Below are 97,236 nucleotides of genomic sequence, written 5' to 3' on the forward strand. Positions count from 1 at the left end.
CGACGCGATGGTCGCCCAGTCAAAAGATTTGAAGACCGACGATGCGTCGGCGTTCACCCGCCACGAGACCCTCAACGCCGACGATTTGGCGCCGCAGATTTCGTGGGGAACGACCCCGGCCATGACAATCGACATCGACGGCGCAATTCCCGAGCCGAAGGACGCCTCGGAGGAAAGGGCCTTGCGGTACATGGGTTTGCACGCTGGAGACCGAATGGCCGACCAAAACGTCAATACCGTGTTCATCGGCTCGTGCACCAACGCCCGCATCGAAGACCTGCGTCAGGCGGCTTCGGTGGTCAAGGGGCACCACGTCGCTTCGGGCGTCCGAGCTATGGTGGTACCGGGTAGCGAGGCGGTGAAGGAGTTAGCCGAAGCTGAAGGATTGCGAGAAATCTTCACCGAAGCCGGGTTCGAATGGCACCGCGCCGGATGCTCGATGTGCCTGGGCATGAACGGAGATATTTTGCGACCCGAACAGCGAAGCGCTTCGACCTCCAACCGACCGTATGAAGGGCGACAAGGACCGGGTTCGCGCACGCACCTGGTTTCGCCGATTACGGCGGCGGCGACGGCCCTCAAGGGCAAGTTCGCCGACCCTCGCGAGTATTTGTCATGACCGAATCGGCGATCGTTCACGCGGAGATCGACTCGCCGATCGGACCGATTCACCTCTTTGCCAACGAGAACGGACTCACCGGGCTGTACATGAACACGCACCGCGACGCGTTGCCTCCGGCCGCCATGCTGTCCGCCGATCAGAACCTGTTTTTGGCCTCAGCGGCCAAGGAGTTGGGCGAGTACTTCGAGGGCAAAAGGAAGGATTTCTCTGTCACGTTGGACCCGCAAGGAACGCAGTTCCAGATGCGCGTGTGGACCGAATTGCTGAACATTCCGTTTGGCCAAACCATCAGCTACGGCGAGTTGGCTAAGCGGCTCGGTGACCCATTGTTGACAAGGGCGGTTGGAACAGCCAACGGTCAAAATCCCATTTCCATCATTATTCCGTGCCACCGGGTGATTGGCGCGAATGGGCATCTGACCGGATACGGCGGTGGAATCGAAAAGAAGCGATGGCTTTTGGACCACGAGGCCGAGGACACTCTCTTTTGAGCGCCGCGGAATACATGATCAGCTTCGACCCCGGCCAACTCCAGCGGGATCGAATGTACGAATATCTGAGCCGGAGTTACTGGTCGCCGAACATCCGCCGGGACGTCTTCGACCGCCAGATCGACCATAGCTTCTGCGTTGGTGCGTACTTGACCGAAACCGGTGAGCAGATCGGCTTTGCCCGGCTTGTTACCGATTACGGTCGGTTCGCCTACTTGGCCGACGTGTATGTTCTGCCCGAGCATCAAGGCAAGGGCATCGCCCAAGCGATGGTCGGTGGGCTTATCGAGCACGACTGTGTGAAGACGGTGGGGCATTGGATTCTGGCCACCAAGGATGCCCACACCTTGTACGAAAAGTTCGGATTCGAAGCCACGAACGAGCGATACATGTTCATGCGGAAGTCGATGGAACGATGGCAAGAAGCCGTTTCTCCGCCGACCGAAAATGCTTCATAATGAGTTATGCCGACTGTTCGCGTGTCCGTCACTCTCAAGCCATCTCTGCTCGATTCTGCGGGCCGAACGGTTGCCGGTTCTCTCCAGCACCTTGGCTACGGTGAAGTCCAGGACGCCCGAATCGGCAAGCTGATCCAACTGGAAGTCGACCAAGTCGAGGAAGGCCGAATTCGCGAAATGTGCCAGAAGCTCCTCGCGAACCCGGTGATCGAAGACTTTTCTTACGAGGTGGTTGGTTGAAGGTTGCCGTTCTCCAATTTCCCGGCTCGAACTGTGACCAAGACGCGCTGAAGGCGTTGCGTGAGGACATCGGCGTGGCTGCCGAATACGTGTGGCATGACGAGTCGTCGCTGGCTGGTTACGACGCGGTTTTTGTTCCCGGTGGCTTCACCTACGGTGACTATCTCCGCTGTGGCGCCATCGCCTCCCGTTCCCCAATTTTGCTCGCGACAAAGCAGTTTGCCGAAGAAGGGCGACCGGTCATCGGCGTCTGCAATGGCTTCCAGATTTTGACCGAAGCTGGTTTGTTGCCTGGAGCGCTGACCCGCAATATCCGCCAACAGTTCATCTGCGACGACGTCTATCTCCGGGCCGAAACGCGACGCTCGATTTGGACGTCGGGAGTGGAAAGGGTCATCCGAATTCCTATCGCTCACGGCGAAGGTCGGTATATAATCGATGAAGACGGCCTGAAGAAGCTCGAAGATAACGAACAAATCGCGTTCCGATACGTTAACTCGTCTGGCGAACCTGACGAATCGGCCAATGTGAACGGTTCAGTCTCTAGCATCGCCGGTGTTTTGAACCGGCAAGGCAACGTTCTCGGCATGATGCCGCACCCCGAACGAGCGTCAAAGGAACTCTTGGGAGGAACCGATGGGTTAACAATCCTAAGGGCCTTTTCTCTCGTGAAGGCATAGAGATTTTTGGGGTTTGGCCAAAAATTACTTTTAGGGACCATGATGAGAAAGAGAGCATTAGTTGGTTTGATGGTTGGAATGGCGTCCCTGTCGCTCGCTTCGGACGGACGCGTTCTTGGCAACCTCGGCCAAACGCTTGAAACCGCGAAGATTTATGCCGCGCCGAACACCAAGTCGCGCGTTTACTACAAGGCCAAGCAATACCAGTATCTGATCGTTAGCAAGTACAACGACAACTACCACAAGGTGGTGATGTCGAACGGCGTGTACGGCTATGTGCGATCCTCGGAAGCGGTCATTCTGCCGCAGGTCGTGCGCACGGCTCAGCTTTCGTCGCGAGCGTCCGCCGCCCGCAAAGGTTTGAATTACATCGGCACGCCCTACGTTTGGGGCGGTGACGACATCAACAACGGCATCGACTGTTCCGGCTTCGTGAAGAAGCTGTACGGCGACATCGGCATCGATCTGCCGCGAACCGCCGCCGAGCAGGCCAAGGTCGGTAAACCGATTACTCGCCTGGAAGAGCTTCAGCCCGGCGACCGACTGTATTTCTGGGAAAAGAAGCGCAACACGATTGGTCACACGGGGCTGTATCTTGGCAACGGCTACTTCGTCCACTCCTCGCGGGGGCACAACGGCGTCAACACCGACCGCCTGACCGAGAAGTGGCTGAAGATCCTGGTTGCGGCTCGACGCTAGTCGTTCAACCGGTCCATCACCCGAAGCTCTTCTTGCGCCTTGGCTTCCATTCGAAGCTGATCTAGCACGTTGTCCATCACGGTCGTCGAGCTCAGGTGATCGACCAGAGTCGTCGGACCCGAAAGCATTTCTTCGTAGCGGTCGGCGAGTTCCTTCAGCTTATGGATCTGGCTCCCACACTGACTGACGATTGCCGCCTGAGTTTCGGGATTGTCTTCTAGCAGCCCAATTTGATTGATGAGGCTGATCATTGCTTCGTCGCTAGCGGCCTGAATCTGCGGCGCAAAGTTCGAAGAGCGTCCTTGCGAGTCCTTTGCGAGCTTGAGGAGGCCGGCTAGGCGGTTGTAATGGGTGCATCCCGCTTCCAATAGCTCGGTGCTTTGCGCCGTCAGGACATCGCTGGCGGTTTTGATCCCAAAGACGGATTGCCACCAGTTGCCCCACTGGTTGTGTTGGTAGCCGCGAGCGGCGTCGGGATCATACCAGCCGATGTGGCTTCCAATTCGATGCAGAAGCTTTCGTCCGCTCCCCGTGATCTTGATTTCCGGTTGAAGCGGCTTCTTGATCCGAATCCTTAGCACCACGGCAAGGATGATCGAGGCGATAGCAAGCGGAACGAAGGTAGCGGCTAACGCCAGCGGAAAGCCGCGGATGGCGAGACTGAGGATGACAAAGACGATGGCTGCCAGCGTGAAGTTGATCGACATGATCCACGATGCGACGCTGAAGTTGTTGATCGATCCGGCGAAGAGTTTGCCGCTCTTGGCCCAGAAGAAACGATCGATGCTCGACGGCTTTTTAGCCTGTCGTTCGGGACCGAGGTTGATGTTGAAGTTCACCGCTTTGTCACGCCCTTGCCTCAATGCTTACGGACGGCCCATCGCTAAGGATTCAGGCTGACAGAGATGTAAGCAACTTAACGTAAAGTTACCATCCAGAGCTGGCGTACAATGACACTGGAAAGGGACATGACACGAGCGAAACTTTTGTGGATCGTTTCTGCGGTTAGCTTGTGCTTTGGAGCGGTAATGGTGGCTTTCCTTGGAAACTATGATAGCCACCGGACGAATGCCCGATACCTGTGGTGGAAGAGTGGACACGCTCCCAATGACTATCGATGGTGCCTCCATTTGTTCTTCGTCGATCCTTCCTTCCAGGATTCGATGAAGGGTAAATCCATGAGCGAGTTGCGCGACTGGCTCCCAGCAACTGGCCCTGCCAAACCCGGCTCATGGCAGCAGGGTTGGCTTGAATCGACGCCGCCGAAACCCCACGAAACGTTCCAAGTGATCGGAGACACGAGCATAGCCATTCGTTTGGTCGATGGAAGGTTCGACGGCATTTTTCCGATGAAGGGCTGAGCCAACGAGTCTCTGTTGCGGCGCCACTGTGGTCTAGGCGGTCCGTCGCATTCGGATGCACGGAATCTCGACTCCGCGCCGGACCTTTACCAGCGCTTCGACGCTCCAGAAACCGAACTTTTGGTAAAAGCGTTCTGCGTTTAGCGATGAGGTCAACGCCAGATCGCCGACAGGCATCGAAGCGATGGCGTGTCGCATCAATATCGAGCCAATCCCGGTTTGATTGGGCAAAGCATAGACGTGTTCGATCTCCGACCGTTGCCAGGAAATGAAGCCGACGATCTCGCCGTCTCGAACAGCGACAAAGAAGGTCAGCTCCAGAATACGAGTCGGCCAAGATTCGGGTAAGACCGCCGCTTCCCAAGCCAGCTTTTGCTCGGATGAATAGAAAGTCTCGTCGATCGCACGGATCGACGAGACAAAGACGCGGTGGAGGGCGGCGCCATCCGCCACGTCGGCCGGTCGGATGATTAGGCCAGCTGTCGCTTCCACCAGTTGACGATTTCCTGCAGACGGTGCATGCGGAGGTCGGCGGGGCCAGAGCGGCTCATGCCGTGCGATGTGTTCTTGGGGTACCGTACGAACCGAGTCTCAATGCCCTGCATCTTAAGGGCGACGAAGACTTGCTCGCTCTGCTCAATGTTGCAACGCAGGTCGCCCTCACTGTGGATGATGAGCGTTGGGGTTTTGACCTTGTCGAAGAAAGCGATCGGTGACTGTTGCCACAGGCCCTCGATATCCTGGAGCGAACCGTAGGCAACTCCCCGGAAGTAGCCGTCCTTGTTGAAGGGAAAGTCGCTGTTGCCCGCCATGCTGACGAGGTTCGAAACGCACCGGTCGGTGATGGCGGCTTTGAATTCGTCGGTATGGCCGATGGCCCAGTTGGTCATGTAGCCGCCATACGAGCCGCCCATGATCCCAAGTCGGGTCGTGTCCACATAGGGCTGAGCCTTCATCCAGGCCATGACAGTCTGAACGTCGACCCAATCCTTATTGCCCCAATCGCCGCGAATGGCGTTGCAGTGATTCTCGCCGTAGCCTTTCGATCCGCGCGGATTTGAGTAAACCACCACGTAGCCCTGAGCGGCAAGCAACTGGAATTCGTGGAAGAAGACCCAGCCGTATTGGGCGTGTGGACCGCCATGAACCTCCAGGATCGCTGGGTACTTCTTGGTAGGATCGAAGCCGCTTGGTTTGAGAATCCATGTATGAACCTGAGTTCCGTCTGGAGCTTCGAGGAACATGCCTTCAGGGGTGGAAAGCTCGACCTGGTTTGTCCACGCTTCGTTAAAGTGGGTGAGCCGTTTGGACTCACCCGTGCGGCAGTCCACTATGGCGATTTCGGGAATCGTGTTGGCATCACCATATACCAACGGCGTGTACGTACCGGCACCGTTGAGGTTGCCGACGAAGTAAGCGCAGTCGCCGCTGGTGAGGAGCTTAATCTCACCGCTTTGGATGTCGATGTGAGCAACTTGGCTGCCTCCATGCCATCCGATCTGGGAGATCAGACCCGAGGAGTCGGGTAGCCAATTGAGGACGGCTCCTCCACCGGCGTCCTTGGTGTCGCTAAGGGTGCCGACGTCGAGATCCATTTCGGTTGTCGGCGTCAGGCATTCATAGCCGGAGCCGTCCGGGTGGACTTTGTACAGTCGGGCGTTGAGCGCGCCCCACGGGTCCTCGACGCTATCGTTTCCGGCGAAGACCAGCCACTCGCCGCTCGGCGACCATTTCAGGCATTCCTTGTTTCCTTTGGGAATGTTAGGAATCTGGGTCTCGTTGCCCTTGAGGTCGAGAATGTACACCTGGTCGTTCGGCTTGGCGACGAACGGCTCTTTCTCGGCCGACCGAATGACCGCAATTTTGTCGGAATTGGGACTCCAGGTAAAGCTATAGTTGCCGTGTGCGCTCTTATCAGAGAGGAGCGTCACTTCGCCAGAATCGACATGCAAAAGGTAGAGTTTGTACCTCTGCTCGCCAAAATAGCCATCTCCATCCAGTCGGTACCAGGTAGATTCGAAAGCAAGCGGCGGCTCGCTCTTACCGTTCTCTTTTCGCTCTTCGGTGGCTTTCTTGGTGAAATCGGGATGGTTGAGGCGGTGGGTGAAGGCAACATACTGGCCATTCGGCGACCATTCGTAGCCGCCAATCGAGCCTTCGTCGAGCGTGGTGATTTGAGATGCCTCGCCATTTTCGGGGAGGACGAACAACTGATCTCCCACGGTGCCTCGGCCAGAAACAAAGCTGACCGATTTTCCGCCGGGAACCCATCGACCTCCGCCGCACCCCTTTTCGCCTTGAGTGAGCTGGCGAATGTTGCCATCGAAGTCGACGACATGGAGGTGACCGGTCGATTTAAACTTCTCGTCCGTGGTCTTGAGACCAAACAGGATCAGGGATTCGGTTGGGTGAATTTGGGGATCGCCGACCAGTTTGAACTGGAGAAGGTCGTCGATCGTGACCGCGCGCTTTGACATGCTGCGCGCAGTTTACTTAGTTGCCGCCGCCTGTCGTCTTAACCTGGTCGGTCGTTGGACCATTCGTCGCATCGTTGGCCGGGGTCTTGTCCGAATCTCGAGTCGGCCCAACCGACTTGGAATCCTTGTTGATGGTCGGCTTGCTCATCGACATCGGCTCGAACAAGGTGGCCTCCAGTTTGGAAACCGGAGCTTTGGTCAGATCGAGCTTGACGATCTTGGAGTACAGCGCACCATTCTTGCGCACCTCAACGATGCCCACGTGCGGGAGCTTGTCGTCACCAACCGCGCCGCCGACCGCCATGTTGAATACGCTCTTTTCGTCGGGCCGCGAGAGGTCGGGCGACTTGCTCGAAGCGGAAACAAACAGCTTAACCTTGGAATCCTTGGCCAGGATATCGGCAGTCGAGATCACGGGCGTCGGGTCATCCTTGCCGAGGGCCCGAAGCGAGCGGAATCCCACCACCACGGCCGAGCTCTCCTTCATCTCCTTTTGGCGAGCGAGGAACCATAGGCGCGGAATCGAACCTTCCTTAGGTGTCTTCAGCGGAGTATCGGTGTTGAGGAAAAAGAATCGTACGCCATCGTACACCGCTGTGGATGTGGATGACTTCTGGTCGGTGGCGAGCAGGTCGGCGTTCGGTCCGCCGATCGTCGGACCGTTGCCGTAAATCTTGTTGGCGCTAAGAGTCTTCAGAACCTTGTCCCACTCCTTGGTCGAGGGACCAAGCACCGGAACCGCAGAAATCTTTGCATCGCTGAGCGGCTTCTTGAACCATTCGGCCGCCTCAAGGGTCGCTCCAATCAGGAAAACCCGCTTTGGCGGAACGGTCAGCTTTTTCAGGCCATCGACGGCCAGACCGGCTTGCTTCGCGTCCTTAATGTCGCCGACATTGAGGAACGCATCCACGGCGACGATCTCGTTGGCGGACGGAGCGCCCATCATTGTCGAGGTTGGGGCGTAGTCGCTCCCCGCACCGCGATTGTAGGGCGAAACGCCGTCATTGGTGGTCGTGCCGCCGCATCCGGCGAGCAAAATCAAACCTAACCATGAAAGGCGTCGCATATAAACATTGTGACGTACAAATGGCCGATCTGTATCCCTCGGTAAACTAATTGGGTTCATGCCGAAAACGACGATTGTGACGGCGATACCGTACGTCAACAGCACCCCCCATATTGGCAACATTCTGACGACCTTGTCGGGCGATATCACGGCCCGCTACTTCAGGATGCGTGGCATGGACGTCTTTGCTGTTGCCGGAGCCGACGAGAACGGCCTGAAGATCAAGGAAGCCGCCGAGGCCCAAGGTCGCGATCCTCACGAGTTCGTGAAGGAGATCACCGACCGCTTTGTCGCCATCTTCGATGGCATGGGCATGCAGTTTGACGCCTTTATGCGAACTTCGCGCGAGGACCATAGGATCGCCTCACAGGCGTTGTTCAAGAAGCTCCAAGAGAACGGCTACATCTACACGGCGACCTATGAGGGCTGGTACGACGTCTCGACCGAGACGTACTACAAGGAGTCAGACTTGGTCGACGGCAAGAGCCCGGACGGCAACCCCGTGCGCTGGGTCAGCGAAGAAAACTACTTCTTCAAGCTCTCGGCGTTTGAAGACCGTCTGCTGAAGCACATCGACGAGCACCCCGATTTCATCATTCCCGAAACACGGAAAAACGAGGTGGTCAGCTTCATCCGTCAGGGTCTGTTGGACCAGTGCATCTCGCGTAAGAACAACGGCTGGGGAATTCCTGTGCCTGGCGATGAGAGCCAGGTTATTTATGTCTGGTTCGATGCGCTGATCAACTACATCACGGCGACTGGGTGGCCGAATCCGGGCTGGGAAGACAAGTGGCCGGCTTTGTGCCAATGGCTCGGCAAGGACATCCTCACCCGATTTCACGCTACGCTGTGGCCCGCAATGCTCATGGGCGCAGATCTGCCATTGCCGAAGCACGTAATCGCCCACGCCTGGATTCTGTTGGGTGGCGAGAAGATTTCGAAGTCGAAGGGCAACGTCATCACGCCGCTCGAACTCTCGAAGGAGACAAGCGAGCGAACAGGCTGTAAGCCGGAGATTGGCGTCGATGTCGTGCGGTACTACCTGACGGCGACGATGGGCTACGAAAACGACACGGTGTTCACCTACGAAGACTTTGACAAGCGCTATAACAGCGACCTCGCGAACGACTTGGGCAACGCCCTCAACCGTTCGCTCTCAATGGCGCATAAGTTCGTCGGTGGTGTCGTACCGGATGACGCACCTGAAGCAGAAGTCCTATCTGCGATCGCAGACGCCAAGGCGGCTTTCGAGAAGGCGATGGACGGCTTTCGACTCGAACGCGCGGCAGCAGCGGGCATCGAGGTCATTCGCTTTGTCAACAAGTATGTGGACACCCGAGCCCCATGGGCGCTGGCCAAAGCCAACGACCCGTCGCTCCCCAGCGTGGTGCGGTCGATGTTGCTTTGCGTCCGCGCTGCCGAGGGCTTCATGAGGCCCTACATGCCCCATGCGGCCGATGCGATCGCCGCTCAGCTTGGCCTTGCTCCGCTCACCGATTGGAGTCAAATCGGCTCGCCCGAATCGCTCCCAGGCGGCACTCAACTCGGTTCACCCGAACCAATTTTCCCGCGACTTGAAATCGCCAAAACCTCCGCTCCGGCCTCCAAACCGAAACCCGAACCCAAGCCCGAGCCTAAGAAAGAAAAAATGGAAGAAACCAACGGAAACATCATCGGCATCGAAGACTTCGCAAAGGTCCAGCTCAAAGTTGGGCGCGTCTTCGAGGCTGAGCCGGTCGAAGGGAGCGACAAGCTCCTGAAGCTCCAGGTCGTCATCGGCGAAGAGAAGCGACAGATCGTCGCTGGCATCCGCGCCAACTATACGCCGGAAGACCTGATCGGTCGCCAGGTCGTGGTCGTCTACAACCTGAAGCCGGCCAAACTGCGTGGCGTCGAGAGCCAAGGCATGCTATTGGCGGCAACCGATGAAAACGGCGGCGCAATCCTGCTCCAGCCCGACAAGGAAGCGCCAGAAGGTACCCAGGTTCGCTAGCGGAGAGCAGGCGGAATCACGGCAGGAGGCGGAACCCTCCTCGGATTGAAGCGAAACTGATCTCGGAAAGCACCACCCTCTTTGTCCGATTTGGCCATGTCGTCGAAGGCTTGCTTGACCTTCAGCTGAATCTCGCTTGGAAGGTTAGCCGCCGTGTACGTTTTGGGATCGGTGACGATTGTCTGCCCCAGGTGCCACTGGTAGCACAGCAGGGGCGAGACCATGACCTTGATCGATAGTGACCGGGCCGAGGCGATGCGGATGTTCTTGTCGTCCAGCTTGAAGTACGGATCGTAATTCTCGCCATACGTCTCAGGCTTGGTCGCCATGAACAACAACTGTCCGAGGTCCTCGGGCGTCATCGAGCGACCGTTCGCCATCGTCCCGAACTCTGTGTGCACCGGTTGTGAGCCGCAGTAAAGCGTCGGCTCGGTCTCGTCCGTGATCTTCAGGATAAATTTGCCATTGAGGCCGTCCGGCAGGGCGAAGGTCGGCTCGGCATAGATGCCTTGAAAGATCAGCTCCTCCACTTCATTGATCTGCTGTTGCTCCTTGTCGGTCATCTCGTGTTGGTAAAGGTCCTCGTCGACGTCCAGTCGCGACATGCCGAATTGGTTGTAGTAGATTGCGCGGAAGAGCTCCAGCCTGGCGCTTTCCGAGAGGCGATCAATCGTGATTCCGCTCTTCTTGGCGGCTTCCCGCTGGTCGCTTGTGAGTGCACCATAAAAGCGCAAACCGCTTTGGTCCGAGTTAAATTCGACCTCGTCCGTCTTGATCAGGCGGAGGTAGTCGTTGTAGCGACCAGTCCAATCGAACTCCCAAGGGAATCGGTCGGCGAGTTCGCCCTGCTCTTCGATGGAGAGCGGTCGCCGCACCTTGTTCAGGTACCGAAATGCGGGGCCGAGGACCTTCCGATCGACAAACTGCGCGCGGCTCACGATCGGGTCCTTGTGGGCGAGCACGAACCAGCCGTCTCCGCGTGTGATGGTGCCGTCGCCGTACTTTGCGTAACTGTCGTCGAGAAACTCTGCAGTGCGAACCGCACGCTCGTCTTCGCTCAAAACCATGGCGACGTTCGGCTCGGGGATCGCGCCCAAGTAAACATCGGGCGCAGCGATGGAGAGCGGATCGATGGTCTCCGGCTGAAGCACCATCTGAAGAAGCTGAGGACTGAGCGCCTTATTCTCGCCCCGCAACAAGCGGGGATCGACCGGCGACACGGCGTCGGCGTACTCCTTTGCGATCCCTGTCAGCTTGGTCGCCTTGCGAATCGAGTCTTCGATTTCTTGGTCGTAGGTCGTGTTGCCCGTCGCTTCAGTGTCGTCCTCGTCGAATAGGTTGTCGTCGGCGTTGAAGACCTGCTTGCCTTTCCGGTCATAGACATTCACGGTGAACGTGCTGTAGGGAAGCTGGAACGCCACCGTGACCATATAGCAGTCGCTGAGGTGCAGAGGTTCGCGGCGCTGGTTCATGTCGCCCAAGAAAACCGGGGTCCCTTGGCCCTCGCGACGGGAGCCTTGAACGGGTGTGGTTCCGGCGATGTTGGACCACAAAGTCTGCTGGTCGCATAGCTGACGCAGAAGATCGTCAGTTGCGAACGGCATCGGGTATTGGGTTTGCGTGGGGTGGTTCGAAAAGACGATGCGGGGCGTTTCGCCGGTAAGGTGCAACAGCATGTCCGGCGTCAACCGCAGTCCGATGGCTGTGGTGAGGCGGGAGGCTGGCCCCTGTAGGTCGAGCTTTACTGCTCGCGGGTCATCGAAATAATCGCCTTTGGGTGGCGCACTTTTCGAAAGCTCTTCCAGCCCGCGTTGAATCTGCCGACAAGCCGCTTCGTCGAACGGTTTCATATCGGCGTACCGCTTCTTCGAAGTCCTCAGAATCTCGTTGATGAACTCATACCGATTCTTCGTAAAGGTCTTCTTGTCCGCGTCCTTCTGTTCGTCGGTTTGGGCCAGCCACCACCCCTCGCTTCGGTGTTCCCATGTCGCATGGAGGGCTAGCGCGATCTTGGCCTTCAGGGTTTCGGGATCGACATCGTGGGCTCGCACGAGCAAGACCTCGTTGGTCAGCGTCGGGCCAATCTGAAGCGAATCCAACCCGAGCGTTTGGGCTAGCGTATTGGCGGCGTTCTCAAGTCTCACCCCTCGTAGGTCCAGGCTGACCTTGGGCACTTGACGCGTAGCGACGACGAAGCCTAAGATGAGCGGCGCGAACATGTGATCCTTCTAACCTTCACTATAAACGAATCCGAGGCGGATGTTTACGTCATTCTTACGCTTCATCGGCTTGGCGGAGGATTCGCGTGCGTCGGCCTGGGGTAGTTGCCGATCTGATCGCCGTACTGCTTGTCGTACTTCTCCGCTTCGGCATAGCCTTTCTTGATCTCGTCGAGAATGTTTTGGGGCAGGGTGTCTGCCGTATACACCTTCGGATCGGTGAACAGCGACTGCGTCAGCGTCCACTGACAGTTCAGCAAAGGGGAAATCGCTAACTTGATCGTAAGGTTTCGCTGGCTGATCAGGCGAATATTCTTTTCGTCGATTTTGTTGTAATTATCAACTTCCCATCGGTAGCGTTGGGGGAACTTGATCTTGAAGAGATATTGGCCAAGCTCGTTGGCTCCCATCGATCGACCTTCGCCGTAGTAGTATCGATCGTCTTGAGCCGGCGGGCGACCGGCGTAAAGCTTATCGGTTGAATTGTCTTTGATGGTCAGAACGAAATTGTTCAGAAGACCCTGCGGGATAGCGAATGTCTTCTCCTCGTAGATGCCTCCCCAGATCAGTTCCTGCATCTTGTAGAACTCGTTCCGCTCCTTATCCGTCATCTTGTTGACGGCTTCGTAATCGAAGTTCAGTTGAGTTTCGTAACGCTGGGAGTAGAAAAGCGCTCGGTACAGTTCCAATTTGGTGGAATCGGACATCTGCGATACGCGCAGGCCCTGGCCGGCGGCTTGCTTGCGCTGAACGTCGGACATGGATCCATAAATTCGGAGGCCGGTCCGGTTGCCGTAGTTTTCGACCTCCTTGTTACTGAGGAGGTCCAAGTAGCGTTGGTAGGCGTAGGCGTAATCTTGTTCCCACGGCAGGCTGATCGCGAGGTCGGCTTGCTCCTCCAAGTTGAGGGGCCGCTGATTCTTGTAGATATAGCGGAGGATTGGTCCGAGCCTCTTTCGGTCCGGCATCGATTTACGATTGGCGACAGGGTCGGGCTGGCGATAAATGAACCAACCATTTTCGTCAGTAATGGCCCCTAGCATTCCGTACCGAGCGTAGCGCGGGTCCTTGAACTCGGCGAAACGGGCCCCTCGCTGGTAGTCGTTCAACACCATGATGACGTTCGGCGTGTCGATGCTGGACAGGTAGACGTCGGGGGCAGAAATCGAAAGCGGATCGACCTTTTCCGGGTGAAGGATTTTTTCGAGCAAGGACGGGCTGATATCGTGTTGCTTAGCCTTTTGGCGGTCCTTCATGCTCATGGGAGAGATCAAGTTGACGTATTCGTCGGCGTCGCCGGTCAACTTGACCGCCATCTTCCTCTGCTTATCTAGTTCGTCCTGATAATTGTAGTTATCGTCGCCGTAGTCGTAAAAGCTGACGCTGGACTGGAAGGATCGGTGCCCATCGCGGTCATAGCCTGCGAATTCAATGCTCTCCTGTCCGTATTGCAGGGTCATCGTAACAGTCGCAAAGTCGGTCGTTTTATACGGGTCGCGCTTTTGGTTTAGCTCGCCCAGGGAGTAGTAGCCGTCTTCCTCGGAGTTCCCAGCCCGAGGTCCGGGCAAGGGCTGGCCCGCCGCGTAGATGGACCACTGGTTCTGGTCCTGCGCCACTTGGGACAAGAGGTCATCGACCTGGAAGGGAAACGCCTGCTGCATCGCGTTCGGGTGGTTGCAGAACACAATGCGTGGATTCTCGGGAGTCAACTGCATCCATGTCTGCGGCTTCAGGCGCATGGCGGCGCGATAGCCGAACCGACTAGCGGGGCTCTGCGAATCGATCGCCTGAATCTGACGCCAAAAACTGTTGCTGAACCGGTCAACTCGTGTCTTTGAAAGCGCCTCCAATCGCTGGACGAGGGCCTTGCAGTTCTGCTCGTCGAACGGCTTCATCTCTTGAAGCTTCTTCTGCGCCTTCTCGGTGAGCTCCTTGTAGAACTTAAAGTGTTGCTCGGCGTCGTACTTCTTTTCGGCGTCCTTCTGGTCGTCCGATTGGGTGAGACGCCAGCCTTCCTTACGGTGCTCCCAAGTTCCATTGAGGGCAAAGGCAAGCTTGTCGCGCAGGACCGAGGGTTCGATATCTTTGGCGCGCACCAGGATGACTTCGTTGATGAGAGTTGGGCCGATTTCCAGTGAATCCCAGCCAAATGTTCTGGCTAGAATTGGCGCGGCATTCTCTAGCCGAACGCCCCGGAGATCCAACGATACTTTCGGCTCCTGCCGAGTGATAAGACAAGCCCCAAAAAGAATCGACGCAATCATGTCGTTGCCCCTCTAACCTTCACTATAAACGATTCGCCGTTGATGGCGAAGGGTATTAGTCTAGTTCACCCTTTTTTAATCGAAAAAGCAATGGAAAGGCGAGCGCGCAGACCAGCGTCATTCCCGCTGGGACCGCGAAGACTGCCTGCCAGTTGATGAGCTTTTCCAAATCGCTCATGCCCGGAAGTGGTAGCCGAACCGGGAGCACTGTCGTATTCATATTCTCGATCTGGCCGCCGAGGATCGACCCAATGACGCGACCGAACCCGAAGGTGACGATGGCATACAAGGCCTGGGCCGAGGCGCGAATGTTATCGGGAGCGACTTTGGCGACGTAGATCGAACCGCCAATCAGGAAGCAAGCAATGCAAAAGCCATGAAGAAGGATTGCGATGATCGCGCCAAGAAGCGTGGGAAGGAACACGTAGATCGCGAAGCGGAGGAACCAGGCGAGGATTCCCAGATAGATCGTCCACTTGTATCCCAGCCGCTTGATGAGGAACGGCAGGGACAGCATCAGAATGACTTCCGACATCTGCGCAAACGACATGTAGAACGAAACCTTTTGTGGGAGGATGCCTAAGCCCGCTCCGCCCACGCCCTGATACGAACTGGGCAAGATACGTGACAGGGTTTCCTGGGTCGGCGACGTCAGAAAGCCCGGCGTGAACATGTAGAAGAAATCGAACTGTGTGCAGATGACGAACGCAATGATCATCAGCATCATGAAGTTCGTGTTGTTCATCAGCTTGAGCGCCGCGCCAAAGGCGAAGCGGTCGCCATCTGCCGCCGCCTTGCTCGGCGGTGTTCGCGGGATGAAGAAGCAGACGATGCCAAGGATCAGGCTGAGGACGCTCGCCATCACGAACAGGTCGCCTGGAGTCTGGAACCGGCCCGAGACTCGCCAAAACCCAAGCACCCAACCCGAAACCATCCACCCAATCGTCCCTGCCACTCGCACGTTGCCGAACTGCGTGGCTGGATCGTCGAGGTGGTGCATCACCACCGACGTGCAAAGCGCAACGGTGGGCGAAAAGAGCAAGCAATGAATGAGCAAGCAGACCAACGTGCCCGTAAAAGTGGTCTGGCGCGACATCGCGAACAGCGTCACCGCCGAAAGCAGATGAAGTGTGGCCAGCAGACGTTCGGAGTTGAAGACGCGATCCGCCAGTTGGCCGAATAACGGCGCCATGAAGATACTGCAGGCCGGCATCAGGGCGAAAAGGATGCCGAGTTGAGTGCCGTTGAAGCCGAGTCCTGCCGGAACCTGGCCTTGAAAATACGTCTGGGCTACCGGTAACCATGCTCCCCAAATCGCAAATTCTAGGAACATGAGGAGAAACAAGAGTCCAAAACGCCGCATTCGCAGTAAGTTTAGACCTACAATTCGGAAATGCTTGGCATTTTGGCGGCTCTTTGGACCCAAAACCCGGGTGTTTTGCCCCTCGTTCCCCTCCCGACCAGCGTAAAGTCCGTGGCATCGAAGCCCTTTCTGTTCGATAAGTGGACAGTAGTCACCACCGACAAAAAGATGTTCGCCGTCAGCGAGCTTCGGAGCCTAGTTCCGCAGTTCAAGTTGGCCTATTCGGCGGGCAACGCCAAGAACGTCGTCACGTTTCAGCACGACGCCAAGTTGGGTAACGAAGCCTACACCCTCCACGTTGATTTCGACCACATCCTGGTCCGATACAGTAAGCCCGCCGGAGCGCTGTACGCCATCGAAACGCTGAAGCAACTCCGGCAGGGAACATCCAACCAGTTCGCCTCGGTGGACATTCAGGACTCGCCTCGCTTCAAGTGGCGCGGCATGCACCTCGACGTCTCTCGCCATTTCTTCCCTGTGACTGTCATCAAGCGGACGCTCGACCTCATGAAGGCGGTCAAGATGAACGTGTTCCATTGGCATTTGGTCGACGACGGCGGCTGGCGACTGGAGATCAAGAAGTATCCCAAACTCACCGAGATCGGCGCATGGCGAAAGGGAACGGGCGTGCCGTGGAGTTATTCAGACATCAATCTCGCCAAGCCGGTGCCGGGCGAAGAGAGCTACGGCGGCTTCTACACCCAGGCGCAGGTCCGCGATGTGGTGAAGTACGCGGCGGACCGTGGCATCACCGTTGTGCCCGAGATCGAGATGCCGGGCCATACTCTGCCGGTGCTGGTTGCCTATCCCGAACTCGGGTGTACCGGCGCGACCAAGTATCCCGGCAACTCATGGACGACCAACGTCTACTGCGCGGGCAAAGATGCCACCTTTCAATTCATCGACAACGTGCTCGACGAGGTCATGAAGCTGTTCCCCTCGCCGTGGATTCACATCGGCGGCGACGAGGTGGATAAGAAGTGGTGGAATGCCTGTCCCGACTGTCAGGCGCGGATGAAGGCCGAGAACCTGAAGGACGCGGGTGAACTCCAAAGCTACTTCATCAAGCGGGTCGAGCAGTACATCAATTCGAAGGGCCGAAAGATGATCGGCTGGGATGAGATTCTCGAAGGCGGACTCGCGCCCAATGCAACGGTCATGTCCTGGCGCGGTATCGACGGCGGTATCGCCGCCGCCAAGTCCGGCCATGAGGTCGTCATGTCGCCGACGTCGCACTGCTACTTCGACTACAGCTACGACGCCATCTCGACTGAGCACGTCTACAACTGGGAGCCTGTACCCCCCTCGCTGGTCGGCAAGGAGCGAAACTACGTGATTGGTGGCCAGTGCAATGTCTGGACCGAATGGATTCCCACCGTTGAGCGATATGACCGCATGGTGTGGCCGCGAGCCTTTGCGACCGCCGAAGTGCTGTGGTCATCCGCGCCGAAGGATTGGGACAATTTCCAGACCCGACTCCTGCCGAACGTGCGGAATCTGGATTCGATGGGTGTCGCCTACTACCTCGAAGCGCCGAGCATTCCGTGCGCCTTCTCGTTCGACACCAAGCCAATGACGATCTATCGGAGCGACTTCAATCAACCCGTCTTCGGGAGCGGGGCGGCCAACGCCCAAGCTCGCGACTGGAAGCTAGTGTTGGCTCAGCAACTCCCGATGGATACGCCGTTCTACCTCGCCTACAAACGTGGCGATGGTACTCTGGGCGACGCTGCCGCGCTCTATCAAAGCTCGAAGGTGTATCCGCTTCCGTCCGTGATGCCGGCCAACGGCCTCTCGGTCGAAGTGATCAAGGGCAAGTACTCCAGCGTCGATGAGTTCGAGCATGCGCCGCCTCAGGCGGCCGTACCAGTGACCGATGTCGACCTGGCGAAGAAACCAAGCGGCGACCAGCCGTTTGCTCTGCGCTTTAAGGCGAGAATTCACTTTCCCGACCGCAAGTTTCGGCTGTATGTGACCAGCGACGACGGCTCGGTGGTGAAGCTGAACGGCGTTCGTGTGGTGGATAACGACGGCCTCCACGGAGCGGTGCCGAGGAGTTCTGGAATTCAGGCCGCCGACGGCTTCTACAACCTGGAAGTGCTCTTCTTTGATGCGGGTGGCGCGTCGTCGCTAAAGCTCGAATACGAGTCGGACACGGTCAAGCGCGAAGCTATCCCGACCAGTTGGTACTACCAGCCGGGATCGTAATTAGTCAGTCGGCGACGGCGAAGGCTTTTGCCATTGCCGCGCCGACCTTTTCGAGCCGGTCCTTGTCGCTCGGAAGCTCTTTCAACGTCTCATCGAACGGCTCGGCTTCCACCGGGCCCTCGTAGCCAATCTCGCGCAGCGTAGCCATGAAGGCGGGAAGGTCGATGACGCCAGTCGAACATGGCAGGCACCGTTTGTGGTCGACCAGTTCATCCAGTCCGAGGTTCGGGGGCGCGTCGTTGATGTGCACGAGCGAAATCTTGTCGGCGGGAATGGTAGCTAGGTCCGTCAGACTGCTCTCGCTGGTGTGCATGTGCCAGGCGTCCACCAGCAAACCGACGTTCGGACCAACTGTCTGCGCGAATTCGTACATCGGCATCAGGCTATAGAAGAATCCATGCGTGAACTTGTCGCGCAAGGTCTTGGGGCCGACGAACTCCAGGCCGAAGATCATGCCGTGGTCGGCCAGTAGCTGGGCGATCGGCGTTAGCCGCTGACGGTGGAATTCGGTGTTCGCTTCGGTCGTCAAATCGTTCGATCCCGGCAAAATCCAGGTCGCGCATCGGGTCACACCGACCCCTTGCATGGTTTTGATTTGAGCCTTCATCGCGCTGAACCCGGCGTCGAAGTCGTCTTGGCTGGCTCGCCAGTTGAAGGGAACTCCCCATGCCCCCGGGGCGACGACCGCGTCGAAAAGCGCTTCCTTGACTTCCTCTGCCTCCTTATCGGCGAGAAGACCGGGCGACATCGCCAAGCAGTCGAACCCTCCGACCCGGCACGCCGCCAGTCCGTCGTCGAGGTTATTGATGGCTACATGAATTGCGCCGCCATTTAGTGCACGAAGCATTCAAGATTGTTACCTTAATAGTAAGATAAATGTTATGCCCTTTCTGCCATTTGAAGCTGTGGACTCAAGTGGTAAGACTGTGCGAGGCACCCTGCAAGCCAATAGCATGCAGGACCTCGAGATGATGCTGATTCAGCGAGGGCTCCGGCTGGTTTCCTCTGGTCAGGCCGCGCCTATCCAAGCCGCTCCGCCCACTCAGCCTCGACCGATGCAGTCGGCCAGACCCATCGCCCAACCGGCCCCTGTCATTCGTCCGTCCGCGCCGCAACCGCGTCCGCAGGAGGTCGCCCGTGCCGTTCCGGCGGCGGCTCCCGCCAGTACGACCCCGCCCTCGGCGGTGGACTACCACACGCCCGAGCTTTCGGACAAGCAAATCTATTTCATCTTCAGTCAGTTCGCCAGCTTCTTTCGGTCGGGCTTCTCGGCCAGTCAGATGATCCAGCACACGACGGCTAAGGCCCCGCCCAAGATTCACGCCGTTTTTGCCCAAATGGAGCGAGAAGTGGCGGGTGGCAAGCCGCTTTCGGACGCGATGGAGCTTCGCCCTCGAACCTTCCATCCCGACATGGTGTCGATCGTCCGCGCGGGTGAGCGAAGCGGCCAACTGGGTGAGGCGTACGACGTTATCGCCGATCAGGCTCAGCGCAGTCGCGCCTTTCGCCTACCCCTCGGCTACTTCTTCGCGATGACGCCTTTTCTCATCTTCTGCGGTATCGGCGGCATCGGCATTCAGACGGCCTCGAACGCCACCATCCGACGTCAGTTTGACGCTGACGGTCAGCTTCCGCCGGTGGGAACCCTGATGCAAGAAATCCAAAAGCAGATGTCGCACAGCATCCTCGCCGGGCTTCTCATTGCGCTGGCCTTCGTTGCGACGGTCGTTTTCCTGAAGAAGTATCCGTTCCGCATGTTCCGCCACCGGTTCGGTCTCATGATGCCCATCGGCTACTCGCGAGCCAAATCCGAAGCGATCGAGCGTTTTTCGTGGAGTATGGGCGCGATGCTGAAGGGTGGTGCGTCGCCGTCTTCCTCCGTCCAAATTGCTGCGGGAAGCATTCCCAACCTTGCCCTGCGCCAGAAAGCCTTGGATGCGCTTGGATCGACGCGGGAAAACGAATCGCTCGCCACGGTGCTTCAACGGACGGGCCTACTGAGCCCCGAGTATGTGAACATCGCTCAAAACGGCGAGTTGGTGGGCGATACCCCTGGAGCCCTGGCGAGCATCGAACGGGCCGAGGCCGCCTCGGCCGAAACCAAGACCGGCGGTCTGAAGATCGTCATCATGGCCACTACGACGCTGGCGATGGCCGCCTTTGTCGCCATCATGGTGGTCATCCTATACAAAATGTACGCCACCGGCATCATCAAGCTGATGATGGAGCAGTAGCCAAGCGGGAAAATCCGCTTTGAGAACGCTGAACCCACCACCGAATTCACACGCTTTTCATTTTGCTACTGGATTCGGAAGATAACCCCATAATATAACTAGTATGCCGACGTTCCAATATCAGGCCCTGAATCCCGAGGGTGAGGCCATTAGTGGCATCGTCTTTGGGACGAGTCTCGATAACGCGATGGGCGATCTGTTGAAGCGCGGACTCAATATCCAGTCCATCGGCGTCGCGACTGCGCTCGGCGACCCGCTTGCCAACCAGCCCGTCTACCGGCCAGACTCGTCTGCTGCCGTCGTGTCCGATCCCGTTGAATCTCCGACCGAGTACGGCAATGAATACATCATCGATGGTCGCGGTGGAAAGATCGACGCCTCCGTTTCGGTCACGAAGTCCGTCGCGGAAGGCATCGAAAGCTATTCAGGACATGAAGGGGCCAAGAAAGGTCCTCCCACCCACCAGCGTAACTACGTCGCCACCAGCGTCGTCGGCCCAATCGCCGGCAAGGTTTCGCTCGCCAATCTCGCATTCTTCTTCAACCAGCTCGGCACCATGATGAAGGCCGGTGTGCCAATGGTCCAGAGTCTGGACACGCTGTCCAATCAAGCCCGCGACCCACGCTTCAAGCACGTCATCAAGGAAATGGTCGGCCACGTCGAGGCCGGACGCCCGATGACGGCCGGCATGCAACGCTACCCGGAAATCTTCTCCCCGGTCATGCTCAGCATTATCCGCACCGGCGAAGAAGGTGGCTTCCTGGATGAAGCGCTCTTCACCGTCGCTAAGTACACCGAAGACGAGATTGAGCTTCGCAACCTCTATCGCCGAGTCACCATCTACCCGAAACTCCTTATCATCGCCTCGATCATCATCATCGTCGGCGCAAACGCGGTCATCCATTTTCTCGCGCCCGGCGCAAAGGGCCTCTCGTCGCCGCTGACCAACATCTCGACGTGGTACATCCTCACGCCGATCATCATTGGTCTGTTCTTGTTCTTCCGCGTCGGCCTTGCCAACTTCGGCATCAAGTACATGTGGGACATGTTCATCAGTTTGGTCCCGTTCCTAGGCAAGACCATTCGCCAGATGGCGATGGCCAAGTTCGGTCGGGCGTTTGGCGCGTTGTACAAGGCCGGTGTACCGCTACCGCGGGTGGTTAAACTCGCCGCCGACTCGTGCGGAAACGAATATTTACGCTCCAAGCTCTACCCCGCCTCAAACGTTTTGGAGGGTGGCGCGGGGATTACCGAAACACTCGCTTCGACCGGTGCGCTGTCGCCTATTGTCGTCGACATGCTGAGCACGGGCGAACGGACCGGCAACCTGGACCACATGCTCAACAAGATGTCCGACTATTACCACGACGAGGCCAAAACTCGGTCCGTGCAGTTGGGACAATTCGTCGGTGTGGTGGTGCTCCTGATGGCCGCCATCTACATCGCCTACGTCATCATCACGTTCTACCAGAGCTACGGAAGTCAGGTGACGAACCAGATCAATCAGTAATTCCTTCCGCCTAAGCGGTGAAAATTACTAGGTTCTTGGCCAAAAATAGTATTGGGTCATGGCGCAGGATCATTATCGAACGCTGGGAGTGAGTCGGAATGCAACGGCGGCCGAAATCAAATCGGCGTACCGGAAGATCGCGCTTGCCCACCACCCCGACCGTTCGCAGACTCTGCAGTCGTCGGAAATCTTCCTCAAAGCCACTGAGGCGTACGAGGTCCTGGGCGATCCCGACCGGCGCAAACAGTACGACGTCTTCGCCGATGCCGAGCGCCGTCGTCCAACCCAGACGCCGCCCACTCAGACGCAAACCCAGCCGAAGCCTCAGCCCAAACCGCAGTCGCGTTCGGAGGCGAAGGTCTCGACCATCGCGGCCGACGTCACCAAGCTGACTCTGATTTTTACGCGAGGTCAGTACAACGAGTCGGAGAAGCTGGCCCGCCAGATTTTGCAGAAGGACGGCAAACAGCCGATCCCGTACGCTGTACTGGGCGACATCGCTCGCGCCAAGGGCAACCTGGATGAAGCCGCCAAAATGTATGCCTACGCGGCTCAGATGGACCCGCGAAACCCCATTTACCAACAGCGTCACGAAGAGCTGATCCGAACTCATAAGCCGGGCAGAAGTGTCGGTGACGCCGCCACCAAGGCCAGCCAAAAGTCGGTGATGACCGCCATCGTCGGCGTGCTGCTGGTTCTCAGTTCGGCCCTGTACGTCATGCTCGCCAACGAGCCCGCCATTGCGCCGGGTATCAGCCTGGTCAGCACTTGGACCCTCGGCCTGGCCATCATGCTGTTCCTCAGCGGCGTCAGCGCTGGAGCCGTGCTTTGCGCCGGCAACTACATCGACCGCTTCAACGCCTCGACCGTCACGGCAACCGGCAAGGTTTCGTCGCCGATCGTGACCCTCACCACGGTTGCCATCGTGAACTTCTGGGCCGCCGCCGCCCTCTACGGAGCCGTCTGCATCGCCCAACGGGGCTATACCTACAGCCATCTGCGATTCGTGGTTGCCATCGCCGTCACGACGCTAGTGATGGTTGGCGCGTCCGCCCTCTCCGTGGCTCGATTCGAGCCCGGCCAAGTCCTGCTCTGGGGCGGAAATATCACCTATCTAGGGGGAATCTGCGGCTGGATGGTCGCAGATTCCTTTAAGCGAATTTAGACGCTGACCGTCTTCAGGTCGGGCGAGACCGAGAACTTCGCCGCCGTCTTCGCCGTCACTTCCTCGACCGTCACATCTGGTCCCAACTCGATCAGAGTCAAGCCCTTTCCGCGCGATACTTCGAAAACTGCGAGGTCGGTGATGATGAGGTCCAGGCATTGTTTGCCCGTCAGCGGCAGAGTGCATTCGGGCAGAATTTTCGACTCGCCCGCCTTGTTGGTGTGCTCCATGACCACGACCACGCGCTTGACGCCCGCGACCAGGTCCATTGCGCCGCCCATGCCCTTCACCATCTTGCCCGGAATCATCCAATTGGCCAGATCGCCCTTCTCGCTGACCTCCATTGCGCCGAGGATCGAAAGGTCGATGTGCCCGCCGCGAATCATCGCAAACGAGTCCGCGCTGGAGAAGAACGACGACCCGCCAATCTCGGTAACCGTCTGCTTGCCTGCGTTGATGAGGTCGGCGTCTTCTTCGCCCTCAAACGGAAACGGGCCGAGACCCAACATACCGTTCTCGGACTGAAGCGTTACATCCATCCCCTCAGGAATATAGTTTGCCACCAGAGTCGGAATGCCGATGCCGAGGTTCACATAGAAACCGTCTTGCAGTTCCTGCGCCGCCCGCTGGGCAAGCTGATCTCGCGTAAGAGGCATCAGTTCACCTCCGCCTTCGGACGGGTTGTCCGACGTTCGATGCGCTTCTCATAGTTCGTGCCCTGAATGATCCGGCTGACGTAGATCGCGGGAGTATGAATCTGGTCCGGGTCGAGTTCGCCGACCTCCACCAACTCCTCGACTTCGGCGATGCAGACCTTGCCCGCCGTCGCCATCATGGGGTTAAAGTTTCGCGCGGTCTTGCGGAAGATGAGATTGCCCGCCTTGTCGCCCTTCCACGCCTTGACGATGCTGAGGTCGGCGACCAGCCCGCTCTCCATCACGTACATCTCGCCGTTAAACTCGCGTGTCTCTTTGCCCTCGGCGACCAGCGTTCCGTAGCCGGTCTTGGTGAAGAACGCGGGGATGCCCGCTCCACCCGCGCGGATGCGCTCGGCCAGGGTCCCTTGAGGGTTGAATTCCAGTTCCAACTCACCGCTGAGGAACTGCCGTTCGAACTCGGCGTTCTCGCCCACGTAGCTCGAAACCATCTTTTTGATTTGCTTCGTCTGCAGGAGGATGCCCAGCCCGAAGTCGTCGACTCCGCAGTTGTTGCTGATGACCGTGATGCCCTGAACACCGGAATCACGAAGCGCGAGGATCAGGTTTTCCGGGATGCCGCAAAGGCCGAACCCGCCCGACATGATGGTCATGCCGTCGAAGACCAGTCCTTCCAATGCTGACGTTGCATTAGAGAAAACTTTGTTCATTTCTGCCTTCGATTCTACTATCAGAACCGTCTTAAAAGAAAAAAGGGAGTCCGGGGAGACTCCCAATCTATTTCAAGGATAAGGCCCTCTGTCGGGGGCCACTTACTCTGACGAACCCTCAGAAGCATTGTTCGACCCCTAGGACTTTTGGGCTTTGGCTCCGGCCAGTATCGACTCTAGCTTGTTCGTGATTTCGCTGTTGGTCGCCACTCGGTCGACCTTGATTTCGCGTCCGAGCTCCAGCAATTCTTTCTCCTTGTGCCCTGCGTGGGCGACGGTGTAAATTCCCTTGGCGGAGAGTTGAGCGACAATACCTGCGACGTTCGGGTCGCTGAGATTAACGATGGCGGCGTCCGCGTCGCCGTCCGGCACTTTGGCGGTGACGATGCCTTCATGGCCGAAGCCCTTCACAGAGTTGAGGAATCGAGACGACCACATCAAGTTCGATTCGAAAATCCAAATGGTCACAGTTATAGTTTAGCGTTTTCAGGAATAGTCTCCCCTCTTTGCACTTGCACTTGCACTTGCACTTGCACTACGCACTCGGCTCTCGCCCTTGCCCTCGCCCTGAAACGAGGTACCTTGAAGACGTGTTGACTCCCCTGCGATGGACCGACGGACACCTGGAAATGCTCGACCAGCGAATCCTGCCGAACAAGGTCGAGTGGATCTCCTACGACCACGCCGCTGACGTCGCCGAGGGGATTCGCGAGATGGTGGTGCGTGGCGCCCCCGCCATCGGAATCGCCGCCGCTTATGGCATGGCGCTCGCCGCCAAGAATGGGGCAGACCTTTCGGAGGCTGACAAAGTCCTCCGCGCCTCGCGTCCGACGGCCGTGAACCTGTTTTGGGCATTGGATCGCATCAATCGCCTTCCTAACCACGACTTCGAAACCATCCTGAACGAAGCGAAGAAGATCGAGCAGGAAGACCTCGCGATGAACCTCGCTATCGGCCACAACGGAGCCGAACTGATCGGCAAGGATTGGAACATCATGACGATCTGTAATACCGGCGCATTGGCAACTGCCGGACACGGCACAGCCCTTGGCGTCATCCGAAGCGCGCATCAGGAGGGCAAGAACATCCATGTGTGGACGTGCGAGACGCGCCCTCGTCAGCAGGGCCTACGCCTAACGACCTTCGAACTCCTGCACGACAGTATCCCCTTCCATGCCATCAGCGAGGGCATGGCCGCCTCGCTGATGCGAGCCGGAAAGGTCGATTGCGTCATTGCCGGGGCCGACCGCATCGCTGCCAACGGCGACACCGCCAACAAGATCGGGACCTTCATGCTGGCGATCCTCGCCCACCACCATCACATTCCGTTCTATATTGCGGCTCCAAGTTCCACCTTTGATCCCTCGCTGGCCAACGGAGACGAAATTCCGATCGAGGAGCGAAGTTCACAGGAATTGACCCACATCGAAGGTGTGCAAGTCGCGCCAGCCAATACACCAACCTATAATCCGGGCTTCGACGTGACGCCCGCCGAACTCATCACCGCTGTCATCACCGAGGCCGGGGTCTTTCGACCGCCCTATCGCTTCACCTAGGGTACAACCAGATTCGGCCCAGCGCCGTATAGAGAACGATGGATTTTCGCACGATCATTGCCAAGCGCCGCGAGGGAATGGTGCATTCGAAGGAGGAACTAGTCTTCCTCGCCAATGGCGCGGCCAAGAGCGAAATTCCCGACTATCAGCTTTCGGCGTGGCTCATGGCCGCCTATCTGAAGCCGCTCACCGACCAGGAAACCGCCGATCTCACCATCGCGATGGCCGATACGGGCGACCGGTTGGACCTCACCGGCGTACCCAAGCCGTGGGTCGATAAGCACAGCACCGGTGGCGTCGGCGACAAGACCACCATGGTGCTCGGCCCCCTGTTGGCGGCTTGTGGCCTGAGCGTGGTCAAGATGAGTGGGCGCGGCCTGGGGATTACCGGCGGCACCATCGACAAGCTTCACGCCATCCCCGGATTCTCCTCCGATCTCACTCCCAAGAAGATGATCTCGCAGGCGAAGAAGATCGGTATTGCGCTGGCCGGTCAATCGGCTGAACTCGCTCCTGCCGACAAGACGCTTTACGCCCTTCGCGACGTAACCGAAACGGTGTCGTCTCTCCCGCTCATCGTGAGCTCGATCCTCTCCAAAAAGATCGCGGGTGGAGCCGAAACCGTCATTCTCGACGTCAAATGCGGATCGGGATCGTTCAACCCAACCCGGGAGCACGCCGAAAAGCTGGCCGATGCTCTGGTGACGGTGGGCAAGCAGGCAGGACTGAAAGTTTACGCCGCCATTTCCGACATGGATCAGCCCCTCGGTTCGGCGGTCGGAAACGCGTTGGAAGTGAAGGAGGCCATTGAGGTTCTGTCCAAGCCGGAAGAAGAACTGTCGGGAAACACACGACGCTTCCGCGAGCTATGCCGCTACTATGGGGCGATCGCTTTGCGCGTCAGTGGTTTGGCCACCAGCGCTGGCGACGCCTTGGCTCGGGTTGAGGACACGCTTCAAAGCGGCCGCGCGCTCGATAAGGCGAACCAGTGGATCAAGGCGCAAGGCGCAACCGTTGATTTTTCCGAGACCTCCTGGCTGGTTCAGGCACCGATTCAGGTGGATTATTCATCGAAGCAAGCCGGATGCGTCGGCCGGGTTGACGCCCGAACGATCGGCGAAATCGCTCTCGATCTCGGGGCCGGACGTAAAACAAAGGATGATGAAATCGACCTTGCCGCCGGTCTGGAGATTCATGTGAAGGTCGGCGATCTCATCGGCGAAGGCCATCGTTTGGCCACTGTCCACGCGGCGACGCAAGAACTCGCTGACGCCGCCCTCGTGCGACTGTCAACCGCGATTCAGATTCAAACGGCTCCGATTCCGCCCCGCCCGATCCTCATCCGTCCGGCATGAGAAAGCCCTCCCGCCAGAGCCGGAAGGGCTAATTCATCGCTTTAGAGTGGGTTCGCGTCGATGATCGAGTCGCGGTCGAATCGCACGCCAAGGAGCGTTCCTGTGTTCAGGGTCACTTCGTTAGGCAGGCCTCGATCTGGGACGGCCTGATCGACGTCGTCCATCGAAACCGAGTTTCCATACGAGACGAGCGGAACCAGCATTCCCGAGTCTGAGTAGTTGACGCCGACGTACTTCAGATCCTGCTTTGTAAGTGCGCTGGACGTCGCCGCCCATCGGCCATCTTCACCCGTCGTGATGTCCGCATCCGCGTCAATCGGTGTGGCGGAAATAGCGATCTTTCGTCCATCCTTGAGCACTAGCTCGTCGTACGTGATGCCGAGGATTCCTGGCACGCCATCGCGCATCGGTTGAACGAAAGAAACGTGACCTCGTAAGGTGGCTCCGTCGGAGAAACCGTAGAAGTCCGAAGTTCCGTCGGTGATGACCGTGGCCGTAAACGGTTGTCCAACGTACGAGTTCAGGGAGCTAAGCTGGTCATCCAGTTCAGCCTTAATGGCCGAGCCGGTTGGTTGCTCCCACATCATCTCCGGCGAAGGAGGCGTCGGGTTGTCGTTGGTTGAGTTAGAGACTGTCGGGGTCGAGTCAGTCATTAGTACGTTGACCACGTTGAGGTCGCCGTCATATTGGATATCCGCCCCGAGGGAGTCTGCCAAGAATCGAATCGGAACCATTGTGCGGCCATCTTGAATGTGAACAGGTCCGTCGATGGATTCTTCCATACCGTTTACCGTGGCTTCTTCCGTGGGGACCTGAATCTCGAGGTTCGTATCGCCCTTTTGGGCGGTGACGGTTTTGTCGACGGAATTCCAGCCAACGTCTCCTCCCGCCTGCTCGATGACGTCGCGGATGGGAACCATGATCTGATCACCCATCATGTGGGGCTTTGCGTCAGTAAATTGCACAAGTTGTCCGTCGATACGGATCGTAATTGGGTCGGCTTGGCTGATTGCGGCAAACGCGGAGATTGCAGCTAAGCCAAGGATTCTTCCGCTGAATGTGTAGACTTTCTTCATGGGAGTCTTCCTCTAAGGCAGAGTGCCTTACCTATTCGGACTCCCTAATTTGGCCAAGGTGTATGGGCTTGGGCCAAAGACCCATGCCCCCACCAACGATCAAACGATCGACTTTTCGAAGTAGCTTCGACCCTTGTTCCGACCAATTGGACGAACGCTCACCACATTCTCCGGCGACAGGTCGAGCAACTGAAGCCAGTCCTCCATCGCGTCGCTCTTCGGGAAGATTTCGTTCTCCTTAAACTCTTGGTCCAAGGCATCCACCAAATCCTCCAGTGTGATGCCGGTCTCGACCTTCGGATTCGCCAGCGTGCGCCGAATCGCCGTTTCCTTGGCCCGGTCCACGATGCTCTCCAGGATCGCGCCAGAAACCAGATCGCCCCGATACAGCGTGTCGGTCTTGCCGCTTCGCAGATTGATCTCCAAGAACTCGTTCGAAGCCTTCTTGGACCAAAGCGCATCCAGCACGCCCTCCACGATCTCGCGCTGAGCGCACACCGTCTCGCCGTCGTGCTTGGCCACGATTTCGGGATCGAGCGGGAGCGAAGGCGACAGGTAGATGTTGAGAATCTGCCGCGAGGCGTCCTTGTCCGGGCGCACAACCTTCACCTTTCGGTCGATTCGACCCGGTCGCAACACGGCCGGATCGATGTAGTCCGGTCGGTTCGAGGTCAGCATCAAAACCACGTTCTCAAGCGACTCCAGGCCGTCCAACTCGGCGCAGAACTGCGGCACGACGGTGTTGCTCATGCTGAAGTACCGCCCGCTGGAGCGGGTTCGCAACAACGATTCGGCCTCATCCATGAAGATGAACACGAGGTAGCCGTCCTTCGCCTTCTCGCGGGCGGTGCGGAAGATTTCGCGCACCATGCGCTCGGTCTCGCCCACCCACATGTTCAGAATCTTCGGGCCCGAAATCGCCATGAAGTACTCCTTCACTTCGCGTCCCTCGCGCTCGCTGTACTCCTTGGCCAACGTATGCGCGGTGGCCTTGCCCAACAGAGTCTTTCCGCAGCCTGGAGGACCGTACAGCAGGATTCCTTTGACCGTCTTCTTGCCGTATTTTTCGTAAATCTCGGGGTGCAGAAGCGGGTGCTCGATAGTCTCTTGGATCAGCCGAATTGCCTCCGGCTGGCCGCCGACTTTGTCCCACGTAATATCGGGGACCTTCTCCATGAAGAGGTCTCGGTTCTCGATGCGCACAAAGTGCTCCACCGCCACCCGACCGGTCGCGTCGAGGCGAACCTCGTCGCCCGCGTGAACCTTGGCTTCCTTTAGCTCTTCGCTCAGGAAGATCAGTCGTTGGTCGAGGCCGGGCGAATCGCCGCCGATGCGCAGACGACCATCGTCTAGGACCTGGGCGACGCGCACGATCGAGCCCTGCTCGGTCATCGGTGCCAGTCCAACGATGGCGTAGGCTTCATTCAATCGAACTCGGGCACCGAGCACGAGTGCGTCCTCGGGGACGGCAGGGTCATAAGTGACGATGTACTCAGAATCGCCGAGCAAAATCAGGGGTAGTTGGCCGTTGTCGGTCTCGGTCCATTTCAGGAACACACCGATGCGGTTGGCCGGTTGGGTCAGCTTCTCATAAGCCTCCCGATATTGGGATAGCTCTTCGTTTTTCCGTTCCGTTTCGCGGTCCTCAGCTTCGAGGGTTTCTCGCAATGCGCCGACGTACGTTCGCAGGCGGGTGTTGTCGGCAGGAACCTGTTGCTCGATCAGGTCGAGCATCTCCAGGGACTCACGCGGGGGCATGTCTCATACTACGCTCAAAAGCGCAGATTATTCTGAAACTACTCGGCCAAAAACGCAGAAATTACAACCAGCCCGACGGTGTCGTCGAGGTCGCCGTTTGCCTCAGCCTGAGCGGTGATGTCGCGCTCGACTCCGTCTCGCAGAGCACGAACCCGAGCCGTCACCAGTTCGGTCGATCCCGCCCGCTCGATGTTCACCGAATCGATGGTCACGCGGGACTCGGCGAACGTCTTCTCGAGTGCCTTACCGGTTGCGATCGCGATGGACTCTGCCCGCGAGTGCCCCATCTTCGGCGAGACGCCGACGGCGAGTTTTCCGGCATACTTGACGACCACATAGGTGAGACTGCCCGGCTCGTCGTCGGCCTGAATCGTTTCGATCACCGGAGCCTCGGTCTGCGCGACCGGGGCCTGAGTTTCGACCACTGGTTCGACAACGTCTTCAACGACGGCTTCCGAATCAATCTCTTCACTCACAACCGGATCAGGCTCAGGGACCGTAGCCTGGGTTACCCTCTCGGTCGGTACCGCGGATGCAGCTGGACCACCGGTATCGCTATCGGGGCTTTGTGGTGTCGTCGCCACCGCGACGGGTGCATTCTCCGACTCGCGCTGGGGCACCTGCACCACCGCCATGCCAAAGCCTTCCTTTTTCGCCAAACAGTCGCGACTCGCTAAATTCACAAGATCATCGACGTTCGATGGGATGTGGATGTCATGCCGCATCTTGGTTCTTTTTCCACCATAGATGCCAATCGTGAACGTAACCGGCGAGCCGATGTGGTCGACGGCCAAGCCCTCGCCGTAGTCCGTGAGGCGATTCATCAACTCTTCGGCTTCTTCGCGGGGACGGATAGTAGCGATGGCAAATTCATCACCACCGTAGCGAACCAAAATGTCCTGAGTCGGGTCAATCTTGGTCTTGATGTGTTCCGCCGCCCGCTGGATGACTCGGTCGCCGATGACGTGCCCGTACTGCTTATTGAAACTGCCAAAGTGGTCGAGGTCGATGAACAGCACCGCGATCTCCGCATTGTGCTCCAGCTTATCCACGCCCCACTCTCGGAGCGCGTCGCTCCACGGAAGCTCGGTCATCGGATCGTAGGATTCTCGAAGCTTGCCGAGCAGACTTCGCGCGGTGACGATGGCGAAGTATCGGCCGCCCTTCACGACGGGAAGATAATCGACATCGCTCTTGACCAATTCACCCGCCGCGTCTCGAATAGTGATGTCGGCCTGAAGCGGCGTAGGCGCGTTCGCCATCACATCACGCACCTTGGTCGAGACATTGGCGCCGACCAATTCGACGGCCGTGATCCAGCCAATCAGGCGATGTTCGGAGTCGACGATGCCTAGCGCGGGGACCTTATATCCATCCATCAAAATACGTGCAGTCGTAGCCGTTTGATCGGCATCCAACCACACATGAATCAATGGAAGGGATTCAAGGGTGTACATATTGGTAGACAGCGTCCGAACCTTATTGTATCGGGCTTGTACGCTCAGTTCCCCCTGTAGGAATACTAGTTTCCTAGGCCAGGCGAGCCAAAATCGACTCTGTGCACTGATGAGTTAGACGCGCGACGGACGCATCCGTTCTCACCACTCGCGCAACCTTACGAGCGTTTTGGTAACAAAGGGTGGGGTCGGTTTCAAGATAATTGGCAACCGACGATTCGCATAAACCCGCAACATCAATCATTAAATAACATGCCAATTCTACACCGTCGAGCTTGGGTTCGCGTGCGACCGCTTCTTGCGCTCCTCGAAAAATTCGATGGCGCAAGTCCCAATGGGAGTTGTCGGCAAAATAAGGGTCGAGCAGACCGCATCCCTTCAGCACTTGGTGCGAATCGGACCAGTCGTTCTTGGCCAGCTTCAGGCGTCGAAGCGCGCCCGCCACCACCCGCCCATTACCCAACAGCTTCGCGCCGATGATTCGGGCAAAGGTGTCGGAGATGTTCAGCCGCTCGACTCGTGCCAGGTGCTGAACCAACGACGTTCGTTCCGTTACGTCAGGGTCCCCGATCGTCTCTAGGCACCACTTGCGTGGCGCGGGCAAGACACCGGCGATGCGTCGGTCGCGATTGCCGGCCGTGAATGCCACGAGTGTCGGACGGTTGCCGCGCACCCGGCGATCGAGGGCGAGGCGCAAACGCAGGCACTGTTTCGGCTTACCAAACACGTCCTGACAGTCGTCGAGGATCAGCGTTTTTTCCAGTCCAATCCGCCCTTCCATCTTCAGAAACTGCTCGGCCGACATGCATTCGACCGCAGCGGTTCCGTGGGCGGAAACATAGCGGTGGGCGGCGTTCAACAACAAGCTCTTGCCGCAACCGGACGGACCGGTGAGCGCTACAAACGGCTGATGGTCGGTGGCGAAAAGGAGGCTCGCTTCGATGGCTCGCACATTACTGTGAAGCGGCGCGATCATCCTGAATCCGCTTTCCTCCGCCGGGAGAACAAGGGCCGATAATCGGCTCTCGCCCGCAGGCGTTTGTACGCTGTGTGTTACCATCCTCCAACCAAGAAATGAATGCCCCCTCAGAACGTCATGCTCTGGAGGGGCTCAGTCATTGTGAAGCCTTGAGGCACTCAGGTCAAGGGCTGAGATTCGCCGGAAATACGGATTGATTACGCCACAAAGCTCTCGATTTCGAAGAATTCCTTCGCTTTTCGATATTTATTCACATTCTGTATTTTTGCTAGTGCTTGATCTTTTTCCAGTACAACTGAAAGTTGAATTTTGGGCTGTTACTCGGTGTGTGGCAAGAGAGGCACTTTTGCTCCGTGACCTTGGGAAGGTGCACGGCTCTTGGGTTTCGCGCGTGCTCTCGACCTGCGCCGTGGCACGATTCGCACCCCACCTGCGCCAGCGCTGGTGTCTGTTGGTAGAAGAACCCCTTGGTTGAGTCCAACCCGACCACATGGCACCCGACGCAGTCGGGGTCGGCTTGGTGGCCTTCGTGTTCTAGGCTCTTGTACGCGCCTGCATGTCGGGTGGTCAGATACTGGTGGTACACGACTCCGTGACAGCTTCGACAGTTCTTCGATCCTGCATAGTCGTCGTCCTTGTCCCGAGGCACCTTGTCGATCAGTCGCTCGTCTGTGACTCGCTTCAGGTAGTAGCTATAAATCTTGTCCGCCTTGGGATCGTTAGGAATCGACGCTTTAAGCGTCTCGACCTTGGCCGATACAAAGCGCCCATCGCGAAACGTGGCGACAACCACGCCGCGAAGGTTGGACCCCGGCGAGACTTTCGCGCCGTTGACCGTCGGTATGCCCTCGGAGGCAAAAACCTCCAACTGATGGCTCTTCTTGATCTGGTCGAGTTGGCCTGCAGGACCATCGAAGACCAAAATATCGGAGTCCTTTTCGGCACCAAAATCGACCGATTGGTTGTCGGCGGTCGTAACCCTGAGGCCGTGGATGGTTTTTTCGTCCATCGTCGGCTCATCGGGACCCGGAAGAGGCGTGAGCCATTTTGTGCCAGAAAGCGGCGATCCTGAGGCCAGCAAACCGGCTCCCTGCTGTCGGTCGCGCCGGGTGTAGGCTACGGCATCGACCCCCAGGTCGCCCATCAACTCGGCATACGTTTCTACTTTAAGCTGAGATTGCCGCCCGGGTTCGTCGATGATATCGCCGGTATCGATCCACACAACCGATCCCCTGGTTTTCGCCGCGCGCACGATGGTGGCCAGGCGCTTCAAGCCTCCGCTCATCGGGCTCGTGCATCCGCACGGCGAGAGATGTCCTCTCGCGCCGCCGGAAATGATGACCGTCACATCGGTCGAGCCGCCGCCCGAAAAGCCGGCCCCGAAAAGCGCGAGACCAGCCACGGGCAGCAGAAGCTTCATACGCCGCTAGTTTGGACCGGAACGCGAATCGTTCCCTGCTTGGGATCGTCGGTCTCGATCACGATTTCCGACTTGATCTTATGCAAAGGTGCATTCCCATCGTAGGTGACCTTGATGAAGTACTCAGAACCGCTCAAGCGGTCGTTCCGAACAACCTCGAAGCTCAGGTATTTGGAGTCCGACGATATCTTTTTGATGGCAAACGGACGACCCGGTCGAGTAAGAACGAAGTTCGACTCAGTTCTGCCCTTTGGTGTGCCGAAAAAGACCGTCTCTGGCAGGCTCACGATTCCTTTCTGAAGGTAAAGGTTAACCCGCATAATATTCAACTTGGGGTTATCCGTCTTCATGTACATTACGGCCGACATGCGCCCGAACAATGCCCCGGCATTGTACTTGCTGGAATCCACTGTGACTTTGTAACCCCTTACGTGCTGGGACCGCCCTGGCGTCAAGTAGTTCGAGGTCTCGCCATCGAATGGCTCGTAAGTAGCGGACAGGTCAGCCCCTACCGCGACGACGTTGAGAATCTTAAAGATGTTCTTTTCGACTGAGTTGATGTAGAACGTAAACGTCTTGTTCGAACCATCCATATAGATGGTGTTCGATTCAGGGAATACGACCTCGGATCGCGGACTGACGGAAATGCTGACGGGAATAACCTTGGTTGTCAAATCCGGGTCATTGGTCATGAGAATCAGATTGTGATGAACGTCGCCAACGAGCTCAGATGTATCGAATACTCCTGTCAAGAGTGTTGATTTTCCGGGAGCCAAGGGAGACTCGACGACGCCAGAAATACACCCGCAATCACCTCGAACAAAGAGATCGAGCGGTGCGTTACCTTTGTTAGTGATCACCATCTGCGACCTGCCCTTATCGCCTTGCAGGACGGGTTCGAACGAGAGAGAATCCTTTTCGATAGTGACGCTCGGCTCACTGACTGGGATCGTGCCTTTCTTTTCGACTGCCTGACGAATCAAATCGGAAAGCGTGAGAATGCGTCGAATTGCCGTCGTCTCTTGGGAAGTAACCTCCGATGGGCTGGCCATCGGACCGTCGTAACGGCCCATCGCAGTTCCATAGATCGGATCGGGACCCAATCCATAATATCGCCCAAAAGTAAACAGGGCCTCGTTGTAGACGTCGCGGCCCAGAACCGGTTGAAGTTTGGCGCCTCGTTTGAGCCCAATCACGGCTTCGACGAAGGGTTGGCTAGGCTCGGTTGCCAAAAACCACGTGGCACCAGCAACCATATCCTCATTTGGAAGTTTTGCGAGCGCAGGCTCAAAGCTGAAAGTAACATCCGCGTTCTTGGTTGTGACGGCTTGAACCTTTAGCTGGCGGAGTGAAAGCTTCTGCCAAGTTTCGGCTGCAGAAGAAATTGCCGCTTCGAATTCAGCCTTTTGGTTCATGTCCAACTTTTCGGTGTTGAGTCGATAAGTAAGGGTCGACTTCGGCAGCAAACCCGAGAGCTTCCTGGCGGTCACATAGTCCTTGCCCGCCAGCGCCTTGCTAATGTCGATGATCGTGTGATGCAGTTCGGACGAGGTCCCGATCGGCACCGTATAGTCCGGCTTCGTGTCAGGGATTTGGGCAAGCGTCGCCAATACAAGCGAAGTAATGATCATTGTCTTATTCTATGTAAGCGTCTTCCGACGGCTTTTGTTTCAGATAGGCCTCAATAAATCCGTCAATATCGCCATCGAGCACGGCGGTCACGTTGCCGGTTTCGTGGCCAAGGCGGTGGTCTTTCACCATCGTATAGGGTTGCATCACATAGCTCCGGATCTGTCGGCCCCACGCCGCGGGACCTCCATCACCCTTCAGTTCGTTGATTCGATCCTGCGATTGGGCCTTCTCTAGCTCCATTAGACGCGCGAGCAACACCGACATTGCGCTGGCTCGATTCTTATGCTGACTCCGTTCGTTTTGGCACGTCACGACGATGCCGGTCGGGAGGTGCGTGATGCGCACGGCCGACTCAGTTTTGTTGACGTGCTGACCGCCCGCGCCACCCGCGCGAAGGGTATCGATCTTGAGGTCGTCGGGGTTAATGGCAACCTCGGATTCTTCGATTTCGGGAAGAACCTCGACCTTGGCGAACGACGTGTGCCGACGGGCTGCGGCATCAAAAGGTGAAATGCGGACCAAACGATGGACGCCATGCTCCGACTTCAGAAACCCGTAAGCATTGTTGCCCGAGATCAGCATCTGCACCGAGCGGTAGCCGACCACGTCGCCCGGCGTTTCGCTGATGATCTCACACTTAAAGCCTTTGCGTTCGGCCCACCGCGCATACATGCGCTGGAGCATCGATGCCCAATCGCACGCCTCGCTGCCGCCGGCTCCGGCGTTCACTTCCAAAAGAGCGTTGCGAGAATCGTGCTCGCCGTTTAGCAAGGTTCGAAGCTCGTAAGCGTCGAGATCGACGAGGAACTTTGCCGCAAGCGTATCTGCCTCGTCCTGAAGAGAAGCATCGGGCTCAAGGGAGAGCATTTCATAGAGCTCAGCGACGTCACGTTCCGTCTTATCAAGTTCCGCGAACGGGTTCAGAATATCTTTGAGCCGACTAAGTTTCTGCAGGACTTTGTTGGCTGAAGAGGGATCTTCCCAAAATTCTTGTCGTGACGACTGGGCTTCGAGTTCAGTTATTTGTTTGCGTAGCGAAGGCAGGTCAAAGATGACCTCCAATAGCGTCTAGGCGCGGACGTGCCTTGGACAGCGCTTCATGCTGCTCGAGAGTTAGCATGGAGAGAATTCTACCAGTCCAACCTGGGACAATATGCCTGAAATACCTCAGAATTCAAGTCGAATGCGTAATTGAAAGACTAATTTAGCAGACCAAAGTACGCTATATCTGTTAGACTGGAATTTAAGCATATTTTCGGTGCCTTATGACGAAACAGAATCATTTGAAATTCCCAATCGTCGGATTGGGTGCATTGGCAATGGCTGCGGTTGCGAGCGCTGCTCCGCAAAGTCCCTCCCGGCTTGTCCCTATGCCCCATACCGTTTTGCCGGTGCTTTCGCAAAGCATGCCTTCCTTCGTGAAGGCGCTTTCGTCGGGAGGCCGGTTTGAAGTAGCTATCAGTCTCAAGCCTTCGGATCCGACTGGGCTCCAGGCGTTTGTCGATGCAGTGAGCGATCCGAAGTCGGCGATGTATCGTCAGTTCATTTCTCCAACCGAAGTCGGCAATCGATTCGGTGCTTCGGTGAAGGACATCTATGCGGTCAAGACCTTCCTGTCCCGTGGTGGTCTGACCATCACCCACGTTGGAAAGGACGGCATGACGATTGCAGCCCTGGGCACGCAGGCGCAGATGGAAGCGCTCTTCCAAACGACGATTAGCAATTTCACGGTGACGGACGAAACGGGAACCGTGACCTATCGAGCCAACACCACTCCGCTCTACGTTCCTGCAACTCTCGTCAATAAGATTCAGAGCATCGATGGCATCGAGACCTACTCTCGACCAAAGCCGCGAACCACCATGCTCACACCCCCGCTGACGCGACAACTTTATGGAGTTGCACCGCTCTTTGCGGCGAATTGGCAGGGTCAAGGCCGAACGGTTGGAATTTCAAACTGGGATGGATTCGATCTTAATAACGGAAATCTCTTCATCACTCAATACAACCTTCCGACCCCGTCTGCCGGCCCAATGACCAATGTGTCAGTCGTTAAAGTTGGTACCGGCAGCCAAAACAATGGCGCTGCGGGAGAAGGCGACCTAGACTTCCAAATGGTTTTGGCCGTTGCGCCGCTCGCTAATATCGTTATCTATGACGGTACAGGCGGCAATATCACGACTGTCCTTTCGACCGAAGCGTCGGACAACGTCGCCGACGTCCTAACCGAGAGCTACGGTTGGTTCCTCGGTGCCGCTACGGCGGGTGCTTGTCACAACACGCACCTTGCGATGGAAGCTCAAGGCATGACCTACATGGCGGCTTCGGGTGACAGCGGAACTGACCTCGAGCCGTTCGACTACCCAGATTACGATCCAGAGGTGCTGTCGGTTGGAGGTACCGACGCGACGACCGACAATCAAGGCAACCGCGTCGATGAGCAGACTTGGGGACTCCAGTTCGGAAGCGGCGGCGGAAGCGGCTGGTGCGTGAGCGCTGGCGCGGATGGTTCGGCCTTCAACGTTCGTCCTAGCTGGCAGGTTGGCAACGGCGTTCCTACCACGATCAACAAGCGAATGGTGCCGGATGCCTCGCTCCATGCGACCGACTACGCCATCTACTATAATGGCGGCCTGATCCAAATTGGTGGAACCAGCGCTTCATCGCCGACCTTTGCTGGAAGTCTGGCCGTCTGCGAAGGAAAGCTCTTTGCGGCAACCAACAAGGCACGACTCGGTCGGCTCCAAGACAGAATCTACGCGCTGAACGGTCGATCCGACGTTTGGTTCGACGTAACGACCGGCTTGAGTACTGGACTTCTTCCGAACGGAGCCTCGGCTGACCCAACTGTCGGCTGGGACTTCCCAACCGGTTGGGGTGCCATCAACTTCGACAAATTCTTCCAGACCCTGATCGGTGGGGACCAAACGCCATTCTATGCGCAGGCCGTAACCACGGTCGCGGGAACGAGGCTCAATGGAACCCATTCTAGTCTGGATGCCGTTGACGGAAACATCTACTCGATCCGCTCCACGCTTATCAAAGGTCTTGGGCAAGTCGGTGGCTTCAATGCCGTCTACGTCAGCCCATTCACGAACATTTCTTCGATGTCCCTTACGTTTACGGTTGCTGGACAGCGAGGTGCATCGGCGATTGTGTCGCTGCTGAATGTGAACACCGGGACCTTCGAAACGGTGACGACGATGGGTCTGACTGGCTTTGGTCAGACAAAGACCCTTAGCCTGAGTTCAAGTCAGATCGCGTCCTATGTAAGCAGCACGGGCAATGTGTCCATGATCATCCGTGCGGTCCTCCCGTCGCGGTCGGGTATCAGTCCGGCTCCTTTCACATTCCAGTGTGACAAGGCAGCGTTCGCGGCGGCGCCGACGAGCTAAGTTCGCCGGTCGAAGCAAAAAAATGGCCCTGTCGAATATCGACAGGGCCATTTTTTCTTTGTCTGCTTAGGACGCTTTGTAAAGGCTGGCGACCTTTTTGCGGTTCGTCAGGACTCGAATCTCTTGTCCAATCGCGGACTGAACGCGCCGAAGCGCGGTATCGAGTCGCTCCTCGGCCGATTTGAGCTGAGCCGCTTCGGCCTCACTGACCGTCACGCCGTGCTCTTGCCACTTCTGGAGAAGCTCTTCGCGTCGGCGGATCAGGGCATCCAGATGCTCAAAATCTTGGTCGAACGCAGCTTGTTCGGCGGAAAGCGTAAGGATGAACCAGGTTGAAATATCGTCATGCTGCATTTTGAATAAGCTCCGGATTCTGTTTGGTCATTTGCTCCAACTGGTACCAGCCGTCTCGCAATTCGCTCATCGTTCGCATCGCGTTGTCGATCTTGGTCGGGTCGTCATGAATGTTGCCCTCGACCAGTTCGTTGACCACAAACGTGTAAAGGCTAAGTAAATTCTTGGCAATTTCACCGCCTTGCTGGAGGTTGAGAGTGCTCATCAATTCGACGACGATCTTCTGCGCCCGCTGAAGCTTGAAATTCTGCGTCTCCAGGTCCTTCGCCGCCATCGCGCGCTTGCCTTCCTCCATGAACCTCAGCGCACCGTCGTAGAGCATCACGACGAGCTGCACCGGCGACGCGCCCATCACCGCGTTCTGTCGATATGCTTGAGCTCCCTTCCCGTATCCCATCTGTAGTGAGCCGGCGACACCGTCGGCAATATTAAGATCATCGGAATATTGGGCTAGGATTCTTCACGGTCCAGGCGCTTGTTTTTCAATAAAGGAGTAAGACTCGCTACGGCGCCGATGATAAACCAGGCCAGGGGCACCAAATACATGGTCGAATCCAGGTACTCCGTCGGCTCGCCAGTTTCGGCCAAAGCCTTCGCGATCGTCTGCTGGAGATGCAGGAACCAGTAGGCCGCACCGCAGGCGAAACCACCCAAGGCGCCAAAGCCCGGAGCGATCCCAAACCGACGGACGACCGGAAAGGTGATGACGACCGTCACCGCCATAGCAGTAAGGAACATCCGCATCAGGCCTGCGCTCGTGTTGATGTCGTGGTTCGAAGTCCCGCGAATGGTGCAGACGATGATAGGCACGATCAGGTCAACGAGTGCGATGCCTCCCGAGAGGAGGCACCCTCCCAGAAGTTCCTTGTCTGGATCGCGACTCATATCGCTAGCTTAGCTAATCTTCGGTGGTCAGAATCACTGGCCCTGCCTTGGTAATGGCGACCGTGTGCTCAAAATGCGCCGCGAGTTTACCATCAGCCGTGACTACAGTCCAGCCATCGCTCAGTGTCTTGACCTGATAGTCGCCTTCGTTGATCATTGGTTCGATGCAGATCGTCATTCCTTCCCTTAGTTTTTCTCCCTTTCCGGGTTTGCCGAAGTTGGGGACATTGGAAGGCTCTTCATGGACTCGCTGCCCGATACCATGTCCCACCAAATCTCGTACCACTCCGAACCCATGAGACTCAACATATTTTTGGACTGCGTGGCCGATGTCGCCAACCGTGTTTCCGGGGCGTGCTTTGGCGATTCCCTGCATGAGCGACTCTCGGGTGACATTGAGAAGCTTACGGGCAATTGGTGAGACCGTGCCTATCGGGTAAGACCATGCGCCATCGGCGTGCCAACCGTCTTTGTGGACGCCGAAGTCCAATGTGATGATATCGCCTTCTTGAACCACTTGGCTCGTAGGAATACCGTGTACGACGACATTATTGAGGGCGATGCAGGTGGCATTGGGATATCCACGGTAGCCGAGGAAACTGGGAATACCCCCTTCTTCGCGAATTAACCTATCGGCCAGCGAATCGAGGTCGAGAAGGGAGGTCCTACCAGGAACAATGGATTCCGAAACCTGGCGAAGCGTTTTGGCGACAATGCGCCCGGACTCCTTCATCTTAGCAATCTGATCGGGAGTCTTCAATAAGGGCATTTAGTTCGCCACCATCACAATATCTTTGTAAACCTCTTCGGCGTCGCGCGTCGCGTCGATGGCCGTAAGCATACCGAGATCGCTGTAGTATTCGACGACCGGCGCGGTGTTCTCACGGAACACGCGCAGCCTTTCTCGAATTGTCTCGGGTTGATCGTCGGACCGGACCACGATCGGGCTGTTGCAAACGTCGCAGTAGCCCTCGCGCCGTGGTGGTTTGTTGACCGAATGGTAAATCGCGCCGCACTTCGTACAGCCCATGCGTCCGCTCAGCCGCTTGACGATCAATTCGTCCGGAGCCTGAAGCGAGAAGACCCGCTGTAGCGGCATCTCCAGTTCGGTGAGGATCTCCTGCAGAGCGTCGGCCTGTTTGACCGTCCGTGGGAAGCCGTCGAGAATAAATCCATGCTTGCGAACCTCAGCATCGCGAAGGCGCTTGGCCATCATCTCGATGGTGACGCCGTTCGGCACCAGTTCACCGTGTGAGATGTACCGCTGAGCCAGACGTCCAAGATCGGTCTGAGCCTCGATCTCGCGGCGGAAGATTTCGCCCGACGAGAGCGTATGCACACCCTTGCGACTGGCAAGAAGCGCGGCCTGAGTCCCTTTTCCAACTCCCGGCGGTCCGATTAGGATGATTCTCATTCTCTTAAAAGTGGTATCGGAAAAATGAACAAAGACCTCGCCTTTTGGGTGAGGTCTTTGGAAAGATTCGCGTGATTACTGATCGTATTGCTTCATCAGCAGGTTGGCTTCGATCTGGCGCATCGTTTCGAGCGCGACGCTAACCAAGATGAGAAGCGAGGTTCCACCGACGGCACCGACGCCGTAGTTGTAGCTAAGGCCGGTCAGCGGAGGCATTACGTACTGCAGGAGTGCAATGGCGGCGATGAAGAACGCACCGACGAGGGTGAGCTTGGAAATAATGTCGTCCAAGAAATCCTTCGTCTGCTTTCCGGGTCGCACGCCGGGGATGATCGATCCGCCACGCTTCAGGTTGTTGCTGATGTCTTCCACGTTGTACTGGATCGCGTTCCAGAAGTACGAGAAGAATAGAATCATCACCAGGTAGATCACACAACCGATTGGGTTGATCGGGATCGAGAATTTGCCAATCACAAACGGCTGGCCCGGGCCAATGAAATTGCCAACCTTATTGAGGAAGCCACCGATCGGCGTTGGCGTCGGTAGGTTTCCACCTAGCATCTGACCGAACTGAGACGGCATGTAGATGATCGCCGAAGCGAAGATGATCGGAATAACGCCCGCCATCAGGAGCGAGAACGGCAGGTAGCTGGTCTTGCCACCGACCGCCTTAGTGCCTACCATTCGGCGCATGTGCTGAACCGGAATTCGTCGCTGAGCCGAAGTGAAGTGGACAACCAACCAGGTTGAGACCAGGAAGATCACCAACAGGAGAACGACCTGCCCCGGGTGCACAGCATGGTCGCTGAGAGCCTTCCAAAGCTTGGCGCCTTGGTAGGGAAGGGCGATCATGATACCGGCGAAGATCATGAGCGAGACGCCATTACCGATACCCTTTTCAGAAATCTGCTCACCCAGCCAAAGCGTGAACATCGAACCCGCCGTCCAGAAGAGAAGGACGACTGCGATCGTTGCGAAACTGAGGTGCGTGTTGCCTCCACTCTGGATCATCTGAACGTATCCATAACCCTGGAATGCGCACATGATGAGCGTCAAGAGGCGAGTGCGTTGATTTTGCTTTTTACGCGCATATTCGCCGCCTTCCTCAAGCTCTTTCTTGAGCTGAGGAAAGGCCGACGAAAGAATCTGCATGATAATCGAGGCTGTGATGTACGGGTTCAAACCAAGCGCAAATACGGACAGACGGCGAAGGCCGCCACCACCGAAGGCATCGATCATCTGAAAGATGTACGAACCGCTCAAGTTCTTCATGACCGCTTCGCGGTCGATGCCAGGAATCGGGACGGGAATGTGAATTCCCAATGCGAAAACCGCGAACATGAAGAAGACGAACTTAATTCGAGCCCGAAGGTCGTCGTCTTCCCAAGCAAGTTTGAAAACCTGCGTTAGCGGGAGCGAGAGAGACTTGTCTCCCCCGCCGCCGCCTAGCGTGCCACCAAAGCCGCCGAAGCTCAAAGTGTTACGGCCTCTCCTCCGTTCGCTTTGATGGCCTCTTCGGCCTTACCACTGAATTTGTGAGCAGAAACCTTCAGCTTCTTGCTCAGAGTTCCGAACGCGAGAATCTTCACGCCGTCGACTCGGTTCAGGGAAATGATTCCCTTCTGCTCAAGCAGTTCCGGAGTGATTTCTGCGCCCTTTTCGAAGTTCTTCTCGAGATCGTCCAGGTTTACGATGGCGTATTCCTTGTGGTTGACGTTTCGGAAGCCCTTCTTGACCGGCAGTCGTCGGAAAATCGGGGTCTGGCCACCTTCAAAGTTCGGGTGGATTTGTCGTCGAGCCTTCTGGCCTTTGGTGCCGCGAGTCGCGGTCTTACCCATGCCGGAACCGATACCTCGGGCGATACGCCGCTTGCGCGTCGTACTGCCGGGGCTTGGACTAAAGTTGTGGAGACCCATGATTAGTTATCCTCTGCCTTCTTAGCCGTCTTCTTTTTGGGCTTTTCTTCAGACGCCGCGGGTGCTTCGGCTGTTGCAGCCTTGGCCTTGGTCGCCTTCTTAGGGGCTTCTTCGGTCTTGGCGGCAGCCGGAGCGGCGGCCTTCTTCTTCGTCGGCGAGCCTTCGACCTCTTCGACGTGAAGGAGTTCCTTCACGCGATGAACCATGCCGCGGATCGCGGGCGTGTCGTCATGTTCGACGACCTGGTTGATCTTTCGAAGTCCAAGGGACTCGACGACTCGACGAGTTCGCCACTGGTGGGCGACGGTGGATCGGACCAGCTTAATGCGCAGCATTGAACTCTTCCTCCTTTCGTGCCTTCTCCAGCCACGGGACCAGCGCGTTGACGTCCATCTCTCGTCGAGCGGCGACGTCTTCCGGGTTGGCCAGGCTTTGGAACGCGGCGATCGTGGCGTAGGCCATGTTGATCGCGTTTCGGCTGCCCAGCGACTTGGCGAGAACGTTGTGGATGCCCGCCGCTTCCAGGCAAAGGCGAACCGCGCCACCGGCCTTAACACCGGTACCGGGCGCTGCCGGTCGCAGAATGACCGAAGCCGTTCCGCTGACCGCGTTGATCGCGTGCGGAATGGTGTCGCCGATCATCGGGACCTTGAACATCGCCTTTCGGGCGGCTTCTTCGGCCTTGCGGATGGCGTCCGGGATGCCCCGTGCCTTTCCGAGTCCGAGTCCGACGCTGCCTTTGTTGTCGCCGACGACCACGAGGATCGACCAGCTGGCGGTCTTACCACCCTTGTGGGTCTTGAAAACCTTGTTGGTACGGATGATTCGCACGTCGAGCTGCGGCCCACCATCGGTGTTCCGGCTCTCGCGCTTTCCGCTCATTCGCATTTTCATGGTTTAAAACTCCAGCCCGGCTTCGCGAGCGCCATCGGCAAGCGAGGCGACGCGTCCGTGGTACTGAAAGCCTCCACGGTCAAAAATAACGGTCGAAAGGCCAGCCTTCTTGGCGCGCTCTCCGAGAGCGGCGCCAACCTTCTTGGCTCCCTCGATGTTGCCGCCTGCCTTCAGGTCTTTCTCTTTCGAGCTTGCGGCGACCAGGGTCTGACCGGTCGTGTCATCGATAATTTGCGCCGAAATGTGCTTCAGGCTGCGGAACACCGACAGTCGCGGCTTCTCAGGAGTACCGGAGACGCGTTTTCGGATTCGAGCATGCCGTGCAAGGCGCAGCGTTTGTCTTGTCTTAGTTGCCATAACTGAACGATCTCCTTACTTCTTCGCCGAGGCGCGCTTACCGGCCTTGAGCTTGATGACTTCACCACGATAGCGAATACCCTTACCCTTGTACGGTTCAGGCTTTCGGACCTTTCGGATGTCGGCGGCGACTTGGCCAACGAGGGCCTTATCGATACCGGAGACGGTGATACTGGTGGTTCGGGCCTTTTCATCGGCCTTGACCTCGAGCGTGATGCCCGCCGGTGCGTTGACGGTAACCGGGTGCGAGTAGCCCATGTTCAGAAGCAGGTTGGAACCTTGCATCGTGGCACGGTAGCCGACGCCGATGACGTCGAGCTGCTTGCTGTGGCCCTTGGTCACGCCTTCCACCATGTTGAACAGAAGCGTTCGGGCGAGGCCGTGCTGGCTTCGCGCTTCGCGCAGGTTGTTCGGTCGCTCTAGCATGAGCTTTCCGTCTTCCTGCTTGACGGTCAAAAGTCGGCTGATCGGCTGGTTGAGTTCGCCCTTCGGACCCTTGATGCTCACCACGTTGGTGGCTGCATCGACGGTCACGGTGACGCCGCTCGGAACCTCAATCGGTCGAATTCCAATTCGAGACATTAATACACCTCGCAAAGCACTTCGCCACCGATCTTGCGTCGGCGTGCTTCTCGGTCGGTCATCAAGCCTTGGTTGGTGGTCAGGATTCGGGTCGCGAGACCGTTTCGGAGCGGCTTAAGCTCGTCCATGGTCGCGTAAACCCGGAGACCCGGCTTGGAGACGCGCTTGATCTCATGGATGAGAGCTCGGCGTCGGTTGTCGTATTTGAGAGTGACTCGGATGTTCGGGAACTTGCTTTCGGTCGTGACTTCGTGGGCTTCGACGTATCCTTCGGCCTGAAGAAGCTTGACAATCTCAAGCTTGATCTTGCTGTGGGGGACGTCCACGCTCACCATCTTCGCCTGGCAACCGTTTCGAATGCGAGTCAATAGGTCTGCAATAGGATCACTGTGCATATTCTTATTTCCTCGTCGACTACCAGCTCGACTTGACTACGCCGGGCAGTTCGCCGCGGTGGGCCTTTTCTCGGAGGACCTGTCGGCAGACCCCGAAGAATCGGGAGACGCCATGAGACCGGCCCGTGATGGAGCATCGATTGTAACGTCGAGTCTTGAACATTCGGTTCTTAACTCGCTTCGCCGTGAAGGCGGCAAGGGCTTCATCTCGCTTATCCTTGGGGAGCTCCAAAATGGCTCGTTCTTCGGCCAGAAGCTTCTCCCACTTGGCGGATTGCACCTTGTGTTTTTCAATTAAGCATTGTTTCGCCATAGATTTTCACCGTTGTCGGGTAGGTATGCGTCGGAGGCGAATCCGGTCGTACGGTACCCGTGGTTGTAGCTGCCGTGAGACAGCCAACAAGAAATCATACCTAAAATCCGTGAATCTTTTCGACGTTCTTTGTCGTCGGGGCAACCGAACCGTAATTGTTTGATCTTTGCCTGAGCCGCGCGTTTCAGAAACCCGACAATTATCCCAGGCTTATGGATTCCCTACTGAATTGTCCTGAAAGAAGGATTTTGCGGCGCTTCTCGATTGAAGACTTCGAATTGTCAGTCCACCGTATCATGATTCCGCTTCTCTGGTTTCATGTCGTGGTCGGCTTCGGACTCGCCTTTTGGCACAACACGTTTCTCCCCGCGCTCTTCATCGGAGTTCCTGCTGCCGCTTTCCCAGCATGGCTGGCCAAGAAAAATCCCCACGCAACCCTGACGAAGTGCGTGATCGGCTCCGCCCTGATTATGTTCTCTGGACTGTTCATTTATCAGTCCCACGGCGTCACCGAACTTCACTTTCATATCTTTGCCGCGCTGGCCATCACGCTCGCATATCGAGACTGGCGCGTGACCGTCACGGCCGCCGCCGTTGGTGCGGTTCACCACCTCACGCTCGCTCTGTTGATGATGGCTGGCTTGCCCGCCTACCTTTACAGCACGGCGATGCACCCGCTTCTGCTCACGTTGATCCACGCGCTCTTCGTCGTCTTCGAAACGTCGATTCTGGTCAAGATTGCCCTCGACGGTCGTAAGGACCTGATTCGTATGGAAGATACGACTCGGGTCGGTGCCGCCCTTCGTGGGATCGACGCCGAGACGCTGCAGAAGTACATGCCTGCCGATGGCATGCAGAATATCGATTACGTTTTACGACACATCGTCGATCGAATCCAGGGTGTCATCGCTCTTGGCGATCAGGTTGTATCGCAGTCCGGTCGCATCTCGACGCTAACCGACAAGGTCGAAGATTCCGCTATCGAGGCAGGCCACCAGGTTGAGGACCTAGCTGTCAAAGCCGCTGAAATTCAGCAACACTTCCGCCACCAAGCGGGTGCCATCGGCGAATTCTCGTCCGCGATCGAGTCGATCTTTACCCAGGCAGAGCGGATTCAAGAATCGAGCGATCTCCAAAAGAGCACGGTCGGCCAAGCCGCCGAAGCGTTGGGCTCGGTCGAACTTTCCGCCGCCAACACCTACGAGACGGCAGAACATGCTCAGGAGTCCGCCCAAACCGTCGCCAAGCGAACCACCGACTTTGTCGATTCGCTGGACGAGTCGATGCTCAAGGCTGAGGGCAATATCCAGGGTCTGACCGAGTTCGCCAACCAGATTCGTTCCTTCGTCGACATTATCGACGGCATTGCCGAGCAAACCAACATGTTGGCCCTTAATGCGGCCATCGAAGCGGCCCGGGCCGGTGAGGCCGGACGCGGTTTCGCAGTCGTCGCCGACCAGGTTCGATCTCTCGCCGAGCAATCGGCCCAGTCGTCCGCCGAAGTCAACCGCTCGGTGCAGAACATGATTCAGCGCATCAACGAAGTGGTCGAATCATTCAGCGGCAGCAAGGGCAAGAAGGGTCTGCGATCCGAAGCACGAAGCGTCGTCGAAGAACTTGCCACCTCGGTTCGCGATCTGTGCGAGCACTTCGATACGGTCCTGAGCAACTCGCAGCAGGTTCAAAAGGAAACCGGAAAGCTTTCGGTCCATATGGACTCGATTCTTGAAATCGTGGAGCGAAACAGCATGGCGATCCACGAACTCGATGCCGTTGGTACCGAACTCAGGGCGAGCGTCCACGAGCAGGTCGAATCCCTGCCGGTCGTCGAAGCATCAGTGAACTCCATCGAACATTCGGTGGCCGAAACCAAGACGTTCATCGGAACGGTGGCGTCCATCTCGACAAACGCCAAGAACGCGGCGGCCGAAGCGAAAGTCTCGGTTAACGGTCAGCAGGAATCGCTGTTCGCGATCCAAGAAGGTTTCCGTTTTGCTTTGCACGACATCGAAACCTTGGACGACGATAACACGATCGACCTGAGCTCTTCGCTTGAGGCGGCGTAGCCGTGAAGTACGGACTTCTCACATTTCTGTGGGTAGTTCTGATGGGGGGAGCTTTCTGGAAATACGAAGGCTCCTACCTGATCCCTCGCCAGAAGGCGGCAGGAGCTTTGGCGCCGATTCCAACCCACGAAAAGATCGATGGCATCGACCTCTCGGCGTACGATGGCAAGATTCTGCTCATCAATTTTTGGAACCCCGATTGTGGCTGCTCGGAGTTTGCCGAGCCACATGTGAAGCATCTTGAGGAGAAATTCTCAAACCAGGGCGTCTCCTTTGTGACTGTAATCGTCACCGATCACGAGGGGGCCGAGTCGGGTCTCCAAAAGGCTAAAGACCATCATCTGCCCGGCAAACTGGTCCTCGATGCCGACGGCAAAATCTGCAAAGATTTCGATATCCTCGCCGCTCCGGCGGCGGTCGTGTACGACCGCTCAGGCAAAGCCGTCTATCGCGGGTCGTACAACATCGCGCGGTTCTGCAACAACGAAGACAGTGCGTTTGTGGAGCAAACGCTGGATGCGATGATCTCGGGCAAAGGCAAGATCAAAGAGAGCTTGCCGTTTTACGGTTGCCACACCATCGTTTCCAAGTAAGAGCCTTGGAACGCTCCCTCAGGGCTGAGGCATAGACTGGCCCCTCGAACAGCTTACCAGAGGTCCTGAGGGTAAATGGCGTTTAGAGGCGCCGCCAATTCACCCTTAGGCAAAGTGGCTGACTCTCATAGCTTGACATCCCTCGCCGTACAATAGCAGTAATCCATGGGTTACGAGATTCCTCCTTCAAAAACAGCAAAAGTTTGCGTTAGTACAAACAACTGCTTACAGCGACTTCTTTACACCTTCGATCATCGCTGAACTCGATGCCATATCGGCGGATCTGGAGACTGGTGGACCTTCGTTTTCACTTGAGGAAGTGCGATCGCACTTTGCATCGAAACTTGTATCTGATCTTCGCGAAGACTAGAACTCGCCTTCAAACAGCGTCTTCGCTGTCCCCTCGATCGTGATCGGATGATGCCAGGTATCCGCCGACACCCATACCGATCCGCCCGGGTTCTTCACCTCGATCCGTCCTCCCGACCCGCGTCGGCGCATCCAATCGACCGCCGCTGCCGAAGAGCCCGTGCCGCATCCGAACGTCTCGCCCACTCCACGCTCCCAGATGCGAATCTTCAGCGCGTCGCCATCCTGAACCGCCCAAATAACGCTGGTGCGCTTGGGAAACCGAGGGTCGTGCTCCAGCATCGACGAAATCTTGCGAAAGCCGTCGTCATCCGGCAGAGAGCCGGTGGGCAGAACCACGTGCGTCGAACCCGTCGAGAGTGCACTGCCGGGCAGAACCACCGACCAGTCGTCCACTCGCGCGGCAAAAATCGTGACGTTGAACAGTTCGCCCATGATGTTCGTGGGCACGTCCTTGGGGTCATAAGAAGCGGTGCCGATCATCGACCGGATGAGCCCATTGTCGATGGTGACGGGAACCGCGCGGTCGAGATGAAGGATATTGAACTGGGTTCCAACCCACCCTTGTTCATGCGCGTGCTGAGCGGCACACCGAATTCCATTGCCGCAGAAGTCCTCGGTGCCGTCGGGGTTGAACATCCGCAGGCGAACGTTGGTCCCCTCCATGCCAACCGCCAGCAAGCCGTCGCCGCCGATGCTGTAGTGCTCCCGGCACATGGCGATCGACAGCTTCGATAGCTTGTCCGTGACCTCTTCGGGTGTCGCGCCGGTCACACTGTCAAGATGGATGAGCGGGAAATGATTCCCGATCGATTCGACCTTCCAGAATTTCAAATCATCGGCTCCCAATAGCAGGTCGCCGTCTCCGTAATGCGGCGGAACCAGCGGCCGTCCGGGCTCACCAGCGGAATCCACCACGCGCTTGGGCGTCGGTTTGCGCTCTCCAATCCGCGACTGCTGATCGTGGCTTCCCGAATCATGCTCAGCCGCTTAAATTCGGACTCCATTTCGATCTCCCGACGTCGCTTGTGGACTTTCAAGAAGGTCTCGCTTTGGGAAGCAGCCCGTTCTCGTTCGCCCAGCATCGCGATCTCGTGCAGATACGCCTCACGCTGTTTTCGCAGTCGCTCTAGCTGAGCGGTGAACCCAGCACGGCAGTCCAATTCCGATTGATCGGGAATCTTTTCGAAAATCTTCGCTCGGAAATGGTCGCCCATTTCGCGCTGAATTTCCTGCCACATTTGACCATCGGCTTTCCAAGCGTTGTGCAGGGTGCGTCGTTTCTCCTTCAGCGACTCAATCTCTTGGCTCAGCTCGGACAATTGACCATGGATCGCTTCGTACTCTTGCGCCTGAAGGCTCCACGCCCCGCCGACCTTCTGGTCCAGGTAGCAAAGTAACTCGCCGGGCTTGCGAATTTGCCCAAGCTGTTCGATGCGCGACTTCTGCTCACCAACCACCGCTCGCCAACGCGACGCAAACGAAGGCGCACAAATTGTCTCGCTTCCAAAGGCGGCTTGGAACGGCTTCGGCAGGTCGAACCAATTCTCGACTGACGCTAGGCTATCCCAGGTTTGATAGCGGATTCGCAGGATGGGGTTGACGTGAAAATTCAGCTTGTTATGGAGCACCCGCGAGGCGCGCACGTAGCTCGACGCGCCCTCGTGGAACGCAAAAGTGAACTCGCGCCCCAGCATGCCGATGAGGGTGACCGCCTTTCCGATGACCGCGCAGTTGGGACCAAATTTCTTCTCGATCAAGTCGGCAAGTTCAGCCAGCGTTTCCAGCGGCTTCTTGTAGCTGAGGAACTGGGGAACTCGGGTGGTGATGACCGCTCCACGATTGCCGAGGCGGATGGTGCCGCGACCGAGGCCGGGAATCACGAGGTCGAAAGGAATCGCGCCCGATCCAAACCGCGTCAGATCATACAGACCAGGATAGCTGGTGGTCGCCTCGTTGTAAGCCTGGCAAGCCTCGGCCCGCGTCGAATGCGCCACATACTTGGCAAAGAACTCAAACCGTGGCAGGTGGTAGGTCTGGGTGTTGAACCGCAGAAGTTCGCTCGTCTGCGTCGTCTCAAACTCCAGCGGCTCACCCGCGACCAGCGAATAAATCGGATTCAGCAGGTCGCGGTAGATGGCGGCCAGGTTGCGGTGTGGAGCCTCGGCGTACAGGCAGAAAGCTTCGTTGATCTTGTCGCCGACCTCTTGAGCCCGGCTTCGGTTGCTTTCCCCAATCGATCCCACCGATTCGTCGATGGCCCATCGAAGCGTGTTACAAAGCTCACGAGCCAAGTCGTCGCCGGGAACCTCCAGCGTGATCGGCGGATTCTCGTCGGTCGAAACGATGCCCCGCCAACCCCAAGCTTCGGTGGCTTCATCGAGAAAATCTGGTCTAGTTTCGGATAGACGGTCGAACCGCAATCCCGCGCGGATCAGCTCTTCGCGCGTCACTACCGTCTCGGAACCGAACAGCGCCGAGAACTCAGCCGCCGCGCTCCAGAGGTTCCGCGTTGAGCCGTCGTTGTGGGGAAGCGTCTTAAACTTTGCTCGCGAGCCCTTTACGCCCGAGACCTTCGCAAAATAGTCGGTATCATGCACGCCCGCTACGAAGCCGACGCCAGCCCGCTGGGCCTCAAGGGCTAAACCGGCCTTCATCGGTTCGTCCCAAAACACGGTCTGACCGAGGGCGAGGAACTTCGAACCCGACGCCAAAGAGCCGACCTGCTGGACGGCTTCCTTTAGACTCATACAACTGGGTTCGCTCATGCGATAACCATCCCCGCGAAAACGAGTACGAATTGTTTCTACGGTGTGTTTCGACAAATTTTAGCGCAAAGTCTCAAAATCATCGGGATTTCGATCCAACAGCACCTTAATGTTTTCGGGAATCGAAATCGCTTTCCTCTCGGTGCCCATAAACACGTGCCAGGTGTACCCCTCGGTGCAAACCTTGCCGGTGGACTCATTGACGATCTTATATTCAAACTTCACGGCGGCGCGTTTGGTCTCGCTCACCGTCACTTCGACCTGAATCCAGTCGTCGTAATGCACCTCGCCTTTGTAGCGAATATGAACCTCGACGACGGGCAGGAAAACACCCTGCTCCTCAAACTGCTTGTAGGTGAATCCGCGGTCTCGGCACCACGCCCCGCGCGCCTGTTCGAACCAAAAAAGGTAGTTGGCGTAGTACGCATGCCCCATCTGGTCGGTCTCGCCGTAGCGGACCCGGATGCGCTCGACCGTAGGGCGGGTGGGCATGGGTTAGGCCTTCTGCTGGCGGCCGATAACGACGAAAGCGCCGTTCAGGGCTTTCGACTTACTGACATGGAAAACCGGCTCGTAACCTTGGTCCTCCATCTCCTTGATGTAGCGCACGTCGGCCTGGTCCATCAGGATTTCACCAAGGTCCTCGACCTTATAGTAACCGCGCGCGTCGGGCTCTCCCAAATCTGAGTAGGTGACTTGCCAGATGTTGTCTCGGATTTGCTTCATGGAGTGATGACTATAGTTTGCCCGATTTGAGATAACCTTGTCACATGCCGTCGGAACCAATGGAGTTTAAGTTAGGAAAGTTGAGGGGATTCGTCGATCCTGAATCGGGCCAACTCCGTTACCTGAAGGTCGGCCCGTACGAACTGCTCCGCGGCATTTATGGTTCAGTGCGGCGTCCAGACTGGGGAACCGTTGTCCAAACCGTCAGCGATTTCAAATTCGATCGCAAGCGCGAGTCGTTCTCCTGCACCTTTGTTGCCGTCCACAAGGACGACAAAATGGACTTCACCTGGCACGGCACCATCACGGGCAAGGTGCGAGACGACGGCAAAGCCGAGATCGAATACGTTCTCGACGGCATCGTCCCCGTCGAGCAAATGACCAACCGCCTCGGCCTCTGTCTGCTCCACCCCGCCACTCTCGAAGGCATTCCGGCCCAAATCGAACACGACCCGGGCAAGATCGAAACGATCCCCTTTCCCGAAGTGATCAAGGCGGACCAGCCGTTCAAAGACACCAAGGCGATCTCTTACGAGGTCAAGCCGGGCATCGGAATCCGAATCGAACTCTCCGGCGACGACTTCGAGACCGAAGATCAGCGCAACTACGGCGACGCCTCGTACAAAACCTATTGCCACTGGCAGGAGTCGGGCTCACCATACCGTGTGACCAAGGGCCAAGAAATCAAGCAAAAGGCGCGGCTGATCGTGTCTGCCGATGGATACAAAGACGAACCGACGATCCCCACTGCGTCCTCCGGACAGCTTCCCAGCCTGGGTACGATCTTCCGCCGCAAGATGACCGTCGAGGAGATGGACCACATCATGAGCCTGCATCTCACGCATTCCCAGGCGAGCCTCGAAGGCATCGAATCCGCCAAGCTGGTTGGAGGGCCGGTTTTCCTCCAAACCCAAGCCGCGTCGATACCCGTAACCCTTTCGCCTAATGACGGCATCCTTTTCTCGCCCGTGAATCAGTGGAAGAAGTTGAACGCCGTTCGCGGCGCCAAGAAATTCCTGGCCGTGCAGGGCTGGTTCATGGAGATGAATGGCTCGAAGCCCTCATTTGACGGCCTTGATGGCTCCAGCCTCGGTCTCCAGCCCAAAACCCACCAGTTCGACACCGACACGATGATGGAGTGCGGCTGGGTCGTCCCCGACCAAGTGAAGTCGGCCCGCCACATGGGCGCGAAGACCATCATCGTCGGCCCCGCGCGCCTCAGCGACGCCCCCGACGCCCGAACCAACGGTATCGAAGCCGCCCTCTTCACGATGGCCGTCATCGCCAATGCCGTCAAGGCCAAAGCCGACTTCGTAACCCTCTTCGACTCCGAGGCGCTCCTCAAGAGCCCGGCATCGCTCCCGCTCGCGCTACTCGCTGACCGCCGCTCGAACGACATCCGGGTTTGGGATGTCAACCGCGAGTTCGTGATGATCGAGTGCGGCAAAATGATCCTCGCCAACCTTAGTTGGGAGCCGTCCGAATATTTCAAGCAGATTCCGTTCGACTCCGCCGACAATTTGGCCGTCGGTATCAAGGGCGAATACCACCTTTTTGACCAAGACAACGTTTCGAATTGGAAGCAAGTTCTGACCGAACCGGCCAAGCACAGCATCCTCTCTGCGCTTCCTCCACGGTCCATCGTGGTCCTCGGCTGAGTAGAATCTGAGGAATGAGAGTTGCCATCGTCGGAGCCGGAATTTCTGGTTTGGCCGTCGCATGGCGGTTGGAGCGGGCCGGCGTCACCGCCACCGTCTTCGAAAAAAGTTCAAAGGTCGGCGGCCGCGCCTCGACCGTTGTGATCGACGGCTACACCTTTGATGACGGCGCGACGAGCATCGCTCCTCGTGGCCGAGCCATCGAAGAAGTTCTACTGAAAGAGCTTCCAACCGACGATCTGGTCCGCATCGAAAAACCGATCTGGGTTCATGATTCTCTTCGCGTTTCCGCCGGGTCGATCTTCCACAACGAGACCTCGCGCTACACCTACTCGACCGGCCTCGCCGAATTCCCGAACCGCCTCGCCACGCCGCTGAAGGTCAAAACCATGTGCGAAGTGGCGGATATCGCTTCCAGCCGAGACGGATTCGAAATTCAGGGCGAAATGTTCGACAACCTCGTCCTCGCCCTCCCGCTTCCGTTGACGTCCCAACTGCTGTGGTCGCTCAACGAGAGTCGCCCGCTCTCCAACGTCTCCTACCGGTCGTGCCTCAGTGTCATGCTCGGGTTCAAAAACCAGCTTCACGAAACGCCCTACCACGCCATCGTGGACCCCGAAGGCGTACACCCGATGCAGTGGCTCAGTCTCGAATCCGAGAAGTCGCCGCGTCGCGCTCCCGAGCACCATACGGCGATGGTGATGCAGTTGAGTCCCCGCTTTTCGAAGGACAATTTCGACAAGTCGGACGAGTTCATCGTCTCGACCGCACTCGCCTTCACCAAGAACCTTTACGGCCCCGAATTCGAAGCCGCCGAAGTCGCCCAGGTCAAGCGTTGGAAGTATTCCCAACCCGAAAATCTGGCCCGCTTTGAAGCCGTCAACCAGCCGGGCTCGCGAGTTCTAGTCGCCAGCGACGCCCTGTTAGGTGGGCGCATCGAAGAGGCGTTCGAGTGTGGCTACCGGGTGGGAGAACTGCTCCTCAATGCTTAGCGCCGTTCTCCTCCTCGCACTCCAATCCAAAACGCTCAACTACGACATTTATCGCGGCGCCGACCTCATCGGTGAAGCCAAGATTCTCATCAAGATCACCCAGGACGGCGGCAAGAGAACCGACACCAAACTGACCCTCAAACTGAGCGGAAAGACCTTGGATATGCACACGACCCAGGTGTGGGCGTTCTCCGGTCGCCCGACCCTCAAGATCGTGCAGATGTTCGATGCCAAAGGCAACGAAACTCACCGAACTCGGGCCGACTTCAAAGCCGACGAAATCTCGGTGATGGAGACCGTCGGCGACAAAACGACCAAGAAGACGGTCCCGATCGCGGCCGACGCCGAGATTCGCGAGTTGTCCGAGTTCTGGTTCCTGCGGGACGAGCCCGTCAAAGACGAAGCCTTTAAGTTCCAAAGCTTCGACGCCAGTACCCAAAAATGGCAGACCGCCACGAGCACCTACATCGGCATCGAGTCCAAGGTCGTCGACGGAAAAAAGATGGCGCTCTATCATGTCGCCCAGGAAATTGGCACGAAGAAAGTCGATGTTTGGCTCGATACCGACGGTTTTCCGCTGATCACCGAGTCGTCGGACAAGACGAAGATCGTGGCGAAGTTCTAAAATAGAATTCGTGAAATGGCCTAGCCTGCTCCTCGCAATCTTCCTTCCGGGCTCCATCATGGCATTCGATTCCTCCACCACGATTTGGGCCACGGCCCCGGCCGCGAAGTTCTACGACTCCAGCCCGCTCGGCAATGGGCGCATCGGGGCGATGGTCTTTGGCGGCGTCGGCGAGGATCGAATCGTTCTGAACGAGTCGACCGTATGGTCGGGCGGGCCGCAGGACGCCGACCGGGAAGACGCCTATAAGGTGTTGCCCGAGATCAGAAACCTGCTCCTGCACGACGAGAACCGCAAGGCGCAGGACCTGCTTCAGCAGAACTTCATTTGCAAAGGGCCTGGCACCAGTTTCGGTTCGGCCAAAGACGCTCCGTATGGGTGCTATCAAATTCTCGGCAACCTCCGGGTTCGATATTTGGGCGAGCAGGCGACCGACTATTCACGCATCCTCGATCTCAAGGCCGCCACATCGATCGTCAGCTACAAAACGGGCGACGGCCAGATCGAGCGGAAGGCGTTCGTATCCGCCCCCGATCAGGTGTTTGTCTATCATGTCCAGGCCAGCAAAGGCGAAAAGCTGAACCTCGACATCTCGATGGACCGCCCCGAGAACGCGACCTCTTCCGTCAGCGGGAGCCACATTCGCCTCGCTGGTCAGCTCAAGAGCGGCCTGCCGAACGTCGAAGGCGTTCGCTTCCTCGGCCACGCTCGCGTCCTCAACATTGGCGGACAGCAACACCCCGACGGTGCCGGAATCCACGTCACGAACGCCGACGAAGTTCTCATTCTCGTCGCCGCAGGCACCAGCATGTTCGATCCTCACTTCGAGGTCACCTGCCTCAACCAACTCGAAAGGGCGGCGAAAAGGAGCTTCAAAGACCTCAACGGTCGCCAAATCCGCGACGTCCGCCAATTCTTCAGCCGAGTCGACCTCGAACTGCCCAAAACCGAATCCAGCAAGCTCCCGACCATCGATCGGCTGGCCGAGCAGGCGAAAGGCAAGCCCGACCCCGATCTGGCCGCGTTGTACTTCAACTTCGGGCGGTACCTCCTCTTCAGTTCATCCCGACCGGATAGCCCCTTGCCCGCCAACCTGCAGGGCATCTGGGCCGAGGAACTTCAGACGCCGTGGAACGGCGATTTCCACCTCGACATCAACCTGCAGATGAACTATTGGCCCGCCGAGGTGTGTAACCTGTCGGACTGCACCAAGCCCTTGCTCGACTTCCTGCCGAAGCTGGTTCCGAACGGCCGCAAGACCGCCAAGGCGTACTACGACGCCCGCGGCTGGGTGGCGCACGTGGTCACCAACCCGTGGTGCTTTACCTCGCCCGGCGAGGGTGCGGGCTGGGGTTCGACCGTCAGCGGCGGCGCATGGCTCACCGAGCATCAGTGGGACCACTACGCCTTCACTGGCGACAAGACGTACCTAAAGTCGGCGTACCCGGTCATGAAGGAGGCCGCGTTGTTCTTCACCGATATGCTTATCGCCGAGCCAAAGCACGGCTGGCTGGTGACGGCGCCCTCCAATTCGCCGGAAAACACCTATATCCACCCAACCCAAGGCAACCTCAACACCTGCATGGGCCCGACCATGGACCAGCAGATCGTCCACGAACTCTTCGAGAACACGATCAAAGCCTCGGAGGTTCTTGGCGTGGACCCCGACTTCCGCAAGGAACTCCAAGATAAGCTGTCAAAGCTCGCACCGATGCAGATCGCGCCCGACGGCCGACTGCAGGAATGGCTAGAGCCTTACAAGGAAGCCGAGCCGCACCATCGCCACGTGTCGCATCTCTACGGTCTCTACCCGTCCAACCAGATCACGGTGGACGGAACGCCTGCGCTAGCCGAAGCCGCCAAGAAATCCCTCGAAGCCCGAGGTGACGACGGAACCGGCTGGAGCCTGGCATGGAAGGTCAATTTCTGGGCGCGTCTCCACGACGGCAACCACGCGCTGAAGATTCTTCACCGATTGCTCATGCCGACCGGCGTCGAAGGCTACAACTACACGAACGGTGGCGGCACTTACTCCAACCTGTTCGACGCCCATCCGCCTTTCCAAATCGATGGAAACTTCGGCGCGACCGCTGGCATCGCCGAAATGCTTCTCCAGAGCCGCGACGGCGAGATCACGCTGTTGCCCGCCCTGCCCGACGAATGGGCCGCGAAAGGATCGGTGAAGGGCTTGCGAGCCCGTGGCGATCTGACGGTCGAAATCAACTGGCGCAACGGACACGTGGTGGAATATCGGCTGACCGGTCCCAATGCGAAGACCACGAAGGTGACGTTCGGCGCGGGCCGAGAACCCGTCAAGCACAAGACGACTAGCGGCTAAACGAAAGCTCGGAGAACGCCAGTTGGTAGGTCAAGTCGTTCAGGTACCCGTATCCTGCGGGTACCGATAGCTCGGCCGCCAGCGACCGATCGTTGCTTCCCCACGCGAACCCGCTAAACCCGCCGAAAGACGGTACCAGGCCAAAGTAAAAGCCCTTTTGGGCAAAGACGCCGCCGAAGAGGTCGAGCACTTCTTCGCAGGAGTAGGGGCAGAAAACGTGGTTGTCGGCTTGGGTGACCACGATGCCCGACGGCGCCAGCAGACGGGAAAGGTCGGTGTAAAACTCTTTCGTCCACAGCATCTCGCTGATCTCGCCTTCCTCTTCCTCGTAGGTGTCCGTCGAGTCCACGACGATCAGATCGTAAGGTCCTGTCGCCTGCTTCACAAACGGAAAAGCATCCGTGATCTGAAGGTTAACACGCGAGTCGTCGAACGCCCCATCGCTGAGGTTTGGCATCCACTGGCGGCAGGCATCGACCACACCCTGATCGATCTCCACCATGTCGATCTGCGAAACCGACGCGTGACGACAAATTTCGCGGATCACACCGCCGTCGCCGCCGCCGATCACCAACGCCTTCTCGAACTTCGGCAGGTTCAAAGCCGGAATCTGCACTAGGCACTCGTGGTATGCGGCCTCGTCAAAATCAGTCAGTTGGATGTGGCCATCCAGCAGCAGCGCCTTCCCAAAAACTTCGGTCTCCAAAACTGTGACTTTTTGAAAGTCGGTCTGGACGTTACAAAGCTCGCGAACGACGGAAAACGACATCTGGAGCTTGTCGGATCGAATGGGAATGGTGAACGACGCCACCACAAAAGTTTACTTCCTAGGCCGCCTTCTTCTCTTTCTCGGGCCGGCCGAGATTGACCAGAACCAAGTTCTTCATTTTCGAACTGAACGCCGAGTGGATGACCATCAGCAGAATCGGAATCGCGATCGGACTGTACATCGCGTAGTGCATGCTCTTGTACGCCAACGGAATGCTCGCGAGGAAGACGATCGGAATTGTGCCAATGCGCCACACAAAGAAGCTCTGCACCACCCGCGATGTCTGCTCCGTCATCAGGTCTGCCCGACAGCACTTCAGCCAAATGGACAGCATGCTGAGGCCCGCCACCGCGTTGTTGGTGGCGTACAAGAGCCAGGCGCTGGGCAAGGTCGGATTCCCGCTATGGATCGAGGTCGTCAGCGGCAGGATCGACACAAAGAACAGGAACGTGATGTTCTGCCACAACAGCGTGCCATTAAATTTACCGACATGGCGAAAAACGCGCTGATGAAGCATCCAAAAGCTGGCGATGATAAAGAAGGACAGCGTGTAGCCGAGCAGAGCTTGACTCTGAGACTTTAGGTTGAACCAGAGGGCGGCATCGCTATCGGCATTGATGAATTTCGCGATGTCGAGCCGAAAAATAAGGAACGTCAAAACGATCGCAAAAACGCCGTCGCTGAGCGACCGCAAGCGCGATAGTTCCGTCCCCTCATCACGAAGATCGTGCTGTAATGCCATATACCCCCGGAGCAAAAGCCTCCGTGTATTGGGTCGGGTGGAAAACTTTGGTTGCTCATGGCTCCGTCGGTGAGGTTAGATAAATCAGGAGCAAATACTGATGTTAGCTTTACTAGCTGGTGTCATCGCGGGTTACCAGACCTCGAAAATGGTGACGATGCAGCTAGTTTTGCTTCGTCCCGGCGAAAATTCGACGCCTCTCACGAAGAATCTTCAGGAGGTTGCGATGAAGCGACACCTGGAAGGATTAGAGGCCCTGTGGTCGGCGGGAAAGGCCGTTGCCGTGGGGCCAATGGAAGGCTCCGACTACGCTGGCTTGGCTGTCATGGACGTCAATAGCGCCGACGAGGCAAAGGATCTGATGAAGGATGATCCGTTCGTCAAATCAGGGAGATTGAAGGTAGACGTATTGCCGTGGATGCTGGAAAACACCTTCCGTAAAGGCAAAAAGTTCCTCGATGTCGAGAAGGTCTACTTCGGCATCTTGGAGCGACCGGACAAAGCGCCCAGCTATCCTAACCAGAAATTGGAGGAAATGCAGGCCGGGCACTTGGCCAATATTCAGAAAATGGCGAAAGACGGAATTCTTGCCGCCGCCGGACCGTTTCTATCGAATGAGAAGCGCCGAGGGGTGTTCGTTTTCTGCACCAATGACCTCAAGGTTATCCAAAAGGCGGTCGCCGTCGACCCCCTGATTCGAGCAAAGAGGCTAGAATTGAAGCTCTATCCGTGGTGGACGAGCAAAGGTACGGTCGTTCCGTACAAACCATGAACAGGGAAAGATGAATCAGAAGATTTACTGGGTGGGGATCGCGTCGATTTCGATGACGGCGCTAGGTTTTGGCATCGTCTACCCCCTCGCCTACGCCGCCAACCCGATCAACCAGCCGTTGGTCGAACAACAGGAATCCCGCGCCTCCGGCTTTACTATGCGCGGCGAGGCGCTCTACCAAAAGGACGCTAAGGCGAACCGCACCATCGTCGCCGCCCGAATGTTTGCCACCGGCCCAATGCACGATGACGAAGTCATTCGGATGGAAGGCACATTTTCCCTCATCACCCCAAACGGTCAGGTCAAATCGTTCGGTCCGTCCACCTGGACGTTTTCGCCGAACCTCTACTCCGTCATGCCGGTGCAGAATGCTCCCTCCGGCTCAAAAGTAAAGATTGACGGCACGATCTACGTCTACCACCGCGAACTCATCAAATCCGAACGGGAAATCCTCCCAGATGGGTCCATCAAGCTGTACATGAACATCGGCTCCGTGACCTTCAGCAAGATTCCTAACTCGAATCCGGCTCAGATTTCCGTGGACTGCGAGAACCTCGGTTCCGTCCACCAGCACGGTCTTGAGCTCATGAGCGCGAATAACAAGACTGTGTCCAGCCGAATCCTGCTCTATGCAGGCAAACAAGTCGTCGAGCGGGAGAACCTGCCGTTCGTCGGTCGCAAAATCGGTATGGAGCCGTACGTGATTCGACAACTCATCCCTAAGCGAAGTGAGCCGGTCCACCTCGTGCTTCCGGTCCGCGATTTGGGCCGATAGCGATCTTGGTAATATCGCTTTAGTGATTTCTCAGAAGAGCCTCCTGCTGGCGCTCATGCTCGCCGGCTCCTCATTGTCGTTCGGCCAATCGCCGGACCAGTACAAGGGTCTCGAATGGCGCTTCGTTGGCCCATTTCGAGGCGGCCGCTCGCTTGCGGTGGCAGGCTCCCCCCAGCGTCCCAAGGAGTACTACTTCGGCGCGACCGGCGGCGGAATCTGGAAGACCACCGACGGTGGCGATAACTGGTCGCCCGTCTCCGATGGCTCCCTCGGCTCATCCTCGGTGGGTGCCATCGCGATTGCTCCGTCCAATCCCGACGTCATTTACGCTGGCACCGGCGAACGCGACATTCGCGGCGACATTTCCGAAGGCGACGGAATCTACAAGAGTTCTGATGGAGGTAAGACCTGGTCGCACATCGGCCTCGAAGCGACTCGAACCATCTCCCGCATCGTCGTCGATCCCAAAGACCCCAACACCGTGTGGGTAGCCGCTCTTGGCCATGTGTATGGCAAGAGCACAGAGCGGGGAATCTACAAGTCCACCGATGGCGGCGCGACCTGGCACCACGTCTTCTTCTCCACCGACCATACCGGGGCCGTTGATCTCGTCGTCGATCCGAACCACCCCAACATCCTCCTAGCCTCGTTTTGGGACGCCTGGCGCACCCCCTATTCGCTGAACTCCGGCGGACCCAATAGCGGCATGTACAAGTCCGAGGACGGCGGCGACACCTGGACGGATATCAGCCGCAACGAGGGGTTGCCCAAAGACACACTCGGGAAGATTGGCCTTTCGATTTCTCCAGTCGATTCCAACCGCTACTGGGCCATCGTCGAGGCGCAGGACGGCGGCCTCTTCTGCTCCGATGACGCCGGCAAGACCTGGCGCAAGGTCAACGAGGACCGAAACTGGCGACAGCGGGCGTGGTACTACACCCACGTTTACGCCGACCCGAAGGACAAAGAAACCGTCTACGTGCTAAACGTCGGATGGGGTCGCTCCACCAACGGCGGCAAAACCTTCTCGAACCTTCGCCCGCCCCACGGCGACAACCACGATCTTTGGATCGCCCCGGATGATCCCCAACGGATGATCGAGGCGAACGATGGCGGCGCGACCATCACCGCCGACGGTGGCAAAACCTTCAGCGCACTCGAAATGCCGACCGCGCAGTTCTACCACGTCTCCGCCGACAACGCCTTCCCATACAACATCCTCGGTGCTCAACAGGACAACAGCACCGTCCGCATCGCCAGCCGAACCTTTGGCCGAGGCATCACCAAGGACGACTGGACCAGCACGGCTGGCGGCGAATCGGGCTATGTCACACCGAAACCCGATGATCCCGACATCGTCTTCGGCGGAAGCTACGGCGGCGATCTCTCGTGGTACAACCACCGCACAAAGGTCTCTCGTGCCATTGACCCCTGGCCCGATAACCCGATGGGCCATGGAGCCGAAGACCTCGACTACCGCTTCCAGTGGACCTACCCGATCGTTTTTTCGCCCAACGATCCGAACCTGATCTACACCTGCTCACAGTACGTGATGACCAGCCACGACATGGGCCAAAGCTGGAAGAAGATCAGCCCCGACCTGACGCGGAACGACAAGTCCACTCTCGGCTCCTCGGGTGGGCCGATCACAAAAGACAACACCAGCGTGGAGTACTACGGAACCGTGTTCACCGTGGCCGAGTCGCCCAAGCGCCGAGGAGTGATTTGGGCCGGTTCGGACGATGGATTGATCCACGTGACGATGGACGGGGGTAAGCACTGGACCGATGTCACGCCGCCGCAGATGCCCAAGTGGGGTCTCGTCAGTATGATCGATCCGTCGCCGTTCGATGCCGGGACTGCCTACGCCGCCGTCGACAACCACGAAAGCGATGATTACCAGCCGTACGCCTACAAGACAACCGACTATGGCAAAACTTGGACTCCGATCACGACCGGAATCCCGAAGGACACCTTCGTTCGAGTCGTGCGCGAGGACCACAAGCAGAAGAATCTGCTCTACGCAGGTACCGAGAACGGCGTCTATGTCAGCTTCAATGGCGGCTCGTCCTGGCAATCCCTGCAGAACAATCTGCCCGTGACGCCCGTGCACGATCTGATCTGGAAAGACAACGATCTGGTGATCGCAACCCACGGGCGCGGCTTCTGGATTCTCGATGACATCTCCTCGCTTCAGCAATTGGCCCAGAAAGGCGACAACGCTACGCGTCTGTTCACGCCCCGCGACGCCTATCCGGTGTCGTACGGCGGTCGGGGCGATAGCAAGTCTGGCATGAACCCGCCCAGCGGATTGGTGATCGATTGCTACTTGGCCCAACCGGTCAAGTCTCTGAAATTCCAGATCACCGACCCGAAAGGAAACGTCGTCCAAACCGTCGAAAGCGGTGCATCCGAAGCTGGGTTCCACCGCACTAGCACCTTCCTGCGCTATCGCTCGTTCTCGATGCCGAGCGGCATGATCCTATGGTCGGGCTTCCCGTCGCCCATCACGGCTCCGCCAGGAACGTACAAGCTGACGATGACTGCCGACGGCCAGACCTTCTCGACCGACTTCCGCTGGTCGAAGGACCCGCGCACGACGGCGAGCGACGCCGACCTGCAGGAGAAATTCCGATTCCAGATGGAGATCGTCGCCAAGATCGATCAGGCTCACAAGGCGCTGGCCGACATCAAGAAGGCGAAGGAAGAGCGAGGCGACAAGGCCGATCCGAAATGGCTGGCCGACATAACCGCCGTCGAAGAAGCGATCTACCAGACCAAAAATAAAAGCGGCCAGGATCCCCTCAACTATCCGATCCGTCTCAATGACAAGCTCGCGGGTGTCTTCAGCAACGTGTCGGGTGGCAATTTCCGGCCCACCAGCCAGTCGTACGAAGTCTTCAAGATGCTCTCGAAGAAGCTCGACGAACAATTGACCAAGCTCGCGGTTCTGCTCAAACAGAAATAATCCGCTGACTTTGGACGGACCGGTTGCGTAGGTAAAGTAACGCAATGGTCCGTCCGATTTATGTCTTTGCCGGTCTGGCAACCGTTATTTCTTGTTCGTCGTTTGTTGGGGGTACTAAATCTCAGGCTGACCAGCAAAAAAGCGATTACGAAAAGAGTACTAAAGTTAAACGCAGTGGCGTGAATGTCACTCAACTTTATAACGATACTTGTGCCAAATGTCACGGCGTTAACGCCGAGGGCGGCGGTGGCGGCACCCAATCCCTTCTCACCGTCGACAAGTTCGACGAGAAGTGGGACAAGCCGTTTTTCGACGCCACTCGCAACGGCGTTCCGACGATGGGAATGGAGGCCTACGGCGACACGATGTCGGACCAAGAAGTCTGGGCCCTGGTCGTCCACATTCGAGAGCTTCAATACAAGGCGATCCGCCCAATGACTGCGCCGAAAAACACGAACGGCGTTTTCCAAACTCAGTACTACAAATATCGGATAGAAACCGTGGTCGATAAGGACCAAGGATTGAAGACACCTTGGTGTACGGCTTGGCTCCCCGACGGCACCATGCTCGTTACCAATCGCTCGGGCTACCTCACCGTGGTCAAGGGTGGCAAAGTCGTGTCGAGGGTCGACAATTTGCCCGCTTCAACGGAAATCGGCCAGGGCGGCCTGATGGAGGTTGCGGTTCACCCAGACTACGCCAAAAACGGCTGGATATACCTGACCGTTGCCGATCCCAAAGAAGGAAACCGCCGAGAAGCGTTCACCCGCACGTATCGTGGCCGCCTCAAATTTGATGGCGACAAAGTAACCTGGACCGACCAGCAGGACATCTTCAAGGTGCCGATCGACAACTACAATGGGTCGGGCATCCACTACGGCGGCAAAATCGTCTTCGACGGCAAGGGTCACATTTTCATCACTCAGGGTGAGCGCGGCAACGGACCCCTGGCCCAACGCCTCGACAAGCCAAACGGCAAAATCTTCCGCCTAAACGAAGACGGGTCGATCCCCAAGGACAATCCCTTTGTGAATACTCCCGGCGCGATCCCCGCGATCTGGACCTACGGCCATCGCAACCCGCAGGGGCTGGCGATGGATGACAAAGGCGACTTGTACGACACCGAGCACGCACCCCGTGGCGGCGACGAACTCAACCACATCGTTCCCGGCACGAATTACGGTTGGCCGGTGATCACCTTCGGCATCAACTATAACGACTCGTCGTTAGAGGTGCCCTGGCCGACCGCCGATCAGAAGTTCAAAATGCCGATCACTCGATGGTTGCCGTCCAGCGCCACGTCTGGCCTGCGCGTGTACAAAGGGTCGCCCTTCTCCAAGTGGAACGGCGACCTGTTGGCCGGTGGTCTAGCTGGCAAAGTGATCGACCGTGTCAGGGTGAAGAACGAGAAAGTGGTCGAGCGAGAAACGATTTTGTTCAACCTTGGCCGAGTTCGCGACATCGCCATCGGACCGGATGGTTTCGTGTACGTGACCGTCAATGAACCCGATATCGTCGTCCGCCTTGTGCCAGTCCAGTAGACATCAAATCTCTTCAATCCGATCAAACAAAAGCGACTTGCTTACCGCAACGGACGATCCCGGAGGGATCGCAGAAGGTAGCCAGGGTGTCGAAGCGACCGAAGGAAGCGTAGACCCCTGGAAAGCTCGTTACAAACAAGAGTCCGAGGAGCGAAGTCGAAGACCCCGCCGAGCAAAGCGAGGCAATTGGAGCGAAGCGGAATCGGGGCGACCCCGCCATTATGGCGGCAGAATTTGACGAGCGTCAGTCAAGCCTTACCCTTCGGATGCGCCTTCTGAACCGTTTCGTGTAGGCGCTCGATGCTGACGTGCGTGTAAATCTGCGTCGTCGCCAGGCTAGAATGACCTAACAACTGCTGAACCGTCTTCAAGTCGGCGCCCCCGTCCAGCAGGTGCGTCGCAAACGTATGCCGCAACGTGTGCGGCGACGTCTCCGGCGGCAAACCGACCGCCAGAGCCCATCGCTTCACGATCTTCTGAACCGTGCGCGTCGTTAACCGCCCACCCTTATCATTCGTGAACAAAGCGTCGTTCGCCACCGGCAAAACCCGCTCACCCTCGACGTATTCCTGCACCGCCCGTGCCGCCGCCCCGCCGAAGAAGGTGATCCGCTCCTTGTCGCCCTTACCGATAACCCGAACCGAGTTATCCGAGAAATTGAGGTCACCAAGTTCGAGGCCGATCGTCTCGGCCGCCCGAAGACCCGCCGAATAGATCAGCTCCAAAATCGCGCGATCCCGCTTCGGCGTTCGTCCCACGTCCCCCTGATCAAGCAAATCGACGGTCTGCGGCTGGTTCAGGCTTTTGGGCAGGTTTCGACGACGGAACGGAGCTTCCAACGGCTCGGTGGGGTCCCGGTCGATCACCTCCGAAACGCGAAGGTACTTGGCGAACGTCCGCAGCGTCGATAGCTTTCGCGCCCGAGTGCGCGGACTCCCACCATGCTTGCGCAGAAATCGCCGCAGCGTCTCGGTGTCGAACGAAAACTCGCCGTCCGTGAACTCGGCAAGCTGACTCAGGTCGGCCCCGTACGCGCGAACCGTCGCTTCCGAACGCCTTGCGCGCAGATGGTCGAGAAAATGCTGGATGTGTTGGTCCATTCCCTTCTCGGCCATGAAGTTAGTTTAGCCGTGCCAGAAACCTACTCGCGGCGAAGAACAAATTTCCCCTCCAAGGATTGGAGGGGTGGATGAGACTACCTGCCGACTAGAAAATCAGCCCTTCGTCATGATCAGCGACACGTTATGTCCGCCGAACCCGAACGAATTGTTCAGCACATAGGTCAATTCTCGCTTCTGAGCCACGTTCGGAACGTGGTTCAGGTCGCACGCCGGATCAGGATTCTCCAGGTTGATCGTCGGTGGCATAACGCCATCTCGCATCGCCAGGATGCAGATCAGCGACTCGATCGCGCCCGCCGCGCCGAGCGTATGCCCGTGCATCGACTTCGTCGAACTCATCGCCAGCTTGTAGGCATGATCGCCAAAAACCTTCTTCACCGCCGAGACCTCCATCGGATCGCCAACCGGCGTCGAAGTGCCATGAGCGTTGATGTAGTCGATCTGCTCTGGCTGAAGCTTCGCCTTGCGAAGCGCCATCGTCATCGACTTTGCCGCGCCGCGTCCTTCGGGGTGGGGAGATGTGATGTGGTAAGCATCGGCCGACATACCGTAGCCGATGATCTCGGCATAAATCTTCGCGCCTCTAGCGATCGCGTGGTCGCGATCCTCCAAGACCAAAACTGCTGAGCCTTCGCCCATCACAAATCCGTCTCGGTCGACATCGAACGGCCGCGAGGCCCGCAGGGGTTCGTCGTTTCGGTTCGTCATGGCTCGGCAAGCGCAGAATCCCGCGATGCCGATGTCGTTTATCGCCGCTTCGGTGCCGCCCGCAAGCATCGCGACGGCGTCGCCGCGCTTGATCATTTCGTACGAATCGCCGATGGCGTTCGCCCCGGTCGAGCAGGCGGAAACCACGGTGTGGTTCGGCCCGCGCAAATCGTTGATGATCGAGACCATGCCGCTAGCCATGTCCGCGATCATGTAGGGAACAAAGAACGGCGACACGCGATCCGGCTTTCCGCCGTGAATGAACGCGGTGTTGTCGTACATGATCCCCAACCCGCCGACGCCGGTGCCGATGAGCACACCGAATTCATTTCGGAGGTCCTCGGTCAGCTCGATCCCCGAATCGTCGAGGGCCTGTCGGGCGGAGGCAATGGCAAAATGGATGAACTTATCCATTCGCCGGGCATCCTTCTTTTCGAAGTTTTCACAGTACCAGTCTTCGATGTTGAAGTCAGGCACTTCGGCCGCGACCTGCGTGGCATACGGGGTCGGGTCGATGTTGGTAATCCGGCGTACCCCAGACTCGCCGGCGACGACTCGGGGCCAAAAGACGTCTACACCGGTGCCGAGCGGAGTGACCGCACCGACGCCGGTAACAACGACACGCCCGGATGGTTCGGGCGGAAAGCTCATTAGCTTTTCTTCTTGGAGATGTAGTCTACGGCGTTGCCGACCGTCTTGATCTCGCCTACTTCCTCGTCGGGGATGTCGATTTCGAATTCGTCTTCAAAAGCCATGACGAGTTCGACAACGTCGAGAGAATCTGCACCAAGATCGTCGGTGAAGCTGGCTTCCATGGTCACTTCTTCCGGCTTGACGTCGAGTTCTTCGACGGTGACCTTTTTTACGCGCTCAAAAATGTCGTTAGACATAGATATATAACGATACCATTCCCACCCCAAAAGCTGGTGAAAAGAACAGCCGTCTCCTTCAATATTTTGCTACGTTCTTTCCACAAAAATTGTTGGCTCAAGCGTAAAGCACACCTAAAGTGCACTTAATTTCGGCCATCGAATTTCAATTCCTTGGCTCGTGAGCAATGCCTGCAATTCTTCGATTTTTGTCACGATCGCCTGTACGGGCTCGCCGTGGGATACGCAAAGGGAGGCCATCGCCCCCGCTGCCTCGCCGATATTCCACTCGACCGGATGCAGTCGATAGCACCCGTTTGTGATGTGCGTCGTCCCAATGTTCTTGCACGCCGGTATCAGGTTTCTCATCCGAACAGGAATCAGCGACCTCGCCGGAATTTCGAACGGAAGGGTCGAAGTGTCGATCGTGTTCTTACCGTTGGTGCTGGGGTGAAGATCGATGCGATACGCCCCTATGCCAACCGAATCGTCAAACGACGGCGCTCGATCCATATTCGGATTGGTGTAGGCCGCCACGTCCTGCTCCTTCACCGTGTATTGCGCTACGATTCGCCGCGACTCGCGAATGTAGGGATACTTCGCAAACCCGTCGGAAGTATCGGAAATTCCGCCGTCCATGAAAACGCCGGGATAAGCTCCGGGCTGGCCGTCATGCCGTGGAGCTTGGTTCTGAAGCCAGTACACCACGGAAAGCGACAACTGCTTGGCGTCATAGAGTCGGCTCGCCGAAACCGGACCCATGGCACCGGGAACGTCAAAACCGTCGGGAACGTGGTCGCCTGAGGGCAAAGGGTCCACGTCGGTGATCGTTGCCTCAAAGTAGTCGTTCTGGGGCCAGTTGGCGATGGTGACGGGCCGATACTGGTCGGGATTCTCGTAAATTTCGGGCCGTACGACTTGGCGATACCGAAAAAGGGAATACCAGTCGCTCGGGTCTTTGCCAAAAAGCGGCAACTCCCGGACTTCCAGCGTGTGCGGATTCAATATCTGAAAGCCCAAAAGCGGACCGGGCCAGAAATCGGGACCCCAATCCTTCCACTTATCGTATTGCTCCGGCTTCGTAATCCGGTGGTCGCCATCCTCGTCGTAGCCCAGCGCGAAGCACCACGTGATGCCCTGCACATTGTCCGGCTCAGTCGGACCGTCCACCGCGTTCGGCTCTTGGGTCTCGGCTTTCGACTCCGCGCCCACCACATATTCGGTGCCCGACATCGGGAGCAGGTCGCCTAGCTCGGTGGCGTCGATGAAGATCGTGGACTCAATCTGCACGAAGCCTCCCGTCGTCAGATCGACGAACCGCACGCTCCGAACCTCATCCCCCGCAACCTCGGCGCTATGTGGCTTCAAGCCGAGTCGTATTGTCAGGTGCCCACTTCGAACGTAAGGCAAAAGCATCGATTCCAAGACGGCATGCCCAACCTTGGGCTCATGGCAAAGTCGGCTGACCCATCCGCCGCCGGGATTGAAGTCCACCAGCCTCTTTGTCGCGGCGCCCAGCCGTCGATGGTCAAAGTAATACTGTCGCACTCGATTTCGGTAAGTGCGATAGCGGTGCGTACACCCGAACTGCTCGATCCACGGATGCTCGTCCGGCGGCACGATCTGCGAGGTCAACTGACCGCCGACCCAATCAGTTTCCTCGGTCAGGATCACGTGGTGCCCCAGGTCGCACGCCATCATCGCGGCCGCCACGCCGCCGGTGCCTCCGCCCACGATCAAAATGTCGCACTTTTCGCCCGTCATCGAAAGAAATGATATTCTACGAGTCGTCCAATAATCGGTAGAGAGATGAAAAGGATTCTGGCGCTCACGGTTCTGATGCTGGCTGGTACAGCCGTCGCCCAGGATTCGCCGAGCCTTTGGGATCGTGCCACCTCGGTCAGCATCTCCATCGCCAAAAACCTTTGGACCAAACTCCAGGAACAGGGTCAGCCCCTGGCCGAGAAACTGCTTAAAGCCGCGCCGGAGTACTACAAGCAGTCGAAAGCCGGCCTCCAAGACTTCGTCAAGCGCATCGACAAGCTCGAAATCCCCAAGACGTTCCACGAAAAGCAATTGCTCGCCCTCGAACTTTGGAAGCTGCGCGGGGCCATCAATGTCGTGGCGCTCAGCAATCCGCAGACTGTAAAATTGCTGTTGGGCTTCGAGCCGCCAACCATCGCGCAGATGCAGAAAGATTTATCTCGCGTCGAGCTCGCGCTGAAAAAGGCGAATCTTCCCGGAATCTAGGGGTATACTTCCAACCCACTGCCATAAGTGAAGGCTGCCTAATATGAAGCGCACATTTCAGCCAAATAACCGCAAACGAAGCAAAACACACGGTTTTCGAGTCCGAATGAAGTCCACCGACGGTCAAAACGTCCTGAAACGACGACGAGTCAAAGGGCGTCACAAACTCAGCGCATAAAAGGTCCTTCCAAGCGCCGGTTTGACGAGATTTACAATCAGGGTCGCCGTTTCAGAGGCGACTTTTTAACGCTTATTGTCACGCCGGGTCAAGGACTCGTTGGGATTGCAACGAGTAAGAAGCTTGGAGCGAAGCCGCAGCGCAATCGACAGAAGAGGCGTATCCGGGCAATGATTTCGACTCAGATGCAACCGACCACGCAGGACTGGGTCCTCGTCGTCGGTATGAAGTGTCTTCGCACCGAATATGCAACGCTTCGCATTGAGTTGACGCACTTAATTGGAGAGGCAAACTCTTGGGTCGGAGGATCGGCATCTTCTTAGTACGAAGCTATCAACGCGGTTTCGCGTGGATGCCGCCTACCTGCCGGTACACACCGAGTTGCTCTCAATACACCCTGGAAGCGATCGAGAAATATGGGCTCATCAAGGGATCCTGGATGGGATTCAAACGCATCTGCCGATGCGGACCTTGGCACCCCGGAGGACATGACCCGGTTCCTTAGATCGAGGGTTTTTTAGTTTAAGAGAATGGCTAACGCACCTGCCCCCAAGCGCAACATGACCTTCATCTGGGTGATCTGGATGATCTCGGTCGTATGGCTTTTCACCACTATGCAGAACCGCCAACCGGATACCCGGTCCACGGTGGATGTCTACAAACAGATTCAAAAGGACAACGCGGAGACGAAAGACGTTTCTGCCAATAGTGACTACCACACGTACAAGTCGCTTCTGGACCGCGATGTCAAAGAGAAGAAGCTGACCGAGCCGGAAGCGCAGGTCAAGCGGTACGAAGCGGCCGTCCTCGTCGCCAACACCCAACTCCGAGCCGGCATCATGCGCAACGAAACCGCGCGTGTTCGCCTGGCCTATCAAACGCTTTGGGAATACCAAAAGCACGGCGTGGACACGCCCGACTGGAAAGACAAACAGTTCACGGCCGCTCCCGATTCACGCTTTCCCGACATTCCCCAATCCGCATCGGGGCAACAGCTTTTCGACAAAGTTAGCGACATCCTCAGTGCGCGCAACAAGAAGGAAATCATCTGGGGCTTCATCCCCGGCGGATACAACTTCATCGACACGTTGGTGGGCCTGACCGGACGGATTCCCGGATTCAGCTACTGGTTTGGCGCGTTCTTGCTGGCACTAGTGGTTCGCATCATCGTCTTCCCATTCTCGCAAAAGACGATCATGCACTCGCGACAGATGTCTCAGCTCAGTCCGCTGATCACCAAGATTCGTGAGGAATACAAAGAAGACCCTCAGCAGATGAACATGAAGGTGATGGAGCTGTACAAGGAGTACGGCCTCAATCCGGCGGCGGGATGCGCCCCGGCCTTCGTCCAGATGCCGCTTTTCCTCTCGGTGTACCAGTGCATGTTGCTGTACCAGTTCGAGTTCCAAAAGGGCACCTTCCTTTGGATCAACAAGGACGTCAGCAAGCTCACGCACGGCTTCACCGCCCCTAACCTGGGTACCCAGGACACGATTCTTATCATTCTCTACGGAATCTCGATGATCTGTTCGCAGATGCTCACTCCGGTCAACGACCCGAGCCAAAAGAAGCAGATGCGACTGATGGGCATCGGCATCTCCGTAGCCTTTACAGTTTTCATGTTTACCGGTGCGTTTCCGGTCGTGAGTGGATTCGTCCTTTACTGGACGTTCACCAATATCTTTGCGACAGTGCAGTCGCTGAGAGCCTACCGCTTACCACTCGCTCCCTTGCAAAAGGTGAACACGAAGGACGGAGGTCTCTACCCGCAGGACCCTAGCCAGCTCTTCCCCTGGCTAAAGAATGTCGAGGCGAAGAGCAATCCGGCCGCTAATGGCAAACCGAATATCCAAACGTCGACGAAGACCGGCAAGCCGAAACAACACAAACCCAAAAAGTAGGTTCTAAAACATGCAATCGATTGAACTAACCGTAAAAAATCTGGACGAAGCCGCCGCAGCTGCCGCGGAACAACTTGGCGTCAGCCCGGATCAAGTGAAGATTACCGTTCTCGACGAATCCAAGAAGCTGTTTGGCAAGGTGAGCTACAAGGTCAAGGCCGAAGTGAAGTCTTCGGGCAAGGCCGCCAAGGCCGAGAAGCCGGCCGAAGCTGCTCCGGCGCCAGCCGCTCCCGCCGCCTCCGCTAGCGAAGGCCCGCGCAAGAAGCTCGGAAGCAAGAAAGCTGATGAGCCCAAGGCTGAAGCCGCCCCGGCCGAAGAAGAAGCCGAAGCCGCTCCGGCACCCAAGGCCAAAGCCGCCAAGACCACCAAAGCTAAGACGGAAAAGACGGCTGAAGCTCCGGCCGCCGAACCCGCCGCTGAGGCCAACGGCGAAGACGACGGTGGTCCCGACGTCACCGCCACCGATGAGGACGCTTCCAAGCTCGGAACGATCCTCAAGACCCTGGCAAAGAAGTCCGGTCTCGACGCCCAGATCGCCGTCGGCGAACTGCAAGGCAAGTACATCAATCTTTCGATCGACGGTCGCGACGCCAGCTACCTGGTGGGCAAGAACGGCGAGGTTTTGAATTCACTCCAATACCTGATCAACCTCGTCGCCAAGCAACAGCTCGCTAACGGCGTGCGCGTCACCCTCGACGGAAACGATTACCGAAAGCGCCGAGCCGAATCCCTAACCAACCTGGCCACCAAGATTGCCGACAAGGTGAAGGAGCGAGGCGAGGAAGCCGTTCTCGAGGCCCTGCCTGCATTCGAGCGACGCGTCATTCACAAGGCCCTTCAGGACATCGAAGGCGTGACGACCTACAGCGAAGGCGAAGAGCCGGATCGCCGAGTCGTCATCGCGCCGATCGACTGATCGTCGAACAAAGCTAACTGTCTGGGACCGGAGAAATCTTCTCCGGTCCCTTTTCTTTTGCGCCAGCGAAGGTGAATCGGTTAACATGGTTCAACTGTGAGCATCGTTGCGATCCGGGCGTATCAAGTCGATCTTCCCCTCTTCGAAGGAAGCTATAACTGGTCGGGAGGAAAATCCGTCTCGGTTTTCGACTCCACCGTTGTCGAGGTCGAGACCAGCGAGGGTATCACCGGGTGGGGTGAGGTTTGCCCGTTAGGACCCTTTTACTTGCCCGCCTACGCCGAAGGAGTAAGAGCCGGAATCAAGGAGTTGGGACCGCACCTGATCGGCTACGACGCCTGCGAAATTGGCGTTCTCAATGCCCGCATGGATGCCGCTCTCCAGGGCCATCCCTATGTGAAGTCCGGCATCGACATGGCGTGTTGGGATATCTTGGGCAAGGCCGCCGGAATGCCCGTCTGCAAACTTCTTGGTGGACAGTCCGGCGAGGAAATCACGCTCTATCGAGCCATTTCTCAGGAATCGCCAGAAGCGATGGCTGACAAAGTGGCCAAATACCGCGCCGAAGGCTATCGTCGATTTCAACTGAAGGTCGGCGGCGATCCCGATGTCGATATTGAGCGAATCAAGGCTGTCTCGGCCAAGCTCGAATCTGGCGACCGGCTCGTCGCCGATGCCAACACCGGCTGGACCCTGCACGAAGCCATGCGCGTAGCGCTCGCCGTAAGGGACATCGATGTTTACATCGAACAGCCCTGTCGCACCTACGAAGAGTGCCTCTCCGTCCGGCGGCACACCAACCACCCATTCGTCTTAGATGAAAACATCGACAGCTTGGAAATGCTCTTGCGCGCCCAACGTGACCTCGCGATGGATGTCGTGAACATCAAGATCAGCAAGCTTGGTGGCATCGCAAAGGCGCGGCAAGTCAGAGACATGTGTGTTTCGCTCGGCATCGCCATGACGATCGAAGATAGCTGGGGCGGTGACATCGTCACCGCCGCTATCGCGCACTTAGCCCACAGTACGCCGGAACCGATCCGCTTCACGTCGACCGACTTCAACAGCTACGTCACCGTGAGCATCGCAACCGGCGCTCCGCAACGAGTCAATGGGAAGATGAATGCCTCGCCCTCGCCAGGCCTCGGAATCGAACCCCGCCGAGAAGTGATCGGCGAACCAGTGCTGGAAATTCGATAGCAATCAAGGTAAGCCGGGTGAACGAGTGGGTTCTTATTGAGGAAGTCGCCTTCCCAACGATACGCAAAATGGCGATCGGAGCATCGGCCGATCGCTTTCTAACGCTTCAAGAGGAACAAACCTCGTCGACCTGGTCCGTTTACGGGCGCCTACGCTTCATCGAACCGATTCAGGCCAAATGGTTAGAGCTTCTTCTCACCGAACTTCCAACCGAGAAACGAACCCGGTCCGAAATCCAGAAACGGTTCGAGGCTCAATTTGGCTTCGGTGGCTACCGCCTGCCCAATCTCGGCGACGACCTGAGCGAAGATCTGGTGAGGTACTGGCTTCGATGCGAACTTGGACAACCGAAACCCAAATTCTCATGGGGACGAGAAATCGAGTCGTTTGATGCCGACGATCAGAGCTTTGCCGATTGGTTTCGCGAAGCGAAAACCAAAATGCCAAAACGAATGTCGATCGCGGAAGCGGCTACTCGAATCTCTGACACTTAGTCTCTGACCGATCACTGACCATTGTCCGTCGCCCTAGCGCAGTGAGCCCTCTGCCCTAGCGCAAAGCGCGCCCTAACGCAGTGAGCCCTAGCGCATAGCGCGAGCCCTTTACCCTTTGAACAACGTAGGGCTGTAGGCCCGTTCTAGCTTAGCCCAGGTCGCAGTTCCGACAGGAACGAAGGCCTGGGTAAGGATCCGAACCGGAAAAAGTCCAGGGAGTCCCAAACCTCGGGACGACCCGGTCGTTACGACCGCAAAAGAAAACCTTCCCTAGCCTAGCCCGCCCTCCCTCAGAGATATACTAACTTTCGAATGGGAAAGCCCAAGGCTCTCAAACCGGGAGATACGATCGGTCTCGTCTCTCCGGCCTCTCCCCTCACCCGCGAGAAAGCTGCCACCGGCATCCGTCTTTTGGAAGAGCAGGGCTACCAAGTCAAAGAATATCCATCGACGTATGCCGCCACCGGCTATCTGGCGGGCTCAGACGAGGCACGTGCAAAGGACCTAACCGACGCGTTTCTGGACCCGGAAACGCAAGCCGTGTACTGCGCTCGAGGCGGCTACGGATGCGCGCGCCTCTTGCCGTATCTCGACTTCGACCAACTCGCCGCCACCGAAAAGCTGTTCATCGGCTTTAGCGACATCACTGTGCTCCACGCCTGCCTCAACCGCCGTGGACTCCCTACTGTTCACGGACCAATGGCGATCACGGTCGGCTACGAACGCCAACCCTGGGTGTACGAGTCCCTTTTCCGCGCCCTCCGTGGCGACGACCCGATTCCGCCCGAAGCCTTCACCGGCAAGTGCCTCAAACCAGGTGCCGCCACAGGCGAGGTCGTGGGCGGCTGCCTCATTCTCATCTGCGATCTCATCGGCACTCCCGAGCAGATCGACATGACCGATAAGATCATCCTCCTGGAGGATGTCGACGAAGCGCCCCACCGAGTCGATGCCATGCTCACTCATCTTCTCAACTCAGGAAGCATCCAAAAGGCGGCCGGAATCGTCATTGGAGAAATGACGCGAACGGATGAGCGCGTGGATAAGGGCATCGGCGAAATGCCTTGGCGGGAGATCGTGGCCGATCGACTAAGCGGTCTCGACATGCCGATCATCATCGACTTCCCCTGCGGCCACGCGCCGCAGATGTTAAGTCTGCCGTTTGGCATCCGCGCGGAGATGGACGCCGCGCGCGGTACCATGAACTACATCGAGTCGCTATGCAAGTGAAGTATTTTGGGATTTTGGGGCTCCTCCTTGCGTCGAGTCATGTCGCCGCAAATCAGGTTTGGGAAAAACCGGTGGCGCCCGGCCTTGTGTACAGAATGGAAATCACACAGGACCCTCCGAGGGTCATTCATGTACTCAAGCTCATCAGTAGTAACCCCGTCACATCGGTCATTCCCGAGCTCGGAAACCGAACCGTGTACGACTCGAAGTCCGACGGTCGATCCACCGTCTCCCAGATGGTCAAGGACACCAACGCCCTCGCCGCCATCAACGCCGACTTCTTCCCGTTCACCGGCGACCCCCTCGGACTGATGGTCCGCGAAGGGCAATTCATTAGCCTTCCGCACCCCAAGCGTGCCGCCTTCGCCTGGGGTCCCAATACCTCCGTCTTTGGCTTTTCGCGATTCTCCGGCTCGGTGACGACCGAGAAGGGAACGTCTGTTGATATCGACGGACTCGACGAGGAATGCCAAGAAAACCGCGTGACCCTTAACGGCCCCGAAGCTGGCATCAGCAAGTCGAAGAACCCCTGCCTAACCGTCGTCCTCAAACTCGATGGCGGACGATTGATGCCCACGACGCAAATCGGTGCATCCGTGATCGCTTCCTCCAACGATGGGGCCAATATGCCGCTGAAGGCCGGGCAGTTCACGCTCGTAGCTCAAGGTAACAAGATGAGTCAGCTATCCGGCCTCAAACCCGGCGACCGGCTCACCATCAAGCTCACCACGACTGGTTTCGATTGGGAAAAACTGGACAACGCGGTAGGCGGCGGACCGCTCCTCCTGCGCAACGGTGAAATCGCGGTGGACGCCGAAAATGAAGGCTTCGGAAAGGATTTTGTCGACACTCGACACCCGCGAACCGCCGTCGGACGAACCGGCGATGGCGACCTCGTGTTCGTCACCGTTGACGGCCGCCAAAAGGTCAGCGTTGGCGCGACCCTCGGCGAACTCGCCGAAATCATGCAAGGCCTGGGTTGCCGCGACGCTCTCAACCTCGACGGTGGCGGATCGACCTGCATGAACATTTTCGGGCTCGACATGAGCCGACCCAGCGACAAAACCGGCGAGCGCCCTGTCGCGAATGGAATCGCCTTCTATGGCCCCAAGCCGCTGACCGCCGACCAAAAGCTCAAGATCGTAGTTCCCGCTTCGATGAACGTCAACGGAACCGCGCAAGCGAAGGTTGTCGATAAGGACGGACGAGAAGTGCCGAACATCGAGGTCTTTTGGTCGCTCCAGGGCGCGGCATGGGTGGACCAAGGCGGACAAGTTTCTGGTCTGCAGGAAGGCACCGCCACCTTGCAAGCCTACGTTCGAGGCACCATTCTTTCGACGAATATCACCGTCAAACAGCCGTAGAAAAGAGTAGCGATGTATCAGGAGCCTCTTCCGCAAGAATACGTCAATCTTCCTCAAGACGAGATCGACGCTCGCATCACGGCCATCAAGGAAAAGCTGGGTAATCGCCTCGTGATCCTCGGCCACCACTATCAGCGCGACGAGATCATCAAGCACGCCGACTTCCGCGGCGATAGCTACAAGCTCGCCAAGAACGCCGCCGCCACCCCCGAAGCCGAATTCATCGTGTTCTGTGGCGTCCACTTCATGGCCGAATCCGCCGACATCCTGACCCCCGACAACCAAAAGGTCATCCTCCCCAACCTCGCTGCTGGATGTAGCATGGCCGACATGGCCAATCTCTTCCAAGTGCGAAGCGCTTGGAAGCAGATCCACGAAATCATCGGCGACACGCAGCGTGTTGTGCCTGTCACCTACATCAACTCCGCCGCCAACCTCAAGGCGTTCGTGGGCGAGCACGACGGCACAGTCTGCACCAGCACCAATGCCCCCACCGCCGTCGCTTGGGCGCTGGAGCAGGGCGACAAGGTCTTCTTCTTCCCCGACCAGCACCTCGGACGCAACACCGGAGTCAAGCTCGGCTACGACCCCGAAACCCAGATGATCCTCTGGGATCCGTTCAAGCCGCTGGGCGGCAACACGGAAGAGTCCATCCGCACCGCCAAGTTCATCCTCTGGAAGGGCCATTGTTCGGTCCACAAACGGTTTAGTGTCGAGCAGATCGAAAAGGCCCGACGCGAGCACCCAGGTGTGAAGGTCCTGGTCCACCCCGAATGCGAACTCGATGTCGTGAAGGCCGCCGACCTCAACGGCTCGACCGAGTTCATTCTCAAGACCGTCACCGAATCCGCACCGGGTTCCATCTGGGCCGTCGGTACCGAAATCAACCTCGTCTCGCGAATCGCCAAGGAACAGCCAGACAAGACGATCTTCTGTCTCGATCCCGAAATCTGCCCATGTAGCACGATGTACCGTATCCACCCGAGCTTCCTACTCTGGTCGCTCGACCACATCGCTAACGGCGACGTGGTGAATCAGATAGTAGTGCCCGAAAAGATTCGCGAAAACGCGCTGGTCTCGCTTCAGAGAATGTTGACCGTCTGCGCCTGAGCGATCGCGAACTTCAACGCCTCAGTCAGGTTGGCCACCGGCTCAACATCGACACCCTGGACGATCTCCTTCGGGAAGTTGGCTAACTCGGTTGCCTGCACCGCTGGAATCAGTACCCGCTCATAGCCATATCGCTTAGCGGCCAGGAGCTTTTCGCGCAATCCGCCGACCGCCAGCGTATGCCCACGCAAGTTCAACTCGCCGGTCATCGCCACCTTTGGCTGAACCGCCCGGCCCGAAAAAGCGGAGAACAAGGCCACCGCTACCGTCAAGCCCGCGCTCGGACCATCTTTCGGAATCGCCGCTTGCGGCAGGTGAACGTGGACGTCGAACCGCGAGTCGATCCCCTTCGTGTCGAGCAAAGACCGAACGCAGGTTAGCGCTGTCTGAACCGACTCCTGCATCACAGGCCCAATCGAGCCCGTCAGCGTCAGCTTCAACTCCGATCCTACTGGTTTGGTCAAGCTCACCTCGACCTGCATGTGGTCACCGCCGTAGCCGCACACCACCAATCCGTTGACGATGCCCACCTCTTCGTCCTCGGTAAGCTCCGAAACCGGAATCTGTGGCAGACCCAACAAGTCGGAAAGGTCGGCCCGTGAGAGCTCCTTCGGAATCGCATGGCCGAGCGCGGTTTGCTTGGCGAGCTTCCGCCCCAGCCGGGCAATCTCTCGACTGAGCGACCGAACGCCGGACTCTCGAGAGTAATCCCGTACCAGCGCCAGCAACGCGTCCGAACCCAAAGCCGGAAAGTTGGAGCCCAAGCCGCTCGTCTCCCGAACTTCGGGAATCACATACTGCACGGCGATCGCCTTGCGCTCCTCCTCGCTATAGCCCGAAAACTCAATGATCTCCATGCGGTCTAGCAGAGCCGACGGAATGCTATCCAAAACGTTCGCCGTCACGATGAACAGCACGTTCGAGAGATCCATCGGAACCTCCAGAAAGTGGTCGACGAACTGTGAATTCTGGGAAGGATCGAGAAGCTCCAACAACGCACTCGTTGGGTCGCCACCGATGCCTTGGCACAGCTTATCGACCTCGTCGAGCACCAGAACCGGGTTCATCCGTCCCGCTTCCAGAATGGCCTGAACGATTCGCCCCGGCCGAGCGCCAACGTATGTCCGGCGGTGGCCACGAATCTCCGCCTCGTCGCGCACACCACCCAGAGCGATGTGCCCGCATCGACGGTTCATCACCTTAGCGATGGACCGTGCAAAGCTGGTTTTGCCTACGCCGGGAGGCCCGACAAAGCAAAGCACTGCGCCCTTGGTCGAGCCACGCAGTTTCTTGACCGCCAAGAATTCGATAATCCGCTCCTTCACCCCCGAAAGGCCGAAGTGAGCCTGATCAAGGCGCGCTTCCGCCTCCGCGATGTCGATTTCTTCCTCGACGCTGTCGCTCCACGGAATCCGCATCAGCGTCTGCAAATAGTTTCTGGTGACGTGGATGTCCGGGCTGCTCTCCGTCGCTTGCTCCAGCTTTCGCAGCTCAATCAACGCCTGCGTGCGCGCCGGTTCAGGAACGTTATTCTCGATCGCGTCTCGGTACGATTCGCATTCCTCGGTAAACGGCCCCTTGATCCCCAATTCCTGCTGGATCGCACGAAGCTGCTCTCGGAGAAAGAACTGCCGCTGAACCTGGGAAATGTCACCTTCGACCCGGTTACGGATGTCGTCCTGCGCGTCCAGCAGGGCCTCTTCCCGTTTGCACATCGAGACCACGTGCTCAAGCAGGGTTTCAAGCTCGGCAATCTCAAGAACTTCTTGCTTTTGCTCTGTAGGGCAAGGCAGGAAGTGGGTGATCAGGAAAGCAGTGGTCAACGCGTTCGCAGCCAGCGAAACACCCTCGATGCTCTCGGTCGGAATCTGCTCGTTGCGGCCGGCTATTCGAGTAAAGGTCTGCTTGAGCAGTCGGCTGTAAGCCTCAATGCCGGAGTCGGTCGGAACCACGTCGGCAATTTCCCGGTACTTGGCCTGTCGCGGCGCCGGTCCGGTCGGCGATTCGATCACGCCGCATCGGCGCAATCCTTTGAGGACCAGGCGGGTCGATCCATCGGGCATCGGCACCGTGTGGATGACTTCGGCGAGAGTGCCGATCGCAAACAGGTTTTCGGGAGTCGGATCCTCGTGGCTAGAGTCTTGTTGGGTGATCGCCAGCAAGAGCCGGTCGCTCGCAATCGACTCCTGAATCGCGGCTTCCGACGCCGGACGAGTGATCTGAAGCGTCAGAATGGCGCCAGGCATCATCACCTGATCTCGGATCGGAAGAATCCAAGCGGAACCAACCAAGCCCTTTAATGGAACGCTCTTGTGAGCCATAGAACACTTAAAACCTACCACTGAGGGGTAAGTTTTGGTGAAAAATTGAGTCTATTACCGGAAGATTACGAGGATATTTCTCGCTTCATTGCCAGTTTGTCCAGCTTCGTGTTCCGAACCAGGTCCCGAATCTCGTCCACGCCGATCTCCGAACCGAAGACCTGGTTATAGGCGATATCGATTAGATCGAAGATCTCCAACAAGGCGAAAAGACGGGTGCGTAAACCCTTCACCTCTTCGTCAGGGTCCGACTCGGGAAGCTTGCCCAAAACCTCCCGAATCGCATCGGCTGTGGGATCGATCTCACGCCGCTTACGCTCGCGCACCACACGAAGGAACATTTGATAAGGATCGGTCTCCGAGACATAGGTGTCCTTTCGATCTCCCGGCTGGCGGAATCGGCGAACAATGCCCCAATCCATCAGTTCTCGAAGATTCATAGACGCATTGCCTCGCGAAATTTGCAGTCGATCCATGATCTCGTTCACCTCGAGAGCCTGACCAGTGATGAAAAGCAGCGCGTGAATTTGCGCCATGGTGCGGTTGATTCCCCATGAACTGCTCATTCGCCCCCACTCCAAAATGAAAAGATCCTGAGCTCGAAGAAGGTTGGAGTTGGGTTCTTTGACCATGTTTCAAAAAGTGCGAACTTTCAAAAAATTCACGAAGTTCAGTATAACCGATTGGTCCATCCATCCTAGTAAATGTGCCTTGATTCCTCTCGTGTATATAAGGAAGAAAATTGGCGATGGCTCGGGCGTCAGGCGCGGTTAAGATTCACGATCGAAATGAGATTCTCCTTTCGACGATTAACTGCAGGCGCTGTCGCCTCCAGGGTCTAAACGACGCCCAGATGTACACCGGCTGGGTCCTCAAGATGGAAGGCGGCGTCATCACAGTCAGTTCGACTTCACCCAAATGCCCGAATGTTGGCGACTTTCTCTATATCGAGGTAGACGCCCCCGCGACCGTCATCACGTTTGTCGCCTACGTACTTTCCTTCCAATCGACCAAATTCGAACTCAAAGTGACGTCCGACGTTGATGAGCGGCCGCTAAAGACCGAATCCCGCTTGTTGGTCACCCCGTTCAGTGGTTCGCTGAAGCAGGGCGACATCACGATCGGCATCACCATCGCCGACGTTTCCGAAAACGGGGTTGGCTTCTTCTCCGACGATCCCTTTAATAACGCCAAGTGCACCGCTGTCCTAAAATCCGAGCATGGGGCTGTGACTGTCGAGGGAGAAATCCGATATGTAAGAAAGGAACCGACGACGCAGAATTATCGGGGCGGCATGAAGATCCTCTCGATGGATCGTGTCAGCCGGGCACGATGGTCAAAGGTTCTCCAGCAATCGTAAAGGAAGTCGCAACAGGTCATCATGGGCTACAAACTCGAATCGGCGGAACGAAGGGAAAGCTTTATCAACGTCCGCGTGCGTCTCCAGCGACTGAAGGATGCCAAATTCTATGCCGGTTGGGTTCGCACCTTCTCGGATACCGAAATCGTCATCGACTTCCCAAGCCAAGATTGGTTTGAGTCTGGAACCAAGTTTTACATCACCATTAACGGTGTGCAATCGGCCGCCGCGGTCCAAGCCACGTTGGACAATCAGTCGCCCGGTTTCATCACGCTCCACTTCGACGGGCCTTTGCGTTACCTCAACCCGTCCGAGTCCGCTCGCCGTCAGGTGACCGGCCTCACGGGAGTGATTAGGCTCGATGACACCGAGATTGAAATGCAGGTGACAGACGTTTCGACCAAAGGCTTTGGCGCGGTCATCGATGGCGCTCTGCCCCGAGGCACCGTCGTCGATATCGAAGTCGATACTCAATTCGGAAACGTGTCGGGTAAAGCCGAAGTCCGCTACTGTCGTCAAGACACTAAGGACTCGCTGAAGCACCGCATGGGCTTCCTATTCGTCCAACTTGGACGCATCGAAACCGCTCGCTGGAGCCGCCTCTCCGAAGACGGCGCTCTCTAGGCCCTACTCGCCGGCAATCCGCTTGGCTTCGTCGGCATTCTTCTGAATGTAGTCTTTCCAATTGGCCGGAACATCGGTGTCCACGAAAATCGCCGTGACCGGGCATTCGGCTTCGCATAGGCCGCAGTCGATGCACTGGTCTGGGTGAATAACAAGCTGGTCGTCTGCTTCATAAATGCAGTCAACCGGACAAACCGTCATACAGGATTTGTCCTTAACACCGATACAAGGTTCCGCAATGATGTATGGCAACTTTTCAGAAACTCCACCACAATTTTGACCCGAACGGGCCCAAGATTTCGGCCTTGCTCGAACTTTTTGCCCTCGACAGCTAACAATCGAAGCAGAAAAGCGCTTAGAACAAGCCGTTCGTACAGGAAAGAACGGCATCGAATAACGGCTTTCGTAGGCCCAGAATTTGGTCCCAACGTGGCTTTTTTGCTTGACACGCCTAAGAATTCTACTTATCCTTCCTAGTATTTCTAACAGGGAAATGGATATGAAACGTGTTCCTCTTTACGGCCTTGCCCTCGCTAGCCTCGCGGCTACAGCCCATGCCGACGTCACTTTTGGCGGCGCTCGCGCCGCAGGAATGGGCGGCGCGGGACTCGCCCTCCCCGTCGATGTTGGAAACAACTACCGGATGAATCCGGCGTTCCTCGCCTTCGGTTCAAAGGCCCCGACTCTTCAGTGGCCAGGTCTTGGTTACAAGCTCGACGGCATCAGTATCAGCAACGTCCGCGACGTCGTCGGAACCATCGATCACGGCGGCTTGGATGCCAACGGCATTCTGACCCTCGCAAGCAAGTATGGCGAAAGCCCCAAGGCGGTTGCCTTCAACGGGAACGTCGGTTTTCGCATGGGTGGTCTCGCCATCGGTGCCAAAGGCGAAGCCGGCATCAACTCGATTCCTAATGCTTCTCTCCAGACATGGGCGCAGGCTGGCGGTGACACCAACAACGTTCCTGCCGACGCTCGACTCGATGCTTACGGCTATGGCTACCAACAGGTAGAAGTCGGCTATGGCAACAGCGTCCGCTCGAAGGCCGGCAAGTTCACTCTCGGTGCCAACGTTCGGCGAATCAAAGCCTACTATGCCCACAAGTTTGCTGACTCGGCTACCATCGCCAGCGGCGACTCGAACGGCGTTCAGAACGGATCGGGCATCACCGGCGACTTCGCCACGCAAGATTCGACCGGCGTCGATGTCGGCCTCCTCTATAACTTCCCGAACGTAAATAACCTTTACATCGGAACCGTGATCGAGAACTTCATCGAGCCGAACATCGCCTTCAACTACGAGGCTCCGGGCGGCGGTCAGCCGATCATCCCCGGCGGTTTCGACCCCTACAAACGAACGTTCAACTTGGGTCTAGGCTATGTTCAGGACAAAGTCCTCATGGCGGCCGACCTTGTTGATATCGGCAACAATTCCGGCGGGCAGCAATTCCGCGCTGGCGCCGAATTCAAGATCGGTGGCAACTCGTACTTCCGAACCGGTTACAACACCCAGACCGCGTTCACGTACGGTTTTAGCGTTGGTGGCTTCAATATTCAGCTTGGCGGAAAAGCCCCGCTCAGTCTGACTTCTGTCATCCGCTTCTAGTCTCCCCCGGCACAATGGTGTCCAAAGGGTGGCACGGATAGGTGCAAGCGAGTCTTTGGCGACGCTTGTCGGACAGCACACCTATCCGTGTAGCAGGTGGCTGGGCCATTTTTGAGATGGCTTGCAGGGTCCACCATAAGACTGACAGAAATGAGATCAGGTTAAAAATCTGGTCTCATTTTTGTTTTTGCAGACGTAGAATAGTTGAGAGAAATGATTACCCTTACCGAACGTGCCGCTACCGAGTTGAAAGACTTGATGTCCAGCCAGAACAAAGAGAACGCCGCGTTGCGGGTTTGGGTTGCTGGCGGCGGATGCTCGGGCCTGTCCTACGGCATGGCTCTCGATGAGAATGAGCCGGAAGCCGACGATCAGGTGTTTGAGAATGATGGCGTGAAGCTGATCATTGACTCCCTCAGCCTCGGCTATATGGAAGGCAGTTCGGTGGACTACGTTGATGACGTCCTCGGCGGCGGATTCAAAATCGAAAACCCTAACGCCACTTCGACCTGCGGTTGCGGCTCCTCCTTCAAGACCGAGGGAAGCGGTTGTGGTAGCGGTGGATGCGGCGGCGGTTGCGGCTGCAGCAGCGGCTCTTAAGTCCTCGTCAAGTCTCCAGAGGGAGACATCAAGATTCTGACAATATGAAAAGAGAGAGTTCACCTCTCTCTTTTTTTGTCTGTACTCTCTTCTGGCAACGCACGATTGCGATCGGGCCGGTCACATTTATGAAGAGAAATCTTGCCATCGTCTTAGGGCTTTCGACTACCTGCTTGGCCGTCGCTTCGCCCTCATTACCAGAGGGGCTGAAGTTTAAGGGCTGGGTCGACCTCTTCTATCAATACGATTTTAACCGCAGTCCTTTCGGCAGGAACCTAACTGGGCGAGAGTTCGATTTGAAGGCTGGAGCATTCGAACTGGCCAATGCTGAGTTGAACATGGTTTATGCAAAGAAGGGCGCCCCATTCTCGGTCGTGCTCGATCTGGGTACGGGACGAAACGTAGAGATTAACAATGGTTTGGATGCTAAGAATGCCCACCACGACGAAATCGTCCAGCAGTTCTATCTCTCCTTGCCGCAAAAGGATGGTTCGACCCTCGACCTAGGAAAGTTCAACACATGGATTGGCCTTGAGAGCGTGTATACCGTCGACAACCCCAACTACTCCCTAGGAAGCTTATTTTGGTACGCCCAGCCGAACTGGCACGTCGGCATGCGTTGGACAAAACCCTTCAACGACACTTCGACCGGAGCCCTCTATGTTGTCAACGGCTGGAACGAAATTCAGGATACGAACGGGAGCAAGACGCTTGGGGCATCGTACGCGAAGACGATTTCGAAGAAACTCTCGGCGACTTTCGGCTACATCGGTGGAAAGGAAGGCACGAACGGAATCGGATTGCCTAATATTGGCCAGTCGGATGTCCACATGGCGGATCTGATTGCAACTTATACGGTCTCGGACAAGCATACGATTATGTTCAATGGCGACTATGCATCGTCGGCGGGCGCGAACAGCGGCCATTGGTATGGTTACTCGGTCTACTCGAACCACAAGCTGAGCGATTCAAAAGACGCTTCGATTCGGTTCTCCATAGTGAATGATCCCCAGATGCTTCGCGGCGCTCCCGGTTCCATCAGTTCATGGACGGGGACCTATAACGTAAGGACGACAGAGGCGAGCACGATTCGCCTGGAACTCAGGTTCGACCAAGCCAACTCGAACTACTTTCAGAATGGAGCGGCCGGATTCTCGAACAATCGAACGACGTTGACGATTGCCCAAGTGCTCCGATTTTAGTCAGCGCATCCCATGCCCGTTCGCACCGAGGGGCTACTTCCCGCGTTGCTTGCGATTGGGCCATAATGGACTCATGCTTCTTCAGGGCAAAAAGGGTCTAGTCCTTAACGTCACTAATAAGAATTCGATTGGCTGGGCGATCGCCGACGCAGCGAACCAGCAAGGCGCGATTGTGGGGATCGGCGCGCAAAACGAAAGACTCCAAGAAGGCGTCAACAAGCTTCTCGATGGCCGAACCGGCTTCGAGAATGTACTCATCGACTTCAGCTTTGAGGAGCAGTACGAAACCCTGCGACAAGATGTCGAAAAGAAGCTCGGTAAGCTCGACTTCCTGGTCCATTCCGTTGGCTTCGCGCCAAAAGAATCGCTCCAGGGCCGATTCATGGACACCACGCTCGAGGATTTCCAGGTGGCGATGAACGCCAGCGTCTACTCATTCCTGCGCGTCGTCAAGGAACTCGAACCTTGCCTAAACGATGACGCGAGCATCATCACACTCAGCTACATCGGCTCGACCCGCGTGATGAACAACTATAAGGTGATGGGTCTCTGCAAGGCCGCCCTGGAATCGACCGCTCGATACCTCGCCTACGAACTCGGCGACCGTGGCATCCGCGTCAACACCGTCTCCCCCGGTCCCGTCAATACCATCTCCGGCCGAGGCGTCTCCGGCCTGTCCGATTTCATCAAGCATGTCCACGATGTCGCGCCGCTGAAGCGCGAATATGGCCAGGAAGAAGCCGCTGGTGCCGCGATGTACCTCCTCAGCGACCTGAGCAAAGGCGTCACCGGTCAAATCATTTTTGTGGATAGCGGCTACAACGTGATGGCGGTCTAAAAAAGCTACTAGCTTTTAGCTTCTAGCGGAGTCCGATTGATCAGCGGGGCCGGATGAGATAGTCGGACTACCAAGATTTGCAGGTATGGCAGAAAGGAATATTGCTGTGCCCAGAAATCTATCGGCTCACCAAGACCTTCCCCGACAGCGAGAAGTTCGGACTTACTAGCCAGATGCAACGGGCGGTGGCATCGATACCCACCAATATCGCTGAGGGCCATGGACGTAGTACGAACCAAGACTTCATTCGCTTCCTCTATATAAGCATCGGCTCCGTGCAGGAGCTTGAAACGCTGGTAAGGATAGCTTTCGAGCTTGGTTACATTGAGTCCGTTGATCCTTGGCAAGAAAAGACACGGGAACTTGCCAAGATGCTCACGAGTCTCATTCGCACATTAAAGTCAGAGGGTTAGTACCATCCCCTTCAAAGAAGCTAGAAGCTACCTTCCCCCAAACCCCGACAACGTCACACCTTCGATGAAATACTTCTGCGCGAAGAAGAACACCAGCACGACCGGAACGACCGTCATCGTCGTAAACGCCATCAACAGTCCCGGCTCGCCGCCGCGGTCACCCTTAAACAACTGCAAAGCATAGCTAAGCGGCATATTCTCCGGTGAGTTGATGTAAATCAACGGCCCCATAAAGTTGTTCCAAGCCCCCAGGAACGTCCCCACTGCGATAACCGCCAACGCCGGTTTGATTTGCGGAAGCATGATGTCCCAAAACGTTTTCAGATAAGTACAGCCGTCGATCTTCGCCGCATCCTCAAGCTCCATCGGAATCTGCGAGAAGAATTGCCGCAACAAGAAGATGTTGAACGCCGAACCAAAGAACGCCGGGACCCAAAGCGGATAGAGTGTGTCCACCCAACCCAAGGTTCGGAAGATCAAGAACTGAGGCAACAACGTGACAACGCCTGGCAACATCATCGTGGCCAACAAAATATTGAATAGCACGTTCTTGCCCGGAAACTTCATCCGGGAAAACGCATAAGCCACGATCGAACAGCTCAGGATCGTCCCCACAACCCCCATCACCACGAGGAAAAGGGTGTTCTTCAGGTACACCAAGCCGCTATAAGTCTCAGGCGGCATGTACTGCAGCGCCTCGCTATAGTTCTGGGTCCGCAAGCCGATATGGCGCACTGGCTCCGTCTTCTCGCCCAGGACGGTCACATCCTTGCCCTTCATCTCGTCCGGCTCCATCACGCTCAGAACCCGCCGGCCGTCCTCCAGGCTTTGCTTCTCAAAACCTTTGATCTGTTGTCCATCGACCACCGCCGTATAGACGTTGGCATCGACCGGCACCTCTTTCAGCTTGTCGCGCGTCGTCAAAAAGTCAATTCCGCGAATGGAGAGCGGACGGAAGATGTCCATCTTCAGCTTGCCTTGCTCCTCGCCAATCACCAACGCCTCGACCTGCTGACCGTTGTAATCCGTCACATAATGTTTCATCGTCGGGTCGGGGTTCATGTACGGAACCGTGTCCGTCACCCGCGGAACCCAAATGATGCCTGCCTTCGACGTCATGTCTCGATCTTCCTTAAACGACGTGACCAACAGGAACACGAACGGAATACCGAACACTACCGAGCCCGCCAACAACCCGCACAGAGTCACAAAGCCCTTGCTGTAGTCCCGCGCCTTGGCTGACCGTGCGCTTGCGGCAACCGCCACCAACGCAACCGCGAACAGGAGAACCACGAACGCAATGTCCGTCACCGAGAGCTGGATGCCCCCTGTCAAAACGGTGATCTTGCTATCGGGGATCAAGTGATAGACAAGCGCCATCAGCGCCGTAGAAACCGCACCCATGGTCACGCCCTTCCACGCCGCTCCCCGCTCCTCATCGTTGATCGCCGAAGACACACGGATCAGACTCCAAATCGCATACACCGCGCAGGAAACCGCGATCCACGCCGTCCAAGGCATCACGAACCAGAACACCGGCAGTTTGAATCCGCCTTGCGCGAACGACTTTGTAACGGCGATCCCAAAAATAAACAGAGCGAGCGCAACTCCGCCCGAAGTCAAAATTGACGTGGTCGACGGCTTCAGTTCCGGCTTTCGCATGAAGAAAACCGCATTGCGGGCGACTTGGAAGGTCAGGATGATCGCGATCCAAGTCGCGACTGACGCGGCCGAGTAGACGATTCCTTCGATCACGAGCTCACCTCCGTGTGGACCCACTTATCTTTTAGCTTCCATTGGATGAACGTAACGATCATGACGATGATGAAGATCAGCCACGCGAGGGCCGATGCGTATCCCATTTTGAAGAAGGCGAAGCCATTGTTGAAGAGGTGGTAGGTCGGGGTCAGCATGCTGTCGTCGGGACCGATCGGGCCGTCGAGCGAGGGCCGCATGACATAAACACGGTCAAACTCTTGCATGGATCCGATGAACCCGGTGACGGCGTTGAAGAAGATGATGGGGCTGAGTTGCGGGAACGTGATCGACCAGAACTGCTTCTTCGAGTTCGCTCCGTCGATCGACGCCGCCTCGTACAGCGAGGTCGGAACGCCCTTGAGGCCCGCAAGCCACAGGATCATTCCGCCTCCCGCGCCCCACACGCCCTGAAGAATGAGCGCCGGTTTACTCCACTCAGCCGAGTTCAGCCACCCCGGCGGCTGAACATTCAGCCACTTGGTGATCGTATCGACCCAATAAGTATTAATGAGGCCCTTCCCGGGATCGGCGGTCAGAACCCACGTCCAAAGCACCGAGCTAGCGATGACCGGAATAATCGCTGGCATGTAGAAAATGGTACGGAAAAACCGAATTCCTCGGGTCCCCGTGTTCAAAAGCAATGCGATGGCGAGGCCAGTCGATAACCCCAGTGGAACCCCGACGCCGGTCAAGTAGGCCGCATTCCCCAGTGCCTGGCTCACTGACTTCCAGTCGGCGCCAAACATGTCTTGGTAGTTCTTAAGGCCAATGAAATGCGCCTCATTCAAAACGTCCCATTGCGTAAAACTGAAGAATAACGAGGCGATCATTGGACCGATCATCAGCAGGACAAAGCCGATGACCCACGGTGTGATGAAGAGGTACGCCCACTTCGCCTCATGCTTCTCCAGCCTGCCAATCTTCGACCGAGTGAACTTGGCGATGAAGTACGTGAGAAGGATGATAACCGCCGCAAACCCAAGGTACGCCGGGATGGCGAGGTTGATGACCGGATACTTATCCTTATTGAAGAACGCATCCAGTTCACGCTGGACCGTCCGCTGGGCATCGGCAAGCGCCTGCTCGGAACTCGCCTTCTTGTAGCACGCGGCTTCCATCGCCTTGACATGCTCCGACCACAAAATCTGCCCCACGAACGTCGCTGGCCGAATGCGTCCAAACCTGGCCATTTTGGTATGCATTTCGACCGCCTCAGCATAGTTCGGCGACGCTGGTTTGAACATTTTGGCCGAGAGCTCGTTCGCCTCTATGTTCGCGATCTGGCGCGGAATGAATACGCGGCCGCGCATTCGCTCCCATCCCGCCTGCGCCGTATTGTCGATCAAGCGGCCCTTGGTCGAGGTCAGAAACTTGATGAGGCGCCAAGCCCCCTCGACGTTCTTCGCCCCGCGCGGAATCGCGAGCGAAAATCCGCCCATCCACGTCACAAACGTGTCTTTCTCGTTGGCAAATCTCCCACGGTGGTAGTAGCGATCGTCGGGAACTGGAGCTGGTGATGCCTGGAAATCGAGGTCGGGTGCGTATCGCGACAGGGTGTTGAGAATCCAGTCGCCATCGATCTTCATCACGACCTGGCCGACAATGAACGCGTCGTTCTCGTTACCCTGGAAACCAGACTCGAAGTTCTTCGCTTTCTCGTAGCCGCCCTCGAGGTCGTACCCCTTCACGATGAAGTCCAGCGCCTCGCGCGCCTCTGGAGTGTTCATCGTGCACTTGCGGCCATCCGGGCTCATAAAGTTCGCGTTGTTCTGAAACGCGTACATGTACAGCCACGAGTTGCCGAAATTGGGCATGACTCCGGCTCGGATTAACTTCCCGCTCTTGTCAAATTTGGTTAGAACCTTGCTATAAGCCAGCAGCTCAGACCACGTTCTTGGTGCCCGCGTCGGGTCTAGCCCGGCCTTTCGAAGGTTATCCGCCTCTTCGTTGAAAATCTTTCGGTTCCAGTACAGGATTCGGTTGTCGGAGCCGGTCGGAATTGCGTAGACCTTTCCGTCGTACGAGGCCTCTTGCCAGGTTGCCGGATAGTACTGCTTCTCCTGCGGGCAAAGCGGGTCCGTTTTTGAATCTCGGGCAATCAGGTCGTCGAGCGGACGAAAAGCCCCGCGCGAAGCCCAGTCCGAAATCGTAAAGCGGTCCTGATTAATCACGTCGGGCGCCACGTTGCCCACGATCGACGTCATCAGCTTCTGCGGGTCCATCCGACCCGCGCCCATGCTGAGCAGCTTAACCTTGAGGTCTGGGTTTTCCTCCTCAAAGGCTCGAATCGCGGCGTCTTGTCCCTTCGTGTCGGGTCCTAGCGAGAGCCCCCAAAACACGACTTCCTTCTTTGGTGGCGCGGTTTGCGCAAATACTGTGGTCGTAAGAACGAGCAGCAGGCAGGTGAGAATCCTTTGAAGGCTCTTCATCGAAACAGTCCAAGTTTAAGCTGATCTTACACGGAGAATACGAATTCTCAACCGGAAACTCGTATGAAAAATGTTGACGGATGAGTCGCAGAGGTACCCTCTTATTTTCCGTGGATCCTCTTCAGCAGCCTGATTTTAACGAAAAACCGAAGCTATTTCCTTTGGTTCTGACAGTTTTTCTCGATTTGTTAGGGTTTGCGATGTTCATCCCCGACCTTCAGCTCCGAGGCCAACTGCTCGCCACACAGTTCCTCCACATGGACAATAAGGCTCTCCAAGTGGGCCTTTTGATCGGGCTGGGTCAGTCGGTCTACTCGATCGCTCAACTCCTCACTGGAACCTGGCTGGGGCGGCTGAGCGATACCAATGGTCGAAGAATAGTCCTCCTGATCAGCAGTGCGCTCTCGGTGTTCGCCTACATTCTCTATGCGAACGCCCACAGCATTTTCCTGCTCTATCTTTCGCGGGCCCTCTCAGGTGTAGCCGCCGCCAACCTCGGCGTCGCGTTCGCCTACGTGGCCGATGTCAGCAAACCAGAAGAGCGATCCGCCAAGATGGGCATGCTCGGTGCCGCCTTCGGTGCCGGATTCGTGATCGGCCCTGCTCTCGGTGCTGGGCTACTCGCAATGAATCACGACAGCCCGGCCCTCCTCGGTTACTTCGCCGCCGCCCTGTCCTTCGTCAACTTCATCCTCATCTACCGCTTGGTGAAGGAGTCCAACTTCGACCGACTTGATTCGCATCGCGGCTCGCTCATCGGAAATATCTCGCATGCAGCCAGCGTCAAGGGCCTCGGCATCGTCATGCTGATGTTCTTTATGATGAATCTCGCCTTCACCAACTTGGAAACGACATTCTTCCGCCTCCTCGAGGCCAAGAACTGGATATTCCAGATCCCATCGGATCATGTAAAAACCGTTGGCGCAATCATCCTGACCGTCGTGGGTATCACCGGCGTTTTCACGCAAGGCGGACTCGTGCGCGTGATCGTGCCCAAGTTGGGTGAACTCAAGACGGTGAGATTCTTTTACAGCATGTTCATTCCCGTGTTCCTTTGCATCCCGTACTTCCAGTTCTATTGGCCGGGAATCATCGGAGTGATCATGTTAGGAGTCACGAACGGTCTCAGTGGGCCAAGTATGAATGCCCTTGTCTCCCAGCGTGCCCCTCGCGAAATGCAGGGAAGCATCATGGGCCTCACGCAGTCGCTGGGCTCTCTTGCCCGAGTCATCGGACCCGTATTCGCAAACTTTCTGTTCCAGATGCGCCCGTCATACCCATATCTATATGGTGCGGGCCTCGCCTGCATACCCGCTATCCTTTCTTGGGCTATCCTTAAACCTGTGCCCCAGGACAAGGACGAAGTCGCCTTCGCCAACGTCCACTAGATTACGATGAGCGAAGAAGCCGTTGAAAAGACCGAGACCCGGGAGACCCCATCCAAACATCAGCGAGATTGGTTGGGCACCTTTGTGGGCCTCGCCATCTTCCTCGGCGGAATCGCCATCCTCTACACCGTATTCAGTCAGGCCCTCGAACTCTTCCGAACTCCGCCAAGAGTAGAACTAACGGTTCAACCTGGCAAGCCGGTTGAACTCGCGAGCGCCTTCAATGGAATGATGGGCGTGATCGTCAAAATCCTCCTGCTCATCCTCATGACCTGGCTGGGCTCGGTGATCGCAAATCGGGGAATTTTCCTCTACGGACACTCGCGAGGACGGACGGGCCGAAAGTCCTAACTAGTATTTTTACGAGATTCCAACTAAAACCCTTGAGAAAATTGTTAGGTTTTCCCAAGTGCATTGCGCCAAATCGGCTTTCGCGCTATCATGGTAGGGAATCAGGTTTTCAATCTGAATCTGAGGTTCTCATAACTATGAATTTGGGCAAACTTACGCGCGGTGCGGCAGTCGTCGTATTCGCCTCCAGTGCGATCTTCGCTAACGCTCAGACGACAAGCATGTGGTGGAATAAGTCGGGTGACTCCGCGACCCTCATGCCGCCGACCGTCGACGTCGTCGCCGGTTCGACCGTCACTTTGAGCGTTTATCTCTCGACGTCTGGCTTCACGGGCAACCTGTCGGCTGTCTCCGTTTTCCTTGGCTACGATACAACCAACTCGATGACGGATACCGCAGTGCCGGATGGCAGCGGCATCACTATCGCCCATGGCGGAACCAACGCTTCTCCGACCGGACTCCCGCTCGCATGGTCGTCGTCGTTCAGTGGTGGCGTGGTCCTCAACAAGCTTGGTGGCGGTTTCGACGCTTCTTCCGCGAGCCGACCGTTTGGCTTGTGGACCTCCAACGTGACCTTCGGCGACTTCGGCTTCACCGATACCTCGGCGACCCGAATGTTCGATGTCACGCTGACGGTTGACGGATCGCTGGCCGATGGTTCGCTGCGACCGATCACCATCTACGCTCTGCCTTCGATGCCGGGCGCATGGGATTCGGAAGTCTTCGATTCCAACTCGGTGAGCGCTGCTCCGCAGGCCTACACTGCAAATCTGCATGTGGTCAACCCCGTTCCGGAACCTGCCTCGCTGGCTGTTCTCGGCCTTGGCGCCGTCGCTCTTATCCGACGCCGCAAGAAGTAAACCAAATTCGTAGCGTGTCTGCGTCGAGTCTTCTCGGCGCAGGCACCGATGCGAAAAACTTTCTTTCTATTCCTAGTACCCAGTGGACGCGGCCTTCGGTGCTCCCCGTCGCTCCTAACTTTGGGTGGGTCATCAATGAAACTAAACGCAAAATCCAGAAATACATTCTCTTTCGGTCGATTGCTGAAGGGTGGGGTTGTTGCTTCGGTAATGCTCGGTTCGATCGCTGTATCGAGCGCGCAGACCGTCGGCAAGGCTTATACGCTCAGCACCAAACCGATTGTCGAGACGACAGCGCAAATTATGCAGCGTGAGCGCCAGTTCGGTCCGAAGCTTCCCATTCGCAAGCTGAAAGACACAGAAACTGAACACGAGATCGATCGAGACCATCTTCCTCAAAACCCGTTGTCCCCGGCCTCGCCTATGTGGCCCCCGGTCGTCAACGACGTCAAGATTCTTCCTCCCGGTGACACAACCATCGGCGATGGCAAGACGCCTCCTCCGCCCAACTTCTCGGTGCCGGTCAACTTTGGTGGACCGACCCTCGGCGAAAGTGGCTTCGTTCCGCCCGACTCCGACGGCGATGTCAGCTACAGCTCGGTCATTGTCGCCGCTAACGGCCGGATCAAGGGCTACGATCGGCTCGGTAACCTGAGTTCGCTCAACGCAACGACAGACAACTTCTTTGCCTCCGTTCGAGGTTCCAGTACCAGTGACCCGCGAGTCGTTTTCGATAAGATTACGAACCGATGGTTCGTCGAGATCATCGACGTCACGAGCTCGAATAACCGAATCTGCATCGCTTATAGCAATGGCGAGGTCATCAACGCCTCCACCACCTGGACGTTCTTCCAATTCGCGCAGAACGTTGGCGGCGGTGCATCCGGCTTTGCCGACTACGGAACGCTCGGCGTCGATGCTAACGGCGTCTATGTCGGCACCAACCGATTCACCTCGTCCTTCCAGAACTGCGATGTCTTCGCCATCAACAAGGCCAACCTGTTGAGCGGCACCCTGACGGTTACGCCGTTCCGAAATATGATTTCGAGCAGCACCGGCATGTTCACACCGTGGCCCGCCACCAACGACGATCCGACCGCAACGGTCGCCTTCGTAGTCGGTGTCGACGCCGGCGTCTACGGCAAGCTCGACTATCGTCGCATCACCTACTCTTCGGGTACGTTCAGCATCTCTGGTAACTCTGGGCTGACGGTTCCGACCACTTACAGCCCTCTCGCGATGCCGATTCCAACCTCGGCCTCTACGACGGGTGCCATCGACTCGCTCGATGACCGACTCTTCTACGCTCGCGTCTGCCGAAACCGCCTGACCGGTGAAGTCAACGTTCATACCGCTCACGGTATTCGAATGACTTCCGCTGGCGTCGGCTCTAGCGGCGGCGATCGAAGCGGCGCTCGATGGTACAACATCGGAAGCGTCTTCTCGGGAACGGCAAGCCTGCTCAACTCAGGAACCGTTGTGGATGGCGCGAGCAGCGGCTTCAAGTACCTCTCGATCCCGTCGGTAGGAATGAATGGCCAGGGCCATCAGTACATTGGCTTCACCATGGGCAATGCGACGAATTCGCCTGGCGTGGGCGGCTCTCTTCGCCTTACGTCCGACGCGCTGGTCTCTTCTCCGACGCTCATCAATGCCGGCGCAAACTACTATGCGGTGCAGGGCACGTCCGGTACCCAGCGATGGGGCGACTACTCGTTTACGATGGTCGATCCGCGCGACATGATGAGCTTCTGGACCTTCCAGGAATACTGCAACTCCAACAACTCGTGGCAGGTTCGCTGTATGAAGATCCTGGCTCCGGCTCCGACCGTGAGCGGCCTTTCGCCGTCCTCGGTCACGCAAGGCGACACCACGAATATCGTGGTGACCGGTACCGGCATCTTCGACCCCGACTCCACCTACCCGGACCATCTGGCGTTCAGCTTCGGCGCAAACATCACGGTCAATTCGGTCACTTGGAACAGCGCGACGCAGGCAACCGTGAACATTACGGTTGGTGGAAGCGCCGCGACGGGCTCGCGAACAGTGACCCTGACGAACCCGGATGGCCAAACGGCAACCGGCTCGATCACGGTCAATACTGGTCTGAAGACGGTCTCTGGCACGTTGGCTCTGACGAGCTACACGGGTTCGGTCTCCGGTCTCCAGTTCGTTTACGAACTGCGCGACGCCTCGACGAACGCGCTGATCGAAACGCACAACATCACGGGTCTTGGCTCGGGTAACACGTTCAGCTTCACGACCTCGCAGGCTGCAGGCAACTACAAA

92 protein-coding genes and 1 pseudogene (1 of these 93 only partly in view) are annotated in these 97,236 nt (G+C 57.2%); 47 read left to right on the forward strand and 46 right to left on the reverse strand.

The window, feature by feature from the left end; genetic code table 11:
• The 6 genes in view from leuC to GC165_02875 are tightly spaced (at most 39 nt apart) and all read left to right on the forward strand, a layout consistent with a single transcriptional unit that may run on beyond the window.
• Window positions 1–619, forward strand: the final stretch of a protein-coding gene (gene leuC, locus GC165_02850) for a 3-isopropylmalate dehydratase large subunit (GenBank protein ID MBI1331797.1). The gene continues 770 nt to the left of window position 1, outside the view; 619 of the gene's 1,389 nt are visible here — the last part of the coding sequence; its start codon lies beyond the left edge, outside the window; its stop codon occupies window positions 617–619.
• Window positions 616–1,113, forward strand: coding sequence for a methylated-DNA--[protein]-cysteine S-methyltransferase (locus GC165_02855; GenBank protein ID MBI1331798.1), 498 nt, complete (start codon window positions 616–618; stop codon window positions 1,111–1,113). Before leuC ends, GC165_02855 begins: the two co-directional genes overlap by 4 nt.
• Entirely contained in the window at window positions 1,074–1,571 is a 498-nt protein-coding gene (locus GC165_02860; protein MBI1331799.1) for a GNAT family N-acetyltransferase, read from the forward strand. Before GC165_02855 ends, GC165_02860 begins: the two co-directional genes overlap by 40 nt.
• A gap of 6 nt (window positions 1,572–1,577) precedes the next feature.
• On the forward strand, window positions 1,578–1,811 hold the full coding sequence (gene purS, locus GC165_02865) for a phosphoribosylformylglycinamidine synthase subunit PurS (GenBank protein ID MBI1331800.1): 234 nt from the start codon (window positions 1,578–1,580) through the stop codon (window positions 1,809–1,811).
• On the forward strand, window positions 1,808–2,491 hold the full coding sequence (purQ, locus tag GC165_02870) for a phosphoribosylformylglycinamidine synthase subunit PurQ (GenBank protein ID MBI1331801.1): 684 nt from the start codon (window positions 1,808–1,810) through the stop codon (window positions 2,489–2,491). The genes purS and purQ overlap by 4 nt, the downstream gene beginning before the upstream one ends.
• 39 nt (window positions 2,492–2,530) lie before the next feature.
• Window positions 2,531–3,190, forward strand: coding sequence for a hypothetical protein (locus tag GC165_02875; GenBank protein ID MBI1331802.1), 660 nt, complete (start codon window positions 2,531–2,533; stop codon window positions 3,188–3,190).
• On the opposite strand, the gene GC165_02880 is transcribed toward GC165_02875, so the two are convergent.
• Entirely contained in the window at window positions 3,187–4,029 is an 843-nt protein-coding gene (locus GC165_02880) for a hypothetical protein (GenBank protein MBI1331803.1), read from the reverse strand. The genes GC165_02875 and GC165_02880 overlap by 4 nt on opposite strands.
• 129 nt (window positions 4,030–4,158) lie before the next feature.
• Between GC165_02880 and GC165_02885 the strand changes: the two genes are divergently transcribed.
• Window positions 4,159–4,551: a hypothetical protein gene (locus GC165_02885; GenBank protein ID MBI1331804.1), complete on the forward strand. Its 393-nt coding sequence runs from the start codon at window positions 4,159–4,161 to the stop codon at window positions 4,549–4,551.
• 33 nt (window positions 4,552–4,584) lie between these two features.
• On the opposite strand, the gene GC165_02890 is transcribed toward GC165_02885, so the two are convergent.
• The 3 genes from GC165_02890 to GC165_02900 are packed head-to-tail and all read right to left on the reverse strand — an operon-like array spanning window position 4,585 to window position 8,094.
• The gene (locus GC165_02890; protein MBI1331805.1) at window positions 4,585–5,112 is read right to left on the reverse strand and encodes a GNAT family N-acetyltransferase; all 528 of its coding nucleotides are present in this window, start codon (window positions 5,110–5,112) and stop codon (window positions 4,585–4,587) included.
• Window positions 5,022–7,028, reverse strand: coding sequence for a prolyl oligopeptidase family serine peptidase (locus GC165_02895; protein ID MBI1331806.1), 2,007 nt, complete (start codon window positions 7,026–7,028; stop codon window positions 5,022–5,024). The genes GC165_02890 and GC165_02895 overlap by 91 nt, the downstream gene beginning before the upstream one ends.
• A gap of 16 nt (window positions 7,029–7,044) precedes the next feature.
• Window positions 7,045–8,094, reverse strand: a complete 1,050-nt coding sequence (locus GC165_02900) for a hypothetical protein (protein MBI1331807.1) — start codon at window positions 8,092–8,094, stop codon at window positions 7,045–7,047.
• 58 nt (window positions 8,095–8,152) lie between these two features.
• Between GC165_02900 and metG the strand changes: the two genes are divergently transcribed.
• Entirely contained in the window at window positions 8,153–10,087 is a 1,935-nt protein-coding gene (metG, locus tag GC165_02905) for a methionine--tRNA ligase (protein MBI1331808.1), read from the forward strand.
• Here the strand turns inward: metG and GC165_02910 are convergent.
• The 3 genes from GC165_02910 to GC165_02920 all read right to left on the reverse strand — a co-directional run bounded on the left by GC165_02910 (window position 10,084) and on the right by GC165_02920 (window position 15,933).
• A complete protein-coding gene (locus tag GC165_02910; GenBank protein ID MBI1331809.1) occupies window positions 10,084–12,306 on the reverse strand; it encodes a hypothetical protein in 2,223 nt (740 codons plus the stop codon). The genes metG and GC165_02910 overlap by 4 nt on opposite strands.
• A gap of 62 nt (window positions 12,307–12,368) precedes the next feature.
• The gene (locus GC165_02915) at window positions 12,369–14,570 is read right to left on the reverse strand and encodes a hypothetical protein (protein MBI1331810.1); all 2,202 of its coding nucleotides are present in this window, start codon (window positions 14,568–14,570) and stop codon (window positions 12,369–12,371) included.
• Window positions 14,571–14,625: 55 nt separating this feature from the next.
• Window positions 14,626–15,933: an MFS transporter gene (locus GC165_02920; protein ID MBI1331811.1), complete on the reverse strand. Its 1,308-nt coding sequence runs from the start codon at window positions 15,931–15,933 to the stop codon at window positions 14,626–14,628.
• A 30-nt stretch (window positions 15,934–15,963) separates the two neighbouring features.
• Here GC165_02920 and GC165_02925 point away from each other — a divergent pair, with 30 nt between their 5' ends.
• The gene (locus GC165_02925) at window positions 15,964–18,141 is read left to right on the forward strand and encodes a family 20 glycosylhydrolase (GenBank protein ID MBI1331812.1); all 2,178 of its coding nucleotides are present in this window, start codon (window positions 15,964–15,966) and stop codon (window positions 18,139–18,141) included.
• 4 nt (window positions 18,142–18,145) lie between these two features.
• Here the strand turns inward: GC165_02925 and GC165_02930 are convergent, their stop codons facing one another.
• On the reverse strand, window positions 18,146–18,988 hold the full coding sequence (locus tag GC165_02930) for a TIM barrel protein (protein ID MBI1331813.1): 843 nt from the start codon (window positions 18,986–18,988) through the stop codon (window positions 18,146–18,148).
• Window positions 18,989–19,022: 34 nt separating this feature from the next.
• Between GC165_02930 and GC165_02935 the strand changes: the two genes are divergently transcribed.
• The 3 genes from GC165_02935 (at window position 19,023) to GC165_02945 (ending at window position 23,050) form a co-directional block, all read left to right on the forward strand.
• Window positions 19,023–20,375: a hypothetical protein gene (locus GC165_02935; GenBank protein MBI1331814.1), complete on the forward strand. Its 1,353-nt coding sequence runs from the start codon at window positions 19,023–19,025 to the stop codon at window positions 20,373–20,375.
• A 103-nt stretch (window positions 20,376–20,478) separates the two neighbouring features.
• Window positions 20,479–21,885, forward strand: a complete 1,407-nt coding sequence (locus GC165_02940; GenBank protein MBI1331815.1) for a hypothetical protein — start codon at window positions 20,479–20,481, stop codon at window positions 21,883–21,885.
• A 58-nt stretch (window positions 21,886–21,943) separates the two neighbouring features.
• Window positions 21,944–23,050, forward strand: coding sequence for a DnaJ domain-containing protein (locus GC165_02945; protein MBI1331816.1), 1,107 nt, complete (start codon window positions 21,944–21,946; stop codon window positions 23,048–23,050).
• Here the strand turns inward: GC165_02945 and GC165_02950 are convergent.
• The 3 genes from GC165_02950 to GC165_02960 form a co-directional block, all read right to left on the reverse strand.
• On the reverse strand, window positions 23,047–23,706 hold the full coding sequence (locus GC165_02950; GenBank protein ID MBI1331817.1) for a 3-oxoacid CoA-transferase subunit B: 660 nt from the start codon (window positions 23,704–23,706) through the stop codon (window positions 23,047–23,049). The genes GC165_02945 and GC165_02950 overlap by 4 nt on opposite strands.
• Window positions 23,706–24,416 (reverse strand): 3-oxoacid CoA-transferase subunit A, encoded by a 711-nt coding sequence (locus GC165_02955; GenBank protein MBI1331818.1) that lies wholly within the window; start codon window positions 24,414–24,416, stop codon window positions 23,706–23,708. Before GC165_02955 ends, GC165_02950 begins: the two co-directional genes overlap by 1 nt.
• A gap of 138 nt (window positions 24,417–24,554) precedes the next feature.
• Window positions 24,555–24,884 (reverse strand): hypothetical protein, encoded by a 330-nt coding sequence (locus GC165_02960; GenBank protein MBI1331819.1) that lies wholly within the window; start codon window positions 24,882–24,884, stop codon window positions 24,555–24,557.
• A gap of 125 nt (window positions 24,885–25,009) precedes the next feature.
• On the opposite strand from GC165_02960, the gene mtnA reads away from it, so the two are divergent.
• Window positions 25,010–25,972, forward strand: coding sequence for an S-methyl-5-thioribose-1-phosphate isomerase (mtnA, locus tag GC165_02965; protein ID MBI1331820.1), 963 nt, complete (start codon window positions 25,010–25,012; stop codon window positions 25,970–25,972).
• 38 nt (window positions 25,973–26,010) lie between these two features.
• Entirely contained in the window at window positions 26,011–27,327 is a 1,317-nt protein-coding gene (locus GC165_02970; protein ID MBI1331821.1) for a thymidine phosphorylase, read from the forward strand.
• A gap of 41 nt (window positions 27,328–27,368) precedes the next feature.
• On the opposite strand, the gene GC165_02975 is transcribed toward GC165_02970, so the two are convergent.
• From GC165_02975 to GC165_03005, 7 genes are all read right to left on the reverse strand, one after another.
• Window positions 27,369–28,403 carry a hypothetical protein gene (locus tag GC165_02975; GenBank protein MBI1331822.1) on the reverse strand — a complete coding sequence of 345 codons (1,035 nt, stop codon included), beginning with the start codon at window positions 28,401–28,403 and terminating at the stop codon, window positions 27,369–27,371.
• A 99-nt stretch (window positions 28,404–28,502) separates the two neighbouring features.
• Window positions 28,503–30,161, reverse strand: coding sequence for an AAA family ATPase (locus GC165_02980; GenBank protein MBI1331823.1), 1,659 nt, complete (start codon window positions 30,159–30,161; stop codon window positions 28,503–28,505).
• A gap of 38 nt (window positions 30,162–30,199) precedes the next feature.
• Window positions 30,200–31,618 (reverse strand): diguanylate cyclase, encoded by a 1,419-nt coding sequence (locus GC165_02985; GenBank protein ID MBI1331824.1) that lies wholly within the window; start codon window positions 31,616–31,618, stop codon window positions 30,200–30,202.
• 73 nt (window positions 31,619–31,691) lie between these two features.
• The gene (locus GC165_02990; protein ID MBI1331825.1) at window positions 31,692–32,594 is read right to left on the reverse strand and encodes a hypothetical protein; all 903 of its coding nucleotides are present in this window, start codon (window positions 32,592–32,594) and stop codon (window positions 31,692–31,694) included.
• A 271-nt stretch (window positions 32,595–32,865) separates the two neighbouring features.
• Entirely contained in the window at window positions 32,866–34,017 is a 1,152-nt protein-coding gene (locus tag GC165_02995) for a hypothetical protein (protein ID MBI1331826.1), read from the reverse strand.
• Entirely contained in the window at window positions 34,014–35,648 is a 1,635-nt protein-coding gene (locus tag GC165_03000; protein ID MBI1331827.1) for a DUF1573 domain-containing protein, read from the reverse strand. The genes GC165_02995 and GC165_03000 overlap by 4 nt, the downstream gene beginning before the upstream one ends.
• A gap of 4 nt (window positions 35,649–35,652) precedes the next feature.
• Complete coding sequence (locus GC165_03005; protein MBI1331828.1) at window positions 35,653–36,711, reverse strand: peptide chain release factor 2; 1,059 nt, start codon at window positions 36,709–36,711, stop codon at window positions 35,653–35,655.
• A 203-nt stretch (window positions 36,712–36,914) separates the two neighbouring features.
• On the opposite strand from GC165_03005, the gene GC165_03010 reads away from it, so the two are divergent.
• Window positions 36,915–39,044, forward strand: coding sequence for a S8 family serine peptidase (locus tag GC165_03010; GenBank protein ID MBI1331829.1), 2,130 nt, complete (start codon window positions 36,915–36,917; stop codon window positions 39,042–39,044).
• A 66-nt stretch (window positions 39,045–39,110) separates the two neighbouring features.
• On the opposite strand, the gene GC165_03015 is transcribed toward GC165_03010, so the two are convergent.
• The 13 genes from GC165_03015 to GC165_03075 form a co-directional block, all read right to left on the reverse strand.
• A complete protein-coding gene (locus GC165_03015; GenBank protein ID MBI1331830.1) occupies window positions 39,111–39,398 on the reverse strand; it encodes a hypothetical protein in 288 nt (95 codons plus the stop codon).
• Window positions 39,388–39,795, reverse strand: coding sequence for a flagellar export chaperone FliS (fliS, locus tag GC165_03020; GenBank protein MBI1331831.1), 408 nt, complete (start codon window positions 39,793–39,795; stop codon window positions 39,388–39,390). Before fliS ends, GC165_03015 begins: the two co-directional genes overlap by 11 nt.
• Before the next feature lie 53 nt (window positions 39,796–39,848).
• The gene (locus GC165_03025) at window positions 39,849–40,283 is read right to left on the reverse strand and encodes a hypothetical protein (GenBank protein ID MBI1331832.1); all 435 of its coding nucleotides are present in this window, start codon (window positions 40,281–40,283) and stop codon (window positions 39,849–39,851) included.
• 13 nt (window positions 40,284–40,296) lie between these two features.
• Window positions 40,297–41,052 (reverse strand): type I methionyl aminopeptidase, encoded by a 756-nt coding sequence (map, locus tag GC165_03030; protein MBI1331833.1) that lies wholly within the window; start codon window positions 41,050–41,052, stop codon window positions 40,297–40,299.
• Window positions 41,053–41,697, reverse strand: a complete 645-nt coding sequence (locus GC165_03035; GenBank protein ID MBI1331834.1) for an adenylate kinase — start codon at window positions 41,695–41,697, stop codon at window positions 41,053–41,055.
• Between the two features lie 75 nt (window positions 41,698–41,772).
• Window positions 41,773–43,173 carry a preprotein translocase subunit SecY gene (gene secY / locus GC165_03040; protein MBI1331835.1) on the reverse strand — a complete coding sequence of 467 codons (1,401 nt, stop codon included), beginning with the start codon at window positions 43,171–43,173 and terminating at the stop codon, window positions 41,773–41,775.
• A complete protein-coding gene (locus tag GC165_03045; protein MBI1331836.1) occupies window positions 43,170–43,613 on the reverse strand; it encodes a 50S ribosomal protein L15 in 444 nt (147 codons plus the stop codon). Before GC165_03045 ends, secY begins: the two co-directional genes overlap by 4 nt.
• 2 nt (window positions 43,614–43,615) lie before the next feature.
• Window positions 43,616–43,948: a 50S ribosomal protein L30 gene (rpmD, locus tag GC165_03050; protein MBI1331837.1), complete on the reverse strand. Its 333-nt coding sequence runs from the start codon at window positions 43,946–43,948 to the stop codon at window positions 43,616–43,618.
• Entirely contained in the window at window positions 43,935–44,495 is a 561-nt protein-coding gene (locus GC165_03055; GenBank protein ID MBI1331838.1) for a 30S ribosomal protein S5, read from the reverse strand. Before GC165_03055 ends, rpmD begins: the two co-directional genes overlap by 14 nt.
• Before the next feature lie 15 nt (window positions 44,496–44,510).
• Window positions 44,511–44,864 carry a 50S ribosomal protein L18 gene (locus GC165_03060; protein MBI1331839.1) on the reverse strand — a complete coding sequence of 118 codons (354 nt, stop codon included), beginning with the start codon at window positions 44,862–44,864 and terminating at the stop codon, window positions 44,511–44,513.
• A gap of 15 nt (window positions 44,865–44,879) precedes the next feature.
• Window positions 44,880–45,446 (reverse strand): 50S ribosomal protein L6, encoded by a 567-nt coding sequence (locus GC165_03065; GenBank protein MBI1331840.1) that lies wholly within the window; start codon window positions 45,444–45,446, stop codon window positions 44,880–44,882.
• Window positions 45,446–45,841, reverse strand: coding sequence for a 30S ribosomal protein S8 (gene rpsH, locus GC165_03070; protein ID MBI1331841.1), 396 nt, complete (start codon window positions 45,839–45,841; stop codon window positions 45,446–45,448). Before rpsH ends, GC165_03065 begins: the two co-directional genes overlap by 1 nt.
• Window positions 45,842–45,860: 19 nt before the next feature.
• On the reverse strand, window positions 45,861–46,154 hold the full coding sequence (locus GC165_03075; GenBank protein ID MBI1331842.1) for a 30S ribosomal protein S14: 294 nt from the start codon (window positions 46,152–46,154) through the stop codon (window positions 45,861–45,863).
• Between the two features lie 212 nt (window positions 46,155–46,366).
• On the opposite strand from GC165_03075, the gene GC165_03080 reads away from it, so the two are divergent.
• Entirely contained in the window at window positions 46,367–48,220 is a 1,854-nt protein-coding gene (locus tag GC165_03080; GenBank protein MBI1331843.1) for a hypothetical protein, read from the forward strand.
• A 2-nt stretch (window positions 48,221–48,222) separates the two neighbouring features.
• Entirely contained in the window at window positions 48,223–48,813 is a 591-nt protein-coding gene (locus GC165_03085; protein ID MBI1331844.1) for a redoxin domain-containing protein, read from the forward strand.
• A 366-nt stretch (window positions 48,814–49,179) separates the two neighbouring features.
• On the opposite strand, the gene dapF is transcribed toward GC165_03085, so the two are convergent.
• From dapF to GC165_03105, 4 genes are read right to left on the reverse strand one after another with little or no spacing between them, the layout of a single operon-like run.
• Window positions 49,180–50,130: a diaminopimelate epimerase gene (gene dapF / locus GC165_03090; protein ID MBI1331845.1), complete on the reverse strand. Its 951-nt coding sequence runs from the start codon at window positions 50,128–50,130 to the stop codon at window positions 49,180–49,182.
• Entirely contained in the window at window positions 50,013–51,950 is a 1,938-nt protein-coding gene (locus GC165_03095) for a hypothetical protein (protein MBI1331846.1), read from the reverse strand. Before GC165_03095 ends, dapF begins: the two co-directional genes overlap by 118 nt.
• 60 nt (window positions 51,951–52,010) lie before the next feature.
• On the reverse strand, window positions 52,011–52,442 hold the full coding sequence (locus GC165_03100; protein MBI1331847.1) for a YbgC/FadM family acyl-CoA thioesterase: 432 nt from the start codon (window positions 52,440–52,442) through the stop codon (window positions 52,011–52,013).
• Window positions 52,443–52,445: 3 nt separating this feature from the next.
• Window positions 52,446–52,676 (reverse strand): hypothetical protein, encoded by a 231-nt coding sequence (locus GC165_03105; GenBank protein ID MBI1331848.1) that lies wholly within the window; start codon window positions 52,674–52,676, stop codon window positions 52,446–52,448.
• 44 nt (window positions 52,677–52,720) lie between these two features.
• Here GC165_03105 and GC165_03110 point away from each other — a divergent pair, with 44 nt between their 5' ends.
• The 4 genes from GC165_03110 to GC165_03125 are packed head-to-tail and all read left to right on the forward strand — an operon-like array spanning window position 52,721 to window position 58,289.
• Window positions 52,721–54,334 carry a hypothetical protein gene (locus GC165_03110; GenBank protein ID MBI1331849.1) on the forward strand — a complete coding sequence of 538 codons (1,614 nt, stop codon included), beginning with the start codon at window positions 52,721–52,723 and terminating at the stop codon, window positions 54,332–54,334.
• Between the two features lie 14 nt (window positions 54,335–54,348).
• On the forward strand, window positions 54,349–55,326 hold the full coding sequence (locus tag GC165_03115; GenBank protein MBI1331850.1) for an FAD-dependent oxidoreductase: 978 nt from the start codon (window positions 54,349–54,351) through the stop codon (window positions 55,324–55,326).
• A complete protein-coding gene (locus GC165_03120; GenBank protein ID MBI1331851.1) occupies window positions 55,319–55,951 on the forward strand; it encodes a hypothetical protein in 633 nt (210 codons plus the stop codon). The genes GC165_03115 and GC165_03120 overlap by 8 nt, the downstream gene beginning before the upstream one ends.
• 10 nt (window positions 55,952–55,961) lie before the next feature.
• Complete coding sequence (locus GC165_03125) at window positions 55,962–58,289, forward strand: glycoside hydrolase family 95 protein (protein ID MBI1331852.1); 2,328 nt, start codon at window positions 55,962–55,964, stop codon at window positions 58,287–58,289.
• Here the strand turns inward: GC165_03125 and GC165_03130 are convergent.
• The gene (locus tag GC165_03130; protein MBI1331853.1) at window positions 58,279–59,100 is read right to left on the reverse strand and encodes a polyamine aminopropyltransferase; all 822 of its coding nucleotides are present in this window, start codon (window positions 59,098–59,100) and stop codon (window positions 58,279–58,281) included. The two genes, GC165_03125 and GC165_03130, sit on opposite strands and share 11 nt — an antisense overlap.
• Before the next feature lie 16 nt (window positions 59,101–59,116).
• Window positions 59,117–59,800, reverse strand: a complete 684-nt coding sequence (locus GC165_03135; protein MBI1331854.1) for a DUF1211 domain-containing protein — start codon at window positions 59,798–59,800, stop codon at window positions 59,117–59,119.
• A 100-nt stretch (window positions 59,801–59,900) separates the two neighbouring features.
• On the opposite strand from GC165_03135, the gene GC165_03140 reads away from it, so the two are divergent.
• The 4 genes from GC165_03140 to GC165_03155 are packed head-to-tail and all read left to right on the forward strand — an operon-like array spanning window position 59,901 to window position 65,856.
• Entirely contained in the window at window positions 59,901–60,572 is a 672-nt protein-coding gene (locus GC165_03140; GenBank protein MBI1331855.1) for a hypothetical protein, read from the forward strand.
• A 10-nt stretch (window positions 60,573–60,582) separates the two neighbouring features.
• On the forward strand, window positions 60,583–61,347 hold the full coding sequence (locus GC165_03145; GenBank protein MBI1331856.1) for a hypothetical protein: 765 nt from the start codon (window positions 60,583–60,585) through the stop codon (window positions 61,345–61,347).
• A 55-nt stretch (window positions 61,348–61,402) separates the two neighbouring features.
• Entirely contained in the window at window positions 61,403–64,315 is a 2,913-nt protein-coding gene (locus tag GC165_03150) for a glycosyl hydrolase (protein MBI1331857.1), read from the forward strand.
• A gap of 44 nt (window positions 64,316–64,359) precedes the next feature.
• Window positions 64,360–65,856 carry a c-type cytochrome gene (locus GC165_03155; protein ID MBI1331858.1) on the forward strand — a complete coding sequence of 499 codons (1,497 nt, stop codon included), beginning with the start codon at window positions 64,360–64,362 and terminating at the stop codon, window positions 65,854–65,856.
• 248 nt (window positions 65,857–66,104) lie between these two features.
• On the opposite strand, the gene GC165_03160 is transcribed toward GC165_03155, so the two are convergent.
• The 4 genes from GC165_03160 to GC165_03175 form a co-directional block, all read right to left on the reverse strand.
• Entirely contained in the window at window positions 66,105–66,971 is an 867-nt protein-coding gene (locus tag GC165_03160; GenBank protein ID MBI1331859.1) for a tyrosine-type recombinase/integrase, read from the reverse strand.
• Window positions 66,972–67,070: 99 nt separating this feature from the next.
• Window positions 67,071–68,336, reverse strand: a complete 1,266-nt coding sequence (gene fabF, locus GC165_03165) for a beta-ketoacyl-ACP synthase II (GenBank protein MBI1331860.1) — start codon at window positions 68,334–68,336, stop codon at window positions 67,071–67,073.
• Window positions 68,336–68,575, reverse strand: a complete 240-nt coding sequence (locus tag GC165_03170) for an acyl carrier protein (GenBank protein MBI1331861.1) — start codon at window positions 68,573–68,575, stop codon at window positions 68,336–68,338. Before GC165_03170 ends, fabF begins: the two co-directional genes overlap by 1 nt.
• 114 nt (window positions 68,576–68,689) lie before the next feature.
• A complete protein-coding gene (locus GC165_03175) occupies window positions 68,690–70,318 on the reverse strand; it encodes an FAD-dependent oxidoreductase (GenBank protein MBI1331862.1) in 1,629 nt (542 codons plus the stop codon).
• Window positions 70,319–70,363: 45 nt separating this feature from the next.
• Between GC165_03175 and GC165_03180 the strand changes: the two genes are divergently transcribed.
• The 11 genes from GC165_03180 (at window position 70,364) to nadA (ending at window position 79,197) form a co-directional block, all read left to right on the forward strand.
• Entirely contained in the window at window positions 70,364–70,804 is a 441-nt protein-coding gene (locus GC165_03180) for a hypothetical protein (protein ID MBI1331863.1), read from the forward strand.
• A gap of 43 nt (window positions 70,805–70,847) precedes the next feature.
• Window positions 70,848–70,982 carry a 50S ribosomal protein L34 gene (locus GC165_03185; protein MBI1331864.1) on the forward strand — a complete coding sequence of 45 codons (135 nt, stop codon included), beginning with the start codon at window positions 70,848–70,850 and terminating at the stop codon, window positions 70,980–70,982.
• Complete coding sequence (rnpA, locus tag GC165_03190; GenBank protein MBI1331865.1) at window positions 70,979–71,305, forward strand: ribonuclease P protein component; 327 nt, start codon at window positions 70,979–70,981, stop codon at window positions 71,303–71,305. Before GC165_03185 ends, rnpA begins: the two co-directional genes overlap by 4 nt.
• The gene (gene yidD / locus GC165_03195) at window positions 71,278–71,487 is read left to right on the forward strand and encodes a membrane protein insertion efficiency factor YidD (GenBank protein ID MBI1331866.1); all 210 of its coding nucleotides are present in this window, start codon (window positions 71,278–71,280) and stop codon (window positions 71,485–71,487) included. The genes rnpA and yidD overlap by 28 nt, the downstream gene beginning before the upstream one ends.
• Window positions 71,488–71,512: 25 nt before the next feature.
• A complete protein-coding gene (gene yidC / locus GC165_03200) occupies window positions 71,513–72,883 on the forward strand; it encodes a membrane protein insertase YidC (GenBank protein ID MBI1331867.1) in 1,371 nt (456 codons plus the stop codon).
• A gap of 10 nt (window positions 72,884–72,893) precedes the next feature.
• The gene (locus GC165_03205) at window positions 72,894–73,799 is read left to right on the forward strand and encodes a KH domain-containing protein (protein ID MBI1331868.1); all 906 of its coding nucleotides are present in this window, start codon (window positions 72,894–72,896) and stop codon (window positions 73,797–73,799) included.
• Window positions 73,800–73,895: 96 nt separating this feature from the next.
• On the forward strand, window positions 73,896–74,999 hold the full coding sequence (locus GC165_03210) for a mandelate racemase (protein ID MBI1331869.1): 1,104 nt from the start codon (window positions 73,896–73,898) through the stop codon (window positions 74,997–74,999).
• Between the two features lie 17 nt (window positions 75,000–75,016).
• Entirely contained in the window at window positions 75,017–75,493 is a 477-nt protein-coding gene (locus GC165_03215; GenBank protein MBI1331870.1) for a hypothetical protein, read from the forward strand.
• 312 nt (window positions 75,494–75,805) lie between these two features.
• Window positions 75,806–76,723, forward strand: coding sequence for an LD-carboxypeptidase (locus GC165_03220; GenBank protein MBI1331871.1), 918 nt, complete (start codon window positions 75,806–75,808; stop codon window positions 76,721–76,723).
• A complete protein-coding gene (locus tag GC165_03225; GenBank protein MBI1331872.1) occupies window positions 76,714–78,087 on the forward strand; it encodes a hypothetical protein in 1,374 nt (457 codons plus the stop codon). The genes GC165_03220 and GC165_03225 overlap by 10 nt, the downstream gene beginning before the upstream one ends.
• 12 nt (window positions 78,088–78,099) lie before the next feature.
• A complete protein-coding gene (nadA, locus tag GC165_03230) occupies window positions 78,100–79,197 on the forward strand; it encodes a quinolinate synthase NadA (protein MBI1331873.1) in 1,098 nt (365 codons plus the stop codon).
• Here the strand turns inward: nadA and lon are convergent.
• Together lon and GC165_03240 are read right to left on the reverse strand one after the other, a co-directional pair.
• The gene (gene lon, locus GC165_03235; protein MBI1331874.1) at window positions 79,170–81,518 is read right to left on the reverse strand and encodes an endopeptidase La; all 2,349 of its coding nucleotides are present in this window, start codon (window positions 81,516–81,518) and stop codon (window positions 79,170–79,172) included. The genes nadA and lon overlap by 28 nt on opposite strands.
• Before the next feature lie 65 nt (window positions 81,519–81,583).
• Complete coding sequence (locus GC165_03240) at window positions 81,584–82,150, reverse strand: MarR family transcriptional regulator (protein MBI1331875.1); 567 nt, start codon at window positions 82,148–82,150, stop codon at window positions 81,584–81,586.
• A gap of 116 nt (window positions 82,151–82,266) precedes the next feature.
• Between GC165_03240 and GC165_03245 the strand changes: the two genes are divergently transcribed.
• Together GC165_03245 and GC165_03250 are read left to right on the forward strand one after the other, a co-directional pair.
• Window positions 82,267–82,878 (forward strand): hypothetical protein, encoded by a 612-nt coding sequence (locus GC165_03245; protein MBI1331876.1) that lies wholly within the window; start codon window positions 82,267–82,269, stop codon window positions 82,876–82,878.
• Between the two features lie 21 nt (window positions 82,879–82,899).
• Window positions 82,900–83,502 (forward strand): hypothetical protein, encoded by a 603-nt coding sequence (locus GC165_03250; protein MBI1331877.1) that lies wholly within the window; start codon window positions 82,900–82,902, stop codon window positions 83,500–83,502.
• A 3-nt stretch (window positions 83,503–83,505) separates the two neighbouring features.
• On the opposite strand, the gene GC165_03255 is transcribed toward GC165_03250, so the two are convergent.
• Window positions 83,506–83,754, reverse strand: coding sequence for a ferredoxin (locus tag GC165_03255; GenBank protein MBI1331878.1), 249 nt, complete (start codon window positions 83,752–83,754; stop codon window positions 83,506–83,508).
• A gap of 247 nt (window positions 83,755–84,001) precedes the next feature.
• Here GC165_03255 and GC165_03260 point away from each other — a divergent pair, with 247 nt between their 5' ends.
• From GC165_03260 to GC165_03280, 5 genes and pseudogenes are all read left to right on the forward strand, one after another.
• A complete protein-coding gene (locus GC165_03260; protein ID MBI1331879.1) occupies window positions 84,002–85,108 on the forward strand; it encodes a hypothetical protein in 1,107 nt (368 codons plus the stop codon).
• A 213-nt stretch (window positions 85,109–85,321) separates the two neighbouring features.
• Window positions 85,322–85,708, forward strand: coding sequence for an iron-sulfur cluster insertion protein ErpA (gene erpA / locus GC165_03265; GenBank protein ID MBI1331880.1), 387 nt, complete (start codon window positions 85,322–85,324; stop codon window positions 85,706–85,708).
• Window positions 85,672–86,910 (forward strand): outer membrane beta-barrel protein, encoded by a 1,239-nt coding sequence (locus tag GC165_03270; GenBank protein ID MBI1331881.1) that lies wholly within the window; start codon window positions 85,672–85,674, stop codon window positions 86,908–86,910. The genes erpA and GC165_03270 overlap by 37 nt, the downstream gene beginning before the upstream one ends.
• Before the next feature lie 73 nt (window positions 86,911–86,983).
• On the forward strand, window positions 86,984–87,748 hold the full coding sequence (locus GC165_03275) for an SDR family oxidoreductase (GenBank protein ID MBI1331882.1): 765 nt from the start codon (window positions 86,984–86,986) through the stop codon (window positions 87,746–87,748).
• 53 nt (window positions 87,749–87,801) lie between these two features.
• Window positions 87,802–88,161, forward strand: a pseudogene (locus tag GC165_03280) (four helix bundle protein).
• Between the two features lie 27 nt (window positions 88,162–88,188).
• Here the strand turns inward: GC165_03280 and GC165_03285 are convergent.
• Together GC165_03285 and GC165_03290 are read right to left on the reverse strand one after the other, a co-directional pair.
• On the reverse strand, window positions 88,189–89,916 hold the full coding sequence (locus tag GC165_03285; protein ID MBI1331883.1) for an ABC transporter permease subunit: 1,728 nt from the start codon (window positions 89,914–89,916) through the stop codon (window positions 88,189–88,191).
• Entirely contained in the window at window positions 89,913–92,348 is a 2,436-nt protein-coding gene (locus GC165_03290) for an extracellular solute-binding protein (GenBank protein MBI1331884.1), read from the reverse strand. Before GC165_03290 ends, GC165_03285 begins: the two co-directional genes overlap by 4 nt.
• A gap of 80 nt (window positions 92,349–92,428) precedes the next feature.
• On the opposite strand from GC165_03290, the gene GC165_03295 reads away from it, so the two are divergent.
• From GC165_03295 to GC165_03310, 4 genes are all read left to right on the forward strand, one after another.
• Window positions 92,429–93,736 carry an MFS transporter gene (locus GC165_03295; GenBank protein ID MBI1331885.1) on the forward strand — a complete coding sequence of 436 codons (1,308 nt, stop codon included), beginning with the start codon at window positions 92,429–92,431 and terminating at the stop codon, window positions 93,734–93,736.
• 6 nt (window positions 93,737–93,742) lie between these two features.
• Window positions 93,743–94,087 (forward strand): hypothetical protein, encoded by a 345-nt coding sequence (locus GC165_03300; GenBank protein ID MBI1331886.1) that lies wholly within the window; start codon window positions 93,743–93,745, stop codon window positions 94,085–94,087.
• Window positions 94,088–94,224: 137 nt separating this feature from the next.
• Entirely contained in the window at window positions 94,225–94,947 is a 723-nt protein-coding gene (locus GC165_03305) for a PEP-CTERM sorting domain-containing protein (GenBank protein MBI1331887.1), read from the forward strand.
• A gap of 210 nt (window positions 94,948–95,157) precedes the next feature.
• Window positions 95,158–97,236 (forward strand): hypothetical protein (locus GC165_03310; protein MBI1331888.1); only part of this gene is annotated, 2,079 nt, incomplete at its 3' end.

This window comes from Armatimonadota bacterium, assembly GCA_016125185.1.
In the GTDB taxonomy this organism is placed as follows: domain Bacteria; phylum Armatimonadota; class Fimbriimonadia; order Fimbriimonadales; family Fimbriimonadaceae; genus Fimbriimonas.

What these genes read in the sequence shown, in the direction of transcription:
- GC165_03095 (MBI1331846.1), bottom strand. Translation starts at nt 51,950, where the DNA reads ATGAGCGAACCCAGTTGTATGAGTCTAAAGGAAGCCGTCCAGCAGGTC.
- GC165_03220 (MBI1331871.1), top strand. Translation starts at nt 75,806, where the DNA reads ATGGGAAAGCCCAAGGCTCTCAAACCGGGAGATACGATCGGTCTCGTC.
- GC165_03260 (MBI1331879.1), top strand. Translation starts at nt 84,002, where the DNA reads ATGAAACGTGTTCCTCTTTACGGCCTTGCCCTCGCTAGCCTCGCGGCT.
- nadA (MBI1331873.1), top strand. Translation starts at nt 78,100, where the DNA reads ATGTATCAGGAGCCTCTTCCGCAAGAATACGTCAATCTTCCTCAAGAC.
- GC165_02920 (MBI1331811.1), bottom strand. Translation starts at nt 15,933, where the DNA reads ATGCGGCGTTTTGGACTCTTGTTTCTCCTCATGTTCCTAGAATTTGCG.
- GC165_03185 (MBI1331864.1), top strand. Translation starts at nt 70,848, where the DNA reads ATGAAGCGCACATTTCAGCCAAATAACCGCAAACGAAGCAAAACACAC.
- metG (MBI1331808.1), top strand. Translation starts at nt 8,153, where the DNA reads ATGCCGAAAACGACGATTGTGACGGCGATACCGTACGTCAACAGCACC.
- GC165_02975 (MBI1331822.1), bottom strand. Translation starts at nt 28,403, where the DNA reads ATGAAGAAAGTCTACACATTCAGCGGAAGAATCCTTGGCTTAGCTGCA.
- GC165_03295 (MBI1331885.1), top strand. Translation starts at nt 92,429, where the DNA reads ATGAGTCGCAGAGGTACCCTCTTATTTTCCGTGGATCCTCTTCAGCAG.
- fabF (MBI1331860.1), bottom strand. Translation starts at nt 68,336, where the DNA reads ATGAGCTTTCCGCCCGAACCATCCGGGCGTGTCGTTGTTACCGGCGTC.
- rpmD (MBI1331837.1), bottom strand. Translation starts at nt 43,948, where the DNA reads ATGCTGCGCATTAAGCTGGTCCGATCCACCGTCGCCCACCAGTGGCGA.
- GC165_02940 (MBI1331815.1), top strand. Translation starts at nt 20,479, where the DNA reads ATGCCGACGTTCCAATATCAGGCCCTGAATCCCGAGGGTGAGGCCATT.
- GC165_03000 (MBI1331827.1), bottom strand. Translation starts at nt 35,648, where the DNA reads ATGATCATTACTTCGCTTGTATTGGCGACGCTTGCCCAAATCCCTGAC.
- GC165_03060 (MBI1331839.1), bottom strand. Translation starts at nt 44,864, where the DNA reads ATGGCAACTAAGACAAGACAAACGCTGCGCCTTGCACGGCATGCTCGA.
- GC165_03275 (MBI1331882.1), top strand. Translation starts at nt 86,984, where the DNA reads ATGCTTCTTCAGGGCAAAAAGGGTCTAGTCCTTAACGTCACTAATAAG.
- GC165_03245 (MBI1331876.1), top strand. Translation starts at nt 82,267, where the DNA reads ATGGCTCGGGCGTCAGGCGCGGTTAAGATTCACGATCGAAATGAGATT.
- fliS (MBI1331831.1), bottom strand. Translation starts at nt 39,795, where the DNA reads ATGGGATACGGGAAGGGAGCTCAAGCATATCGACAGAACGCGGTGATG.
- GC165_03105 (MBI1331848.1), bottom strand. Translation starts at nt 52,676, where the DNA reads ATGAAGCAAATCCGAGACAACATCTGGCAAGTCACCTACTCAGATTTG.
- GC165_02915 (MBI1331810.1), bottom strand. Translation starts at nt 14,570, where the DNA reads ATGATTGCGTCGATTCTTTTTGGGGCTTGTCTTATCACTCGGCAGGAG.
- GC165_02885 (MBI1331804.1), top strand. Translation starts at nt 4,159, where the DNA reads ATGACACGAGCGAAACTTTTGTGGATCGTTTCTGCGGTTAGCTTGTGC.
- GC165_03160 (MBI1331859.1), bottom strand. Translation starts at nt 66,971, where the DNA reads ATGGCCGAGAAGGGAATGGACCAACACATCCAGCATTTTCTCGACCAT.
- GC165_02950 (MBI1331817.1), bottom strand. Translation starts at nt 23,706, where the DNA reads ATGCCTCTTACGCGAGATCAGCTTGCCCAGCGGGCGGCGCAGGAACTG.
- lon (MBI1331874.1), bottom strand. Translation starts at nt 81,518, where the DNA reads ATGGCTCACAAGAGCGTTCCATTAAAGGGCTTGGTTGGTTCCGCTTGG.
- GC165_03155 (MBI1331858.1), top strand. Translation starts at nt 64,360, where the DNA reads ATGGTCCGTCCGATTTATGTCTTTGCCGGTCTGGCAACCGTTATTTCT.
- GC165_02900 (MBI1331807.1), bottom strand. Translation starts at nt 8,094, where the DNA reads ATGCGACGCCTTTCATGGTTAGGTTTGATTTTGCTCGCCGGATGCGGC.
- GC165_02925 (MBI1331812.1), top strand. Translation starts at nt 15,964, where the DNA reads ATGCTTGGCATTTTGGCGGCTCTTTGGACCCAAAACCCGGGTGTTTTG.
- GC165_03270 (MBI1331881.1), top strand. Translation starts at nt 85,672, where the DNA reads ATGCGGCGGCGGTTGCGGCTGCAGCAGCGGCTCTTAAGTCCTCGTCAA.
- GC165_02995 (MBI1331826.1), bottom strand. Translation starts at nt 34,017, where the DNA reads ATGAAGCTTCTGCTGCCCGTGGCTGGTCTCGCGCTTTTCGGGGCCGGC.
- rpsH (MBI1331841.1), bottom strand. Translation starts at nt 45,841, where the DNA reads ATGCACAGTGATCCTATTGCAGACCTATTGACTCGCATTCGAAACGGT.
- purS (MBI1331800.1), top strand. Translation starts at nt 1,578, where the DNA reads ATGCCGACTGTTCGCGTGTCCGTCACTCTCAAGCCATCTCTGCTCGAT.
- erpA (MBI1331880.1), top strand. Translation starts at nt 85,322, where the DNA reads ATGATTACCCTTACCGAACGTGCCGCTACCGAGTTGAAAGACTTGATG.
- GC165_03075 (MBI1331842.1), bottom strand. Translation starts at nt 46,154, where the DNA reads ATGGCGAAACAATGCTTAATTGAAAAACACAAGGTGCAATCCGCCAAG.
- GC165_03080 (MBI1331843.1), top strand. Translation starts at nt 46,367, where the DNA reads ATGGATTCCCTACTGAATTGTCCTGAAAGAAGGATTTTGCGGCGCTTC.
- GC165_03170 (MBI1331861.1), bottom strand. Translation starts at nt 68,575, where the DNA reads ATGTCTAACGACATTTTTGAGCGCGTAAAAAAGGTCACCGTCGAAGAA.
- yidC (MBI1331867.1), top strand. Translation starts at nt 71,513, where the DNA reads ATGGCTAACGCACCTGCCCCCAAGCGCAACATGACCTTCATCTGGGTG.
- GC165_03045 (MBI1331836.1), bottom strand. Translation starts at nt 43,613, where the DNA reads ATGGGTCTCCACAACTTTAGTCCAAGCCCCGGCAGTACGACGCGCAAG.
- GC165_03120 (MBI1331851.1), top strand. Translation starts at nt 55,319, where the DNA reads ATGCTTAGCGCCGTTCTCCTCCTCGCACTCCAATCCAAAACGCTCAAC.
- map (MBI1331833.1), bottom strand. Translation starts at nt 41,052, where the DNA reads ATGCCCTTATTGAAGACTCCCGATCAGATTGCTAAGATGAAGGAGTCC.
- GC165_03035 (MBI1331834.1), bottom strand. Translation starts at nt 41,697, where the DNA reads ATGAGAATCATCCTAATCGGACCGCCGGGAGTTGGAAAAGGGACTCAG.
- GC165_03175 (MBI1331862.1), bottom strand. Translation starts at nt 70,318, where the DNA reads ATGACGGGCGAAAAGTGCGACATTTTGATCGTGGGCGGAGGCACCGGC.
- GC165_03290 (MBI1331884.1), bottom strand. Translation starts at nt 92,348, where the DNA reads ATGAAGAGCCTTCAAAGGATTCTCACCTGCCTGCTGCTCGTTCTTACG.
- GC165_03115 (MBI1331850.1), top strand. Translation starts at nt 54,349, where the DNA reads ATGAGAGTTGCCATCGTCGGAGCCGGAATTTCTGGTTTGGCCGTCGCA.
- GC165_03110 (MBI1331849.1), top strand. Translation starts at nt 52,721, where the DNA reads ATGCCGTCGGAACCAATGGAGTTTAAGTTAGGAAAGTTGAGGGGATTC.
- GC165_03225 (MBI1331872.1), top strand. Translation starts at nt 76,714, where the DNA reads ATGCAAGTGAAGTATTTTGGGATTTTGGGGCTCCTCCTTGCGTCGAGT.
- GC165_02875 (MBI1331802.1), top strand. Translation starts at nt 2,531, where the DNA reads ATGATGAGAAAGAGAGCATTAGTTGGTTTGATGGTTGGAATGGCGTCC.
- GC165_02955 (MBI1331818.1), bottom strand. Translation starts at nt 24,416, where the DNA reads ATGAACAAAGTTTTCTCTAATGCAACGTCAGCATTGGAAGGACTGGTC.
- GC165_02980 (MBI1331823.1), bottom strand. Translation starts at nt 30,161, where the DNA reads ATGCCCCCGCGTGAGTCCCTGGAGATGCTCGACCTGATCGAGCAACAG.
- GC165_03140 (MBI1331855.1), top strand. Translation starts at nt 59,901, where the DNA reads ATGTTAGCTTTACTAGCTGGTGTCATCGCGGGTTACCAGACCTCGAAA.
- GC165_03180 (MBI1331863.1), top strand. Translation starts at nt 70,364, where the DNA reads ATGAAAAGGATTCTGGCGCTCACGGTTCTGATGCTGGCTGGTACAGCC.
- GC165_02935 (MBI1331814.1), top strand. Translation starts at nt 19,023, where the DNA reads ATGCCCTTTCTGCCATTTGAAGCTGTGGACTCAAGTGGTAAGACTGTG.
- GC165_03100 (MBI1331847.1), bottom strand. Translation starts at nt 52,442, where the DNA reads ATGCCCACCCGCCCTACGGTCGAGCGCATCCGGGTCCGCTACGGCGAG.
- GC165_03025 (MBI1331832.1), bottom strand. Translation starts at nt 40,283, where the DNA reads ATGAGTCGCGATCCAGACAAGGAACTTCTGGGAGGGTGCCTCCTCTCG.
- GC165_02895 (MBI1331806.1), bottom strand. Translation starts at nt 7,028, where the DNA reads ATGTCAAAGCGCGCGGTCACGATCGACGACCTTCTCCAGTTCAAACTG.
- GC165_02910 (MBI1331809.1), bottom strand. Translation starts at nt 12,306, where the DNA reads ATGTTCGCGCCGCTCATCTTAGGCTTCGTCGTCGCTACGCGTCAAGTG.
- GC165_03240 (MBI1331875.1), bottom strand. Translation starts at nt 82,150, where the DNA reads ATGGTCAAAGAACCCAACTCCAACCTTCTTCGAGCTCAGGATCTTTTC.
- GC165_03055 (MBI1331838.1), bottom strand. Translation starts at nt 44,495, where the DNA reads ATGAGCGGAAAGCGCGAGAGCCGGAACACCGATGGTGGGCCGCAGCTC.
- GC165_03065 (MBI1331840.1), bottom strand. Translation starts at nt 45,446, where the DNA reads ATGTCTCGAATTGGAATTCGACCGATTGAGGTTCCGAGCGGCGTCACC.
- GC165_03205 (MBI1331868.1), top strand. Translation starts at nt 72,894, where the DNA reads ATGCAATCGATTGAACTAACCGTAAAAAATCTGGACGAAGCCGCCGCA.
- GC165_03300 (MBI1331886.1), top strand. Translation starts at nt 93,743, where the DNA reads ATGAGCGAAGAAGCCGTTGAAAAGACCGAGACCCGGGAGACCCCATCC.
- GC165_02860 (MBI1331799.1), top strand. Translation starts at nt 1,074, where the DNA reads ATGGCTTTTGGACCACGAGGCCGAGGACACTCTCTTTTGAGCGCCGCG.
- GC165_02970 (MBI1331821.1), top strand. Translation starts at nt 26,011, where the DNA reads ATGGATTTTCGCACGATCATTGCCAAGCGCCGCGAGGGAATGGTGCAT.
- GC165_03250 (MBI1331877.1), top strand. Translation starts at nt 82,900, where the DNA reads ATGGGCTACAAACTCGAATCGGCGGAACGAAGGGAAAGCTTTATCAAC.
- GC165_03305 (MBI1331887.1), top strand. Translation starts at nt 94,225, where the DNA reads ATGAATTTGGGCAAACTTACGCGCGGTGCGGCAGTCGTCGTATTCGCC.
- GC165_02985 (MBI1331824.1), bottom strand. Translation starts at nt 31,618, where the DNA reads ATGTACACCCTTGAATCCCTTCCATTGATTCATGTGTGGTTGGATGCC.
- GC165_02855 (MBI1331798.1), top strand. Translation starts at nt 616, where the DNA reads ATGACCGAATCGGCGATCGTTCACGCGGAGATCGACTCGCCGATCGGA.
- GC165_03010 (MBI1331829.1), top strand. Translation starts at nt 36,915, where the DNA reads ATGACGAAACAGAATCATTTGAAATTCCCAATCGTCGGATTGGGTGCA.
- GC165_03145 (MBI1331856.1), top strand. Translation starts at nt 60,583, where the DNA reads ATGAATCAGAAGATTTACTGGGTGGGGATCGCGTCGATTTCGATGACG.
- GC165_02930 (MBI1331813.1), bottom strand. Translation starts at nt 18,988, where the DNA reads ATGCTTCGTGCACTAAATGGCGGCGCAATTCATGTAGCCATCAATAAC.
- GC165_03150 (MBI1331857.1), top strand. Translation starts at nt 61,403, where the DNA reads ATGCTCGCCGGCTCCTCATTGTCGTTCGGCCAATCGCCGGACCAGTAC.
- GC165_02990 (MBI1331825.1), bottom strand. Translation starts at nt 32,594, where the DNA reads ATGATCGCGCCGCTTCACAGTAATGTGCGAGCCATCGAAGCGAGCCTC.
- GC165_03135 (MBI1331854.1), bottom strand. Translation starts at nt 59,800, where the DNA reads ATGGCATTACAGCACGATCTTCGTGATGAGGGGACGGAACTATCGCGC.
- GC165_02945 (MBI1331816.1), top strand. Translation starts at nt 21,944, where the DNA reads ATGGCGCAGGATCATTATCGAACGCTGGGAGTGAGTCGGAATGCAACG.
- GC165_03015 (MBI1331830.1), bottom strand. Translation starts at nt 39,398, where the DNA reads ATGCAGCATGACGATATTTCAACCTGGTTCATCCTTACGCTTTCCGCC.